This window comes from Modestobacter sp. NPDC049651 (assembly GCF_040659695.1).
Classification (GTDB): Bacteria; Actinomycetota; Actinomycetes; order Mycobacteriales; family Geodermatophilaceae; genus Modestobacter.
On the sequence record NZ_JBFAOG010000006.1, the window covers coordinates 168,129 to 270,140 of the forward strand.

Sequence of the window (102,012 nt, forward strand, 5' to 3'; positions counted from 1 at the left end):
TGCCGTTCGGCCCGCCCTGGCGGTTGAACTCGCCGGCCAGCGCGAACCGCACCGCATGGACGCCCGTCGCGTAGTGCCAGTACACCCCGCCGTTCGCGTAGAGCTCCCAGCAGTGGTCAGTGGCGTAGTCACACGATGACTGGTCTACCAGCTCGCCCATGGGGCCGGACGCACCGCCGCTGGCCACCCACCACTCCCGGACGGGGTTGGGTGGAGCGGCCGAGGCCGCCGGCAGGCCGATCCCGAGGCACAGCAGCAGGGCGGCGAGCAGCACCGAGGGCTGCAGCCGGGGCTTGAACACTCAGATCTCCAGAACGGTCGATGGGCGGGGACGGCGCGGCTCAGCCGCGGAGCGTGCCGCCCTGGAAGGTCTGCACCCAGCCCCGTGGCGGGTCGACCCGCGGGCTGTTGACCGGATAGCCGAGCCGGCCGTTCTCCCAGCCCTGACTGCGGTACTGGTCGCGGAACGACCCGGTCACGTAGGCCGCGCCGGTGGCCGGCGACCACAGCAGCGTGCCGCCCTGGAACTCCTGCGAACACCCGCCGTCGCGCTTGCCGCAGGCCTCGTCGCTGATCGGGTAGCCCAGCACGCCGTTCTCCCACCCGGTCAGCCGGTAGGTGTTCCGCAGCGCACCGAGCACCGAGTGGGCGCCTGCGGTCGGCGACCACAGCAGGGTCCCGCCCTGGAACTCCTGCGAGCAGCCGCCGTTGCGCTTGCCGCAGGCCTCGTCCGCGATCGGGTACCCGAGTCGACCGTTCTCCCAGCCGAGGGACCGGTATTGCCCGCGCAGTGCTCCGCGCACCTCGTGGGCGCCGCTGGTGGGCGACCAGAGCAGGGTGCCGCCCTGGAACTCCTGCGAGCAGCCGCCGTTGCGCTTGCCGCAGGCCTCGTCCGTCACCGGCAGTCCCATGACGCCGTTCATCGTGTTGAGGGCGTAGTACTCGCCGAACAGTGCACCTCGGACGGAGTGCGCTCCGGTCGATGAGCTCCAGTAGCCGACTCCGCGCTGGAACCACTGCGAGCACGTGGTCAGCTGCTCATCGCACTGCTCGCTGCCGGTGGGGTAGCCGAGCGGACCGTTCTCCCAGCCCAGGGCGCGGTAGTGCTCGCGCAGTGCGCCGAAGACCGACAGGGCGCCGGCCGACGGTGACCAGAGCGTCGTACCGCCCTGGAACTCCTGCGAGCAGCCGCCATCGCGCTTGCCGCAGCCCTCGTCGGCGACCGGGTAGCCGAGCCGGCCCCCCTCCTCGCCCTGCGCGTAGTACTCCTCCCACAGGGCGAACCGCACGCCGTGAGCCCCCGTGGCCGGCGACCAGTAGCCGGTGCCGTTCTGGAAGTCGCGGTAGCAGCCGCCGCCGACGAGGCCGCAGTACTCGTCGTCGTCGGCGTCGCCCATGGGCCCGGCGGCGCCGCCGCCGAGAGCCCACCAGGTGGTGACCGGGCCGTCGTCAGCGGCCGAGGCCGGGGAGATCCCGGTGCCGAGGGTCAGCGCGAGCGCTGCGACCAGCAGCACCCACAACCGGTGGGCGGGGCGACGACGCACGGACGGCTCCAGGGGTCAGGACGACCGGTCCCGGACGTCGCGTGGCACGGCGTCCGGGGGACAGGCGCAGCGCCTCGTCGTCCCGGAGCGCTCTGGAAGGTAGGCGACCGCAACGGCTGTGACCACCCTTTGTGATCGCCTTGTTACTGACGGCACTCGGCCGTCCACGCCGGCGTCAGGCCGTGATCGAGCCGCCCTGGAACCGCTGCGCACTGCGCCCGTTGCCGGCGCCCGTCGGCTCGGCGACGGGGTAGCCGTAGCCGCTGTTCTCCCAGCCCCGGGCCGCGTACGCGCTCCGGACGGCACCGGTCACCAGGTGCGCACCCGAGGACGGCGACCAGAGCACCGTCCCGCCCTGGAACTCCTGCGAGCACCCGCCGTCCCGCTTGCCGCAGGCCTCATCGCTGATCGGGTAGCCCAGGACGCCGTTCTCCCAGCCCTGCGCCTGGTACTCCGCGCGGATGGCGCCGAGCACGCTGTGCGCCCCGCCGGCCGGCGACCACAGCTCGGTGCCGCCCTGGAACTCCTGCGAGCAGCCGCCGCTGCGCTTGCCGCACGCCTCGTTCGTCACCGGGTAGCCGAGCCGACCGTTCTCCCAGCCCTGCGCCCGGTAGGCCGACCGCAGCGCGCCGCGCACCGCCAGGGCGCCGGAGGCCGGCGACCACAGCTCGGTGCCGCCCTGGAACTCCTGCGAGCAGCCGCCGCTGCGCTTGCCGCAGCCCTCCTCGGCGACCGGGTAGCCGAGCCCGCCGTTCTGCTCTGCGATGCCCCGGTAGCCCTGGGCCAGCGCGAAGCGCACCGCCCGCGCGCCGGTGGCCGGCGACCAGTAGAGGGCGCCGTCCTGGAAGCGCTGCAGGCAGCCGCCGCCGACGAGCCCGCACGACTCGGCCGCGATCGGCAGGCCCATCCCGGCGGCCCGGCCCCACGACAGCCACTCGTCCGACAGTGCGTACTGGACCTTGACCACGTAGGGGTACAGGTCGCCGTAGTCGACGAGGCTGCCGCGCTGGAAGTCCACCTCGTGCCACGCGCCGACCGCGTAGCTGTCGCTGATCGGGTCGCCGAGGCCGCCGGCGACGTTGCCCTCGTACGACCACCACTGGCCGGCGGCTCCGCCGGTCAGGTGGTGCAGGCCGCGGACCGGGGAGCTGGTGAGCACGTCGCCGGAGGCGAACTGCTGCGCGCAGAGACCCGGGGTGCAGCTCGGGTCGGTGACCGGGTAGCCGACTGCTCCGCCGGGCCCGCCGAGAGCCGCGTACCCGGTGGCCAGCACACCCGACAGCACGTAGTGCGCCCCGGTGGACTCGCGCCAGTAGTAGGTGCCGTGCTCGAAGCCCTGGGTGCACCCGCCCTGCGGCAGGCCGCACGTCTCCGCGGACGTCGCCGCGCCGAGCGGTCCCGCCGCGCCACCGGTGGCGGCGTAGGCGGCCTGGATCGTGCTGGGGGTGTCGGCCCGGGCGGGTGCGGGGGTGGCGGAGACGCCCACCAGCGCCACGAGGGCGGTGACGAACAGCAGCCACAGGCGCAGCCGGGGGCGGGTCAGGTGCGGCACGCACGACTCCAGGAGGTCGGGACCGCCGGCGGGGAACCGGTCGGCGCAGGACCCCGGGAGCGGGGCAGGCCTGCGACCTGGCCAGCAGCGGCGTCGGTCCTCCCGGATCGAGGAGAAGGTAGGGCACTGCAACGGTCCCGACCAGCACCTCGGCGGATCGGCGCGCTGGAGTCCGGCGCTCCATACCCCCCAGGGGTATTGTGACGGGCGAGCGACGAGGAGGAGTCATGGACCACACGACGACCCACGGCCACGCGACGCACGCGATGCCCGCCACCTGGGCGATGGCCGCGCAGGCCACGCTGCACTGCCTCACCGGCTGCGCGATCGGCGAGGTCCTGGGCATGGTCATCGGCACGGCGGCCGGGCTGCACAACGCCGCCACCGTGGTGCTGTCGATCGCGCTGGCCTTCGTCTTCGGCTACGCGCTGACCATGCGCGGCGTGCTGCGCTCCGGCGTCCCGTTCGCCGCCGCGCTCAAGGTCGCGCTCGCCGCGGACACCGTCTCGATCGCGGTGATGGAGCTGGTCGACAACACGGTGGTCGTCGCCGTCCCGGGGGCGATGGACGCGGGCCTGGGCAGCGCGCTGTTCTGGCTCGCGCTGGCCGGGTCGCTGGCGATCGCGTTCGTCGTCACCACGCCGGTGAACCGCTGGATGATCAGCCGCGGCAAGGGCCACGCCGTCGTCCACGGGCACCACTGAGGTGGAGTGTGGCGGCGCAGGGAACCTGCGCCGCCACACTCCACCAGGTCAGCGCTGGGCGAGGTAGGCCGCGGCGGTCTGCCGCAGCCGGGCGTGCACGCCGTCGAAGGCGGCCCCGCCGGGCAGGTACCGCTTGGCCAGCTTCGCGACCATCGTGTAGTTCGTGTCGACGACGTTCCCGGCCGGCGCCAGGCCCGCCTGGCTGACCAGCTGGTAGGCGTCGAGCACGTCCCAGCCGGCGAGCTCCGCCGCCCAGGTGACCAGGTCGTGCTGGCTCACCCGGTAGGCGTCCTCCAGCGGCTTCACCGAGCCGGTCGACATCAGGAACTCGTCGCTCTCCAGCCGCGGCCAGGCCGGCGCTGCGCCCTTCACCAGGTCGACGACGACCACCGTGCGCATCGCCGCCTCGACGGCGGTGCCGCACACCTCGCCCTCGCCCTGCCGCAGGTGCCCGTCGCCGATCGACAGCAGCGCGCCCGGCACGTTCACCGGGAAGTACGCGGTGACGCCGGCCCGCAGCTCCGGGGTGTCCATGTTCCCGCCGTGCGCGCCGGGCGTGATGCTGGCGAACACCTCGCCCCCGGCCGGCGCGACGCCGACGGTGCCGTGCATCGGGTCCAGCGGCAGCTCGACCTCCGGCCCCCCGCGGCGCGGCCGGAACAGGCAGGTGCCCCGCGCGCGGTCGACCTCGTACCGCCACACCAGCTCGTCGAGCGCCGGGTGCAGCATCGCCGTCGAGTGGGTGGTGGTCAGCGCCCCGAAGTGCGGGAACGTCGAGGAGATCGCCCAGTCGCGGGCCGGCGCGATGTCCACGACGTGCACCGCGAGGGTGTCGCCGGGCTCGGCACCCTCGACGAACACCGGCCCGGTCACCGGGTTGAGCGAGGGGAAGTCGCACACCTGGCTCGGCAGGTCGTCGACGCTGCGCACCTTGCCGCCGTAGCAGTCCTCGGTCGTGAGCTCCACGACAGTGCCCGGCCGCACCCGCAGCAGCGGCTCACCGCCGCCGAAGGAGTACCGGTACTGGTCGGGCGTGGGGTCGAGGGAGACGACCTCGAGGGCGGCGGTCACGCGGCCGGCTCCTCGGCGAGCACCGGCTTGCGGCCGGTCCGCACCAGGAACAGCAGGATGACGACGCCGACGGCCAGCCACACGAAGCCGGTCCACTGGGCGGCGACCTTGGCGTGGATCAGCACGTAGGCCAGGATCGCGAAGCCGATGACCGGCACGACCAGGTGCCGCCACCAGTCGCGGCTCTTCTGCCGCACCACGAAGTGCACGACGACCGCGATGTGCAGCAGCAGGAAGGCGAACAGCGCGCCGAAGTTGACCAGCGTCGACAGCAGGCTGATGCCGTCGTCCCGGCTGTTCATGTACAGGCCCAGCACCAGGCTGACCGCGGCCACCACCAGCGTGGCGTTCTCCGGGACCCGGCGGACGTGGTGCACCTTGGCGAGGAACGAGGGCAGCTGGCGGTCGCGGGCCATGGCGAACAGCAGCCGGGACGTCGCGGCCTGCGCGGCCAGCGAGTTGGCGAAGCCCCAGGCGATGGCGGTGGCCACCGCGGTGAGCACGTTGAGCCAGTGCCCGCCGGCGACCTCGGCGGCGTCGTAGAACGCCGTCCCGGCCGCGTCACCGTTCTTGATCAGGCCCTCGGGGTCGGGCACCAGCAGCCCGGCGATCCAGGTCTGCAGGATGAACAGCGAGCCGGCCAGCGCCAGCGCGGCGATCATCGCCTTGCCGATCGAGCGGGCCGAGTCGCGGTTCTCCTCGGCGAGGGTGGAGATGCCGTCGAAGCCCAGGAAGCTCAGCACCGCGATCGAGACCGCGCCGAACACCAGGCCGAGGGAGAAGGTGTCGCCGTTGTAGACCGGCGTCCAGCCACCGGCGCCGTTGCCCTTGCTCTGGGTCAGCGCGTAGATGCCGATGACCAGGAAGATCGCCAGCACGATGAGCTCGGCGACCAGCATCAGCTTGTTGATCTTCGCGGTGAACTCGATGCCGAACCAGTTCACGGTCGTGTTCAGCACGACGAAGACGACCAGCCACACCCACACCGGGATCGACGTGACGATGGAGTGCATCGCGACGCCGGCGATCAGGTAGAGCAGGCCGGGCACCAGCACGTAGTCCAGCAGGATCATCCAGCCGGCGAGGAAGCCGACCGGCTGGGCGATGCCGCGGCCGGCGTAGGTGTAGACCGACCCGGCCATCGGGAAGGCCCGCGACATCTGCGCGTAGGACGACGCGGTGAACGCCATCGCGGCCATGCCGATGGCGTAGGCGAGCGCGATCATCCCGCCGGAGCCGGAGAAGACGCTGCCGAAGATGCCGAACGGGGCGATCGGCACCATGAAGACCAGCCCGTAGACGAGCAGGTCGGTGAAGCTCAGCGAGCGCTTGAGCTCCTGGCGTAGCCGAACGCCTCGACGCCGGGGGTGCCCTCACCGGCGGTGGCGGACGGGCCCGCGGTCGTGCGGGTCTGGTGCTCGCTCATGACGACTCCTCTCGGTCCGGGACCGTCCGGAGGCGAGGAGAGTAGGCGCACATTGTTTCCAGATGGAAACACCTGTTCCACCTGGTGGTCAGGCGGCGGTGACCTCGGTGAAGGTCAGGCCGTCCGCGCGGCCCAGCCGCGGCGCCGGTGAGGCCAGGTGGACGCCGGTGGGGGAGGGCCCCGACGCCGCCAACCGGACGCCGTCGTACACGCCGCGCGCGTAGGCGCAGAGCACCGGAGCGGTGGCACCCGAGCGGCTGGCGTGCCGCTCCTGCAGGTCCAGCTGCCGGTCGTCGCGGGAGCCGGCGGCCGCGGCGAACGACGGCATGGTCGCGTACAGCTCGCCGGTGGTGTCCCCGCCGAGGGCGTACAGCCCGTTCTCCTCCAGCGCCCCGGACAGCCGGACGACGCGGCGGTCCAGGCCCGCGCGGGCGAACTCCCGGTGGAACAGCGCCAGGTCGCGGCCGACCAGGCTGAGCAGCACGGCGTCGGCCCGGCTGCGCACCACGAGGTCCAGCAGCGGGCCCGGGTCGCCGGGACCGAAGGGCACCAGCGCCTCGCCGACGACCGTGGCGCCCAGCCCGGTCAGCACCGAGCGGGCCGCCCGGTGCACCGCCCGCGGCCAGACGTAGTCGGTGCCCAGCAGCACCCAGCGCCGGGCGGACCGGTGGGTGACCAGCCAGGCCAGCGCCGGCGCGTGCTGCGCCCGCGGGCCGGGCCCCAGCCGGCGCACGCCCGGCAGGCTGCGGCCGCCCTCGTGCGGCGGGGTGAACACGTAGGTGCCCCGGCCCTGCCAGACCCGCTCGACCGCGCGGTGCACGTCGCTGGTGTGCAGGCCGACCAGCCCGGTGAGCACCCCGGCCGACTGCAGCGCCGCCACCTCCGCGGCCACCACCGACGGCGCCCGGCCGGAGTCGACGGCCACCAGGTCGACCCGGCGGTCGGTCGTGGCCGAGCACTCCTCGGCGGCCAGCTCCGCCAGGTCCAGCACCGACGGCGCGGTCAGCGCGAGCGGCCCGGACAGCGGCAGCGCCAACCCGATCCGGACGGCGTCCGGGTCGGGACCGGAGACCAGGAGGTCCCAGGGGTCCAGCAGGCTGGGGCGGGTGGGCACCCCAGAAGTATGGTCAGCGCCATGACCGGGGGGAGAGTGGCCGCTCCGGCCGGCGCCGACCTGGTGGAGCTGCTCACCGCGACCTCGCGCCGGGTGAGCCGGGCGGTGGCCGCCGCGCTGGCCGAGGACGGCGCCACCCTGGACGGGTACCGGGTGCTCCGCTGCCTGGTCGCTTCGCCCGGCCGGACGATGGGCCAGCTGGTCGCGGCGCTGCACCTGCCCGGGCCCACGGCCACCCGGGTGGTCGACGGGCTGGTCGACGCGGCGCTGGTCTACCGGCTGCCCGACCCGGACGACGGCCGGCGGGTCGTCGTGCACCCCTCGGCGCTCGGCCGCACCCGGCTGGCCCGCTGGGAGTCGCTGGTCGCCGCGCAGGAGGCCGCGTTCGCCGGGCAGATCGGCGCCGACCGGGTGGCGGCGCTGCGCTCGGCGCTGGCCGAGCTCGGCGGCTGACCGGTCCCCGGGGAGCTCAGCCCAGCCACTGGGTGAGCCGGCGTTCCCCGCCGTCCACCACCAGCTCCGCCCGGGCGCCGTTGACCAGCGCCAGCTGCGGCGGCACGTGCCCGAGGTCGACGTCGAGCACGACCGGCACACCGAGGTCGCCGAGCACCCGGGCCACCGCGTCGTCCTGGTCCAGGTGCGGCGAGCCGGGCGCGGCGGTGCGGCCCACCAGCACGGCGGTGGCCGCGTCGAACCAGCCGGCCAGCCGCAGCCGCCAGAGGTCGCGGGCGGCGTCGTAGGCCGCGTGCTCGGCGACGTCCAGGTACACGATCAGCCCCTCGGGCGCCTCGGCCGCGGCGAAGGCGGGCACGTCGCCCCACGGCGTGCCGGCCAGCGTGGAGACGGTGTCCAGGCAACCGCCGAGCAGCCGGCCCGACGCGTGCACGGGGCCCGGGCGCAACGTCCGCCAGCTGCCGCGGGCCCGGTACCGGCGGCGGGTGGCGCGGGGGCGGCGCACCCAGCTCGGGCCGTGCCCGCGCAGGTGCCGCGTGGTGGCGCCCTGCTCGACCGGTCCACCCGGTGGCGCGGTGACCACGTCCAGCCACGACCGCAGCGGCGCGGGCACCCGGTACGGGGTGTCCAGCAGCATCTCCGCGTGCACGGTGGCGGTGCCGGTGCGCAGGGTCAGCGGCAGCAGCAGGGTGGAGAGGTCGGAGAAGCCGACCAGCCAGGTGGGGTCGGCGGCGGTGAGCGCGGCGACGTCCAGGTGCGGCAGCAGCTCGACGGCCAGCTCCCCGCCCCACGGCGCCACGACCGCGCGGACGGCCGGGTCGGTCAGCAGCGCGGACAGCTCGGCCGCACGGTCGGCTGCGGGGGCGCTGACCACGCCGTCCCCCTCGCCCAGGCAGTCGCCGAGGACGACGTCGAAGCCCGCGTCGCGGAGCCGGCGGACGGCGAACTCCAGCCGCGGGCGCAGCCGGTCGGGCAGCCCGGACGACGGCGCGGTGACCCCGAGCCTGTCGCCGGGCACCAGCGGGGCCGGGAAGCGGAGCGTCATCCCCGCATGGTGTCAGCCGCGCTCCTGCTCCACCTGCGCCTCCAGCAGCCGCAGCGCGCCGGCTCCGTCCGCGCCCTCCTGCCGCAGCCCGGTGGCCATCTGCTCGCTCTTCGCCTCGCCGGCGGGGAACGGCGGCAGCAGCGGGACGTCGGGGTCGACGACGGCCTGCAGCACCACCGGCCGGTCCGCGGCCAGCGCCTCGTCCCAGGCGGTGCCGACGTCGGCGGGGGAGTCGACCCGGATGCCGCGCAACCCGAGCAGGTCGGCGTACTGCGCGTAGGGGAAGGGCGGCAGCCGCTGGCTGTCGCGGAACCGGGGGTCGCCTTCCATCTCCCGCTGCTCCCAGCTCACCTCGGCGAGGTCGCCGTTGTCCAGCACCAGGACGACGAAGCGCGGGTCGGCCCAGCTCCGCCAGCGGTCGGCGACGGTGACCAGCTCGGCGATGCCGTTCATCTGCATCGCGCCGTCGCCGGCCAGGGCGACCAGCGGGCGGTCCGGCGCGGCGAGCTTCGCGGCCAGGCCGTACGGGAGCGCCGAGCCCATCGACGCCAGCGTCGAGGAGAGGTGCGCGGGCACGCCCTCGGGCAGCGTGAGGTGCCGGGCGTACCAGTAGACGACCGAGCCGACGTCCACGCTGAGCTGCGCGTCCGCCGGCAGCCGGGCGCTGAGCTCGCGCACCACCAGCTCGGGGTTGAGCGGCCGCGCGGGCAGCGCGGCCCGCTCCCCGGCGAGGGCGTCCCGGCGCTCCGCCTGCGCGGCCACCTCGTCCCGCCAGCCGTCGTCCGCCCGGCCCTCGAGCAGCGGCAGCAGGGCGGCGAGGGTCTCGGCGGCGTCGCCGGGCAGGCCGACCTCGACCGGGTACCGGTTGCCCAGGACGGCGGAGTCCAGGTCGACCTGCACCGCCCGCGCCTGGCCGGGTGCCGGGTAGAACTCGGTCCACGGGTCGTTGCTGCCGACGATCAGCAGGGTGTCGCACTGGTCCATCAGCCAGCCGGCGGCACTGGTGCCGAGGTGTCCCATGACGCCGACGCTGCTGGCCAGCCGCTCGTCGACGTACGGCTTGCCGAGCAGGCTGGTGGTCACCCCGGCGCCGAGCCGGTCGGCGACCGCCTGCACCTCCGCGCGGGCCGCGCGGGCGCCCTGGCCGACGAGCAGCGCGACCTTCCGCCCGGCGTTGAGCACCGCGGCGGCCTCCTGCAGGTCGGCGTCGTGCGGGCGCACCCGGGGCCGGCGCCACTCGACCGCGGTGGGCACCACGCCGTGCTCGTGCGGCGGTGCGCCGGGGGCCGGCTGCTCCTGGACGTCGTGCGGCAGCACCACCGCGCACGGCTGCCGGGTGGCCAGCGCGGTGCGGAACGCCTGGTCGACCACCAGCGGGGCGTGCTCGGCGGAGAGCACGATCTGCACGTAGCCGGTGGCGTTGCCGAACAGGGTCTGCAGGTCGAGGCCCTGCTGGTAGCCGGTGCCCAGCGCGGTGGTCTGCTGCTGGCCGACGATCGCCACCACCGGGACGTGGTCGAGCTTCGCGTCGTACAGGCCGTTGAGCAGGTGCACCGCGCCCGGGCCCTGGGTGGACAGGACGACGCCGACGCCGCCGGTGTACTTGGCGTGGCCGACCGCCATCAGCGCGGCGTTCTCCTCGTGCCGCGCCTGCACGAACTCGATCGCACCGCCGGCCCGCCGCAGCGCGCCGAGCAGGGTGTTGACGCCGTCGCCGGAGTGGCCGAACAGCCGGTGCACGCCCCATGCGCGCAGCCGTTCCACCACCAGGTCGGCGACCAGCTGCCCGTCGTCCTGCTCGCCCATCGCCGTCCTCCCCGGCCGGCCGCGGTGACCGGTCCGGCCGCCCCCTACCCGGCCGCCCGCCGGACAACCGGAACAGGTTGTTCACCGGGATGCGTCACGCACGACACATCCACGGTTGACCATCTGTGGCGTGGGTAACACCCAGCGCGTGAGCGACTACGCCGTAGGGTTCGCCCGGCCGGACCGTCGATGGGGCCCGCCGGAGGAGCAAGCTGCCTCGTGGCACGCCGTGGAGGCCGTCCGGCCCGCCGACGAGCTGGACGGCGAGGTCGAGCTGGCCGTGTGCGGCGCGATCGTGCAGGTGTGGGGCACCCAGCGCTGGGACAAGGTGGGCGCCGGCCGGGCCGGCTGCCCCGAGTGCCGGCAGAAGACCGGCGCCAGCCGGGCCACTCCCGCCTCGCAGAGCTGACCCGCCCGCTCAGGGCGGGAGCACGGCCGCCACTGCGCGCGCCGCGCCCGTGCACTCCGTCTGGGGGCCGACGGGCTCGTAGTCCAGCCGCAGGGGCCGGTCCACCCGCACCCGCCCGGTGTCGACCTCGGTCACCGTCACCTGCACCGCCGCGGGCCGGAGCACGGTGCCGATGTGCAGCGACCGCACGCCCGGACCGCTCACCGGGCCGTCGAGGAAACCGCACTCGTCGCCCGGCGGGCAGCCGACGGTGACCTGCAGCCGGTCCCGGTCCGGCCAGCTGCCCACGAGCTGGGTGGAGATGTCGGCCGCCGGGGTGGCGGCCTCGCAGAGCCCGTGCCCGCAGGCGCCCAGCACGAGGGCCGCGCCCAGCGCGGGCCCGGCCGGCCACGCCCGACCCCGGGGATGACTCGGGTGACCGGCCATCGCGACGCTCCTGCCGCCGACCTGGACGAGGGGGACCGACCGTGCGCCCGCCGCCCGGGCGCCGGGGCGACGGCGCGCCCGGCGGCGGCGCTGCACAGGGTGTGACCACAGGCGGTGCGGTCCCGTGCACCCGGGGTGGGCGGGTGGTCAGCACGCGGTGCCGGCGGGCGCTCCGGAGCAGGAGTCGATGGGCCCACCCAGGTCGGTGCCCTGGCTGGTGCCCGGGGTGCCGACGTCGCCGATGGCCGGCTGCGCGCCACCGGTGACCAGCAGCACCACGGCGGTGACCGCGGCGGCGACGACGACGAGCGCGACCGCCAGCGCCCACTGGGCGCGGTGGGTCAGGGAGAACGGGAGGTGCGGGTGCAGCGCGGACATGACGGTCTCCTTCCGGGCCGCCGGGCGGCCCGCGGGCTGGTGCCGTCGCCCGGTGGGCGGCGCCGTTCCAGGCTCCGCAGCCGGCGGGCCGCGCGGTATCCGCATCCGGGCGTATTCCGCAGCCGAGGACACCGGCCTACCGTCGGCACAGCGTGAGACCGCGCGCACCCCCGGCCCCGGGGGAGGGGCGATGACGAGCAGCGACCTGCGCAGCGGTGACCTCGACCTGATGGCCGCGGTGGTCGAGGACGCTTACGCCGACGACCCCGCCGACGCCCTGCCGTGGGCCCTGCTGGAGGGCCTCGCGCGGCTCGTGCCCTGCGACGTCGAGGTCAACTACCAGCACCACGACCTGCGGGCCTGCGGGACCCCGTGCATCCAGTCGGTCGAGCCCGGCGACGTGCGGCTGCCCGCCGAGGCGATCGCCCCGGACCCCGCCGACCCGTTCTGGCGGAACTGGTGGGCGTCGCCGTGCTCCTGGCCGCAGCGCAGCGGGGACCTGCGCCGGGTCGTGCACACCGGCGACTTCTTCCCGACCGAGCGGCAGCGGCTGGCCGACCCCATGCGGGAGGTGCTGCCCGACATCGCGGCGGCGATGATCGTCTCCCTGCCGGCGCCCCCGGGTGAGGCCCGCCGGGTGGTGTTCTTCCGGGGCACCTCGCCCGGCTTCACCGAGCGCGACCGGCAGGTGGTCACGCTGCTGCGCCCGCACCTGCAGGAGATCTGGCTGGACGCCGAGCGCCGCCGGGCCGCCGTCCCCCGGCTGAGCCCCCGGGAGTGGGAGCTGCTCGCGCTGGCCGCGGCGGGGCGCTCCAACGCCGACATCGCCGCCCAGCTGTTCATCTCGGTGGGCACGGTGCGCAAGCACATGGAGCACATCCGCGAGCGCGTCGGCGTGCACAGCATCGCGGCCGCCGCGGCGGTGGCGATGCCGCACGCGCCGGCGCACTTGCGGGCTAGATCGACTGCGGCGGTTCGGGCGCCTTCTTCTCCCGACGGCGACCGGTGATCGCCGACAGCCCGGTGATCTCCCGGCCGACGATGAGCGCCTGCACGTGGTCGGTGCCCTCGAAGGTGTAGATCGCCTCGATGTCGCCGTGGTGCCGGGCGATGTGGTGCTCCAGCAGGATGCCGTCGCCACCGAACAGGTCGCGGGCGTCGGCGACGATCTGCCGGGCCTTCTTGGCGTTGTTCATCTTGGCCATCGACGCCATCGCGGCGGTCATCCGGCCCTCGTCGGCCAGCTTGGCCAGCCGCCAGCTCAGCAGCTGCATGCTCGTGACCTCGGCGAGCATCCGGGCGAGCTTCTCCTGCACCAGCTGGTAGCCGGCGATCGGCTGGCCGAACTGCTCGCGCTGCAACGTGTGCCGGAGCGCCAGCTCGTAGGCGGCCTCGGCGATGCCCAGCGCCCGCCAGGCCACGGTGTACCGGGTGCGGTCCAGCACCTGGGCGACGTCCTTGAACGAGCGGCAGTTCGCCAGCCGGTTCTCCGCCGGCACCCGCACGCCGTCCAGGGTGATCTCGGCCTGCCACACCGCGCGCAGCGCGGTCTTGCCGGTCATCCGGGTGGCGGTCCAGTTGGCCGACCCCTTGGGGACGACGAAGCCGCCGACGTCGCCGTTCTCGTCGCGGGCCCAGATGATCACCAGGTCGGCGATGGTGCCGTTGCCGATCCACTTCTTCGCGCCGTGCAGCACGTACTCGTCGCCGTCGCGGACCGCCCGGGTCTCCAGCGCCACGGCGTCCGAACCGTGCTGGGGTTCGGTGAGCCCGAAGGCGCCGATGGTCTCCAGCCGGGCCATCGCCGGCAGCCAGCGCTCCTTCTGCTCGTCGCTGCCGAGCATCGCGATCGACTGCATGGCCAGGAAGCTGTGCACGCCGTAGAAGGTGCCCATGCTGCCGTCGGCGCGAGCCCACTCCGCGGCGACCAGGCCCGCGGCGACCGCGCTCATACCCGGCGAGCCGTAGCCCTGGATGGTGCCGCCCATGATGCCCAGCCCGGCCAGCTTGGGCAGCAGCTCGAACGGGAACTCGGCGCGCTCCCAGTAGTCGCCGATGACCGGCGTTACCTCGCGGGCGCAGAAGTCGCGGACCCGGTCGCGGACCTCGATCTCGTCGGCGGTCAGCAGGTCCTCGAGGACGTAGAAGTCCGGCGGCGTGGGGGTGGCGTCGTTGCTCACCTCACGGAAGTTACCCGCGGGTCCGCTCCAGCACGCCCCGGAGGTAGGCGGCCTGGCCGGCGTGCTGCAGGTCGTCGGTGACGACGCTGACCAGCCGGACGCCGAGGGTCACCGGCGGGTCCCAGCGCTCGTCGACGACCCGGTCGAGGTCGTCGGCGCCGACGGTCTGCAGGAACTCGGCGGTCCGGCGGTGGACGTCGGCGTGGTAGTCGACCAGCAGCTGCGGATCGGTGACCTGCACCTGGCCGACCTGCTCGGCGCTGAAGCCGTAGCCGAGCGCGGTGGGCTCGAAGGGGAGCGCGAACCGGTCGGCCCAGCCGGCGTCGGTGTAGGCCTGCGGGTGGCCGGCGACCTCGGCGACGTGGTCGTCCTGCACCCGGGTGAGGTGCCAGGTGAGCCAGGCGATCGTGTTGGCCTCGGGGTCGACCCGCTCGGTCAGCAGCGCGGGGTCGATGCCGTCGAGCACGCCGCGCACGGCCTGCTCGATGTTGTCGAAGGCGGTCAGCAGCAGCTCGCGCGATTCCATGAGCGGCGGCTACCCCTCGAGCGCCCCGGTCCAACCGGCGCCGTGCCGCTACAGCTGGATGGCCCCGGTGACCAGCAGCGCGACGACGCCCAGCACCAGGACGACGAGCAGCACCAGCAGCACCATCGGGACGACGACCCAGCGGCGCTTGAACCGGTACCGGCGCTGCTTGGCCGCGGCCCGCCGTTCGCGCCGCGTCATCGGCGGCTGGTGCCGGCGCTCGTTGACCTCCCGGACCACGGTGCCCAGCGCGGCCCGCGACGACGATGCCAGGGCGACCAGTTCGCCGAAGTCGATGCGCACGACGTCCCCACCCCGGAGCGCCCGGATGGCGCGCCGGGTGATCGGCGCGGGTGCCTCGGAGCCCGGCTGCTGGGCGGCCTGCTGCTGGGCGGTGTGCTGTGGGTCGGCGTCCTCGGTGGTCTGCCCTCCGGCCACGACGGTCAGCTCCCGGCGGACCTCGGCCGCCGACATGCGGGTGGCGGGGTCCTTGCGGAGCAGACCGTCGAGCACCGGGGTGAGCGGCCCGGCGGCGGTCGGGCGCGCGGGCTCCTCCTCGATCACGGCGAGCAGGATGGCCATCGGCTCGTCCCCGCCGAACGGGGTGCGCCCCTCGACGGCCGCGTAGAGCGTCGCGCCCAGCGACCACAGGTCGACCGCCGGGGTGGCCGGCTCGCCGTGCGCGCGCTCGGGAGCCATGTAGGACGGTGACCCGAGGACCGCGCCCTGCGCGGTCAGCGTGGAGTCCTCGGTCGTGGTGGCGATGCCGAAGTCGGTCAGGCAGGCGTCACCGTCATCGGTGATCAGGACGTTGGCCGGCTTCACGTCGCGGTGGACGATCCCGGCGGCGTGCGCGACCTCGAGGGCGGAGAGGACGTCGAGCCCGATGCGGGCGGCCTGCGCAGGGGCGACCGGGCCGTCCTCCTCGAGGATGCGCTGCAGGCTGCGGGACCGCACGTGCTCCATCACCAGCCAGGGCCGGCCGTCCTCCTCGACGATGTCGTGGATGGCGGCGACGTGCGGGTGCTCCAGCTGGGCGGCGGCGCGGGCCTCGCGCAGCGTGCGCTCGCGGAGCACGGCGCGCTCGGCGTCGGTGACGTGCAGCGGGTAGGAGATCTCCTTGAGGGCGACCTCGCGGTGCAGCACGCGGTCGTGGGCCAGCCAGACCACGCCCATGCCACCGCGCCCCAGTTCGTCGACGAGGTCGTACCGTCCGCCGACGACCCGGTTCCCCGCCGGGGGCTCGGTCGTCATGATCGCGTCAGTAGGCACCGGCCGGCGTCGGCAAACGCCGTCCGGCTCCCGGGGTGGGGTGCTGGGGAGGCACCGGCTCAGCGGTCCTGGCCCGCGGCGGAGGTGATCGGCCCGTCGGCGTGGACGGCGTCCTCGGGCAGCAGGCTGCTGAGCATGCGGGCGGTGAACTCGACCACCGGCAGGTGGCGGGTCAGGCTCAGCGGCTGGGCGCGGGAGGAGACACCGCAGACGGTGCCGAACAGCGTGCCGGCCCGGGTGACCAACGGGACCCCGAAGTACGCGGCGACCCGTTGGTCGGCGCCCACCATGACGTCGCGGTAGGCGGGGACCGCGGCGGCCACGGTGGCCACCCGGGGCGCTTCGCCGGTGACCATCTTGCGGCAGAAGCTCCGGTCCCAGGGCACCGCGGTGCCGGGCGGGATGTCGGTCGCGGGGTGCGCGTGCAGGATCACCTGCTGGTCGCCGACCACCTGGGTGAGCATCCAGACGTCGAGCCCGACCGTGCGGTGCAGGAAGGTCAGCGCGCTGCGGCCGGCGGTCGCCCAGTCCGGGAACGGAGCGAGGTCCTCCACGGCGAGTGCGGCCATGGCGCCGTCCTATGCCCGATCCGGGTAGGGGTCAATGCCTTGGACGCCCCTGTACCCGAACTGTGCCGTCCGGTGGGACGGGCGTGACGGACGGTGCTCCTGGGGCGCTCCCGGTGCGCGGCCTAGAGTGCGGCGGTGGCCAACTGGGAGCCGGTCCCGCCGACGTGGGTGCCGCTGAGCTCGTTCCCCGAGATCCGTGACGCGATGAAGGGGAAGGTGCCCGCCGACGCCTGGGGGCGGGTGCTCCCCGACGAGGCGCGGGGCGGGTTCCCGGCGTTCGTCGCGGAGGCCTTCTGGATCACCACCCCGGTCTTCCACGTGCTGCGGGTGGACGGCTTCACCCTCGACGTCGGGGGCCCGGACGACACCGGCACGCCCACGGTGGTCGGGCACGACCGGATCCGGTTCGACACGGTGACCGGCTACGACCGGGAGGCGGGCACCCTCACGCTCGCGGACGACCGGACGGTCGGCGTCCCGGTGGCCCTGGTCGACTCGCACCTGCTCGGTGAGGGCCGCGCGCGCGGCTGGTGACCCGGTCACCGCGGCGCGAAGCGGGTGACCCGCTCGGGCTCGGCGGTGAAGGGGTTGGCCCACTCCGACGCGGTGCCGGTGATCGGCTGGGCGTCGGTGACGACGACGAACGGGGTGCCCGGGTAGACCGCGAGCACCCGGCAGGTCGCCGTCGAGGTCTCGGTGTGCTCGAGCACCTCGCCGCGGCGCAGCGTGCGGGTGGTGCGCTCGCCGCGGACCTCCTCGCCGACCGCCGCTGTCCACTCCCAGCCGTCCTGGCGGAAGGCGATCGACTGCACCCGCTCGGCGGGCGGCGCGGGTTCGCAGCCGGCGAACTCCGCCAGCGCCTCGTACAGCCGCTCGGCCTGCTCGTCGTCGGCGGCGCGGGGGAGGAAGAAGGCGGCCATGCCGGCAGTGTGGCGCCGGGGTCCGACAGTCCCGGTCAGAGCCGCTGGCGCACGAGCTCGTCCTCGCGGCGGAGCACCAGCTCGACGAGCTGACCCACGGCCGACGCCGCCTGGCCGCCGATGAACGGCGCGTTCACCGTCACGTCCGCGTGCACGGTCGAGCGGGTGCCGGCGCCGTCGGGCACGAGGCGGCGCTCGCCGGAGACGATCGCGGACCGGCCGAAGATCTCGGCGCGGGCGTCGAGCGCCGCGCGGTGGCCGCCCGCGCCGTCCGGCGTCCAGGTGGTCGTCTCGACGAAGGCCACCGAGGAGCCGACGAACTTCGCGAACATCGGCGGGATGCCCTGGGTCGGGGCGGCGAGGCGGGAGACGGTCTCGGTGCCGGAGACGGTCACGTCGTCCACCTCCGCGCCGAGGGCCTTGCCGCGATCACGGAGGAACTGCTCGTCGGTGAGGAGGGCGAGGGCGGCGTCGGGTGTGCCGGCCCAGGTGTAGGTCGCGTCGATGGCCACGCCCCCAGCTTGCGTCGTCCGGACCGGTCACGCTCGCCGGGACGCGGTGCGGCGGGCGAGGACGACGGCGACGCCGGCGGTGGTGGCCGCCACCCCGGCGAGCACCCAGGGGACGGCGCGGGCGTCGGTGGCCTCGACGACGATGCCGATGAGCGGGGACGCGGCCAGCGGACCGGCCAGGCCGACGGCGAAGACCAGCGTCGCGCCGCGGCCGCCGGGGGCCTCCCCGGCGTGCCAGGCGATGACCGCGGGGAAGACCGGGGCGAGCAGCAGCCCGGCCAGCGCGTAGGCGGGCACGGCCAGCGGTCCGTGCGTGGCCAGGGCGAGCGCGACCGTCGCCGCGGCCATCGAGCCGATCACCAGCCGGCTCGGGTGGTGGCGCAGGGCCAGCGGCGCGGCCAGCAGGCGGCCCACGGTCAGCCCCAGCCAGAACAGCGCGACCGCCTGGGCGGCGCGGCCGGCGCTGAGGTCGGTGGCCGCGCGCAGGTGGGTGGTCTCCCAGCCGGCCGCACCACCTTCGACGGCGACGTAGCCGAGCAGCACGGCCGCCAGCAGGAGCACGACCAGCAGCTCGCCGGGGCAGGACGAGGTGTGCCGGCTGCGCTGGACCGGTGTCGTGGCGACGCGCAGCCGGGTGGTCAGCGCGGCGAGGACCAGGCCGCCCACCGCGCACGCCCAGTACGGCGGGGCCAGCCGCTCGGGGAACCAGCCGACGGCGACCGGCGTGACCACGGCGCTCACGCCGAAGGCGGCGCTGACCGCCATGAGCACGGCGCCGCTGCCCGACCCGAACGACCGGGCGAGGGTCAGGTTCAGCAGCAGGTCCAGCATCCCGAAGCCCAGGCCGGCGAGCAGCAGGCACGCACCAGCCGCGGCGCCGCCGGGGGCGACGGGCACGGCCGCGCAGCCGAGCGCGAGGGCGAGCGCCCCTGTCGTCATCAGCTCGGCGACCGACCGCCGTCCGCGCAGCAGCCCGGCCGCGCCGACGCCCAGCGCGGAGCCGCCGGAGAACGCGGCCGGCAGCAGCGAGGCGCTGCCCGCGCCGAGCCCGTGCTGGGACCGGAGGTCCGGGAGCGTCGGCCCCAGGACGCTGGCGAGCGCACCGAGCACCAGGAAGCCGACGACGCCGGTGACGGCGAGCGCGACGGGCGAAGAGGTCCGAGCGGGTGGCAAGAACCCCGTGGTCGCTTGCATGCTCGGTAGTCAATCGTGCAGACTTCGGCAGAGTCAAGCAGAGAACAGCAGGAGGCGGGACAGGTCATGCGGGTCTTTGCGCGCGAGCGTCAGGCACGGATCCTCGACGAGCTGCACCGGCACGGCCGCGTCGAGGTCGCCGCACTGGCCGCGCTGCTCGACGTCTCCGAGGACAGCGTCCGGCGCGACCTGCGGGCCCTCTCCGATGCCGGGCACCTGCAGAAGACCCATGGCGGCGCCGTGCTGCTGGACCCCGCGCGGATGGCGTGGGTGGACCGCGCCGACGTCGCCGCCGCGGCCAAGGACGCCATCGCCGTGGCCGCTGCGGCCGCCGACCTCGTGGCGCCCGGGGACACCATCGTCCTCGACGCCGGTTCGACGGTGCTCGCGTTCGCCCGGGCACTGCAGGTGCGGCCGCTGTCGGTGATCACGAACTCGCTGGACATCGCGCTGGTCTTCGAGGACGACGACGAGGTGCAGCTGACGCTCACCGGTGGGCAGTGGGACCGGCGCTCCCGCTACTTCATCGGCTCGGGAACCGTCGCCGCGCTCGCCCGGCACCGTGCCGAGTGGGCGTTCCTCGGTGCCTGCGCGCTCGACCCGGCGTCCGGTGCGACGTCGGTCAGCGGTCCGGACGCCGACGCGAAGACGGCCATGGCGCAGGCCGCCCGGCGCACCGCGGTGCTGGCCGACGGCAGCAAGCACGACGCGGTCGCGCCGCACCTGGTCCTGCTGCCCGAGCAGATCGACCTGCTGGTCATCGACGACGCGCAGGCGGCGGCGCAGTGGCGCGAACGCGGCGTGCAGGTGGTCCTCGCCGAGCCGGTGGCCGAGGCCGACTCGCGCGCCTCCTGATCTGGATGCCCCGGCTCAGGGGCGCCAGCGGTGCAGGCCGGTGACCCGGCGGACCGCGGCGGCGGTCAGCCGGTAGGGGAGCCGGCCGAGGACGGCGGCGACCTTGGCGTCCGGCCCGACCGGCACCCGGAAGGCGGGCCGGCGCGCGGTCAGCACGCCGGCGACGGCCCGGGCCACCTCGCGGGGGTCCCGTGACTGCGGGAGGTGCTGGGTCTCCACGAACCGCTCGACGATCATCGCCATGCCGGCGTAGGCGCTGCCCGGCGGCGTGATGCGCGGCGTCGTCGCCCAGATCGCGGTGTCGTAGTTGCCCGGCTCGACCAGCGACACCCGGACGCCGAACGGCTCCACCTCGTACGCCAGCGACTCGGCCCAGCCCTCCAGTGCCCACTTCGACGCGCAGTAGAGCGACAAGCCGGGGTTGCCGTAGCGGGCCGAGTCGCTGGAGATGAACACCAGCCGCCCGGACCGCTGCTGCCGCAGCACCGGCAGGACCAGCTGGGTCAGCCGGAGCGTGCCGATGAGATTGGTCTCCAGCACCCGCCGCCACTCGTCCTCGTCGGTGTCCTCGAACGCGCCGCCGCTCGCCGTCCCCGCGTTGCTGACGACCGCGTCGAGGCGGCCGCCGGTCAGCTCCAGCGCTGCCTTGACGCCCTGCTCGGACGACGCGGCGTCGGCCACGTCGAGCGGGACGACGTCCAGCGGGCCGAGCCCCGCAGACCGGGCGCGCTCGTCGAGGGCCCCGCGCCGGACGGGATCGCGCATCGAGGCGACCACCTGCCAGCCGCGGCCGGCGAGCTCGACGGCGGTCTCGAGGCCGAGGCCGGAGGAGCAGCCGGTGATCAGGACGGCGGGGCGGTCGGTGCGCACCGCGGCATCCTGGAGTGCCGCGGTGCGCACCGGTGGGAGGTGGACGGCGTCAGCCGTCGTGTCCGAGGCCGCGGTCGGGTGCGCTCATGTCGCCGGTGGCCGGGGTGCCCTCGGCGAGGCCGTAGCGCAGGTACACCGCGCCCGTCGGGCTTGCTGCCGGCGGCTGGAGCAGCGTGAGGTTCGTGGGCACCGCGCCGCCGGCGAAGACCTTCTTCCCGACGCCGAGCACGACCGGGTGCAGCCACAGGTCGAGCCGGTCGAACAGCTTCTCGCGCAGCAGGGTCTGCACCAGGTCGATGCTGCCGACGACCTTGACGTCGGAGTGCCGGTCGCGGACCTCGCGCACCGCGGCGGCGAGGTCGGGGCCGAGCTGTGTCGACCCGGCCCAGGCGAGGTCGGGCCGGCCGCGGGAGGCGACGTACTTGGGGATCGAGTTGAACAGGGTGGCGATGTCGTCGTCCTCGCCGCCCTCCTGGTGGGGCCAGTAGCCGGCGAAGATGTCGTATGTGCGCCGGCCGAGCAGGAGTGCGTCGGTGCCCTCGTAGGCGGCGGCGACCTGGGCACCGGCGACCTCGTCGATCAGCGGCGCCTGCCAGCCGCCGAACGGGAAGTCGTTGTCCGGGTCCTCCTCGGGCCCGCCGGGCGCCTGCCCGACGAGGTCGAGGGTCGCGAACATCTCGATGGTGATGAGGCCCATGACGTGCTCCCGGGGCTGGTGGTCGTCTCGTGTCGAGAGCAAGACCGCCGAGCGCCGGAGAACTGATCGCTGGGGGAGTGGGGCGGGTGGGGCTCGAACCCACGACCCAGGGATTATGAGCACTCGAACACTGAACGCTGTGCTCACCTGCGGAGATGCATGTCGGCGGCGAGCGTGACCGGTCCAATCCCTTGGTCGTGCGCGGGCGTTGAACGGCGGCCTCAATGCCAGTCTTGTCAGCGCCCAGTTTGGTCGATGAAGTTGGTCGAGTCGTCGAGGGGTCGGCTCGTGGCAGAGGGCCCCGCACCCCGCCCCTGCAGTCGCCCTGGTCAAGTGGTCACGGGGCGGCCGAGACTCCTTGAGGGACTAAGCGCGCGTCAGCCGGGTCCGGCCACAAGACAGGGCTTGAGGTGGCGCTCGACGATCAGCGGCGCGGCGATCTACCAGGTCGTTGCGACACACCATGAGCTGGCTGCGAGTGAGGGCGGGCCGGCCGAAGGAGGCGGCTTGCCGGCTCACCATCCGGAGAAGCATGGCCTCTGCGACGCGTCGACTTGAGGTGCAAGTCTCCGAAGTCGAGTTCCAGCTCGTCGGGGCCCGCCGCTGAGCGGCGAGGCGTTGGACGGGCGCTGCGTCGTCCGCCTTGGTTGCTCCGTGGGAGCCTCGGCGTCGGCACCGTCGACGTCGTCACACCGATGGGTCTCGGGCAGGCTTCACGAGGTCAGGTTCTTGTCGTCCATGGTGTTGGACGGGACGAAGCCACCTTCCGACAGATATTCATACGCGCGGAAAACAATGATTGGGTCGTCGTCAAAAAATCCGATCCCAGTATTGTGTTTCAAGCAGATTATGCCGCGAACTAGGAGTTGGTCGTGGCAATGGTCCTCCGAGGGAATTACAGGCACCTGCCCGCAGATCGGGCAGACACCCCCCTGAGCCCCAAGCATTCGCTCGTGCGCATCGGTCGGCATTCGGTAGCCACGGTATGGCGGCCTTCTCGGGCCAGCGGGGGGCCTTCGCAGGTAATTGTAGGCGTTCAGACAGTGTTGCGGACTGTCATCCAACATGCCGATGCCCGAGTTGCAGCGACGACAGAGGATACCCCGCGGGTGGCCAGTCTCATGGTCGTGATCCAAGAAACCGCCATTTTCCGGCACGATTCCGCAAATGGCGCACCAGCCGTTCTGGGCGGCCAGCATCTCGGCGAATCGTCCCGGAGGGAGATCGTAGTAGTAGGCGCGAGCTGTCTCCCGGTAGCGCTCGGGTTCAGCCTTTCGTCGCGCTCGGCGACCGCATTCCGCGCCGCAGTAGACGGTGTGGTGCGGACGGTCGGAGATGTCCGAGCCGCAGCCTTCACACCTTCGCTCGGTCCCCAGTTTGCGCTTCGGGTCGGGCAACTTCCTAGTTGAGTACCACCGGTACTCCGATACGCACTCGCGACACCAGGCCCCCCGGCGCGTACGGTTCCACATGCTCGGCGTCCAACCTGGCCGGGGAACGTCATGCTCGCCGCGCGAGCACCACTTCGTGTCCTCCACGACGGGGACCGTACGGCGAGCTACCGACGAAAGCTGAGCGGTCAACCAGCGCCGCCGCTGCTACGCGTGCCGACGTTGAGCCACCAGTATCGCCCAAGGGTGGCTGTCGACTCAGGCCGGTGTTCTGCCGGCCTGAGTCAACGCTGCCGCTAGGGTTCGGTGGTCGCCTGTTCCTCGGCGACGGCCTCGACTCCGGCCTCGACATCGTCTTCGTCTTCATCGGCCACGGGGTCGTGTGCGCTGCCGATGAAGAAGTGATGATGGGGCTCGGCGGTCAGGAAGTCCCGCAGCCCCTCGCGTGCCTCAGCGAGGCTGGTGTAGTAGGCGCGAAAGGCTGCGGACACCTCGTTGGCGCGCTCGGCGGTCGGGGCTATAGGGATCTCGATCTCCAGGTACCGGCCGCCAACGTCCTCTCGGTTGGTCTGCATGAAGATGACCCGCCGCCACTGATCGCGGACGATCGTCAAGGTCATCGCCCAAAGCAAATAGAAGGCATCAAAGTCAGCCTTTGGGCCAGGGCGAAGGACGATGACCTCCTTGGTGACCACGACGTCCTCTTGGCCCGGCAGCAACAGGCAGAAGTCGCCAATGTTCTTCGACGTCCGCTCGGGGCAGATCAGGTCCCAGGGGCGCAGGCCAGAGGAGGTGCCTCGCCAAAATCCTTGAGCAATGGCCGCCGGCACGCGGTTGGTGGGGTTGATGTTCACCAATCCAGCGCGGAGATCGCTGACCTTGATGTAGGGTACGGTGCCCACTCGAACACTCTGCGAGGGTGAACCGTGCCCATTGCGGACCTCTAGCCTGCCGTCCTTGATCAGGTCCCCGATGGTTGCGCTCGTGAATCCGGCGAAGCGCTCTTCCGTCAGTGTCTCAGTGAACACGTCGTGATAGCGCCGGTCGTAATACGTCGGGACTGCCGTGCGCATGGAGACTTCGCGGGCATCGACGAAGCGCAAGGTGTCCGTTAACTCGCCCTTCTGTAGAGCTTCCATGTCCTCCAAGAGTCGGTCATTGATCGCCTCGACTTCCTCCCCAGTCTCCTCGTCCACGGTGAGCACTCGCTGCCCCGTAGTTGGGTCGACCAGGGGGAGAAGGCGTCCGCCTTTAGTAAGCCCACAAGTGGGCGCGTTCGAAATCATGACCATGCCGTCCTGGAACCAGCTCGGCTTGTGAATCACGACTGCGCCCCGTCCTTCGGCTTTCCCTCGCCGACCTTCTCGAAGATGTAGAAGTTTGTTTTGGCCCGACAGAACTCTTCGAACGCCTCCATCGGGATGTTGACCATCCCGCGGAGCTCCAGGCGACCTTCCAGCCAGTCCGGAAGCCAGCGGTAGCTGTAGCTGAAGAAGTAGGTCTCGGGGAGGACGATGCCGATGCGGCCGCCGACACGCAGGAGGCGGTGGCACAGCTCTAAGAAGATCAATCCGATCTCCAGGTCGACGTACTCCTTGCGCCGCCCTGCGGCGGCTGCCTTGGCGATCGTGTAGCCAGCGGAGCGTGCGTCGGCCGCAGACACCTTCAAGTCCTCACCGAACGGTGGGTTGGTGACAGCAACGGTGAATTGCCGTTCCACGTCGGTGCCCCCCGGCTTACCCAAAGCGGCCTCAATGCCCGGAAACTTGGCCGGCCAGAGGCTGCGGCGTACCGAGTCCCCCAAAAGCACGTGAGTCGATCCGTCGCGGAAGGCGATCATCAGCGCCCGCGTGAGCTTGACGCCAATGTGGTCGATGTCGACCCCATACAGCTTGTCGTTGGCAAACTTGACGAGGTTCCAGACCTCGGACTCGTCGGGGAACTCGTTGTCCCGTACCTGACGAAGGGCCTCGAACAGGAAGCCGCCCGTGCCACAGGCCGGGTCGATGACGGTGTCCTCGGAGGTGATTTCTAGGGCCATCACACAGGGTCGGATGACCCGCTGAGGCGTCAAGAATTGGCCCTCGGCCGACTTGAGCGCCTGGGAGCGGAACACCTGGAAGGCCTTCGCGAGCACGTCGACGTCATCCCCGAGGATGCGATAGCCGGACAGCTCGGCCACAACCCGGTAGATCGTCTCGTCGGTGAGCAGGATCTCCGGCCGATCGTCGGGATGAAAGATGCGCGTCCGCTGGCTCTCGAAATACTCCGAGAACCGCTCGCGGATCACCTTGGCGGTCTCCGTCACCCGAGTGTCCTGACTGCCGTAAACCCGGAACGCCACTGGCTTGTCTACGTTCGCCGAGCGGCTGGCCGTGCTGTCGCTGTCGAGCTTGACCAACATCACGTGCACCAACTCCCGTAGCTGGTCCTCGCGACGTGTGGCGCGCGAATCTTGAACAACGACCGTGGCGACCAGGCGCCGAAGCGCTACGGCGAGTTCGACCGCGCTTGGCACCTTGAGGCGGTTCCAGGTTGGCGGCTGATCCGGGGGCCGGGTGAGGTCGTCGCCCGGACGGGGGAGCTCTGCGCCCTCAACTTCCAGCCAGTCCGCGGTGTGGCGCTTGTAGATGGCCAACGTCTTCTCGCCGTTGGTCCAAAACCCCATCTTGGCCATCGGCTCGCTTGACAGGTAGCGGATGAGCTGGTCGCGCCCTGCGTCGATGTCCGGTGCCTTGAACTCAAAAATGATCTGCAGTGCGTGGGGTTCGCAGCTGTTGTCGGCGAAGGCGACTAGGTCGCAACTTCCGCAGATCGCGAATCGCTGTCCCCTCTCCCGCTTGGTCAGGTCGTGCGGAGTGGCTGGTACCGGCCATTCGGGTCGCCAACGGAGCCGATCTTCGGACCACCCCTGCTCGCGAAGGTCCTTCAACGTCTTTTGCCGGACCCGCTCCTCCGGCTTCATGGACCCGCTACTGGGTGTCACTTCGTCTCCTCCTGGTGGTTCTCAGACAGGTATCGGGTCAGCTGGGCGAAGAGGGCGTGGATGTCACGCGCCTTATGTGTCCTCGGGGCCTTCGACTCCAAGACGACGTACGGCCTCAGGATCGAGTCCGGCTCCCTGTCCACGAAGATCGCGACGTCGTAGCCAGGGACGCGGGGAGAAGCCACGCGACGCCCTGGCTGAGTCGAACCGGTCGCCGCCCTGACCGGGCCGATGGCGTTCGCCCCCGCCCGGAGCTCAACTCGACTGGTCTCGCGTCCTGATGTCACTGCCCCTCCAACCCCTGCCCCTGTCCGACCGCACTCTACAGTGCAGAAAGGAGCAGCTCCTTTTTGCAGCATCGCTGGCGTGTCGCCCCGATGGCTGTCCTGGTCGGAAGATCAAGGTTCCGCGGTCACCTGCTGCCGCCCGACCTCGATGAAGCGCTCGCGACCAGGCGGTTCGGTGCCAAAGCTGTACGTGACCGTCGCGTGGCCGAAGACGGTGTCGCCCGGTTCCAAGATTTCTGGCAGAGGGGCCAGGAGCTCGTCGCCCTGGTGGACGAAGGCCCCGGAGGTGCCGTCGTCGTCGGCGATGCGGACTGTCGCCTGGACCTCTCTGACGGTGCCCGTGGTGGCCGGCACCACCAGCAGCTTGATGTTGGCCGAGAACACGTACACGCTGGCCGACTCGCTCCGGATCCAGGCGACGCCTCGTGATCCTGTAGCGACGACGCGGGCGGTGAAGTTAACTGGCGTGACCGCTTCGGACAGAGCCGCCGACCGCTCCGCTGCTTCTGCGGCGCGTCGTGACGCTTGGGCGGTCTCTAGGGCAGCGGTGGTTGCCGCCTCGCTTGCTGCGGCCGACGCCTTCGCAGCGACCGCACTGTCCCGCGTGTGGTGATTGAGCCGCCCCGTGTAGACGACGTACACGGCCGTCAAGGCCGCCAAGACGATGCTGGTGACGTCCCCCGTGTCCATGCTGGCAGTCTGGGTCAGGGGTGTGACGGTGCTGCGAAGCGGGTCGCGTCCGCGGGGTGCCGTGATCACGCCTGCTGGCACGCGGACGTCTCCCCGCAGATGCGGGCGTTCCCGCAGGCGTTGCTGCAGAGGTTGTCCGCCAGTCGGCGACATGAGACCCACGTCTGCTGGAGGGTTCGCTACTTCATCGCCCCTTCCCGCGTACTGAACTGGCGGCAGTCGGTGCAACAGAAGGTCTGTCGCGCGTTGGTCGTGTCGAAGGTGAGCGAACAGGTGGGGCATGTCTTGCCCTGCACGGCACGCTCGTAGCGCCGAGGTGCGACGACTTCGTCGTAACGGCGTCGGGCGTTGGTCAGGTAGCGCTCGCGGTGCTCGTAGTAGCGCTTGCGGCTACGAGCCCGCTGCGCCTCCTGGCACGGCTCGCAGGCGTCCTCGCCGCGCCGTCTGTGGCGGCGGTAGGCGGCCCAAGTACCGCAGGGCAACAGAGTTGATGTCACAGACGCCGTTCCTTTCGGCATGCCGCGCGCGTGTCTCGCGCGTGCGCGAGGGGAGTAGGGAGGGAGACGGTGCTACACGCTGCGGTCTCCCCCTGGGGCCGAGGAGGGGGTTCTCCCCAGGGGGTATCGGACCAATCCTCATACACGACAAGTCGTGATTAGTGCTTTCGTTTACGTCGCTGTGTTCGCCGATTAGTCGGCGGTTTATTGTAGCGCCTCAATAGGGGGGAAGCGTCCTCAGTAACGCGGAATAGCGGTTCCGCCGGACCTGGATCTGGCACCCTGACGCTGAAAGTGGGATGTGCGTATATCTCTTCGTAGGCAGAGTGCGCAACTAGCAAGTTCGACTGCTCTGCAAGGGCCACTTCGCCTGCGAGCCGATGGAACGGGCCAGGGTCGCCTCGCTTGCCTAGAACGAGGAGGTGCCTGGGGTCCAAGGGTAGCCATATTTCGTGAGCTGTCCCCAGCCCCAACGCCTCCCCGTCCTCATGTGGCCCCGGAGTGTGGAGAACGACCGGCTCATCGCTTGTTACGAGTGCTGGGCTCGTGAAATCGAATAGGAACCACGGCCGGGGACGTAGGTGGGGCATCATGGCCTCGGCGAGCTCGCCGATGAGTCGGATGTGCTCGTTCGGGTCCGAGGCGAATTCAAAATTGTCAAGTTGGTCGGGAGCGACACTTCCCCTTAACCGTTCCATCATGTCTGTCAATAATTCGATCTTCCGACGGCTTGCCCTTCCGCGCGCAAGCTGAAAGGCCAAGAAGAGGCACATGACCTCGCGGTCATCCTGGGTCGGCCGGACGTTGAATACACTCGTCACGTTCCTGATCACACGTGCGGCGTCATGTTCTACAAGCCCTAGCAATTGCTCCAAGCGTCCATCCATCTCCCCGTCGTTGTTCACGAATGTGTAGAAGTCTCTTTCTGCGGCAGTGTCTCTGATCATGGCAACACGACGCGCGCGAGTGTGGCGGTTCACGACTGCGATGCGATCATTATCCGCAAAGCGCTCTAGATAGAAGCGTGGCACCAAATGATGCCTGGCTCCCACGTGCACCGTGGGGTCACGCTTCACCGGCCCTGAGCCTGAAGCGGGGTTCTGGGACACAGCACCAGGATGGTTGATGGTTGGCGCAACGGCGAACGGGCCATGCTCAGCGACCGCCTCCCTGGTCGATAGCGACTGCTGGTCGGTGGCACACGAGCTCGGCAGGCCGACGACTGGGGGCCGCCTCGGGCTTGGTCCGGTTCGCGCGTTACCCCCTCGAGCCAGAGGGTGCACCAAAGAGCTGCCCCAGCCGCCCCACAGCTCGGTGCCCACCCTTGATCGCAACGCCAGAGCAGGACGGCCCTAGTCGCTCAGCCTCAGCGGGCGGTGCGGCGACCGGGGACGCCAAACCGGACCCGCCGCGTGTTGAAGTTCTACACCCCGCGGACCGCGCGTCCGCAGTGCCTCATTCCGAGGGGAGGATAGAGAAAACCTAGTCTTCCTGCGATGAATGCCGCAAAGGCCCAGTGTCGTCGCTCCAAGTGCGCGCCAAGGCCAGTAATCTACTTTCGCCCATCCCCGGCCACACCCTCGGAAAGAGTTCCCGCCATGCAGACTCCGCGACGAGGCGCAACGCCGGCCGGGCTGCGGCGCAAGGCTGCAGCTCGCCAGGTCGCGCGCGTCCCGGCGCCGATCCCTATGACGTCTCGCCGATCAATCATCCGCAGGCGCGCTCGAACGTTGATGATCGTGACTCTCTTGCTAGGAATTGCCGCGGGCTACCGGGCTATGGGCGCCTTTGCGGATCCCACTCCTGCGTACGACGGCGACTCGGGTATCTCAATAGGGATTGAGGGAGGAGAAAGCTCGGTCGCGATATCCATCGACAACCAACTCCAGTATAATCCCGAGTTGACCGCATACGGGTTCATCCTTCCTTTGACCGCCGTCGGCAAGCGCTTCACCGTTTTGCTCACTGGCAGTGCCATGCTGGATAGCCCCATCAGCCGAGTGGGCCTTAAAGTATCCAAGCCGAAGTGTGAGCAATTCGGGGACCCTGTCGCTTGCGAATTGCTAACTGGGGTGATTCCACACCCCAGAATCGGTGGCGGAATCGGCTACGTACGGGCGTGCAATGACGAGATGGTCAAAGTGGCGTCCGGCGTGTCAATCTTAATCGCCGGACGGCCAAGGAACGTGCTGCGCCAGAGTTGGGCTACGCAGGTTGTCGCCGAGCCAAACGCTTCGATCATGGACGAAGGGCGTCCTCAGGATTCGCTCATCGACGACAACGAGACACTAATTCCCGAATCGTTTGAGATTCCGGATGCGATGGCTCTCTGTACGCGATTCGCGGCTCCCGACGATTATCTGATCACTGGCGCGAGGCCTGCCGCCGAGAAAGGCAGCGATCAAGAAGTTGTCTGGACGGGCCTCCTTGATCGTCAGGCCTCTATCTCATTGCGTCGCGTCAACAGTGGAGAAGTCGCGAATGCCCTGCTGTTACTCGCCGGGCTCCTCTTTGGCTCATCTTCCGGATTCTTAGCGATGTGGGCGACGGAAGACCCGGATTCCCTCACTGAGCTTGACCGGCCGGCCAGGCCCTAGCTCAGGAGTGCGCGAAAAAGCGTCGGCGAATACCGGAACGGCGTCGTGTGCCGCGGAGTCGAAGGCATCCGATGGAGACGTAGTTCGGTCTCCAGGCCGACTCATCGGGCGCGCGGCCGGTGACCGCGTTGGCGGCGATCGAACTTCGAAGCGCATCCGTCTGGCCGTCGCCGCCCCCCCCCCCCCAGCGCACACCTGGCCTCGAAGACGTCACGGACCACTCCCACTGAACGCGATGCTGCCGTCTGAGCGAGGGTGGGTGGCGACGCTCGTCGGGCGAAGGCGTTGGGTGACGCATTGCTGGCGGCGTCAGTGGCCGTGGTGAGCTGAGAACCGGGAAGTTGGCCTTAATGACGGCGCACGTCACGGTCCGTCTCTCGTCTCCGGCGTCGCCCCTGGGCCTGGGCCACCTTGGCCAGGCTCAGGGGCGGTTGGTGCGAGCCCTTCCAAGCTCAGGGCGTATCGGCGGTCGGGCGGGTGGTGCGCCCGGCGTTGGTGATCGGCTCGGGCTCGGTCCACTCGGTGCGCTGCCGCCACGGTCACCGGGCCGCGCCGTCCCCGCTGCCGCTGCCCGTACCGGCGCCGTCCGCGATGACGGAGACGCGCCCGTCAGCCTCGACACGGACGTGCCCGGTGGTGCCCGCACCCACGAGATAGGCCGGGACCACCACGGGCTCGCCGGCCTCGATAGCCGCCAGCGTGGCGGTGAACGGGGCGGCCCCGGCGGTGTCGTAGCGGACCCGGCGGCGGTATCCCTCGGCCAGGGCCTCGCGGACGGCGACCCAGCTTCCGCGCCGCCTCACGTGACGCCCCGGCCAGTTCAGACCGTGCTGCGCGTCGCTCATCCGAGCATGCCGCCGGACAGCCGGTTGCCCATCTGCCGAGCCCGCTGGGCGTCGCTCGCGGCCTTCTCGGCCGCCGCCTGCGCGGCCTGGAGGGCGGCCAGCTCGTCGGGCGCCGGCTCCGGGGCGAACACCTGGGTGACGCGCATGCGCCACAGAACGTACTCGTCGCTAAGGCGCTGTGCCTCGTCCAGCAGGTCGGTGTCGCCGGTGACCTGGAGCCACCAGCTGCGGGCCTTCTCTCGGCCGCCGTCGCGCTCCATGAGTGCGGTGAGGCTGGCGCGGAGGGCGACGTCGTCACTGAAGGCGGCGGCGTCCTGGAGCATCTGCTCCAGCCCCTTGTCGGTAGCCGCCCGCGCCTGCGACAGCACCGAGCGGAACGCCTGGAGCAGCACCGCCCGGTCCGCGTCGCTGGCGTCGTCCGCCACGTCCGGACCCCAAGGCACCTGCCCCTCCAGCCACTGGACGCGGGCCGTCCGGCGGGCCAGCACCTCCTGGAGGCCGATGGCCAGGGCGGCGTTGAGCTCCTGCCAGCCGGTGACCACCAGCCGGGCGCTGTTGATCGGGTCCGACGACGCCCGGTTGCGGATGGCGGTCACCTGCTGCCAGTACTTCTGGCGCAACTGCTCCGCGGCGATCACCTCGGGGGTCTGGTCGATGGGGGGCACCGGCTCGGGCACGATGTTGAGGTCGGTGATCATGAGTTCTCCTGGTCTGTCAGGTGCAGCGGTGGGCGGCCATCGCCGCGACGGCCTGCGGTGTCCACAGCCGGGGCCGGTAGCTGTCGGGCACCGGCTCGACACCGGCCCGCCGGGCGAGGCGGGGCACGTGGCGGGCGGTGCACGTCAGCCGGTCGGCCACCTGGGCGGTGGTCAGCAGGCCATCGGGACGGCGACGGGACGAGCTTCGCGGGATGTCCGTCGATGTCGGAACTGCGTGTCCGTTGACCGACGGACACGTGCCCTGGTGGTTCCAGTGGTGCTGGGCCGACTCGCGCAGCGCCTCGTAGGACTGCCGCAGGAGCGGCGGGGCCTGGCCGGCCTGCACCTGCCTGCCGATGACGTTCTGCAAGATCGGGAACAGCTGCGCCGCCGCCTCCTCGGCGATCCAAGCGCCACCGGCCTGCATCACGGCCGCGCGGGGGCCGGGAGTGCGGGTCACCGGGCACCGTCCAGGCGCACGCCCTCACGGGTGGTCTGGGCGGCCCCTGACCTGGGGGCCGGCAGGTCGGGCGTGCGGGGGTCGCGGGGGTCGCGGGGGTTGGTTCCGGCAGAAGTCGCACGAGGGGGGTGCTCGGGGCCCCTCCCCCTCTTCTGCCCCCTTCGGTCAACAAAGGGGACCCAGGCGCTGGGACCCGCAGACCCGCAGGGGGCGGGGGGACTTGTCGGGGAATGGACCCCCGCAATCCCCGCAATCCCCGCAACCCCCGCGCACGACGCCGACGTGCAGGTCAGACGCGCGCAGAACCCCCGCAGAGCGCTGGAGTACCCCCGCAGGGCGCGGGGGTAAGACCCGCGCCATCCCCGCATCCCCCGCGCCCTGCTGGCCCTCCTCGGGGCGCAGCGCGAGACCGTGCTCACAGTCCCACCGCCTGCTGCCCGTCGATGACCCGCAGCGGGCCGGTCTCCCAGGTGCCCGACGGCGGGGCGACGGTCCAGCGCGCGACCTTGCCCCGGTTGTTGGCTCCGTGGTCGGTGACCGTCCAGCCGGCCTGGCGCATGGTCTGCGCCTGGGTCTTGAGCCACTTGGTGACCGCGCGGGCGTCGGCCGGCCACCCCTTCGGCGCGTGCAGGCCGAACACCGGCACCCTGGCCAGCAGCTCGCTGGAGGTGCCCGTGAAGGAGCGCCCCCCGGCCAGGGCGGTACTCAGCGCTCCCAGGAACGGGTCGGCGACCAGGTTGTCCACGGCCGCCCGTTCCAGCGAGGCCATGTACCTGGCCAGCCCGTCGCTTCCGGTGGCCTGGTCGACGGCGGCCAGGACGTGCGCGAAGTCCGCCATTCGCGGCTGACGCTCCAGTGCGAGCGTCGGCAGGGCGGCGAGCACCTGGACAGTGAGGTCCAGCAGGGCACCGAGCACGCGCGGGTGCACCTGGTCCCACCCCTCCCACAGCGCCGCCTCGGTGCGGCGGGCCGAGGCGTCGATGGCGTGCAGCTCGATCCAGACGGTGCGCTCGGCCAGGTCGCCCTTGACCGCGCCGAAGTCGATGCCGTTGAGCAGCAGGCACCTCTTGAACCGGAACACCATCAGGTCGTCGTCGGTGTAGAGCTTCCGGCGGGTGTCCGCGTCCCCGGTGACCGCGCGGCACAGGCTGTCGGACAGCGAGTCGGAGACGCCCGACAGGTTGTCGATACCGAACATGTAGGCGCCCTGGGCGCTGGACACCCAGCTTTCCGTGTCGCGGGGCGGCTTGACCATCGGGGCGGGGCTGGGGTCGAGCACGCCGACCAGCACCTTGCCGGCCGTGGTCTTGCCGGTGCCCTGCTCGCCGTTGAGCGTCAGGATCGGGTGCGGGATCATCGGGTTCAGCGCGGCGACCAGCCAGCCGACCACCAGCGGCCGGTCGTCGGGCGTGACGTTGAGGAAGCGCCACAGCTCGTCCAGGTCCCCGCCGGACACCGGGTCGGGCAGCGCGGCGGTGAGCTGGGTGCGCCGGAACAGCACGGGCGCGGCGTCCTCGACCTGCCAGCCGGAGGCGTTGATCCGCACCGCCCGGCCGCTGGTGTCGCCCAGGTCCAGCCACAGGTCGTCGCCGTGCCGGGCCACGCGCTGGTGCAGCGTCTGGGGCTCCTGCTCCTGCGCGAAGCCCTCGATCACGGCCAGGGCGTCGGTGAGCGCCTGGGAGCGCGCGACACCTTCGGTCCTGCGCCGGTACTCCGCCGCCAGCTGGCTGCGCAGCGACATCCTCCCGCCCCGGAGCATCTGCACCAGCCGGGGACCGGTGCGGGGGACGCCGAACACCTCGCCGGTGTCACTGACGCCGAACCCGTACAGCTCCTCGGCGAGGGTGACCAGCGTGGCGGCCGTCGACCGCTCCCGGTCGCGCGCACCCGCGTCGTCGTCCGCCGACCGCATGCCCTGGTCCGCCGTCACGGCTCCCGGACCGCCGCTGGCGACGGTGGCCGCGGACGTCGAGCGCGACGCCGGCCGACCGTACCCCTCCGCCTTCAGCGCCTGTGCCGCCGCGTTGTAGTCACCATCGTGGTGCCACGCCGCCCGGTACCCGAACTTGCTGTAGGTGCGCTCAGGCTCCAGCACGGTGGAGCTGGTGAACACGTAGAGCCAGTCACCCTGGTAGCCGGTGGTGGCGCTGATTCCCTGCGCCTTGCCGGGGCGCGTCCAGTAGGTGACCTCGCCCCGCTGGAACGCCCGCCGCCAGCCGTCGGTGGCCAGCAGCTCGGTCCAGTCGGTGCGGGCGTTGAAGTCGTCGCCGGGGGACACGCCGTCGGTGCCGCCCGGCCGGGCCAGGGCCGCGAACACCGGGGCGGGGGCCGGCGTGGGCACCGAGCGCTCGTCCAGGGCCACCTGGATGATCCGGTGCAGGCGCTCCCGCTCGTCCCAGGTGACCACCGGGATGGTCGACGGGCCGCCGGTGGCGGTCAGGTAGCTGGCGCCCGTGGGGTGGACGCGCCCGCCGGACGGGGCGGTGATGAACCACCCGCCCTCGCCACGGGTCTCGGCCAGCGTCACGTGGTCGGCGGTGGCGGCGATCTTGGTGTTACCCGGCACCGGGTGGTCGGTGATCCGGATCGGCACGTGCAGGCCACCACCGGCCGACCACACCACCCAGCCGCCGAGCCACCCGGCCAGCAGCTCGGACTCCCCGGCCGCGTCGGCGACCTCCGACAGCTTGGCCAGGGCCCCGCCGGCGACAGTGCGGGCCTCCAGCTCGATCAGCTCGACGTGACCGGACACCTCGCCCGCGACGATGCCCAGGCCGTCGTACTCGCCCGAGGCGAACCACTGGTGGAGCTGTTCGACGTCGGGGCGCTCGGTCTGCCAGCGCTTCCAGTCGACCGCCGGGCGCTTGGTGCCGTCGTTGGCCGCCGGGAGCACGGCGAGCCCGGCCGCGTGCATCTCCAGCGCGGCCGTCAGCACGGCGCTCACAGGTCGACCCCCTGACGCATGGGACCGCCCTGACGGCGCACGTCGGACTGCTGGCCGGTCTTCCCCTGGTCGGCGTCCCAGGCCACCTGCCAGCGGTCCACCGCCTCGGCCAGCGCCCGGTCACCGGCGGGGCAGCCGGGCCGGTGGTGCACCCAGGCACGACCGCGCGGCACACCGCCGGTGCGCCCGGCGCGACGCCGCTCGGCGCGGTTGACGCCCACCACGAGCGGTGCCGCGCAGTTGTCGCACCGGCCGTTGAGCATGGCCGTGCGCCGCAGGGTGATGCCCTCGCGGACGTCGGCCGGGGCGTTGCTCGGCGTGGCCGGCAGGGCGAACCCGACCAGCCGACCGTGCGCGTCGTACTCCATACCGATCCAGGTCCAGGGCATCCCCTCGATGATCTCGCCGGTGAGCACGGCCGTCGGGCTGGTCGCGGGGGTCACCGGGCCGCCACCGTGAGCCTCGGGGTTCTCCAGCTTGGCGGCGGTGCGCTCCTGGGCCTCGGTGTCCCGCTGGCCGGCGGGCCCGAGGCCGTTCTGCGTCGTCATCAGGCGACCTGGCCCTTCGACGGCTTGCGGCCGCTGGCGGCCTTCTGGCGGCGAGCCTGAGCCGAGCGGAGCGCGAGGCGGGTGTAGTAGGCCTTGCGGGCTGATTCGGCACGGCGGGCGCGCTCGGCCGGCGGCAGGATGCCGTCCGGGTCGACCTCACGCTCGAACTTGGACAGCATGGCGGCGCGGGCGGGCGCGGTGCGGGCGGACGGGTCCTCGGTGCGGGCCCACGACTTGTGGGCGGCGATGCGCGCGATCAGGGCGCGGTCGTGCGGGGACGAAGACGGCATGACGAAGCAGCTCCCGGTTAGGGGTGAACTGCCTGTGCCGCTACGGCTCGGGGACCCGATCGCCCTTCGTAGTCATTCAGGCTGGTGCATCAGCGTGTCGGTGGTCCATGGCTTCGGTTCACAACAGGGGCGCAATGCCCCCTGCTGACCGCCTGGCAGGGCTCGGGTCCGGCCCTGAGGTTCCGTTGAGACAACCCAAACACAGCACAACGTGCTTGCGCCAGAGAACAGCGTCGAACGCCTGTTCTCCGTCCCCAGAACAACAGGCGTCACACGGCGTCCCTCCCCGCGCTGCGTAAGGAGGGGGCTAGAGCCGGTCGCCGAGGGCGGCCCGCCGGAAGGCGTCACGAGCCCGTTCGTCGGCGGCGCTGGCGGCGTACCGGCCGACCATCTCCCGCGACCGCCACCCGGCCAGGCGCATCAGGTCCTGCTCCTGGCCCCCGCTGGCCAGCCAGCTGTGGGCGTAGGTGTGCCGGAACCGGTGCGGATGCACGTTCTCAACCCCGGCGTCTGCGGCGCGGCGCTTGAGCATCTGGGCAACCCCCCAGTGCGTCATCGCCCCCTGCTTCCCCAGCCACAGCGCCGGGAGGGCCGCCTTCGGGTGGGTGGCCCGCGCCCGCAGGTAGCGGCGCAGCGCGTCGGCGGTCTTGGAGCCGTAGGGAACGGCACGTCCCCGGCGGCCCTTGCCCATGACGTGGGCAACGGCCTGCTCGGCGTCCAGAGCGTCCACCGTCAGCTCGGCCAGCTCCGACAGCCGCACGCCCGTGTCCATGAGCATGCGCACCAGGGCGGTGTCCCGGCGGTTCTCGAACGTGTTGCCCTTGCAGGCGTCCAGCAGGGCGGCCAGCTCGGCGTCGGTGAGGATGTCGACCGGCTGCTCGGGCACGGCCGGCGGGCGCATCCGGGCCATGGGGGAGCGCGCGATCTCCCCGTCCTCCTCCAGCCACCGGAACAGCTGCTGCAGCGAGCGGTAGTGCTTGGCGACGGTGGCCGGCTTGACCCGGTCGGTCAGGTCGGCCAAGAACGCCTCCAGGTGGTCGCGGCCGATGAGGCTGACCCGCGTGGGCATGCCCTGCTCGGTGAGCCAGCTCAGCAGGTTTCCGCCGACGGTCACGTAGCTCGTGATCGTGGACGGAGCGATGTTGCGTGCCCGGAGGTGCGTGCGCCAGTCCGGCAGCAGCAGCGATAGGTCGTCCATGGCGGTGGTCTTGGCGAAGGCGGCGGACGCCTTGGCGGCGGCCTTGGAGCGGGCGGGCGAGGTCGGCACGAGGCTGAAGCTAGACGCCCAGTCCCTTGCTCGACAAGCGTTGTGCGGGACTCGGTCCCATTGTCTCGCCTGGTGGTGGGGCGGGTGGGGCTCGAACCCACGACCCAGGGATTATGAGTCCCATGCTCTGACCGGCTGAGCTACCGCCCCGCAGGAGAACTTAGCGGCTGGGTCAGGGCACCACGGTGACCGGCCAGCGGCCGCAGCGCACCAGCCGGACGGCGAGCGACCCGGTGATCCGGTGCCCGGCGGACGCCGACGCCCCGACGACCACGGCGTCCGCGAGCAGCTCGCCGCACAGCCGGGTGAGCTCCTGGAACGGGTCACCCCGCCGGACGACGAACTCCGCCCGGATCCCGATGACCTCTGCCTCCGCCTCGACCTGCTTGCGCAGGTCGTCGGCGATCTCGCTGAGCGTCTCCTCCAGCGGCCACGGCTGGCTCGGCGCCAGCATCGCCGCGGCGGGGGTCGCGGCCACGTGCGCCACCACCAGCCTGGCCCGCTGACGACGGGCCAGGCCGGCGGCGTACGCGCCCGCCCGCAGCGACGGGGGAGTGCCGTCGAAGCCGACGACGATCACCCGGGGGCCGTCGGTGCCCCGTTCGAAGCCCGGCGTGCCCGAGGTCCGGGGCTCGCCGGTGCCAGGTGCGTCCGTCATCGGTCGGTCCGCCGCGTCAGGAAGCGGCGGCGTGCCGGCCGCCGGCCGGCCGGGCCTCGACCAGGTCGTCGGCGGCGGTCTCCGGCACCACGTGCTCGGGCTGCGTCTCCGGGCTGGCGACGGCGTTGCTGGTCCGCAGCGCCACCTCCTTGATGAACACGACCACCACGATCGCGACCAGCGAGATCGCCGCGGCGATGAGGAACACGTCGCCGATGACGTCGCCGTAGACCCCGCGCACCAGCGACTGCACCGGGCCCGGCAGGGCGCTCACGTCGAACGTGCCGCCCTCGCTCGCCCCGGCCGGGACGCCGAGCGACCGCAGTCCCGAGGCGACGTCCGTGCTGATCCGGCTGGCCGCGATCGAGCCGAGCACCGAGACGCCGGCCGCACCGCCCATCGACCGGAAGAAGGTGACCACCGAGGACGCCGCACCGATGTTGCGGACGTCGACCGTGTTCTGCACCGCAAGCACCAGGTTCTGCATCGACATGCCGACGCCCAGGCCCACCAGCGCCATGTAGATCGCCATCACCCAGTAGCTCGTCCGGTGGTCGATCGTGCCGAGCAGGCCCAGCCCCGCGGCCAGCAGCACCGTGCCCAGCACGATGAACCGCTTCCACCGGCCGGTCCGGGTGATGATCTGACCGGAGACGGTCGAGGCGACCAGCAGGCCGGCGATCATCGGGATCGTCGCCAGGCCCGCCTTCGTCGGCGACCAGCCCTTGCCGATCTGGAAGTACTGGCCGAAGAACACCGACGCACCGAACATCGCCACGCCGACGGCGATCGAGGCGAGGATCGCCAGCGCCGTCGTCCGCTCCCGGACGATCTGCAGCGGGATGATCGGCTCCGCGACCCGGCTCTCGACGATCACCGTGAGGACCAGGCCGAGCAGGCCGCCGAGCGCGAAGACCAGCGACTGCCAGGACATCCAGTCGAAGCTGCTGCCGGCGAACGACACCCAGATGAGCAGGACGCTCACCGACGCGGTGATCAGCGTGGCGCCGACCCAGTCGATGCGCACCTCGCGCTTGAGCGTGGGCACGTGCAGCGTCCGCTGGAGGACGACGAGCGCGATGAGGGCGACCGGCACGCACACGTAGAACGTCCACCGCCAGCCCAGCCACGAGGTGTCGACGATGACGCCGCCGAGCAGCGGGCCGCCGACGGTGGCCACGGCCATGACCGCGCCGAGGTAGCCGGAGTACTTGCCGCGCTCACGCGGCGGGATCAGCGCACCGATGACGACCTGGGCCAGCGACTGCAGCCCGCCCATGCCGATGCCCTGGATGACGCGGAAGGCGATGAGCATGCCCATCGACTGGGTGAGCCCGCACAGCGCCGAGCCGATGACGAACACGATGATCGCCAGCTGGACCAGCAGCTTCTTGCTGAACAGGTCGGCCAGCTTGCCCCAGATCGGGGTGGCCGCGGTCGCGGCCAGCAGGGCGGCGGTGACCACCCAGGTGTACTGCGACTCGGTGCCGTGCAGCTGGGCGGTGATCGTCGGCAGTGCGTTGGAGACGATCGTCGAGCTCAGCAGGCCGACGAAGAGGGCGAGCAGCAGGCCGCTCAGCGCCTCGAGGGTCTCGCGCTTGCTCATCGCGGCGCCGGCGGCCGGCGTGCTCACCGCCTGGGTGGTGCTCATCCGGTGGGGCCCTTCGTGTGCGTCCAGTCGGTCCGGCGGCCGGAACGGGCCGGGCGGGACCTCGGCGCGGTCGCTCTGGCCGCGCACTGTCTCCAACAGTGTGGCACTGGTCGTTGATACCTGCAACGAAGTGGCACACTGGGTGTGTCTGCTCACTCCGCAGGAGTGGGTCGGTCCCGAGAGGTGGAGGAGGGCGGATGGACGTCGAGGCGGCGGTGGCGGCGCTCGAGGAGGAGATGGCCGGCCTCTGGCGGCGGGGGCGCAGCCGCATCCGGGACGCCGCCCGCGCGGTCGACCCGCAGCTGGACCCGGCGAGCTACCCGCTGCTCACCGTGCTCGTGCGCCGCGGCCCCACCCGCGTCTCCGACCTCGGCGCGGCGCTGGACCTGGACAAGTCGACCGTCAGCCGGCAGGTCGACGCCGCCGCCCGGCTCGGGCTGGTCGACCGGGTGCCCGACCCCGCCGACGCCCGGGTCCGGCTGGTCACCCTCACCGAGCTCGGCCACCGGCAGATGGACGCCGTCCACACCCAGCGGCTGGCCCGCTGGCGCGCCTCGCTGGCCACCTGGGAGGCCGACGACCTCCAGCAGCTGACCGCGCTGCTGCGCCGGCTGCAGGCCACCGGCCTCACCTGACCGCCGACCGGCCGCTGCCCACTGGGTGGACGCCGCCGGGAAGTTGGACGAACAGGGCAACGATCGTCCAGTCAGGCCGCTGACCTGCGCGCACGGCGCCCGGATCCGCGTTCCCGGTGGACGACTCGAGTCACAACCGTCCCATCGGCCCCATCCCGCACTGGCGCGCCGCGGGAGTGATCCGGCAGACTGATCAGCAGTACAAGCAGTGCCGGCGCAGCCGACACCACCACGTGCACGACAGGTCCGTTGGGGAAGACGAGGCCAGTCGAGTCGATGGAGGTGCACCGTGCAGCGGCGGTCAACACAGGGTGTCGTCTTCGTGCATGCGTGCCCGAAGGCGCTCTGCCAGCACGTCGAGTGGGCGCTTGAGCGCGTGGTCGGCGCGCCGGTGTCTTTGACGTGGGCTGAGCAGCCCGCGGCGCACGGTCACTACCGTGCCGAGGTCGCGTGGACCGGGGCTCCCGGTACCGGGGCCAAGTTGGTGGCTGCTCTGCGCGCGTGGCCGATGCTGCGCTTCGAGGTCACCGAGGAGCCCAGCGCCGGCAACGACGGCGAGCGCATGTCGTACGTGCCCGGGCACGGCGTGCACCGCTCGGCGACCAGCGCCAACGGCGACCTGATCCTCACCGAAGGCCAGCTGCGGCACCTCGCGGCCACCGCCACCTCGGTCGAGGCCTTCCGCCACGGCGTCGACGCGCTGCTCGGCGCGGCCTGGGACGCCGACCTCGAGGTCTACCGGCACGCCGGCGACGGCTCCCCGGTCACCTGGCTGCACCAGGTCGTCTGACGCCGTCCCCCTGCGCCAAAGGCCGTCCCCCCGCACGAGCGTTGGTGCGGGGGGACGGCCTTTGATCAGGTCACCTGATCGAAACCCAGCCCCGCAACGGCAGAGCGGCCCGGCACCTCGACGAGGTGCCGGGCCGCTCTCGCGTCCGTGCCTACAGCGGGATGTTGCCGTGCGCGCCGCGGCCGGCCGGGGCCTCGGCCAGCGCGGTGACCAGCCGGCGCTTGGTGTCCGTCGGCGGCACGACGTCGTCGACCACGCCGATCTCCCGGGCGCGGTTGACCCCGCCGGCGATCTTCTCGTGCTCGGCGGCGAGCTGCGCGTGCAGCGCCTCGCGCTCCCCGGGCGGGGCGGCGGCCAGCTTCTTGCGGTGCAGGATGCCGACGGCGGCCTTGGCGCCCATGACGGCCACCTCGGCACCGGGCCAGGCGAACACCGCGGTCGCACCCAGCGAGCGGGAGTTCATCGCGATGTACGCGCCGCCGTAGGACTTGCGGGTCACCAGCGTCACCCGCGGCACCACGGCCTCGGCGAAGGCGTGCAGCAGCTTCGCGCCGCGGCGCACCACGCCGTCCCACTCCTGGCCGACTCCGGGCAGGTAGCCGGGGACGTCCACGACGACGACCAGCGGGACGCCGAACGCGTCGCACATCCGCACGAACCGGGCCGCCTTCTCCGCCGACGCGGAGTCCAGGCAGCCGCCCAGCCGCAGCGGGTTGTTGGCGATGACGCCGACCGTCCGGCCGGCCATCCGGCCCAGCGTGGTGACGACGTTCGGCGCGAACCGCGGGTGCAGCTCCACGCCGGGGCCGTCGAGCAGCGCGGCGACCAGCGGCTTGACGTCGTAGGCGCGGTTGGCCTTCTCCGGCAGCAGCGCGCCGAGGTCGACGTCCGGCGCACCGGCGTCGGGGGCGAAGCTGCCCTGGGCGGCGAGCAGGTCGACGACGGTGCGGGCGGTCTGCAGCGCCTCGGCCTCGCTGTCGGTGACCACGTGGACGACGCCGGAGCGCCGGCCGTGGGTGTCCGGGCCGCCGAGGCTCTCCATGTCGACGTCCTCGCCGGTGACCGAGCGGACGACGTCCGGACCGGTGACGAACACGCGACCGGCCGGGCCCATGATCACCAGGTCGGTGAGCGCGGGGCCGTAGGCGGCGCCGCCGGCGGCGGGGCCCAGCACGACGGAGATCTGCGGGATGCGGCCCGAGGCCCGCACCATCGCGTTGAACACCTCGCCGACCGCGTGCAGGGCGACGACGCCCTCGGCCAGCCGGGCGCCACCGGAGTGCCAGATGCCGACGACCGGCACCCGCTCGCGCAGCGCGGCGTCGATGGCGTCGACGATGTGCCGGCAGCCGTCGAGGCCCATCGCGCCGCCCATGATGGTGGCGTCGGTGCAGAAGGCGATCGCCGGCGAGCCGTCGACGCTGCCGCGGCCGGCGAGCACGCCGGAGGTGTCGCGGGCGGCGAGCAGCTGCAGCGAACCGGGGTCGAAGAACCGGGCGAGCCGGTCCTCGGGGTCACGCGGGTCGACGGTGGGCGCCGGGGGCGCCGACTGGGTCGTGGTCACGAGCAGCTCCTCGAAGCGGATGTGCTGCGGTTGCGGCCCCGCTGCAGGGGCCCGCCGCGAGCGTGCGAGTGGTGGGGGCAGCGGGGTCCTTCGTCAGGCGGTGGTGAAGACCAGCGCCATGTTGTGGCCACCGAAGCCGAACGAGTCGTTGAGCGCCGCGGAGAAGCTGGCCTTGCGGGCCTCGCGGCGGACGATGTCGAGGGCCTGCACCGACGCGTCGTCGTCCGGGTCGTCGAGGTTCGCCGTCGCGGGCACGAGCTGGTCGCGCAGCGCGAGGATGGTGAACACCGACTCCAGGGCGCCGGCGGCGCCGAGCAGGTGGCCGGTCTGGCTCTTGGTGGCGGTGACCAGCGCGTGCTCGCCGATGCCGTGCCGGATGGCGGAGGCCTCGGCGGTGTCACCGATCGGGGTCGAGGTGGCGTGCGCGTTGACGTGGCCGATGTCGGCGGGGGTGAGCCCGGCGTCCCGGATGGCCGCGGCGATCGCGCGGCCGGCGCCCTCGCCCTCGGGGTGCGGGGCGACCAGGTCGTAGCCGTCGGCGGTGGCGCCGGCGCCGGCGAGCCGGGCGTAGACGGTGGCGCCGCGGGCGGCCGCCGCGTCGGCGCGCTCGAGCACGAGCGCGGCCGCGCCCTCACCGAGCACGAAGCCGTCGCGGCCCTTGTCGAACGGGCGCGAGGCGCGCTCGGGCTCGTCGTTGCGGGTGCTCATCGCGCGCATCGCGGCGAAGCCGGCCATCGGCAGGGGGTGGACGACGGCCTCGGTGCCCCCGACGACGACGAGGTCGGCGCGGTTGAACCGGAGCAGGTCCAGGCCCCAGCGGATGGCCTCGGCGCCGGAGGCGCAGGCGCTGACCGGGGCGTGCACGCCGGCCCGCGCGCCCACGGCCAGCCCGACCGCGGCGGCCGGGCCGTTGGGCATGAGCATCGGGATGGTGAAGGGGGAGACCCGCTTGGCGCCCTTGGCCTCCAGGACGTCGTCCTGGCCGAGGAGGGTCAGCGCCCCGCCGATGCCGGTGCCGAACACGACGGCGATCCGCTCGGGGTCGACGCCGGAGTTGGCGCCGGCGGCGTCGCGCCAGGCCTCCTCGGCGGCGATCACGGCGACCTGCTGGCTGCGGTCGAGCCGGCGGGCCCGCACGCGGTCCAGCTGCTCGGAGGGGTCGACGGCCAGGCGGGCGACGAGCTGGGCAGGGAGCTCCTGCGCCCAGTCGTCGGTGAGCCGACTCACCCCGGACCGGCCGGCCAGCAGCGCCTCCCAGGTGGAGGCGACGTCACCACCGAGAGGGGTGGTGGCACCGAGCCCGGTGACGACGACGTCGGCGGTGGGCGTGCTCATGGACGGTCCTTCCTGGAACTGACTGGCCGGTCGGCCGGGGGAGTGCGGTGCCTAGCCGAGCTGCGAGCTCAGCCCTGGTTCTTCTCGATGTAGGAGATGGCGTCACCGACGGTCTTGATGTTGCCCAGCTCGTCGTCGGGGATCGCGACGCCGAACTTGTCCTCGACGGCCGTGGCGATCTCGACCATCGACAGCGAGTCGACGTCGAGGTCCTCGGTGAAGGACTTCTCCGGGGTGGCGTCGGCGGGGGTCACGCCGGCCACCTCCTCCAGGATCTCGCCGATGCCGGCCTGGATCTCCTGCGTGCTGGCCATGGGGGTCCTCTCTCTCGGATGGTGGCGGGCCCGGGGGCGCCGCCGTCGTCCGGGACGGGTGTCCCGGGTCGGGGTGGGTGGGTGGGTCGTGCCGGAGCAGTAGATCAGGGGAGCCGGAGGACCTGGCCGGCGAAGGTGAGGCCGGCGCCGTACCCGAGCACCAGGGCCAGGTCGCCGGTCTTGGCCTCGCCGGACTCCAGCAGCGCCGACAGCGCCAGCGGGATCGAGGCGGCCGAGGTGTTGCCCGACTGCACGATGTCGCGGGCGATGACGGTGCTCTCGGGGAAGCCGAGCTTCTTCTGCATCAGCTCGACGATCCGCAGGTTGGCCTGGTGCGGGGCGAAGACGTCGATGTCCTGCGCGGTGACGCCCGCCTTGTCCATCGCCTCCTCGAGGGTGGCGGTGAGCTTGGTGGTCGCCCAGCGGTAGACCGCCTGGCCGGCCATGGCCATCGTCGAGGTCCCGGCGGCGATCTCGATCGCCGAGTGCTGGTCGCCGTCGCTGCCCCACGCCACCGGGCCGATGCCCGGCTCGTCGGAGGCGCCGACCACGACCGCACCGGCGCCGTCGGCGAAGATCACCGCGGTCGACCGGTCGGACATGTCGGTGACGTCGGTGAGCCGCTCGACGCCGACGACCAGCACGTTGCGGGCGTCGCCGGAGCGGATGGCGTCGTTGGCCAGGCCGAGCGCGTAGCAGAACCCGGCGCAGCCGGCGTTGAGGTCGAACGCGCCCGGCCGGGGGATGCCCAGCCGGTGGGCGACCTGCGGGCCGATGCCGGGGATGGGCTGCTGCAGGCTGGCGGTGGCCAGGACCACCAGGTCGACCTGGTCGGGGTCCAGCCCGCTGGCGGCCAGCGCCTTGCCGCCGGCGGCGACGGCCATCTCGACGAGGGTCTCGTCCTCGGCGGCCCAGCGGCGCTCGGCGATGCCGACCCGGGTCTGGATCCACTCGTCGTTGGTGTCCATCATCGTGGCCAGCTCGTCGTTGGTGACCCGCCGGCGCGGCCGGTAGGCACCGATGCCGAGGATGCGGGCGCCGGGTGGCCCCTGGGGCAGCGTGATCGAGCTCATGGGGCAACCTCCGGGTACAGGCGGGCGATCGGGTCTCCGGCGTCCACGAGGTCGCCGTCCTGCACGAGCCACTCGGCGAGGACGCCGTCGTAGCCGGCGGAGACGTTGACCTCGTCGCGGCGGCTGCGGATGCAGCCCAGCGGCGTGCCGGCGGGCAGGTGGGTGCCCTCCGCGATGGTGGCCGGGCTGACGGTGCCGCGCGCGGGGGCGACGACGACCCGCCAGTCGGGCTGGTGCTCGGCCTCGGCGCGGCCGCGCTCGGTGGCGATCAGCTCGCGGGCGCGGTCGAGGTCGGCGGGGCCGGTGAGCGCCAGGATCTCGACGTCCGAGCCCTTCCACTCGCGCTTGGCCAGGCCGGCCAGCGCACCGGCCGGTGGCAGCTCGACGGCGGCGGTGACGCCGAGGTCGCGCAGGGTGGCCAGGCACGCGTCGAAGCGCACCGGGCTGGTGACCTGGCTGACCAGGCGGGTGACCGCGGCCGCGCCGGAGTCGACCCCGGCGCCGTCGGCGTTGGACAGCAGCAGCCGGCTCGGGTCGGCCGGGCTCAGGCCACCGACCAGGCCCTCCAGCTCCTCGCGGGCCGAGGCCATGTAGGAGGTGTGGAAGGCGCCGGCCACCGACAGCGGCACGATCCGCGCCTTCGCGGGGGCGTCGGCCTTGAGCGCCGCCAGCCCCTCGACCGAGCCGGCGGCCACGATCTGCCCGCCGCCGTTGAAGTTCGCCGGCTCCAGACCGTGCCGGGCGATCGCGGCGAGCACCTCGTCCCGGTCACCACCCAGGACGGCGGACATCCCGGTCGGCGTCTGCGCGCACGAGCGGGCCATCGCCCGGCCGCGGACGGCGGTCAGCGCGATCGCCGCCTCGACGCTGAGCACCCCGGCCAGCGCCGCGGCGGTCAGCTCGCCGACGCTGTGGCCGGTGATGACGACGTCGCGGCCGGCGTGCGGGGTGTGCACCACCGGGCCGGGCAGCCCGCCCAGCTCGCGGGCGATGAACAGGCTCATCGCGACCACCAGCGGCTGGGTCACCGCGGTGTCCTTGATGGCCTCGGCGTCACCGGTGGTGCCGAGGGTCAGCAGGTCGGCGTCGGCGATCGCGCCGGCCCAGCGGAAGAACGACTCGGCGCCGGGGAGCTCGAGCCACTCGTTGAGCATCCCGGGCTTCTGGGCACCCTGTCCGGGGGCGAGGACGGCCAGCACGTGTCTCACCGTGCCAGGTCGGCGCCATCCCCGTGCTGCCGAGTCCGACGAAATGCACCGACGTTGTTCTGTAGGGTTCCCACAACCGGCGCGGCGTGGCGGGGCCTGTCGGCACCGGCCGGTGGGGGAGACCACACAGCCATCAGCTCCAGAGGGAGCGGTCGCCGTCCAGCCGGGCGAGCGCGAGGGCGACCTGGAGGGTCCACGCACCCCGCGGGTCGGTGACCACCTGGCCGGTGAGCTCGGTGGCCCGCTTGAGCCGGTACCGCACCGTGTTCGGGTGCACGAACAGCGCGCGGGCGCTGGCCTCGAGGTTGCCGCCGTTGCCCAGCACGGTGTGCACGGTGTCCAGCACCTCGCCGGCGGCGTTCTGCAGCGGCCCGGCCACCCGCTCCGCGAGCGCGGCGCGGGCCAGCGGATCGCCGTCCAGGGCGCGCTCGGGCAGCAGCTCGTCGGCGGCGACCGGGCAGGGCGCCTCCGGCCAGGCGGCAGCGGCGTGCAGCCCGGCCAGCGCCGCGGTGGCCGACTCCCCGGCGTGCGCGAGCGAGTCGACCTGCGGGCCGTGCACCACCGGGCCGGGCGCGAACTCCCGGCTCACCCGGGCGGCCACCGGGGTCAGGTCGGGCAGCCCGCCCAGGACGACGACCAGCCGGTCGGCGTGCACCCCCACCAGCACCTCGCTGCCCACCGACCGGGCGGCCCGGCGCACCCGCGGCCGGACGTCGGCGGGGTCCGGCGGCGCGGCGCCGACCAGCACGATCACCGGCCCGGTGGTGGCCCAGCCCAGCGCGGCGGCCCGGCCGGGCAGCTCCTCCGAGCGGTCGCCGCGGACCAGCGCGTCGACGACCAGCGCCTCCAGCCGGGCGTCCCAGGCGCCGCGGTTCTCCGCGAAGCTCGCGTAGACGTGCGCGGTGGCGAAGGCGATCTCCCGGCTGAACTGCAGCACCGCCAGCCGCAGCACGTCCGCCTCGCCCTCGGCGGCGACCTGCTCGACCCGGTCCTCGACCACCTCGACCGTCACCCGGATCAGGTCGACGGTCTGCTTCAGCGGCACGCTGCGCACCAGCTCGCGGGGTGCGGCGCCGAACACCTCGCCGGTGAGCCGCGGCGGCCGGTCGGGGGTGCGGCACCACTCGACCAGCGACGCGATGCCGGCCTGCGCCACGAGCATCACCCACGACCGCTGGTCGGCGGGCATGGCCCGGAACCAGGGCAGCTCCTCGTCCATCCGCGCCACGGCCTGGGTGGCCAGCGCCCCCGACGACCGCTCGAGCCGCTGGAGCGTGCCGGCCGACGGGGAGCTGATCACCCCGCCAGCGTGTCACGCACCCGCGCGTCGGGGATCGTGGTGCCGTGCAGCTCCCCCTCCCGGGTCGATCCCGGGCCCTCGTCGTCGTGGGCCTCGCGGCGCTGGTGGTCGCGTTGCTGGGGCTCGCGGTGCACGCCGGCACCGGGCCGGTGCCCCGCCTCGACCGGGCGGTGAGCGAGGCCGCGTACGCCGGCGACGGCCGCCCCGGCTGGCTCGAGGCGGTGCTGCAGGTGGCCACCGCGCCGGGGCTGTCGTGGGTGCGCGGCCTGGTCTACCTGCCGGTGCTGGTCTGGCTGGCCGTCCGCCGGGCCTGGTGGACGGCGGCCTGGGTGCTGCTCGCCGTCGCCCTGGTCAGCCCGCTGACCAGCGCGCTCAAGGAGCTGGTCGGCCGGCCGCGCCCGCAGTTCGCCGACGGGGGCGCGCGGTACGGCTCGCTGAGCTTCCCGAGCGGCCACTCCTCGGGCGTGGCCGCGCTGGTCTGCGCCGGGCTGGTGCTGGCCTGGCCGCTGCTCGCCCCGGCCGCCCGCCGGGCCTGGACCGCCGCCGGCATCGCGCTCGCCCTGCTGGTCGGGGCCACCCGGCTGTGGCTGGGCGTGCACTTCGCGAGCGACGTGGTCGGCGGCTGGTGCGTCGGGGTGGGCTGGGTGCTGCTGGTCGCCGCGGCGCTCGACGGGCTGCCCGGCGGCCGGGCGGCGCTGCGTCCTCGGCGGGTGGAGGTGGCGGCATGACCCTCGACTCGCGGGTGCTGCTCGCCCCGGACGACGGGTCGCTGGGCCCGCTGCTCCGGCTGGCCGACGACCGGCTCGCGCCCGGCGCCGGGTACGGCCGCCACGAGCACCGGGACGTCGACGTGGTGCTGCTCGTGCTCGCAGGGTCGCTGCGGCACGAGTGGGGGAGCGGCGCCGCGGTGGCCGCCGGGGACGTGGCGGTGCTGCGGGCCGGCGCGGGGCTGGCGCACGACGAGGTCGCGGGGCCGGCCGGGGCGCACGTCGTCCAGACCTACCTGCGGGCCGCGGAACCCGGGCGGCCGCCGCGGCACGACGTCGTACCGGCCGCTGCGGGGTGGGTCGACCTCGGCCGGCCCGACGCGCGGCTGTGGGTGGGGTCCGGTGCGGACGACGTCCCGCCCGGCCTGCGGGTGGTCTGCCGGGACGGCGAGGTGACCGCCGCGCCGGGGACCGGGCCGGTGCCGGGACCCGCCGTGGTCTGCGTGTGGCAGCTGGTCACCACGCGACCGGCCTGGGCGGTCGATCCGGCCGACGGGTGACGCGGGCGCTGGACACGGGCCGTCCCCGGGTGGACCGTGCCGCTCGCGGGGGGACCGACGAAGGGGTGCCCGATGCCCACGTTCATGGACTTCCACGACGACCTGCGGCTGCCGGCGGAGGCCGTCCGCGAGATCGGCGAGGGCGCGCAGGCGGGGGTGCGCGACCAGTTCGGCGTCCAGCAGATCGAGCTGTTCCACAACCCCGACGGCAAGGTGTACTGCCTGCTCGACGCGCCCGACGAGGACGCCGTCCGGCAGCACCACGAGGCGCTCGGCGTGCCGTGCGGCGCGGTGCACCAGGTGCAGCGGCTGACCTGACGGCCGGGGTCGGCAGATCCTGAGCGTTGCTACAGACTGGTCGGCATGTCCGACCTCCTCGCCGCCGCCCGGGCCGACGCCGACCGCACCGTCGAGCTGCGCCGCCGCTTCCACCGCTCCCCGGAGATCGGCCTGCAGTTGCCGGCCACCCAGGCGATCGTGCTGGACGCGCTCGCCGACCTGCCGATCGAGGTGACGACGGGGACGTCGACCACCTCGGTGGTCGGCGTGCTCCGCGGCGCCCGCCCGGGCCCGACCTACCTGCTGCGCGGCGACATGGACGCGCTGCCCGTGCACGAGGACACCGGCCTGCCGTTCGCCTCGGAGCACGCCGGGGTGATGCACGCCTGCGGGCACGACACCCACATGGCGATGCTGCTGGGCGCGGCCCGGCTGCTCGCCGAGCGGCGCGACCAGCTCGCCGGGCAGGTCGTCTTCATGGTGCAGCCGGGGGAGGAGGGCTTCCACGGCGCGAAGCACATGCTCGACGAGGGGCTGCTGGACGTCGTCCCCGAGGCGCCGGTGAGCGGCGCGTTCGCGCTGCACATCTCGACGCTGTACCCCAGCGGCACGATCAACGTCCGGCCCGGCGCGATGATGGCGTCGGCCGACCAGTGGACGATCACCGTCAACGGCCGCGGCGGGCACGCCTCCACCCCGCACCTGGGCGCGGACCCGGTGCCGGTGGCCGCGGAGATCGTGCTGGCGCTGCAGTCGATGGTCACCCGCACCGTGGACGTCTTCGACCCGGCCGTCGTCACCGTGGGGCACCTCGAGGCCGGCACCACCGACAACGTCATCCCCGACACGGCGCTGCTGCACGGCACGATCCGCACGCTGTCGCCGGAGCGGCGCCGGCAGGTGCTCGACGCCGTCCAGCGGGTCGGGTCGCACATCGCCGTTGCCCACGGGCTGACCGCGGAGTTCCGCCGGATCGAGGGCTACCCGGTGACCGTCAACGACGCCGGGGTCGCCGCGCAGGTCACCGCCACCGCCGCCGAGCTGCTCGGCTCCGACGCCAGCATCGTGCTGCCGCAGCCGCTGATGGGCGCCGAGGACTTCTCCTACGTGCTGGAGCAGGTGCCCGGCGCCATGGCGTTCCTCGGCGCCTGCCCGCCCGGCCTCGACCCGGCGACCGCCCCGGCCAACCACTCCAACCTGGTGGTGTTCGACGAGGACGCGCTGCCCGCCGGGGTCGCGCTGTACGCCCAGATGGCCCTCAACGCCCTCGCCGGCTGAGCGCTGGGGGCCAGCGGTGATCAGGTGACCTGATCACCGGCTGGCCTCCTGCAGCAGCGTTGGTGCGGGAGGTCAGCCTGGGGTGCAGGGGGACGTCGTCAGCTGGCGGCGGCGACCCGGGGCGTCGTCCGCAGCCCGCCGTTCCAGAGCTCGGTGCGGTACCGGGGAGCCGCGCGTCGGCCGCCGACGAGCAGGGACTGCAGCCGGCTGACCTTGGCGTCCCAGCCGGCGCGGAGGTCCTCGGGAGCGATGCGCACGCCGCGCAGATCGAGGTCGAGCAGCTCGTCGTGCCGGCGCTTCTCATGCCAGGCGACCTCGGCGGGGGAGCGGCCGCGCCACGGGTCGGTGTACTTGACCATCCCGTCGCACTCGACGAAGACGCCGTGCTCCGGCCAGTACATGTCCAGGACGCCGACCACCCGGGTGCCGACGCGGACGCACTGCTGTAGCAGCGGCTCCGGGAGGCCCGCGGTCATCAGGGCCAGACGCGTGAGGGTCTCGTGCGGTGAGAGGGCGCCGACCCGGGCCAGGGAGACGGCGTGGGCGGCTCGCCCGCAGCCGACCCAGTGCGTCTGCGCCAGGGTCGCCGCTCGCAGCTCGTCGAGCCCCGTCCGCCCGTCGGCCAGGGCGTCGTCGATGGCGATCACCGTGTCGACGACCTGCCACTCGCGGCCGACGTCGGCCAGGGTGCGGGGGACCGTGGTGACCGGCAGCCCGTGCTCGACCGCCTGGTCCGCCGGCGGCAGGGTGGCCTGACTGATCCGGTAGCCGCGGCCGGTGCGGAACTGCTGCGGGTCGGTCAGCCGGACACCGGCGTCGGCGGATCCGGGCACCAGGAGACGGTGCAGGCGGGCAGCCGACGTGTGGCTGACGACGGACGTCCGGTCGAGGCGGCTGAGCGCTGCTGCGCACTCGAGCCGGTGCGTCATCCCCTCCGCCTGGTGGCTGCGCCACAGCTCGCCGGTCGTGTAGACGCCGTAGCGGATGCGCCGCCAGGCACCCGACCGCAGCAGCGGCCCGATGGCGTTGCGGTCGATGCCGGCCAGGAGGGCGTCGGAGGTCGTGAAGACGCCCCCGCGGCGGTCCATCACTCGGGACAGGACAAGTTCCACGGCCGTCACCGTGCTTCCGTGACCGGTGGCCGGGGAAGGGCAGGCGGCGGTCTGTGCGCGGCGGTGGCCGGTGTGGACAACTGCCGGCGTCCGGACAGGCGTCGTGCTCCACCCGCGCGCGGGGACCCCCTGCACCAATGACTGTCCCCCCGCACCAACGCCGGTGCGGGGGGACAGATGGTGATCAGGTCACCTGATCAGTGCTGAGCCCCCAGGCGAGGGCCCGCACTCCGGTCAGGTGGCGGGGTGCTCGTCGGTGCGCTCCTCGGCGGGGGCCTTCTGCTCGTCGCCGATCTGGTACTTCTGCACCGCCTGGGCGACGACCGAGCGGTCGACCTCGCCGCGCTGGGCCAGGGCGGCCAGCGTGCGGACGACGATCGACTCGGCGTCGACCTTGAAGTGCCGCCGCAGCGCCGGGCGGGTGTCGGAGAGCCCGAACCCGTCGGTGCCCAGCGAGGCCAGGCCGCCCGGGACGAACGGCGCGATGAGGTCGGGGACGGCCTTCATCCAGTCCGACACCGCCACGACCGGGCCCTCGGTGCCGGTGAGCTGCTCGGTCACGTAGGGGACCTGGGGCTCCTCGGCCGGGTGCATGAGGTTCCACTCGTCGGCCTCGAGCGCCTGGCGGCGCAGCTCGGTCCACGAGGTCACCGACCACACGTCGGCCGACACGCCCCAGTCGTCCGCGAGCAGCTCCTGCGCGCGCAGCGCCCACGGCACCGCGACGCCCGACGCCAGCACCTGCGCCTTGGGGCCCTTGCCCGCAGGACCCTCGGCGTAGCGGTACATGCCGGCGAGCAGCCCGGCGACGTCCAGGCCCTCGGGCTCGGCCGGCTGCTGGTAGGGCTCGTTGTAGACCGTCAGGTAGTACATGACGTTCGGGTCGCGGTGCCCGCCCAGCGGAGCACCCGGGTCCACGCCGTACATGCGGGCCAGGGCGTCCTTGGTGATGTGCCCGACCTCGTAGGAGAACGCGGGGTCGTAGGTGACGACGGCCGGGTTGGTCGCCGCCAGCAGCAGCGAGTGCCCGTCCTCGTGCTGCAGGCCCTCACCGTTCAGCGTCGTCCGGCCGGCGGTGGCGCCGAGCAGGAAGCCGCGGGTCATCTGGTCGGCGGCCGCCCAGATGGAGTCGCCGGTGCGCTGGAACCCGAACATCGAGTAGAAGATGTAGATCGGGATCATGGCCTCGCCGTGCGTGGCGTACGAGGTGCCCGCGGCGATGAACGACGCGGTCGAGCCGGCCTCGTTGATCCCCTCGTGCAGGATCTGCCCCTGCTCGGACTCCTTGTAGGCCAGCATCAGCTCGCGGTCGACCGAGGTGTAGTTCTGGCCGTGCGGGTTGTAGATCTTGATGCTCGGGAACAGCGAGTCCATCCCGAACGTGCGCGCCTCGTCGGGGATGACCGGCACGAACCGCGGGGCGAGCTCCTTGTCCTTCATGAGCTCCTTGAGCAGCCGGACGAAGGCCATGGTGGTGGCCACCTCCTGCTTGCCCGAGCCCCGCTTGAGGACGTCGAACGCCTTGTCCTCCGGCGTCTTCAGCGGCTTGTGCTCCGCCCGGCGCTGCGGTACCGAGCCACCGAGCTGGCGGCGCCGCTCGCTCATGTACTGCATCTCGGGGGAGTCGGCGGCCGGCCGGTAGTACGGCGGCAGCGTCTTGTCCAGCTGCTCGTCCGGGATCGGGATCTCCAGCCGGTCGCGGAAGTGGAGCAGGTCCTCCGCGGTCAGCTTCTTCATCTGGTGGGTGCTGTTGCGGCCCTCGAAGTGGCTGCCCAGCGTCCAGCCCTTGATGGTCTTGGCGAGGATGACCGTCGGCTGGCCCTTGTGCTCGGTCGCGGCCTTGTAGGCGGCGTACACCTTGCGGTAGTCGTGGCCACCGCGGGCGAGCTGCCACACCTCCTCGTCGGTCATGTGCTCGACGAGCTTGCGGGTGCGCGGGTCGCGGCCGAAGAAGTGCTCGCGGACGAACGCGCCGTCCTCGGCCTTGTAGGTCTGGTAGTCGCCGTCGGGCGTCTGGTTCATCAGGTTGACCAGCGCGCCGTCGCGGTCGGCGGCCAGCAGCTTGTCCCAGCCGTGGCCCCAGATCACCTTGATGACGTTCCAGCCGGCGCCGCGGAAGAACGACTCCAGCTCCTGGATGACCTTGCCGTTGCCGCGCACCGGGCCGTCGAGCCGCTGCAGGTTGCAGTTGATGACGAAGGTGAGGTTGTCCAGCTCCTCGCGGGCGGCCAGCCCGATCGGGCCGAGGGCCTCGGGCTCGTCGGTCTCGCCGTCGCCGAGGAACGCCCACACGTGCTGGTCGGAGGTGTCGGCGATGCCGCGGTTGTGCAGGTAGCGGTTGAACCGCGCCTGGTAGATCGCGTTCATCGGGCCGAGGCCCATCGAGACGGTGGGGAACTCCCAGAACTCCGGCATGAGCCGGGGGTGCGGGTAGGACGACAGCCCGCCGCCGGGGTGGCTGGTCTCCTGCCGGAAGCCGTCGAGCTGGTGCTCGGTCAGCCGGCCCTCGAGGTACGCGCGAGCGTAGATGCCGGGGGAGGCGTGGCCCTGGAAGTAGATCTGGTCGCCGCCGCCGGGGTGGTCCTTGCCGCGGAAGAAGTGGTTGAAGCCGACCTCGTAGAGCATCGCGGACGACGCGTAGGACGAGATGTGGCCGCCGACGCCGATGCCCGGCCGCTGCGCGCGGTGCACCATGATCGCGGCGTTCCAGCGGATCGCGTGCCGGATCTTCCGCTCGGCGTCCTCGTCGCCGGGGAACCACGGCTCCCGCTCCGGCGGGATCGTGTTGATGTAGTCGGTGCTGCGCAGCGCCGGGACGCCGACCTGCTGCTCACGGCTGCGCTCCAGCAGCCGGAGCATGAGGTAGCGGGCCCGGTTGCGCCCCGCGTGGTCGACGACCGCGTCCAGCGAGTCCAGCCATTCCTGGGTCTCGTCCTGGTCGGTGTCGGGGAGTTGGCTCGGCAGCCCGTCGGTGATGACCGCGCGGGGGGTGCCGGTGCTGCGGGCGGGGTCGCCGTCCGCCGTCTGCGGTGCGCTCATGGGGACATGTTCTCGCGTCGCTGCGGCGCGCGTCACGCGGCCCGCCGTCCGGGGCTCCCGAGAGCCTCCCCGGGGAGGGGGCGCCGACCCGGCGACGGGGCCCGCCCGCGAGGTGCGGAGCCCTTGCGGATGGTCGGCTATGCCCTACGCTCCGCTGCAACGGGGGCCCGGGTGCGGTGTCCCCCCGAGCCCGACCGTCCAACCCGACCCACCCCGTCCGGGGAACCCGCGAACGTGTCCGGCACCGCGCCGACGCGACACGAGGGCGGTCGACCAGGCACCATTCCGTACGAACGTGACAGCGAGCACGACGGCAACCGCCGCACAGCACATGGAGGAACAGCAGGGATGAGCGTCGACTCGGGCAGCACCAGCATGGCTGCCCGGCTGGGGATCAAGCCGGGCATGGTCGTGCAGGAGCTCGGCTGGGACGAGGACTCCGACGAGGACCTGCGCGCCTCCGTGGAGGAGCTCTCCGGCAGCGAGATGGTCGACGAGGACTCCGACGAGGTGGCCGACGTCGTCCTGCTGTGGTGGCGGGAGGAGGACGGCGACCTGATCGACGCCCTCGTCGACTCGCTCGCCGCGCTGGCGGACGACGGTGTCGTCTGGCTGCTGGTGCCCAAGTCCGGGCGCCCCGGCCACGTGGAGCCCGGCGACGTGACCGAGGCCGCGCCGACCGCGGGGCTGCAGCAGACCTCGAGCATCTCGGCCGCCAAGGACTGGTCGGGCATCCGCCTGGTCACCCCGAAGGCCGCCCGCGCCCGTCGCTGAGTCGAAGGACCCCCTCGCCCCCACGCCTCGCAGGCTCGACGCGGGCCCCTGCGAGGGGGCCGGAAGGCAGATCGGGACGTCCGTGCGACAACATGGGCGCATGAGCCTCTCCGTCGGTGACGTCGCGCCCGAGTTCAGCCTCCCCGACCAGGACAAGCAGGTCGTCTCCCTGTCGGGGATGCGCGGCGCGCCGGTGCTGGTCGTCTTCTACCCGTTCGCCTTCTCCGGCATCTGCACCGGCGAGCTGTGCCAGCTGCGCGACGAGCTGGCCGGCTACACCGACGCCGGCGTGCAGGTGGTCGCCATCTCCACCGACCCGGTGTTCAGCCTCAAGGCGTTCCGGGAGAAGGAGGGCTTCGAGTTCCCGCTGCTGTCGGACTTCTGGCCGCACGGGGCGACCGCCCAGGCCTACGGCGTGTTCAACGACAAGGCCGGCATGGCGCTGCGCGGCACCTTCCTGGTCGACGCCGAGGGGAAGGTCGCCTTCGCCGAGGTGAACCAGCCCGGTGACGCGCGCGAGCAGTCCGGCTGGAAGGACGCCGTCGCCCAGCTGCCCCAGGCGGCCTGAGCGAGGACCCCTCCGGGGGTCCGACGGGCGCGTAGCTCAGCGGTAGAGCGCTCGCCTTACAAGCGAGTGGTCGGGGGTTCGAACCCCTCCGCGCCCACCTCCGGAGCCCGGCACGGCCACGGCCGGCCCCGGGTGAGGGGCCGGCCGCGGCCGGTCAGGCGCCCGGCGGGACGACGGCGCCCGGCGCGGTGGTCAGGACGACGGTCGCGCCGCCGGCCTCGACCGCCTGCAGCGTGCGCAGCTGCAGCAGTGCGGGCTGCTCGGTGACCATCCGGGCGGCGTTGGCCAGCGCCCGGGTCGCCGCGACCTCGCCGCGCGCCCGCTCCAGCGCCGCCAGCCCGGCCGCCCGCGCGGTGGCCACCTCCGCGGCCGCCCGGCGCAGCTCGGCCGGCACCATGAGGTCGCGCACCGCCGCCTGCTCGACGGCCAGGCCGACGCCCTCGGCGGTCGTGGCGACCCGGGCCCGCAGCTCCTCGCCCAGCGCGTCGCGGGCGGCGAGCAGCTCGTCGAGCGTCCGGGCACCGGCGACGTCGCGCAGCGCCAGCTGCAGCGCGGCGTAGAGGAACGCGTCGGCGTCCTCGACCGCCTCGTGCCAGCGCCGCGGGTCGGCGGTCCGGCACGTGACGGCGAGGCTCACCCGCACCGCCAGCCCGTCGGCGGTGAGCACCTCCTGGCCGGGGACGGCGAGCAGCCGCGGCCGGACGGCGACCCGCACGAACCGCCGGCGCCGCCGGGCGCGCCGGTGCCGGCCGGGCCCGAGCACCTCGGTGAACCGGCCGTCCCGGTAGGCCAGGACCCGCTCCCACTCCTGCACGACGATCCGCACGTCCTGCCTCCCTCCGACCTGCTGTTCCCGCAGCCGCCGGGCACGGCGGACCGCCGGCGCGTGGTCAGGCACCCCCGGGGAGCGCACCCCCGACGTGCGGGAGCGCGCTGCAGACCGGGAGCACCGGGACGACCACGCGCCGGACGGCTCGTTCGGGAGTTGAACCCGTGCGTTCCGCAGACGCGTGCCCTGACATGGCTGACCCGGGGCCGACGCGCAGGACCTGCGGCGGCGATGCCGCCCGGCTGCTGGCCACGGGCGAGCAGGACGGTAGCCGGGCTGCCGCGGCCGGGGCCAGCGGTTTCCGGCGCACCTGCGATGCTCCCGGCATGGGGATCGACGAGGTGCTCGCGGCCAGCCGGTCCGGGGTGCGGCGGCTGTCGCCGGCGGAGCTGGCGGCCGCCCGCGAGCGCGGCGCGCTGGTCGTCGACACCCGCACCGAGGCGCACCGCCGGGTGCAGGGGGAGTTCCCCGGGGCGCTGGTCATCGACCGCACCGTGCTCGAGTGGCGGCTGGACCCGACGTGCCCGTACCGGGTCCCCGAGGCGACCGGGCCGGACCTGGAGGTCGTGGTGGTCTGCCGGCACGGCTTCAGCTCCAGCCTCGCCGCGGCGTCCCTGCGGGCGATCGGCCTGCACCGGGCCACCGACCTGGCCGGTGGCGTCGAGGCCTGGACGGCGGCCGGGTACGCGATGTCCGACGGACCGGCCGACGTCCGGGAGTGACCGCGCCCGGTCAGTGCTCCAGGTCGGGGGCGCGGTAGCCGGGCGCGCTCTGCCGGACCAGCCGGCGGGCGGCGTCGACCTCGCGGGCCACCGGTGCGAGCACGCCCTCGGCGTGGATCTCCGCGTCGTCGGGCAGCCGGTGGGCGGCGAGGTCCTGCTCCAGCTCGCGGACGGCCTTGCGCAGCACGGTCACCTGGGCCGCGTCCGGCGCCGGCTCACCCGACCGCATCGCGATGACCGCCTCGGTGACCGCGTCCGACGTCCGCTCCAGCTGGACGATCACCGGGTACCAGGCCGAGGCCCGGGTGCTGATGGGCGGCGGCTCGGCCAGCCGGCGCTGCAGCTGGGTCTGCAGCTCGGTCAGCGCCCGGAAGCTCGCCCGCCGCGCCCGGCGGGTGTCGACCGGTGAGCCGTTGAACGCCGCGTCGACGAAGGCGTCCAGCGCCTGCGCGGCGCCGCGCAGGGCGTCGTCCAGCGGCGCCCGCCAGGTCTGCGGCCACAGCAGGTAGCCGAACACCAGCACGATCCCGCAGCCGATGAGCGTGTCGACCAGCCGCGCGCCGACCAGCCCGGCCCCGGCCGGGCTGGCCAGGTCGAGCATGAGGATGACCAGCGGGGTCTGGAAGGTGGCGAACAGGCCGAAGTTGCCGTTGCGGGCCCACGGCAGCGCCGCGGCCGCCAGCGCCATCGCCGCCACCACCCACACGTCGCGCGGCAGGAAGGCCAGCAGCAGCGAGCCGAGCAGCACGCCGATCAGGGTGCCGAGGCCGCGCTGCACCGCCCGGGTGAACACCGACCCGTAGTCGGGCTTGAGCACGATGGCCACGGTCAGCAGCACCCAGTACGGGCGCTCCACCGGCATCACCTGGCGGGCCACCTCGGCGACCACCATGCACAGCACCAGCCGGACGACGAACGCCCGCGAGTCGGCGTTGCCCACCGTGCGGTCGACCAGGTCGCGCAGCCGCACCCGCCAGTCCAGCTCGGGCCACGCCACCGCGGCCTGCGCGCGCTCCTCGTCGTCGCCGACCACGTTCCACACCAGCCGGATGCCGTGCCGCACGGCCCGCTGCTGCGGCGGTGCGTCCTCGACCCGGGGCGGCCGCTCGCCCTGCAGCTCGGTGCGGTGGGTGACCGCGCTGGCGAGCGCGTGGGCGGCGCCGATGTCGCGCGAGTCGGCGGGGACGCCGGCCCGGGCGCTGGCGACCGCCCCCTCCACCAGCGGCGCGGCCGAGTTCAGGATGCCGGCCAGCTCGGCGAGCTCGTGGCTGCGGCCGGCCGACCGGCTGCGGGTGTGGATCACCCGGTCGTAGGCGTCGTTCAGCGCCCCGGTCAGGTCGCGGCGGACGTCGTCGGTGCGGTCGGTGCCGATCGACTCCAGCAGCCTCGCCACCGTGGTGAACACCGTGCCGACCGACGCGCGGTCGGGGTCCAGCGGCTCGAACGCGGCCTGCACCAGCACCGCGAGCGTCGCCCACGCGGCGCCGGCCAGGAAGAACAGCACCTCCTGCCACCCCGGCAGCGGCGTCTGCAGCCCGGAGGAGATCGCGGTGTAGACCAGCAGCTGCAGCGCCCCCAGGGACAGCACCGCGCTGATCGAGCTGAGCAGCGCCGACAGCGCGGCGACCAGCGCGATGAGCAGCACCGGCAGCCAGCCCTCACCCTCGGCCGGGTGGCCGATGAGGAGCCCGACGCCGCCGAGCAGCGCGGCCGCGGCGATCCGCCGCAGCCGGGTGCGCAGCGGGCCGGCCTGCGGGGCGATGGTGGCCGCGAGCGCGCCCATGGTGGCGAACACGCCGGCGCCCAGCGCCGGGCTGCCGGTGTCGACGCCGCCGGCGGCGAGGACCGCGACCAACAGCGGCAGCGGGATCGCGACGGCGAACCGGACCACGTCCCGCCAGGGGATCGTCGGGCGGCCGGGCGCGACCAGCTCCTCCAGCCAGGCCGGCGCCCGCAACCCCCGTTCCGCCACGTCGTCCACCCTGCCATCCGCGCGTGTCGGCAGCCCGTCGCACACTGGACGGCGTGCCGACCCCCGACGCCGCGTGACCGCCACCGCCGAGCGCAGGTCCACCGGCGAGCGGGCAGGGGGCGACCGGCCCGCCGAGGGCGGGTGGCTCAAGCGGCTGGTCGGCTACTGCCTGCGCCACCGCGCCGACCTGTACGGCGCGTTCGCCGCCGCGCTGGTCGGGTCGGTGATCGCCGCGGTGGTGCCGCTGCTGACCCGCGCGGTGGTCGACCGGGTCGTCGACGCCGCCGACTCCGGGCGGGCCGCGCAGGTCACCCCGTTCGTCGTCGCGCTGGTGCTGGCCGGGGTGCTGCGGTTCGGGGCGGGCTTCGTCCGCCGGTACCTCGCCGGGCGGCTGAGCCTCGACGTCCAGATGGACCTGCGCAACGACGTCCAGGCGGCGCTGTCCCGGCTCGACGGGCCGGGGCAGGACCGGCTGCAGACCGGTCAGACGGTGAGCCGCTCGATCAGCGACGTCACCCTCGTGCAGGGGCTGCTGGCCTTCCTGCCGAACCTGACCGGCAACGCGTTGCTGTTCGTCGTCTCGCTGGTCGTGATGGCCTGGCTGTCGCCGCTGCTCACGGTGGTCGCGCTGGCCGTCGGCCCGGCGCTGTGGTGGCTGGGGCTGCGATCCCGGCGCGACCTGTTCCCGGCGAACTGGGCCGCCCAGCAGCAGGCCGGCGTGCTGGCCGGCGACGTCGAGGCCGCGGTCAGCGGCGTGCGGGTGGTCAAGGGCTTCGGCCAGGAGGAGCGCGAGCTCGACCGGGTCGACGACGGCGCCCGGCGGCTCTACGGCATGCGGATGCGCGTCGTCCGCTTCACCTCCCGCTACAACCCGCTGCTGCAGACGGTGCCGGCGCTGGGGCAGGTCGGCGTGCTGGCGCTGGGCGGGTGGCTGGCGCTGCGCGGCTCGATCAGCCTCGGCACCTTCCTCGCCTTCGCCAGCTACCTGGCCGCGCTGGTCTCCCCGGTCCGCCAGCTCGCCGCCGTGCTCACCATCGGCCAGCAGGCCCGGGCCGGTGTCGAGCGGGTGCTGGAGGTCATCGACGCGCGGCCGGAGATCGTCGGCGGCCCGCGCGCGCTGCCCGCGGGCCCGCTGACCGTCGAGCTGGACGACGTCGTGTTCGGCCACGGCGGGGGCCGGGCGGTGCTCGACGGCATCTCGCTGCGGATCGCGCCGGGGGAGACCCTCGCGCTGGTCGGCACCTCCGGGTCGGGCAAGTCCAGCGTGGTCACGCTGCTGCCGCGGTTCTACGACGTCCGCTCCGGCGCGGTGCGGATCGGCGGTGTCGACGTCCGGGAGCTCGAGCTCGACGGGCTGCGGCGCTCGCTCGGCGTCGTGTTCGAGGACAGCTTCCTGTTCTCCGACACCGTGCGCGCCAACATCGCCTTCGGCCGGCCCGACGCCAGTGACGCGGAGGTGGAGGCTGCCGCGCGGGCGGCGCAGGCCGACGGCTTCATCCGCGAGCTGCCCGACGGTTACGGCACCGTGGTGGGAGAGCAGGGGCTCACCCTGTCCGGCGGGCAGCGGCAGCGGGTCGCGCTGGCCCGGGCGCTGCTCACGGACCCGCGGGTGCTGGTGCTCGACGACGCCACCTCGGCGGTCGACGCCCGGGTGGAGGCGCGCATCCACGAGGCGCTGCGCGCCGAGGTGCGCGACCGGACGACGCTGCTGGTGGCCCACCGCCGGTCCACCCTCGCGCTGGCCGACCGGGTCGCGGTGCTCGACGGCGGACGGGTCGTCGACGTGGGCACCGCCGCCGAGCTGGAGGCGCGGTCAGCGCTGTTCCGGCTGCTGCTGTCCGGCGAGGCCGACGAGGCCGGTGAACTGCCCCCGCTGGACCCGGCGCCACCGGGCGGGGTCACCCCGGCGGCCTGGCCGGCGGTCGAGCGCAGCGCGGACGACGACGGCCCGCTGCGCGGCGTGGCCGCCTCGATCGGCGGCCGCGGCGCGGCCATGGCAGCGGCCGCGCCGACCCCGCAGCTGCGCGAGCTGGTGGCCGCGCTGCCGCCGGCCGACGACGACCCGCTCGTGCCCGCCGACCGGGCCCGCGCGGCCGACCGGGCGTTCGGCCTGCGCCGGCTCGTCCGGCCGTTCCGCTGGGTGCTCGCGCTGGCCGTCGTGCTCGTCGCGCTGGACACCGTCGCGGGCCTGGCGATCCCGGCGCTGGTCCGGGAGGGCGTCGACCGGGGCATCGAGCAGCGGTCGACGCAGCTGCTGCTGGGCATCGCCGGGGTGGCGCTGCTGGTCGTGCTCGCCGACTGGGCGGTGATGGTCGGCTCCACCTGGCTGACCGGCCGGACCGGTGAGCGGCTGCTCTACACGCTGCGGGTGAAGACGTTCTCCCAGCTGCAGCGGCTGGGCCTGGACTACTACGAGCGCGAGCTCGGCGGCCGGATCATGACCCGGATGACGACGGACGTCGACGCGCTGTCGGCGTTCCTGCAGACCGGTCTCACCACCGCGCTGGTGAGCGCGCTGACGCTGGTCGGCGTCCTGGTCGCGCTGTTCCTCTACGACGTCGAGCTGGCCTGGGTGCTGGCTGCCTCGCTGCCGGTGCTGGTGGTGGCCACCGTCTGGTTCCGGTCGCGGTCGGTGCCGGCCTACACCGAGGCGCGGGAGCGGGTCAGCGCCGTCAACGCCCGGCTGCAGGAGGACGTCGCCGGCGTGCGGGTCACCCAGGCGTTCGTCCGCGAGGGCCGCTCCACCGAGGTGTTCCGCGGGTACGCGCAGGCCTACCGCGACGTCCGGCTGCGCGCCCAGCGCTACATCGCCACGTACTTCCCGTTCGTGGAGTTCCTCTCCGAGGTCGCCGCGGCCGCGGTGCTCGCGGTGGGCGCGTCCCGGCTGTCCAGCGGCACCATCACCGCCGGCGTCCTCATCGCCTTCCTGCTCTACGTCGACTCGTTCTTCTCCCCGGTGCAGCAGCTGTCGCAGGTGTTCGACAGCTACCAGCAGGCGTCGGTCGGCCTGCGCCGGCTGCGCGACCTGCTGCACCTGCCCACCTCCACCCCCCAGGCCGACGACCCCCGCCCGGTGGGCCGGCTGCGCGGCGAGGTGCGGCTGGCCGGCGTCACGTTCGCCTACACCGGGGCGCCGGCCCCCGCGCTGCGCGACGTCTCGCTCACCGTCGCGCCGGGCGAGACCGTCGCGCTGGTCGGCGAGACCGGCGCCGGCAAGTCGACCGTGGTCAAGCTGGTCGCCCGGTTCTACGACCCGACCAGCGGCGCGGTGTGCGTCGACGGTGCGGACCTGCGCACCCTCGACCTGCCCGGCTACCGGCACCGGCTGGGCGTCGTCCCGCAGGAGGCGTACCTGTTCGAGGGCACCGTGCGCGACGCGATCGCCTACGGCCGGCCCGGCGCCACCGACGCCGAGGTGGAGGCCGCCGCCCGCGCCGTGGGCGCGCACGAGATGGTCGCCGCGCTGCCGCAGGGCTACCGCACCCGGGTGGGGGAGCGGGGCCGCTCGCTGTCGGCCGGCCAGCGGCAGCTGCTGGCGCTGGCCCGCGCCGAGCTGGTCGACCCCGACGTGCTGCTGTTCGACGAGGCGACCGCCTCGCTCGACCTCGCCACCGAGGCGCAGGTCACGCGGGCCACCGACGCGGTCGCCCGGCGCCGGACGACGCTCGTGGTGGCGCACCGCCTCACCACCGCCGCCCGCGCCGACCGGGTGGTCGTGCTCGACCACGGCCGGGTCGTCGAGGTCGGCCCGCACGACGAGCTGCTCGCGGCCGGCGGCGCCTACGCCGCGCTGTGGGAGGCGTTCACGCACGACGAGGACGCCGACCCCGTGATGCCCTGAGGCGCCAGCACCGTCTCCGCGGGGCCGGTCGCCGGCGGCCGGGCCGACAGCCCGAGGGCCAGGCCGCCGCCCACCACGGCCACCCCGAGCAGCACCGACGGGTGCGGCACGGGGCCGCCCAGCACCACCCCGGCCACTGCGGCGGCGATCGGGGCGATCCCGGTCAGCAGCCCGGCCCGCCCGGCGCCGAGCGTCCGCACCGCGCCGTACCAGAGCACGAACGCCAGGGCGGTGACCGCGACGGCGAGGAAGGCCAGCGCGAGCAGGTCCGCACCCGTCAGCCGGGTCACCGCGGTCGCGCCCTCCTGCTGCAGCCCCAGCGCGGCGAACGCGAGGGCGGCCAGCCAGGTGGTGTGCACCGAGACGCCCTGCGGGCCGAGCCGGCCGAGCACCGGCACCGCGAGCAGCGTGAACCCGGCCTCGCAGGCGAGCACGACCAGCGCCCACACCAGCCCGGTGCCATCGGTGCGGCCGAACCCCTCGACCAGGGCGGCCCCGGCGGTCACCACCCCCGCGGCGAGCAGCACGACCGGCAGCGGGCGGCGCCCCTCCAGCAGCGGCCCCACGACGGCGAGCAGCAGCGGCACGCAGGCGACCGCCACCCCGAGGACCGCGGGTTCCGCGTGCGCGGATCCCGCCACGAGGGCGAGGTTGAACACGACCAGGCCGGCGCCGGTCACCCCCAGCAGCCAGAGCCACTCGCGGCCCCGGGGCCGGACCACCCGCTGGCCGCGGGCGCGCACCACCGCCACGAGCAGGAGGCAGGCGACCGCGTACCGCAGCGCCTGACCGGTCAGCAGCGGCCCGCCGGCGAGCAACCCGGAGACGGCCACGCTGCCGCCCACCGCGGTCATGGCCAGCGAGCCGCCCAGCGTGGCCGGCCCGGCGCCCGGCACCCGGGTCGGCCGGGAGGTCGCGGTGGGAGCCGGCAGCGGGGGAGCGGGCACGGCTGTCACGCTAGGGACCAGGTGGTCCCGCCTGAAGGACCATCCACGGCGGAACGGAGTGGACCAATGGCGCGCGCTGCCGACGGCCCCGCCGGGTCGGACTTCCTGGCGCTGGACGTCTCCGGCGTCCCGGCGCGGCAGCTCACCGAGTGGCTGGTCGGCGAGGTGCGGGCGGCGATGGCGGACGGCCGGCTGCCGGTGGGGGCCCGGCTGCCGGCCACCCGGGTCCTCGCCGCGGACCTCGGGGTCTCCCGCGGGGTGGTCGTCGAGGTCTACCAACGGCTGGGCGACGAGGGGCTGGTGGCCGGGCGGGTGGGCAGCGGGACCGTGGTCACCCGCTTCGCGCCGCCGTCGCCGGCTCCCGCCGACCCGGGCGCGCCCGCCGCGGCCGCGCCCCGGTGGCCGGCGGCCGGCCCGGGCTCCCCGGTGCTCCCGCCCCCGCCCGGCGGTGCCGAGTTCGACCTGTCGCCGGGCGTCCCCGACCTCGCGGCCTTCCCCCGGGCGGCCTGGTTGCGCGCCGAGCGCAGCGTGCTGGACCGGGCGACGGCCGCCGACCTCGGTTACGGCGACCTGCGGGGCAACCCGGTGCTGCGCGGCGAGCTGTGCGCCTGGCTGGCGCGCACCCGCGGCGTGCGCACGACGCCCGACCAGGTGCTGGTGGTCGCCGGGGTGGCCCAGGCGCTCGCCCTGCTCGCCCAGGTGCTGCGCGCCCGCGGGACCACCTCGGTGGCGCTGGAGGACCCCGGGTCGCGCGGCGCGCGCGACCAGTTCGCCTGGTGGGGCATGACCACTCCCGGCGTGCCGGTGGACGACGAGGGGCTGGACGTCGCCGCGCTCACCGCGACCGGCGCCCGGGCGGTGGTGGTCACGCCGGCGCACCAGTTCCCCACCGGCGTCGTCCTCTCGTCCGCCCGCCGGCGGGCCCTGCTCGGGTGGGCGGCGGACGGCGGGCTCGTGGTGGAGGACGACTACGACGCCGAGCACCGGTACGACCGGGCGCCGGTGCCGGCGCTGCACGCCTCCGCGCCCGGGCTGGTCGCCTACACCGGGAGCACCTCGAAGAAGCTCGCCCCCGGGCTGCGGCTGGGCTGGCTGCTCGCGCCGCCGCAGCTGCAGGTCGAGCTGGTCGCCGCCCGGCACGCCAGCGACCTGGGCAGCCCCGCGCTGCCGCAGCTGGTGCTCGCCGAGCTGCTGGCCTCGGGGGAGCTGGACCGGCACCTGCGCGCGGTGCGCACCCGCCAGCGCGCCCGCCGCGACGCCCTGCTCGCCGGGCTCCGGGCCGGCCTCGGGCCCGACCTGGGCGGGGCAGTGGTGCACGGGGTGGCCGCCGGGCTGCACCTGACGCTCACCTGGCCGGAGGGGCGGGTGGACGACCTCGAGCTGGTCGCCCGCGCCCGGGAGGCAGGCGTCGTCGTGCAGCCGCTGTCGTGGCACCGGCACCGGCCGGGCCCACCGGGTCTGGTGGTCGGGTACGCGGCGACCAGCCCCGACCGGCTGCGCGAGGCGGCCGCCCGGCTGGCCGCCGTCCTGCGCTGACCCGCGGTGATCGTGCAGGTGGTGCCGAGGACACGCCGGACCCCGGCGGGCGACGACTGCATGATCAGGGGCGTGGAGATCCGGCGGGCGGACGACGCCGACCTGGTGCAGCTCCCCGCCGTCGAGGCCGCGGCCGACGAGCTGTTCGTGCCGCTGGGCGTCACCGACCTGCCGGCGCCGGGCACCCCGGAGCAGTGGGCGCGCGCCTGGCGGGTGCTCGTCGCCGGCCGCCCGGTGCGCGGCTTCGCCGTCCTCGAGCGGCTGGACGGCGCGGTGCACCTGGAGCAGCTGTCGGTGCACCCCGCGCACGGCCGGCAGGGCCTCGGCGGCGCGCTGCTCGCGGCCGCCGTCGCCGAGGCCGGGGAGGCCGGCGCCGACCGGGTCACCCTGCTCACCTACGCCGACGTGCCGTGGAACGCGACCTGGTACGCCCGGCACGGCTTCCGCGAGCTCCACGACCTCACCCCGGGCCTGCGGGCGCTGCGCCGGCACGAGCAGGAGCTGGGGCTGGACCGGCACGGCCGCCGGGTCGCGATGGAGAAGCCGGTCACCTGAGGTTGCGATCAGCGATCAGCGGGGCACAACGGGTTGCATGACCGAGAGCCCGCAGACCGACCGCCCGCTCGGCGAGCTCGAGGTGGTGCACGCGTTCACCGACGGCCCGATGCCGACCGGCGTCTCGGTGTCGCACACCGGCCGGGTGTTCGTGAACTTCCCGAAGTGGGGCGACGACGTGACCGCCACCGTCGCCGAGATCCGCGACGGGCACGTCGTGCCGTTCCCCGGCCAGGCGTGGAACAGCCCGTCGTCCGACGACGACCGCGAGGCCTTCGTCAGCGTGCAGAGCATCGTCGTCGACCCGGCCGACCGGCTGTGGGTGCTCGACACCGGCTCACCGCTGTTCTCCCCGACCCAGGTGGGCGGGCCCAAGCTCGTCTGCGTCGACCTGACCACCGACACCGTGGTGCAGACGATCGTCTTCCCGCGCGAGGTGGCGCTGGAGACCACCTACCTCAACGACGTGCGCTTCGACCTGCGCCGGGGCGAGGCCGGCACCGCCTACATCACCGACTCCGCCGACTCGGGGGAGAACGGGATCATCGTCGTCGACCTGGCGACGGGGGAGTCGTGGCGGCGGCTGCGCGACCACCCCTCCACCAAGGCGGTCACCCCGCCGGACCTGCTGCTCATGGTCGAGGGCCGGCCGTTCCTGGAGCAGGAGAGCCCGGACGCCGAGCCGCAGCCGGTGCAGATGGGCTCGGACGGGATCGCGATCAGCGCGGACGGCGAGCGGCTCTGGTACTGCCCGCTGTCCTCGCGCCGCTGGTACAGCGTCGCCACCGACGCGCTGGCCGACCGCGGCCTGGACGACGCGGCGGTGGCCGCCACCGTCCGCGACGAGGGCGACAAGGGCAGCGCCGGTGACGGCCTGGAGACCGACGACGCGGGCAACCTCTACGCGACCGCCGGCGAGCAGAACGCGGTCCTGCGCCGCCGCCCCGACGGCACGGTCGAGACGCTCGTGCACGACCCGCGGCTGCTGTGGCCGGACACCATGTCCGTCGCCGCCGACGGCCACCTGTACGTCACCGCCAACCAGCTGCACCGGCAGGCCCGCTACGCCGGCGGCACCGACCAGCGGCGGTACCCGTACCTGCTGCTGCGGACGCCGATCGGCGCCGGGCCGGTCCGGCTCACCCGGTGAGCACGACGACCGACCCGTCCCCGATGCACCCATCCGACGCCGCCCTCCGCGACGAACCCCGGGCGATGACCAGCCTCCGCCCGCACCCGCAGTCCGAGCGCCCGGGCTCCCCGGTGCGCTCCGACGGCCCGCTCGCGACCGTGCGCCGGCTGCCCAGCCCCGGGCTGCGGCTCGGCGACGTCCTCGCCGCGCTGGACGCCCGCTACGACCCGGCGCTGGCCGAGGACGGCGACGCGGTCGGCCTGGTGTGCGGCGACCCGGAGGAGCCGGTGCGGTCGGTGCTGTTCGCCGTCGACCCCACCGCCGCGGTGGTCGACGAGGCGATCGCGGCCGGCGTGGACCTGCTGGTCACCCACCGCCCGCTGCTGCCGACCGCGGTGCACGGCGTGCCGGCCAGCGACCCGCGGGGCCGCCTGGTGCACCGGCTGGTCCGGGCCGGGGTCGCGCTGTTCACCGTGCACAGCAACGCCGACCGGGCCGCCGGCCACGGCGTCGACGACGCGCTGGCCGCGGTGCTCGGCCTGGTCGACGTCCAGCCGCTGCAGTGGGCCGCCGCGCCGGGCACCGACACGATGGTCGTCTTCGTGCCGGTGGGCAGCAGCGACCGGCTCGTCGACGCGCTCTCCGAGGCCGGCGCGGGCGTGATCGGCGACTACACCCGCTGCGTCTGGCAGACCACCGGCACCGGCACGTTCATACCCGGAGCGGGGGCCCACCCGGCGATCGGCTCGTCCGGCCACCTGGAGCGGGTCGCCGAGGTGCGGGTGGAGATGGTGGTGCCGCGCGGCCGGCGGGCCGAGGTGCTGCGGGCGCTGCACGCCTGGCACCCCTACGAGGACCCCGGCTACACGTTCTTCGAGAACGCCTCGACGCCGTCGCGGGCCGGCGTCGGCCGGGTCGGCGAGCTGCCCGAGCCGGTCTCGCTGCGCGCCTTCGCCGAGCGGGTCGCCGCCGCGCTGCCCGGGACCGCCGGGGGTGTGCGGGTGGCCGGCGACCCCGGCCGGCCGGTGCGCACGGTCGCCGTCTGCGCCGGCAACGGCGGGTCGCTGCTGGCCGACGCGGCCTCGGCCGGCGCCGACGTCCTGCTCGCCAGCGACCTGACCGACGCGGTGGCCGCCGAGGCCCACGGGGGTGCCGGGCCGGCGCTGTGTGACGTGGCACACTACGCGTCCGAGTCGCCCTGGTTGCGTGCTGCAGCGGACCTGCTGTGCCGGGACCTCGGCGGCCGGGTGGCGGTGACGGTGTCCGCCGCGCGCACCGATCCGTGGACCTGGCACGTCGCGGCCGGCACCGGGGGACACCCCGCCCAACTGCACAGAACCGAGGCCGACGTGTCGGCCGACTGATCCCGGGGGGCCTCCTCCCGGGGAGGAGGAACCCGTGTCCAGCCCCGAGGCGCCCGCGGCAGTGGCGCCGCGACGCAGCGACCGCAGTCCGTGGAACTGGCTGCTGATCGTCCCGATCGTGGTGCCGCTGCTCGTGCCGCTGTACAACCGGCGCACGCCCGAGCTGTTCGGGTGGCCGTTCTTCTACTGGATCCAGCTGGTGTTCGTCGCGCTCGGCGTGCTCAGCACCGCGCTGGTCTACCGCGCCACCCGACGGTCCCGGTCCGAGCGGGCGGCCGCAGCCGCTGCCGCCGGCGCGCCCCGCGACGGGGGCGCCGACCGGTGAAGACCAACGCGGTCGAGCTGACCATCTTCATCGTCTTCTTCCTCGCCGTGACGGTGCTGGGCTTCGTCGCCTCGCGCTGGCGGCGGGGCGCCGACCTCATGCACCTGGACGAGTGGGGTCTGGGCGGCCGGAGCTTCGGCTCCTGGATCACCTGGTTCCTCATCGGCGGCGACATCTACACCGCCTACACGTTCGTGGCGGTGCCCGCCCTGGTCTTCGGCGCGGGCGCGGCCGGCTTCTTCGCCGTCCCGTACACCGTCGTGGTCTACCCGCTGATCTTCCTGGTGGTCATCCGGCTCTGGTCGGTCAGCCACGTGCGCGGCTTCGTCACCCCGGCGGACTTCGTCCGCTCCCGGTTCGACTCCCCGACGCTGGCGCTGCTGGTGGCCATCACCGGGATCGTCGCGACGATGCCGTACATCGCCCTTCAGCTGGTCGGCATCGAGGCGGTGCTCAAGACCATGGGCGTCACCGGCGAGTGGCCGATCATCGTGGCGTTCCTGATCCTGGCGGTCTACACGTACAACTCGGGCCTGCGGGCGCCGGCGCTGATCGCCTTCGTCAAGGACATCTTGATCTACCTGACGATCATCGTGGCGGTCATCGTCATCCCCTCGAAGCTCGGCGGCTGGGACGCTGTCTTCGGGGCGGCCGACGCCAAGTTCACCGCGGCCGGGAGCGGCGGGCTCACCCTGGCCCCGGCCGGGCAGCTGCAGTACGCCACCCTCGCGCTGGGCTCGGCGCTGGCGCTGTTCCTCTACCCGCACTCGATCACCGGGGTGCTGGCGGCCAAGAACCGCGACGTGCTCAAGCGGAACATGAGCGCGCTGCCGGTCTACAGCCTGGCGCTGGGCTTCATCGCGCTGCTCGGCTTCATGGCCATCGCGGCCGGGACGACGCCGGTCGGCACCGACGCGAACACGATCGTGCCGCGGCTGTTCCAGGACATGTTCCCCAGCTGGTTCGCCGGCGTCGCCTTCGCCGCCGTCGGCATCGGCGCGCTGGTGCCCGCGGCGATCATGTCGATCGCCGCGGCGAACCTGTTCACCCGCAACATCTACAAGGAGTACCTGAAGAAGGACGCCTCCGCGGAGAACGAGGCGAAGGTCGCCAAGATCGCCTCGCTGGTCGTGAAGCTCGGCGCGGTGGCGGCGATCATCTTCATCGACCCGCAGTTCTCCATCGACCTGCAGCTGATCGGTGGCGTGATCATCCTGCAGACGCTGCCGTCGGTGGCGGTGGGGCTCTACACCCGGTGGCTGCACCGCGGTGCGCTCATCGCCGGCTGGGTGTGCGGCATGGCCGCGGGCATGCTGATGCTCTACAACGTGCCCAAGCTGGGCCCGGGCGGCGTCGTGACCAAGGCGCACTGGGGCGGGTCGAACTTCTCGCTGAGCAAGCTGGGCCTCGACACCACCTGGACCATCTACGCCGGTTTCCTGTCGCTGCTGGTCAACCTGGTGGTCGCCGTCGTCGTCACGCTGTTGCTGCGGGCGATGAAGGTCGCCGACGGCGTCGACGGGACGGCCGACACCGACTACACCGCCGAGCGGGAGGACCCCTCGGTCCGCGACCTGCCCGACCCGCTGTCGGACGAGCCGCTCTCGGGCCGGGCCCCCGCGCCGGGCAGGTGACCCGCGGGGTCCGGCTCCCGCCCGGGGGCCGGACCCCGCCGGGTAGGTTGTCGGCGTGCAGGCCGACCACTTCGAACAGCAGAAGCTGCTGGTCCTCGCTGCCGAGGACGTCGCCCTCACGCAGCTCGCCCACCGGCGCAGGACCCTCCCGGAGAACGCCGCCGTCGAGGCCGCGGTCGAGGCCGGGCGCAGCCTCACCGACGACGTCGTGCGCGCCGAGACCGAGGTCCGCGACCTGGACCGGGAGCAGAAGCGGCTGGAGTCCGACGTCGAGACGGTGCGCACGCGCGCCGCCCGCGACCAGCAGCGGATCGACTCCGGTGCGGCGACGCCGAAGGAGATCACCGGCCTGCAGCACGAGCTGGAGTCGCTGTCCCGCCGGCAGTCCGACCTCGAGGACCAGGTGCTCGAGCTGATGGAGCGCCGGGAGACCGCCGACGCGGCGCTGGCGACCGCGCAGGAGGGGCTCGCCGCCACGCAGGCCGAGCAGCAGCGCGCCGAGCAGGTGCGCGACGAGGCGCTGGCCGCCATCACCGAGGGCGAGCAGCAGCACACCGCGAAGCGGGCGGAGATCGCCGGCGGGGTGCCGGCCGACCTGCTCAAGCTGTACGACCGGGTCGCCACCCAGACCGGCAGCACCGGCGCCGCGGAGCTCAAGGCCCGCCGCTGCCAGGGCTGCCGCATCGAGTTCTACGGCGCGGAGCTGGCCTCCTACCGCAACGCCGACCCGCACACCGTGCTGCGCTGCGAGAACTGCGGCCGGATCCTGGTCCGCACCGCCGAGTCGGGCCTGTGACGAGAAGGCTCGTCATCGAGGCGGACGGCGGGTCGCGGGGCAACCCCGGTCCGGCCGGGTACGGCGCGCTGGTGCGCGACGCGGACACCGGCCGGGTGCTCGCCGAGCGCGCGGAGTCGGTCGGGCGGGCCACCAACAACGTCGCCGAGTACGGCGGCCTGGTCGCCGGGCTGCAGGCCGCGCTGGACATCGACCCGACCGCCTCGGTCGAGGTGCGGATGGACTCCAAGCTGGTCGTCGAGCAGATGTCGGGCCGCTGGCAGATCAAGCACCCGGACATGAAGAAGCTCGCCGTCACCGCGCGCAACCTCGCCCGCCAGCTCGGCTCGGTGCGCTACACCTGGGTGCCCCGGGCGCAGAACTCCGCCGCGGACGCGCTGGCCAACAGTGCGATGGACGGCAAGCCGGTGCGCCGCGACGTCGCAGCCGAGCCGGTCGTGATCGAGGACGACGTCCAGCCCGCCGAGCCCGCCCCGGTGACGACCACGGTGCTGCACCTGCTGCGGCACGGGCGCACCGAGCACACCCCCGAGCGCCGGTTCAGCGGCAGCAGCGACCTGCCGCTGTCCGCGCTGGGCGAGGCGGACGCCGCCGCGGCCGCCCGGCACCTCGGCGCCCGCGGCATCGACGTCATCGTCAGCTCGCCGCTGCAGCGCACCCGGCAGACCGCCGCCGCCGTCGCCGAGCTGCTGGGGGTGCCGGTCGAGGTCGACCGCGACCTGCGCGAGCTCGACTTCGGCGGCTGGGAGGGGCTGACCGGCGACGAGGCGCAGGCGAAGAGCCCGCTGGCCTACCGCCGCTGGCGCGAGTCGGTCGACGTCCGGACGCCCGGCGGGGAGTCGGTCACCGACGTCGCCACCCGGGTGGAGCGGGCGCGCACCCGCATCCTGGAGCGGCACGCCGGGAAGACCGTGCTCGTCGTCAGCCACGTGACGCCGATCAAGCTGCTGCTCGCCGGCGGGCTGGGCGTCGGGCCGGAGATCGTGCACCGCGTGTTCCTGGAGGCCGCGTCGCTGTCGACGGTCACCTGGTCCAGCGACGGCCGGACGTCGGTCCGGCTGGTCAACGACACGTCCCACCTGAGCTGAGTTCGCGGGGCATCATGGTGCCCGCCCGCGACAGCCCCACCTCTGGAGCCCTGCCGTGACCCTCGCCCCTGCCACGCCCGCCCTCGCCGGCGACGAGCGGACGCTCAGCCCCGCCGAGTACGAGAGCTGGGCCGCCGAGGTCCGCCGGCTCGCCGACGAACGCGGCGCCGTCGTCCTGGCGCACAACTACCAGGTGCCCGAGATCCAGGACGTCGCCCACCACACCGGCGACTCGCTGTACCTGTCCCGGGTCGCCGCGGAGACCGACGCCCGGGAGATCGTGTTCTGCGGCGTCCACTTCATGGCCGAGACGGCGAAGATCCTCTCGCCGGACAAGACCGTCCTGCTGCCCGACCACGCCGCCGGCTGCTCGCTGGCCGACTCGATCACCGCCGAGCAGCTGCGCGAGTGGAAGGCGCAGCACCCCGGTGCCGTGGTGGTCAGCTACGTGAACACGACGGCCGCGGTGAAGGCCGAGACCGACGTCTGCGTGACCTCGTCGAACGCCGCGGACGTCGTCCGCTCGATCCCGGCCGACCGGGAGATCCTGTTCTGCCCCGACCAGTTCCTCGGCGCGCACGTCAAGCGGGTCACCGGGCGGGACAACATCCGGATCTGGGCGGGGGAGTGCCACGTGCACGCCGGGATCAGCCCGTCCGACGTCCGCGCGCAGGTCGCCGCCCACCCGGACGCCGACGTCCTGGTGCACCCCGAGTGCGGCTGCACCACCTCGGTGCTGGACCTGGTCAGCCACGGCGACCTGCCGGCCGAGCGCACCCGGGTGCTGTCGACCGGCGGCATGGTCGAGGCCGCGGCCCGCACGACCGCGCCGCAGGTGCTGGTGGCCACCGAGCTCGGCATCCTGCACCAGCTGCGGGCGCTCAACAGCGGCACCCAGTTCATCCCGATGAACGACCGCGCCGCCTGCCGTTACATGAAGATGATCACGCCGGCCAAGCTGCTGCACACGCTGCGCACCGGCGAGGGCGTCGTCGACGTGCCGGCGGACGTGGCCGCGCGCGCCCGTCGCGCGGTCGAGGCGATGATCGCCATCGGCGAGCCCGGCCGCGGCGGCGAGTAGAAGGACCCCGCTGGTGGTGTCCGGCCGTCAGATCACCGTGAGCGAGAGCCAGAGCGCGGCGGTCGCGGCGGCGAGGGTGAGCGGCACGGTGGCCAGCCCGACCAGGCTGAACCGGACGCCGGTCGGCGCGTGCTCGCCCAGCACCCGCCGCCACAGCAGGTTGGCCAGCGACCCGGCGTAGGTCAGGTTCGGGCCGAGGTTGACCCCGAGCAGCACCGCGAGCACGGTCGGCACGCCGCCGGCCGCGGCCGCGGGCACCAGCGCGAGGGTGGCCGGCAGGTTGTTGACCAGGTTGGCCAGCAGCGCGGAGAGCCCGGCGACGGCCAGCAGCGCGACCAGGCTCCCGCCGTCGGGCAGCAGGTCGCGCAGCAGCGCCTCCAGCCCGTGCTGCTGCAGCACGAGCACCAGCACCGCGAGCCCGAGCACGAACAGCCCGAACGGCAGGTTGGCCCCGGCCACCAGCTCGCGCACCCGGGTGCGCCGGGTGGCCAGCTGCCGGACGGCGAGCACCGCGGCCCCCGCGGCCGCCGGCACCAGCGGCGGGACGTCGGCCAGCGACGCGGCGCCGAACGCGACGACGGTGGCGACCACCACGGCCAGCGCCAGCCGCGGCACCGGCGGGACGGCGGCCACCGGCGCGTCCACCGGGCGGCGCAGGTCCGCGGCGAACAGCCGGCGCAGCACCGCGTACTCCAGCGCGACCACCACCAGCTGGGGGAGCAGCATCAGCCCGGCGAACCGCCAGAACGACAGCCCGGTGGCGGCGACGGCGAGCAGGTTGGTCAGGTTCGACACCGGCAGCAGCAGCGATGCGGAGTTGGCCAGGTGCCCGACCGCGTAACCGTGCGGGGCCACGGGCACCCGCATCCGCCGGGCGGTGGCCAGCACCACCGGGGTGAGCAGCACGACCGTGGCGTCCAGGCTCAGCACCGCGGTGACCACCGCGGCCAGCAGGAACACCCGGCCGAGCAGCCCGGCGGCCGACCGGCCGGCCTGCCGCGCGGTCACCGCCGCCGCCCAGCTGAACAGCCCCTCCCGCTCGGCGAGCTCCGCGAGCAGGAGCACCACGACCAGGAAGCCGACGGTCGGGCCGACCTCGCGCAGCGTCCGCGCGGCGTCGTCCCAGCTCACGGCGCCGAGCGCGGTGAGCAGCACCGCGCCGGGGGCGGCGACCAGCGCCGGCGGCACCCGGTGGCCGTCGACCGCCGCGGCGAGGAGGGTCGCCGCCAGCAGCACCGCGGCCAGGGCGAGGGCGAGCGTCCCGGGCACCCCGGTCAGCCGCGGAGGAAGAGGTAGACCGACACGGCGACGCCGAAGACGACGATCAGCACCCGCAGCGGCGTGCTGGGGATGCGGGTGGCCACCTTCGCCCCGAGGAAGCCGCCGACCAGGCTGGCCGGCGCGCAGACGGCGACGTACCCCCAGGAGACGTCGGCCCAGATGCCGAAGACGACGACCGTGACCGTGGCGGTCACCAGGGACAGCGCGCTCTTCACCGCGTTGGCGAGCTTCAGCCGGCCCAGCCCCAGGCCCAGCACGCCGACCAGGATGACGCCGAGCGCGCCGCCGAAGTAGCCGCCGTAGACGGTGGCCAGGAACAGCGCCGCGTACAGCCAGACCGGGTCGCGGGCCGCACCGTCGTCCTCGCGTCGGCGCAGCCGCCGGGTGATCAGCGGCTGGAAGGCCAGCAGCACGCTGGCGCAGAACACCAGCACCGGGACGACGGTGTCGAACGCCTCCGACGGGGTGGTCAGCAGCAGCACCGACCCGGTCGCGCCGCCGAGCACCGCCGTGGCGCCGAACCTGACCAGCCTGCCGCGCTGCCCGGCGTACTCGTTGCGGAAGCCGAGCACCCCGCCGACGTAGCCGGGCCACTGGGCGACCGAGTTGGTCACGTTGGCCGGCACGGTGCCCAGCCCCAGGCCCACCAGGGTGGGGAAGAGGACCAGCGACCCGCCGCCGGCGATGGAGTTGATGCCGCCGGCGAGCAGCGCGACCCCGGCGGCGATGAGGAGGTCGGCGGCGGACACGAGGCGCGAGCCTACTGTCGGCACCCATGCGGGCGGGGACACGTGCACTGACCATGGCGGCGGCGATGACCGGCACCGGCGTGCTGCACCTGGTGCGCCCGCAGGTCTACGACTGGATGATCCCGCCGGAGCTGGGCCCGGCGCGGCCGTGGGTGCTGGGCAGCGGGGTCGTCGAGCTGGTCACCGCCGGGCTGCTGGCGGTGCCGGGCACCCGGCGGGCCGGGGGCTGGGCGGCGGTGGCACTGCTGCTCGGCGTGCTGCCCGCGCACGCGCAGACGGTGCGGGCCACCCGCCGGCACCGCGGCAAGCTGGCCCTGGCGGTGGCCCGGGTCCCGCTGCAGCTGCCGATGCTGCAGTCGGCGCTGCGGGTGGCCCGCGAGAGCTGAGGTTCAGCGGCCGCGGGTCGGCAGCCCGTCGGGCTCGGTGAGGCGGGCGCCGTCCATCCGGCTGCCGGCCTGCTTGACCCGGCGGAGCACCGGCGAGGTCTCCAGCGACCGGACCGGCAGCGATCCCACCTGCTCGGTGATGAACCGGTACAGGTGGGCGTTGTCCCGGGCGATCACGGCCACCAGCAGGTTGGCCGGGCCGGTGAGCACCCCGGTGTAGGCGGTCTCCGGGGCTCGGGCCAGCGCGTCGCCGACCCGGGCCAGGTCACCGGGGGCGACCTGCAGCCAGAGCAGGGCGTTGACCGGGTGGCCGAGCAGCGCGTTGGCCACCTCGAGGTCGAAGTAGATCGCCCCGCCGGCGCGCAGCGCCTCCACCCGGCGGGCCACCCGGCTCTCCGACCAGCCGGTGACCGTGGCGAGCTCGGCCCACGACAGCCGCCCGTCGACGGCGAGCGCGGCCAGCAGCGGCTGGCCCTCCGGCTCCACCCGCGCCGCCCGGTTGCCCGCCCGGTCCGGCGTCAGCGCGGCGACCTGGTCCGGGGTGAGCCGGTCGGCCAGGTCCGACCACTCGTAGTCGCCGCCCACGTAGTCGTGCAGCACCGAGAAGGCGTTGAGGTCGATGACCTGGACGGTGCGCGGCAGCCGGTCCAGCAGGAGCGCGTCGCGCTGGGTGTCGGTGCTCGGCCGGCTGGCGAAGACGATCTCCGAGCCGCCGGAGGTGATGTTGACCCAGGAGACGTCGGGCCGGCGGGCCAGCGCGTCCGCGACCGCGCCCGAGGCGGCCGGCTGCACCCGCACCCGGACGTGCCAGTGCGGCTCCAGCCCGTCGGGGGTGGTCAGCCCGAGCACCCGCACCAGGCCGTCGGCGCGCAGCCGGCGCCAGCGCCGGGCCACGGTCTGCTCGGACACCCCGAGGACGGCGGCCACCCGGCTGAACGGGGCGCGCCCGTCGACCTGGACGGCGTGGATGATCTGCCGGTCGGTGCTGTCGATCACAGTGGGCATCCTGCACCGTAAATCGCCGCGATGGAGGATTCCCCCACTCTTATCGGTCCGGCTGGAGCGAGGCCCGTCGCGACCGCACAGTGGTCGCCATGCGCAAGTGGTTGCCGCTGGTCGCGATCTGCACCGGCACGTTCATGCTCCTCGTCGACGTCACCATCGTGAACGTCGCGCTGCCCGACATGGCCAGCGACCTGGGGACCTCCTTCGGCCAGCTGCAGTGGGTCGTCGACGTCTACGCCCTGGCCCTCGCCGCCCTCGTGCTCGGCGCCGGGTCGCTCGCCGACCTGTTCGGCCGGCGCAAGCTCTACCTCGTCGGCCTGGTGCTCTTCGCGGTCGCGTCGCTGGGCTCCGGGCTGGCACCGGACGCCGGCACGCTGATCGCCGCCCGCGGGGTGCAGGGGATCGGTGGCGCGATCATGTTCGCCACCACCATCGCCCTGATCAACACCAGCTACGAGGGGCGTGACCGCGGCACGGCGTTCGGGGTCTGGGGGGCGGTCGTCGGCGCCTCGGCCGCCGTCGGGCCGATCCTCGGCGGGGCGCTGACCGAGCTGTCGTGGCGGTGGATCTTCTTCGTCAACCTGCCGGTCTGCGTCGTCGCCGTGGTCATCACCGTCGCCGCGGTGCAGGAGGCCCGGCAGCCGCACGCCCCGCGGCCCGACGTCCCGGGCATCGCGCTGTTCACCCTGGGTGCCGGCGCGGTCGTCTTCGGCCTGGTGCGCGCCGCCGACGCCGGCTGGGGGCAGACGCAGGCCTGGGCGCCCATCGCTGCCGGGCTGGTCGTGCTGCTGGTGTGGGTGCTCGTCGAGCGGAAGCTGACGGCGCCGATGCTCGACGTCCGGCTGTTCGCCTCCCGGGACTTCTCCGGGATCATGGTCGCGGCGCTGGTGCTCAACGGGGCCGCCTTCGCGCAGCTCGTCTACACCTCGCTGTGGCTCCAGTCGATCGGCGGCCTGTCGCCGCTGCAGGCCGGCTGCGTGTTCATCCCGCTGTCCGCGCTCAGCTTCGGTGTCGCGGCGGCCGCCGGCCGGGTGCTGCAGACCAAGCCGCCGCGGTTCGTGCTCGGTGCCGGCCTGCTGCTGGTCGGTGCGGGCATGCTGCTGATGGGCCTGGTCGGCGGCGACTCGACCTGGCGGGTGCTGGTGCCCGGCCTGGCGGTGCTCGGTGCCGGCGTCGGCATGGCCAACCCGACCCTGGCGTCGGCGGCGCTGGCCGCGGTGCCCCGCGAGCGCAGCGGCATGGCCTCCGGCGCGGTGAACACCTTCCGGCAGCTCGGCTTCGCGCTCGGCGTCGCCGTGCTGGGCAGCGTCTTCGCCGCCCGCGCCACCTCCTCGCTCACCGACGCCGGCGCGCCCGACCCGTCGGGCACCGCGTCGGCGCTGTCCGCCGGTCAGGCCGGGCGGCTCGTCGGTGCCGCGCCGCAGGGCGACCGCGGGTTCCTCGCCGACGTGCTCGCCGGCGCCTACGCCGACGGCCTGCGCGCGGTGTTCCTGGTCTGCGGTGCCGCCGGCCTCGTCGGCGGGGTGCTGGTGCTCGTCCTGGTCCGCGCCGCGGCACCGCACGCCGGCCACCGCCCCGCGCCGCAGCAGCAGCCCGCGGCCACGCCCGCGCGCTGAGCCGACCCGGGGACCGGTGGCGCCGCGCCGCCGGTCCCCGGCCAGGATGGTCGGGTGGCTGATCTCGTCCTGGTGCACGGCGCCTGGCACGGCGCCTGGTGCTGGCAGCGCGTCCTGCCCGGCCTGACCGCGGCAGGTCACCGGGTGCACCCGGTGACCCTGTCCGGGCTGGGGGAGCGGGCGCACCAGCCCGCCGCGGGCATCACCCTGGCCACCCACGTCGCGGACGTCGTCACCGCCGTCCGCGCGCAGGAGTTCACCGACGTCGTCCTCGTCGGCCACAGCTACGCCGGCATGGTGGTCACCGGCGCCGCCGACCAGCTGGACGAGGTCGCCCGGCTGGTCTACGTCGACGGCGTGGTGCCGCACCCCGGGCAGACGTGGGCGGAGACCAACCCGCCCGCGGCGCAGGCCGAGCGGCGGGCGCAGATCGCCGCGACCGGGGTGATGGCGCCGCCGCCGGCGTCCGCGTTCGGGCTCAGCGGTGCGGACGCCGCCTGGGTCGACCGGCGGCAGACCTCGCAGCCCGGCGGCGTGTACGACGACCCGCTGCACTTCGACGGCGACCGGTGGGCCGCCCGGCCGCGCACCTACGTCGACTGCTCCTCCCCGGCGCTGCCCTCGATCGAGCCGTCCCGGGTGCGGGCCCGCACCGAGCCCGGCTGGGAGGTCGTCGTCCTGGACACCGGCCACGACCCGATGGTCAGCGCACCCGCCGCGCTGACCGCCGTGCTGCTCGACGTCGCCGCGCGCTGACCGGCGGGCCACACTCGCAGTCGTGCCCACCGCCCCGATGCCCGACGACTGGCAGCGCGCCCTCGTCGTCGCCGCCCACCCCGACGACATCGAGTACGGCCTGGCCGCCGCGGTGGCGGTGTGGACCGCCGCCGGCAGGGAGGTGCACTACCTGCTGGCCACCCGCGGCGAGGCCGGCATCGCCGGGCTGCCCCCGGCCGAGGCCGGGCCGCTGCGCGAGGAGGAGGAGCGGCGCTCGGCCGCGACCGTCGGGGTGCGCGAGGTCGAGTTCCTCGACCACCGCGACGGCGTCCTGGTCGCCGGCCCCGACCTGCGCCGCGACCTGGCCGGGGCGATCCGCCGGCACCGGCCGGAGCTGGTGGTCACCCTGCACGGCGGCGACACCTGGACCTCGCCCGGGGCGAGCATCGGGGCCCTCAACTCACCCGACCACCGGGCGCTGACCCGCAGCGTGCTCGACGCGGTCGCCGACGCCGCCAACGAGTGGATCTTCCCCGACCTGGCCGGGGAACCGTGGCGCGGCGTGCAGTACATCGCGGTCCAGGCGGTGGACGACGCCACGCACCTGGTCGACGTCACCGACGGCGTGGAGCCCGCGGTCGCCTCGCTCAGCGAGCACCGCCGCTACCTGGCGGCGCTGTCGGACGTGCCGGTCGCCGAGCAGGCGCGGCAGCAGATCGACCAGGCGACGCTCGACGAGGAGGGGAACCGCCGGGTGGGCTTCCGGCTGTTCTGGGGCTGACCCGGCTGCCCCTTGGGGAGGAGCCGGTCGGGCACCGCTCAACCGCGGGTGGTCGGCTGCCGATCCGATCCGGGTGAGCCTCCTGCATGCGGACGGTCCCGCCGGCGACCCGTCGTCCCTGCCGGCCGGTCCCGACTGGCCGCGCGAGCTGGACCGGGTGCTGTCCCGGCCCGACGACCTGCGGCTGGTCTTCCAGCCGATCGTCGACGTCGCCCGGGGCGTGATCGCCGGCTACGAGACCCTCGCCCGCTTCCAGGCGCCGGGCGGTGGCCCGAGCGAGGTGACGCCCGACGTGTGGTTCGCCGCCGCCGAGGCGCACGGCGTGGGGCCCCGGCTGGAGGCGCTCGTGCTGGAGCGCTGCCTGGCGCTGCGCGACGACCTGCCGCCCAACTGCTTCCTCACCGTCAACGTCAGCCCGCACCTGCTCACCGACCCGGCGCTCGCGGACCTGCTGCTGCAGGCCGGTGACCTGTCCCGGCTGGTCCTCGAGCTGACCGAGCACCGCAGCGTCAACGACCTGCGGCCGCTGCTGGAGCTGCGCGACGTGCTGCTGGACCGGGGTGCGCTGGTCGCCCTGGACGACGCCGGTTCCGGCTACTCGGGCCTCCAGCAGCTCACCGAGTTCCGCCCCCAGATGATCAAGCTGGACCGGGCGCTGGTGGCCGGCGCCGACCGGGACGAGGTCAAGCTCGCCCTCGCGGAGCTGCTCGGCCAGTTCGGCGCCCGCATCGACGCGTGGCTGCTGGCCGAGGGCGTGGAGACGTGGGCGGAGATGGAGGCGTTCCTGCGGCTGGGCGTGCCGCTGGCCCAGGGCTGGCTGCTGGGCCGGCCCGGGCCGCCGTGGGTGCAGCTGGACCCCGAGGTGGCCGCGCGGCTGCGCCGGCAGCACGCCCGGGCCGAGCTGGTGGAGAACGTGGTCAGCCTGGTCGAGCCGGTGCCGGTCGTCGTGCCCGGCGGGCCGGTCCCGGCCGACGGCACGGCCGTGGAGGTCGACCGGCACCGGCACCCGGTCGCGCTGCTGCTGCCGCACCGCCGCGAGGGCGACGCACCGGGCCACCGGCGCGCGCCGGTGAGCCTGCGGGTGCCGGGCGCCGCCACCGTCACCGAGGTCGCCCAGCGGGTGGCCGCGCGGCCGGAGTCCTGCCGGTTCGACCCGATCGTGTGCGTCGACGACCTGGGTGCGGTCAGCGGCATCGTGCGGGTCGAGCGGCTGCTGCTGCGGCTGGCCGAACGACGCGCCAGGTAGGCTCCTCCGCACGACGGACGAGTCGGCTGGGCGGTCGCGTCGGCGGGGGAGACCCCGCCGCCGAGGAACGTCCGGGCTCCACAGGGCAGGGTGGTCGCCAACAGCGACCCGGGGTGACCCGCGGGACAGTGCCACAGAGAACAGACCGCCGGCGGTTCGCCGCCGGCAAGGGTGAAACGGCGGTGTAAGAGACCACCGCACACCGGGTGACCGGTGTGGCTCGGTAAACCCCACCCGGAGCAAGGTCGAGAGGGACGGCGGAGCGATCCGGCGTCCTGCGCAGGCGTTCGAGGGCTGCCCGCCCGAGCCTGCGGGTAGACCGCTCGAGCCTGCCGGCAACGGCAGGCCTAGATGGATGGCCGCCCATCGGGGTGCCGCGAGGCCCCCGGGGACAGAACCCGGCGTACAGGCCGACTCGTCCGTCGCCCTCCGGGGCGGCTCAGCTCGCCAGGCGCTCCCGGACGGCGGCCTCGACGGCGTCGGCCCGGTGCACGAGCCCGTCGACCCGGGCCACCGACGCGGTCAGCTCCGCACGGGCGGTCTCGTCGGTGATGCCCCGCAGGTTGACCTCGACCGCGAGCCGGGCGGTGGTCGCCGCCGCCCGCGCCGCGGAGGTCGCCGCGGCGACGTCGCTGACCACGTTCGGGTTGGCGATCGGCAGCAGCCGCTCGGCCAGCGCGACCAGCTCGACCGCCGCGGAGATGACGGCGCTGGGCGGCCGGGCGGCCCCCAGCTGCGCCGCGCGCACGGCCTCGCGCCGGGCGGTCTGCTCCTCCGGCGTGCCCTTCGGCAACCGGTAGGCCTCGGTGACGGCGGGGAACGCCGCCTCGTCGGCGGCCGCGGCGGCCAGGCAGGTCTCGCGCTCGGCGTCGGCCTGCCGCACCACCTCGGCGACGACGGCCGCGTGCTCGGCGTACCGCTCGCCGGTGGTGAACCGGCCGACCATCGCCACCAGCGAGGCGGCCAGGGCGGCCTCGATCGCGGCGGTGGCGCCGGCGCCGGGGGCGGGCAGCCGGGCGGCCAGCTGCCCGAGGAAGTCGCCCAGCGGCTGGACGTCGAGCTCGGCCCCGTCAGCGCTCACGCCGACGAGTCTGGCAGAGCTCAGCCCAGGGCGTCGCGGGCGACGTCGTCGACGATCGCCTGGAACGTGCGGGTGTCGACCTCGTCGTCGACGGTGACCTTGACGATGTCGACGACCTGCTGCCGGGAGGTGGGCCGGCAGGCGCTGACCCGGGCGGCGGCGACCAGCTGCAGCTGCTGGAGCCGGGCGGTCGGGCAGCCGGCGGGGGTGGGGCTCGGGATCCGGGAGGAGCGGTTCTCGCGCATGGACGGACGGTAGGCAGACCGTCCACCCCGCGCGGGCACCTCGCCGCCGTGTCCGGACGCTGGGTGCCCCCGCCGTCACACCCGACCCGCCCGGCACGTCGTGCACGACCGAAGTGGTTTACCCCGTAAACAGTTCTGGGCAGTGGGCGGCGGTGAGCTCACCCCAGCCCCTCGGCCAGCGGCCGGTGCCGGTCCGCACCATCCTGGCCACCATCGGCCTCCTGCTGGCCACCGCCCTGCTGCTGTACATCGTGGTCGAGACCCGGCAGGTGCTGACCTGGATCGTGGTGGCGCTCTTCTTCGCCGTCGCCCTGTACCCGCTGGTCGGGTGGTTCCAGCGGCGGGTGTTCCGCGGACGGCGGCGCTCGCTGGCCACGCTCGTGGTCTTCCTGCTGGTCTTCGTCGTGCTGGGCGGGATCGTCACCGCGTTCGCCGTCCCGCTGACGCACGAGGCCACCAAGGTGGCCGGTCAGCTGCCGGGCATCGTCGACGACGCCCGCAACGGCCGCGGGCCGATCGGCGACCTGCTCGAGCGCACCCACGCGCTGCAGTGGGTGCAGGACAACCAGAGCCGGATCAGCTCGTTCGCCAGCGGGCTGACCACCCCCGCCGCCGGGGTGCTGTCCGGGGTGGCCACCGGGGTCACCGGGGCGGTCACCGTGTTCGTGCTCGCCTACCTGATGGTGCTCGAGGGCCCGAAGGCGGTCGACGGGTTCACCGGGCTGTTCGCCCCGGCCACCGGCGAGCGGATCCGCCGGGTGGGTGCCGACTGCGCCAAGTCGGTCACCGGCTACATCTCCGGGAACCTGCTGATCAGCGTCGTCTGCGGCGCGCTCACCTACGTCGTCCTGCTGGTGATGGGCGTGCCGTTCGCCGGCCTGGTGGCCCTCTTCGTCGGCCTCGTCGACCTGATCCCGCTGGTGGGCGCGACCATCGGCGGCGTCGTCGCGGTGGTCGCCGGCTTCGTGCACTCGGTGCCCGCGGGCATCGTCGTGCTGGTCTTCTTCATCGTGTACCAGCAGCTGGAGAACCACCTGCTGCAGCCGCTGGTCTTCGCCCGCACGGTGAAGGTCAACCCGCTGACGGTGATCGTCGCGATCCTGGTGGCCGTCGAGCTGGCCGGGATCCTCGGCGCGCTGCTGGCCATCCCGGCGGCCAGCATCATCCAGGTGGTCGCGCGCGACGTCTGGGACCACCGGCGCGGCCGGCCCAAGGACGAGCCGACGGTGGGGGAGGAGCGCGTCCCGGCGCTCGACCCCGACGTGCCCGCTCAGGCCTGAACGGGCACCGGGGGCAGCAGCGGCTCGGCGGCGGCGAGCCAGGTGCGCAGCTCGGCGGCGGGCAGCGGCCGGGCGTGCAGGTAGCCCTGCGTCTCGTCGCAGCCCAGCGCCTCCAGCTGGGCCAGGGTCGACACCTGCTCCACGCCCTCGGCGACCACGCGCAGACCGAGCCGGTGGGCCAGCTCGATCGTGCTGCTCACGATGGCGGCGGCGCGGGCGTCGGTGAGCAGGTCGGCGGTGAACGAGCGGTCCAGCTTCAGCTCGGCCACCGGCAGCTCGCGCAGGTAGGTCAGCGACGCGTAGCCGGTGCCGAAGTCGTCGATGCTCACGGCGCTGCCCAGGTCGGCCAGCGCGCTGACCACCGTCATGCTCAGCTCGGGGTCGCTCATCAGCACCGTCTCGGTCACCTCGAGCACCAGCGCGGACGCCGGCACGCCGTGCTGGGCCAGCAGATCGGCCAGCCGGCCGGGCAGCCCGGTGTCGAGCAGGTTGCTGGCCGACAGGTTCACCGACATGCGCAGCGGGACGCGCTCGCGGCGCCACTGCGCGAGCTGGGCCACGGCCTGCTGGAGCACCCGCTCGGTGAGGGGTCCCATCAGCCCGTGCAGCTCGGCGAGCGGCAGGAAGTCCGCCGGGGTCAGCAGGCCCCGGGTGGGGTGCTCCCAGCGGACCAGCGCCTCGACGCCGACCGTGCGCCCGGTGCGCACGTCGACCTGCGGCTGGTGGTGCAGCACCAGCTGACCGGTGGCCAGGCCGGTGCGGAGCTCCTCGACGAGCGCCAGCCGGCCGCTGGTGTCGACGTGCCGGCTGCTGTCGTGCAGCACCGCGCCCGCGCCGGTGCGCTTCGCCTCGTACATGGCCGTGTCGGCGTGCCGCAGCAGCTGGGTCGAGCAGCTGCCGGTGCCGCCGGCCGGGTGGCCGTGGACGGCGATCCCCGCGCTGACCCCGACGTGCAGGGTGAGCCCGGCCAGCTCGTACGGCTCGCCCACCCAGCTCTGCAGGTGGGCCCCGAGGGCCGTGGCGGCCGCGACCTGGTCCTGCCCGCCGGTGATCGGGACGACGACGGCGAACTCGTCGCCGCCGAGCCGGCCGACCAGCTCGCCCTGGCGCACGCGTGACTCCAGCCGCCGGGCGACCAGCCGCAGCAGGTCGTCGCCTGCCGAGTGCCCCAGGCCGTCGTTGACCTCCTTGAACTTGTCCAGGTCGATGAGGGCCAGCGCGAAGCCGTCACCGGCGCTGCACAGGTCCTCGATCTGGCGCACCACGGCGCGGCGGTTGGCCAGCCCGGTCAGGTCGTCGGTCAGCGCCTCGCGGCGGCTGATCGCCAGCTGGGCGAGGTCGCGCACGTTGACCAGCAGCCGCAGGCTCGACCCGATCGCGGCGGCCCCGGCGCACGCCGTCGTCACCCAGGTCGGGCCGGTCAGGGCGTCGACGGCGAGGCTGAGCGTGGCGACGGTGATGACGACGAAGGCGCCGACGGTGGAGTCGACCGGGTCGGCGGGCTGCGGGGTGGAGGGCCGGGGCTGCAGCGCCGCCGCGGCGCTGACCAGCGCGACGGCGAGAGCGGTGAGCCCGGTCAGCCAGCCCAGTGCGGTGCCGCTGGTGACCAGGCCGATGAGGGAGGCTGCGCAGACAGCGGTCAGCGCGCCGGTGACCAGCCAGATGCGGGGGTCGCGGCGCAGCTCGGCGATGACCGCCATCACCCACGTCGTGCCGATGTAGACGACCGTCGCCGCGGCCGCTGCGAGCAGCGGCTGCAGGCGCCAGTCGGGCAGCTCGTCGAGCCGGCCGCCGACGTGGTCGACGACCAGGTTGCCGATCGCGACCGCGACGGCCACCGCCGAGCAGCCGTTGAGGGTGTCGTTGGGGTCGGCGAGGCTGGTCGAGTAGCGGTTCCAGCGCAGCAGCCCGCCGTAGACCGCCGGGAAGGTGACCACGACCGCGCAGCAGGCCGGCAGCGCGCCCGCGTCCTGCCAGCCCGGCACGACGCTGCACAGCGCGGTGCCCAGGGCCCCCAGGCCGAGCAGCGCCGCGGTGACGGTGAGCCGGGTCCAGACGGCCCGCTCCTGGCGCACCCGGAGGGCCCGCCAGTGCAGGACGCCGCCCAGTGCGAGGGTCAGGGCGCCGGTGAGCACGACGGTGGCTGTCCCGGTGACCGAGCCCGGTCCACCGCCCGGGGCGGCGGCGAGGCCCAGCACCGCCAGGCCGCCGACCACCGCCAGACCGGCCCGGGGTGCGCCGGGGAGCAGGTGTGCGCGTGCGGTGCCCATGGACCGGTCATCGGCCATCCGGTCGTGCACGGTGAGTCGCCCCGGCCGGGTTCACCCGTTGGGAGGTCGGTGCACGGCGGCGTGCGCCCCGGGCGGCCCGCCGTCGCCGTCGTCCCCGCCGTCGTGCCAGCCGGACGCCTGCGGCAGCAGCAGCACCACCGCGACCAGGGCCGCGACCGCGGCGGCGGTGAGCGCCCCCAGCCGGCCGAGCCGGCCGGGCACCCCGGTCCGCCCGCCGGGGCCGCGGGTGGCCCGCCCGGTGAGCAGCTCGACCGCGCGGACCGCCCGGGCCAGCAGGTGGAGGCCTGCGCAGACGGCGAACGCGATGAACAGTGCCTGGTGCACGGTCACCAGGTCGACCCGCCGGCCCAGCGCGGTGAACAGCGTCCGGTGCCCGCGGTCGTCGCCGACCGACACCAGCACGATGCCCGACGCGAGCAGCCCCAGGGTCGAGGCCACGACCAGCGGCCCCAGCACCCGCAGCAGCAGCGGTGGGGGGCCGGCGGCCCGGTAGGGCCGGTGGCCGGTGTAGTAGCGCACGATCCGCCACGAGGTGCTCGCCGTCTTCAGCAGCGCGACGGGCACCAGCAGCGCGCCGATCGCGACGTGCCAGCTGATCAGCCCGCTGACGTCGAGGAGGGTGACCAGCTCGGCGCAGGTGAGCGCCAGCAGCAGGACGCCGGTCCAGGCGGTGAGCCGGGCGTTGCCCGCCGGGCCGCCGGTGGGCGGGACGACGGCGTCCTGCCGGGCACGCCGCCCGGTGGCCTCGGCCACCAGGTCGTCGATGGGCGGGGGCAGCGCCATGGTGGTCCTCCTCGGGAACGGGTCAGGTCGCCGCGAGCCAGCCCGCGGCGAGGGCGACGGCGAGCGCGACGCCCAGGGCGACGCGGTAACCGACGAACACGGTGATGGGGTGGCCGGCGACCAGCCGCAGCAGCCAGGCGATCGACGCCCAGGCGACGACGAGGCTCACCGCGGTGGCCAGCAGGGTGGGCCCCCAGCCGACGGTGGCCGCGACGTTGCCGCCCTCGCTCGCCGCCTCCAGCCCGCCTGCCGCGACCAGCGCGGGGATCGACAGCAGGAACGACAGCCGGGTGGCGCTGACCCGGTCGATGCCGCGCAGCAGCTCGGCGCTGATCGTCGCGCCGGACCGGGAGACCCCGGGCACCAGCGCGGCGCACTGCACCAGCCCGACCACCAGCGCGTCGACCAGGGTGACCGACCCCTCGGCCCGGTCCTGCCGGGCCCGGCGCTCGGCGACCACCATGACGGCGCTCCAGCCGACCAGCCCGCCGGCCACCACCCAGAGGCTGCGCAGCGGGCCGGAGACGAGGTCCTTGGTGAGCAGGCCGACGACCCCGATGGGCACGGTGCCCACGACGACGGCCAGCGCCTCGCGCCAGGCGGCGGTCCGCCGGGCCTCCGCCGAGCCGAGCCCGCGGGCGAACCCGGCGACCAGCCGGCCGACGTCGGCGCGGAAGTAGCCGATCACGGCGAGGATGGCGCCCACCTGGATGATCGCGGTGAAGGCGGTGACCCCGGGGTCGTCGACCGGCAGGCGCAGCAGCCGCTCCACGATCGTGAGGTGGCCGGTGCTGGAGACGGGCAGGAACTCCGTCAGGCCCTCCACCACGCCCAGGACCACCGAGTCCCACCAGTCCACGAGCGCACCTCCGGTCCTGCCCCACCGCCGTCCGGGCGGGGACACTGGACCGGACTGTAGCTCAACAACTACGATCGACGTAGTAGCAACGGGAGGGCCGATGGGGCGGGGTGACCTGGAGAACGAGGTGCTCGCTGCCCTGGCCGCAGCCGGGCAGCCGCTCACGCCGGGCGAGGTGCAGGCCGCGCTCGGCCGCGACCTGGCCTACACGACGGTGATGACCACGCTCAGCCGCCTGCACGCCAAGGACGCCGTCACCCGGGAGCGGTCCGGCCGCGCGTACGCCTACGCGCCGGCCGACGGACCCACGGCGGCGGCACGCCGGATGCGCCGGCTGCTCGACGGCGGCACGGACCGGACGGCGGTGCTGGCCCGCTTCCTCGACGAGCTGGAGCCGGCCGACGTGCCGGTGCTGCAGCGGCTGCTGGCGGAGGCCGAGCGGCCGCCGGCGGACGGGCGCTGACCGTGCACGTCGCCGTCTACTGCCCCTTCCTCGCCAGCGCCGTCCTCGGCGGGCTGGCTCCCCGGCTCGCGCGCCGGCTGCCTCCGGCGACCGCCAGCCGGCTGCTGGCCGCCGGTGGTCTGGGAGCGGCGCTGGCGAGCGCCTCGGCGCTGGCCGTGCTGGCCTTCCTGCTCGTCGCGCGGGTGCCGGTGGTGGCCGACCGGGGGCACTGGTCGGCCGGCGCCCTGGCCGCGGCCAGCCCGGTGCCCGCAGTCGTCGCCGTCCTGGCGCTCGCCCTCCTCGCGGTGGCCGCCGGGCGGACGGTGCGGCTCACCGTCGCCCGGGTCGGCGCGGTGCGCGCCGCGCGGGCGCTGTGCCGGGAGCTCGGCGGGGGCCCGGGCCGGCTGGTGGTGCTCGACGAGGACGTCGCGGCCGTGGCGGTGCCCGGTGCGGGCGGCCGGGTGCTCGTCTCCCGGGCCCAGCTCGCTGCGCTGCCCCCGGCCGAGCGGCGGGCGCTGCTGGCGCACGAGCGGGCGCACCTGGTCCACCGCCACCACCTGTACCGGCTGCTGGCCGAGCTCGCCGCCGCGCTGGACCCGTGGCAGGTGCGGGTGCCGGCCGCGGTGCGGTTCGCGACCGAGCGGTGGGCCGACGAGGTCGCCGCGGCGGAGCTGGGCGACCGGGCGGCCGTCGCGCGGTCGCTGGCCCGGTCCGGGCTCCGCGCCCTGCGACCGGTCCGCGCACCGTGGGCCGCGGTCGCGCTGGGGGCCGGGGGCTCGCGGGTGGTGCAGCGGGTCGAGGCGCTGCTCGCGCCGGCCCCGCGGCAGCGCCCGGCCGTGCTCCTCGCGGTGCTGCTGGTCGTCGGCCTCGGGCTGGGCGCCGCGGTGCACGCCCAGGCCGACACGGAGGAGGTCGTGGAGCACGCGGCGCCCTCCGGCCTCCCCGCGCCCGGCTGAGCCGGGCGACCGGGACCGGCTCAGGCCGAGCTCACACCAGCCCCCCGTTGGCGCGGAGGGTCTGCCCGTGCACCCACCGGCCGTCCGGACCGGCGAGGAAGGAGACGACCGCGGCGATGTCGGCCGGGGTGCCCAGCCGCTCCATCGGCGGTTCCGCGGCCAGCCGGGCGACCAGCTCGTCGCTCTTGCCGTCGAGGAAGAGGTCGGTGGCGGTGGGCCCGGGGGCGACCGCGTTGACGGTGACGTCGCGCCCGCGGAGCTCCTTGGCGAGCACGGTGGTCAGCCCCTCGACCGCCGCCTTGCTGGCCGCGTAGGCGCCGTAGCCGGGCAGCGGCCGGCCGACCACGGAGGTGGAGAACAGCACCAGCGCGCCGCCGCGGCGCAGCCGGCGCACCGCCTGCTGGGCCACCACGAACGAGCCGCGGACGTTGGTGCGGTAGGTGGCGTCGAGGTCGGCGAGGTCGAGCTCGGCCAGCGGCGCCAGCGCCATCCGGCCGGCGGCGTGCACCACCACGTCGACGCCGCCGAACTCCCGCTCGGCGGCGTCGAACACGGCGGCCACGGCCTGCTCGTCCGCGACGTCGGCGCGCACGGCGACCGCCCGGCCGCCCGCCGCGGTGACCTCGGCGACGGCGTCCTCGGCTGCCGCCCGGTTGCCCGCGTAGCCGACGACGACGGCGAACCCGTCGCCGGCCAGCCGGCCCGCGACGGCCCGGCCGATGCCCCGCGAGCCGCCGGTGACGACGGCGACGCGCTGCCCGGTTGTCGATGCGTTCTCGGTCATCACCCCAGCGTCCCGCCGCCGGACGAGCGCAACCAGGCCCTGCGCACCCGGGGGACGGCAGCCCCTGGCTCCGCGGCGCCGGGGTCCGCAGACTGGCCCGGTGGACGCAGCGGAGCTCGGCGCCTACCTCGCCTCACGCCGGGCACGGGTCCGGCCGGCGGAGGTCGGGTTGCCGACCGGGCCGCGGCGCCGGGTGCCCGGCCTGCGGCGCGACGAGGTGGCCACCCTGGCCGGGGTGTCGGTCGACTACTACACCGAGCTGGAGCGCGGCCGCGGCGCGCACCCCTCGCCGCAGGTGCTCGCCGCGCTGGCCCGGGCGCTGCGGCTGAGCACCGACGAGCGCGACCACCTGTTCCACCTCGCCGGGCAGCCGCCGCCGGCCGCCGGCGCCGGCACCGACCACGTGCAGCCGGCGATGCTCGCGCTGCTGGACCGGCTGACCGGCACCCCCGCGCGCATCATCACCGACCTCGACGAGACGCTGGCGCAGAACCGGCTGGGCGCCGCCTTGCTGGGGGAGCCACCCGCCCGCACCGGGCCCGCGGCGAGCTTCGTGCACCGGTGGTTCACCGAGCCGGACGCCCGGGCGGTCTACCCGGCCGAGGACCACCCCCGGCACTCCCGGGAGTTCGTCGCCGACCTGCGCGCGGCGGTGGCCCGGCGTGGCCGGGACGCGGGCGCCGCCGCGTTCGTGGCCGGGCTGCGCGCGGCGAGCGCGGAGTTCGCCGAGCTGTGGGACACCGGGGACGTCGCCGTCCGCCGGTCGGTGCGCAAGCGGATCGTGCACCCGGCGCTCGGCGTCCTGGAGCTGGACTGCCAGCGGCTGTTCAGCGAGGACGGCCGGCAGCGGCTGCTGTTCTTCACCGCCCCGCCGGGCAGCCCGGCCGTCGGGCAGCTCGAGCTGCTCGCGGTCATCGGCCGGCAGGAGCTGGTGGCACCCGCCGCCGACTGACCGGTCACGATGGGGGCGTGCGCACCTGGCTGACCGCGACCGCGCTGGCCGTGCTCGTCGTCCTGCTCAGCTGGGCGGTGCTGGTGCTGCTGGCCCGGCGGCTGCCGCCCGGCCCGCTGCGCGAGCTCGCGGGCTTCCTCCCCGCCTGCGTCACCACCGTCCGCCGGCTGCGCCGGCACCCCGACGTGCCGCGCCGGGCGAAGGTCGCGCTGCTGGTCGCCGGGCTGTGGGTGCTGTCGCCGATCGACCTGATCCCGGAGTTCCTGCCGGTGATCGGCCCGCTGGACGACGTGGTCGTGGTGGCGCTGGCGTTCCGCTACGCCGCGCGCCGCGTCCCCCGGTCGGTGCTGCTGGGAGCCTGGCCGGGGGACGCGCGGGTGCTGCTGCGGCTGCTGGGCGCGGAGCGCGCCTGACCGTCAGACGGCGACGGTCTCCTCGATCTCCTCCTCGGCCTCGGTCTCCGCGGCGCCGGCGTCGACCTGCTCCTCGCGGACGACGGGCGCGGGGGCTGCCGCGGTGGCAGCGGCGGCCGGGGCGACGGCGTCCGCCGCCCGCGTCGTGGCGGCCGCGCGGCGGCGCTGCTCGGTCAGGCCGGCGACCGCGGCGAGCGCCAGGCCGGCGACCGCCCACAGCGCGATGGTGAGCACCTGGCCACCGATGCCGAGCGCGGGGAAGTACGTGATCCGCCGGGCGGCCTCGACCAGGCCCGAGCCGATCCAGAAGCTGTGCAGCGCGGAGAAGAAGCCCGGCTGCACCTCCGGCGCGAACACCCCGCCGGCGGAGGTGAAGTTCAGCATCACGAACAGCGCCGTGACCGCGAGCGTCGTCCACCGGCCGATCAGGGAGTGCAGCCCCACGCCGATCCAGACGACCGCGGTGACGTACAGCCAGGAGAGGAAGCCGATCGCCAGGGCGCCGCTGGGCAGCGCGCCGTACAGCGGGCCGGCGACCACGGTGGCGATGGCGGAGATGAGCGCCGCCACGCCCACCCCGAAGGCGAGCCGGTGGCGCATCCGCAGCCGCGCGCCGGCGGCGCCGATCGCGATGGCGGAGCTGTACCCGCCCACCGAGAGGGCGACCAGGTAGAAGAACGCACCCTGGCCGGTCGGGTCGGTGGCGGCGGTCGGCACGACGTCGGTGATGCGCAGCGGCAGCCCCTGCTCCAGGGCCACGGGGGAGAGCATCTTCTCCACGATGGTGGCCGTGGTGTCCGAGCCGGCGCTGGCGATCAGCAGCTCCGGGGACGTCGGGTCGGGCACGTAGGCACCGGCGACGTCCAGGTGCGCCAGGGCGTCGCGGGCCGCGTCCACGTCAGGGACCGTGCGCACCGCGGCCGCGTCGCCGAGGGAGTCCTGCAGGCCCTGGGCGAGGGTGGCGACGGCCGGTCCGGTGCCGACGACGTCCAGCCGGACCCCGTGCGGCTGCGGCTGGTGGAACCCGCCCAGGTAGGCCAGCGCCATGCCGGTGGCCAGCAGCACCGGCACGATCAGGTGGGTGAGCAGGTGGTGGACCACCGTGCGCGTCGGGGTCTCCCCGGTCGCGGCGTGCGCGCTCATGCGCCGTCCCTCTCCATTAGGTTGTAACGTGCAACTCGAATAACCGGGTTGCACGTTACAACATTCCGGGAGGTGTCGTGGCGCGCGAGGAGCTGACCGCCGCGGTGCAGCGGGAGCTGACCGTGTTCGCCCGGCGGGTGCGGCGCCAGCCGCAGCGGCTGCGCCAGGAGCTGCCGTTCGTCGCCTGGTCGATGCTCAGCTCGATCGACGGCGCGGAGGGCACCCGCGCGGTCGACCTGGCCACCCGGTTCCGGCTGGACAAGTCGACGGTGAGCCGGCAGGTCGGTGACCTGGAGCGGCGTGGGCTGGTGGTGCGGGGGCAGGGGCCGGCGGGTGGTGGCCGCGGGCAGGTGCTGCGGCTGACCCCGGCCGGGCGGCGGCTGCTGGACGAGGCGGCGGCCACCCGGCGCACCGAGCTGGCGCGCCGGGTGGCCGGGTGGAGCGAGGACGAGCTGGCCGCCTTCGCCGCGGCCCTGCAGCGCTACAACGCCGCCGAGCCGGACTGATCAGGGGTCAGCGGGGCTGGGCCGGGTTGGTCGGGTCGCCGTGCGACGGCGGGTTCACCGGCGGCCCGGAGGTCGCCTCGGACACCGGGGACCCGCCCGCAGCGGCGGCCGCGTGCTCGGGCTGCGCCGCGGCGGGGTCGCCACCGGAGGGCTGGGTGCCCGCCTTGAGGTCGGTGAGGCGGTGGTTCATCGCCTGGACCACCTGGATGCGGTTGGCGTGGGACTGCTCGTAGCTGAGCAGGGTCTGCAGGCCCTCGGCGTCCAGGGTGCGGACGCGGGAGAGCAGGCTGCCGACGGGCAGGTGGTCGTAGTCGGGCAGCGGGAGGCTGTCGCGCTCGGTCATCCCGGCTCCTCTCGGCTCGTGGTGGGCGGTCCCGGACCGCCTACCCGGGCTCGCCGGCCTGACACACCGGGTGTGAGCCAGGGGGCCGTGGGTAGGCGGGGGGCACGAGCGGGAGCCGAACCGCGGTTCCTGGCCAGCACGCACCCGAAGGAGCTGCCCGTCCCATGGACGTGACCTTCCTGGGGTCGGTGACCAACCACCCCGGCCCCCTGGCCACCGTGTGCGCCGACGTCACGCACACCACCGAGAACGCCGCCGGCGAGCTCGACCTGCGGGTCCGCGCGCTCGCCGACCGGCTGACCGAGCAGGGCGCGCCGGAGGCGGTCGTCGAGGCGGTCCGCGGCCGGCTGCTCGAGGGCAACGACGGCGGCGAGCCCGGCACCTGGCGCGGCCGCGCCGTGGTGGTCGCCGCCGACGGGACTGTGCTGCTCGACGCGCCGCTGGCCGACGCGCCCCGCACCGAGACCGCCGAGTGGTCACCGACGCCCGACCTGGTCACCGTGCTGCGCGCGCTGCCCGGGCGCATCCCGCACGTCGTGGTCGTCGCCGACCGGGTCGGTGCCGACATCACCGTGGCCACCGCCCCGGGGCTGCCCAGCATCCAGGAGCAGGTGGACGGCGAGCGGCACCTGATGCGGAAGGTCAAGGTCGGCGGCTGGGCGCACCACCGCTTCCAGCACACCGCCGAGAACGTGTGGGTCGAGAACGTCGACGGCGTGGTCGCGGAGGTGGACGCCCTGGTCGAGCGGGTCCACCCGCGGTTCATCCTGGTCGCCGGCGACGTCCGCGCGCGGCAGATCTTCACCGACCGGGCGACCCCGAGGATGCAGGCGGTGCTCGTGGAGACCGACGAGGGCGGCCGCGCGGAGGGCGCCGACCGCTCGGGCATCGACCGCCGCGTCGAGGAGCTCGTCGCCGAGAACGACGCCGCCGAGCAGGCCCAGGTCATCGAGCAGGTCAACGCCGCCTCGACGCACGGTCTGGCGGTGACGGGCACCGCGCTGGTCGTCGAGGCGCTGCGCAAGGCGCAGGTCGAGACCCTGGTCCTGGCCGAGGAGCCGGACGACGAGCAGCTGCTCATCGGCACCGACCCGCTGCAGATCGGCGTCAGCCAGGAGGACCTGGCCGCCCTCGGGGTCCCCGACGCCGCGCGCGTCCCGGCCGACCGGGCGCTCGTGCGGGCCGCCGTGGGCAGCGACGCGAACGTCGTCGTCGTCCCGCGCTCGGCCCTGCCCGGTGACATCCCGGTGGCCGCCGTCCTGCGCTACACCGACGCCTCCACCCCCAGCTGACCCGGCACGACCACCGACAGAGGAGAACGCGAGACCGATGACCGACCCGCACCAGGCAGCCACTCCGCCCGGCACGAACACCGGCGACATCGAGCGGCGCGCCGCGATCGCCGAGGCGCTGGGCAAGGAGGTCTGGCCGGCCGACCGGGACGCCCTGGTCGCCAAGGCCCAGGAGTCCAACGCCCCCGACGGCGTGCTCTCGGCGCTCGACCGGCTGCCCGCGCACCGGCAGTTCGAGAACGTCCAGGACGTCGCCGAGGCCCTGGGCCTCGGCACCGAGCAGCAGCGCTTCTAGCACTTCGTGGGATTGCCCCGGGGGAACCGGGTAGGGGAGCGACATGCCCAGCATGAAGGACCCGTCCCCCGAGGCGATCGCCAACGTCACCGAGCAGAACGTCGAGAGCCGGGCGCGCCTGCTGCCCGAGGAGCGCTCCGTGGAGGGCGCGCCCGGCACCGAGGAGCTCGACCCGGAGGTGCAGGCCGCGGTGATCCTCGCCGAGTCCGAGGAGCGCACCGTGCACGCCGACCCGGACGACGCCCAGGGCGCGCACCGGCAGTCCGCAGAGACCGCCGACCTGCCCTGACCGAGGAGGGACGATGCCGAAGACGACCAAGGGCGGCGACGCGCGGACCGACGAGCTGCCCAGCACCCTGCAGCGCTCCGACGCCAAGGCCCAGCGCACCTTCGCCAAGGCGCACGACTCGGCCGCCGAGGCGTACGGCGACGAGCAGCGGGCCAACCGGGTGGCGTGGGGCGCGGTCAAGCACACCCACGAGAAGGTCGGCGACCACTGGCAGCCGAAGGACGAGGGCGCCACGGGCCCCAGCGACGAGCAGTCGGCCAAGGGCAACCGGGACACCGACCTCGAGAGCCTGGGCGGCGTCGACGCGAACGCGTCCAAGGCCCACCTGTACGACCTGGCGAAGGACGCCGGCATCGAGGGCCGGTCGACGATGAGCAAGGACGAGCTCGCCCACGCCCTGCAGAAGGCCAACGACGAGGCGACCGCCGACGCACGCAGGAAGTGACCCGGCGACACTGACCGGGTGACGACGTCGCAGGAGGCCCTCCGCCGCCGCTACGAGGAGGCCACCCAGTGGCCGCTGGTGGCCCTCGCCGCCCTCTTCGTGGCCGCTTACGCCTGGGGCGTGCTCCGCCCCGACCTGCCCGGCTGGCTGCTCGCGACGCTGCACGTGGTCACGCTGATCGCCTGGCCGGTCTTCCTCGCCGACTACGTGCTCCGGCTGGCGCTCGCCGACGACCGGTGGCGGTTCGTGCGCACCAACTGGATCGACGGCGTCGCCGTGCTGCTGCCGCTGCTCCGGCCGCTGCGCATCCTCAGCCTGATCCGGGTGGCCCGGGTCATCGACCGGCGGCTGACCACCTCGCTGCACGGCCGGGTGGCGGCCTACGTGTCGCTCACCGCGTCGCTCGTCGTCTTCATGGCCGCCCTCGCCGAGCTGGACGCCGAGCGGGGCGCCCCCGGTGCGACCATCGACGACTTCGGCGACGCCCTGTGGTGGGCGTTCACCACCATCACCACCGTCGGCTACGGCGACCGCTACCCGGTCACCGGCCAGGGCCGGCTGGTCGCCGTCCTGCTGATGGTCGCCGGCATCGCCCTGCTCGGGGTGGTCACCGCCGCCGTCGCGTCGTGGTTCGTCGGCCGGGTCGCCGAGGCCGCGCAGGCCGACGACGACCGGGCCGACGAGCGGGTGCGCGCGGAGGTGCTGGCGCAGGTCGGCCTGCTGACCGAGGAGGTGCGCCGGCTGCGCGCCGAGCTCGCCGACGCCCGCGCCGCGGGCGCCCTCAGGCCCCCGGGATGAGGATCAGCTCGGTCTGCCGGGCGTCGAGGTACTCGACCCCGCCGGCGGTGAGCGCGATGCCCTGCTCGAGCGCCATCCGCACGAGCTGACCGCCCCACTCGGCGACCGGCACCCGCACGCACAGCTCCAGCGCCCACACGGTGTCCTCGTGCACGGGCGCCTCCCCGGCGCCGGGCACGCCGTCCTGCTGGTCCCACATGCCGATCGCCGGGCCGGCGCCGTGGCCGTGCACGCCCACCGGGTGCGAGTAGACGTCGCCGTCGATGCCCTCCGCGGCCGCCGCGGCCTTCGCCGCGCGCAGCACGTCGTCCCCGGTGCGCCCGGTGCGCAGCGCGGCGGTGGTGAGGTCCTGCATCCGGTTGCCCACCCGCAGCGCCTCGACCAGCCCGGCCGGGGCGGCGGTCTCGCCCGGGCGCAGCACGTAGCCGTTGCGCTGGGTGTCGGTCATCAGGCCCAGCGTCGACAGGCCGACGTCGCAGTGCACCAGGTCGCCGGGCTCGATGACGGCGTCCCACGGCACACCGGGCAGCACGGTGCCGCGCTCGTCGGCCAGCGGCACCCCGGCCCGCTGCAGGCCCACGGTCGGCTGGAACCACCCGTCGACGCCCAGGTCGGCGAACCGCTGGCGGATCCACCAGGCGACGTCCAGCGCGGTGGTCGTGCCGGGCGTGATGACGGCAGGGGAGTAGGCCTCGTCGATCACCTGGTGCACCAGCCGGTTCATCGCGTGCATCGCCGCGATCTCCTCCGGCAGCCGCGTCTCCAGCCAGCCCACGGCGAGCGCCTCGGCCGACACCACCTTCGCCGCGTGCAGGCCGAGGGCGGCCACCAGCAGGTCGTGCTCGGTGTGGCTCAGCCCGTCGGCGTGCGCGAACGTGGCCGACACGTCGATCCCGATGGTGCGCGGCGCGGCCTGGTCGACGAACCGCCGGACGGCGGCCCACTGCGACTCCGCGGGGCTCAGGCCCGGCTCGTCGTCCGCCTCCCAGGCCGGCTGGAACTGGCCGACCGGGTAGCGGGAGACGGCGGCCGCGGTCACGCCGTCGTCGCTGCGGTGGAACAGCAGGATCGTGCGCCGGCGGGCCGACAGCCAGGTGGCCGGCAGCAGCGTCGCCAGCACCGGGTCCTCGTTGTACTCCCGGCCGATGACCACCCACAGGTCGATGCCGGTGCGGTCCATCAGCTCCGGCAGCACGTCGAGCAGCCGCTGGGTCAGCCACCGGTCGCGGACGTCGGCCTGCTCCCGCAGCGGGAGCGGCACGGTGACGGTCGGGTCCGGGCTGAGCAACGTCATGCCCGCATCACATCAGACCGACCCGCCGCCCACCTGGGCAGTCACCGGTCGATGCGGTCTCGCAACGACCGGGCGCGGTCAGCCGACGGCGACCCCCGAGGCGACGACCACCCGGTTGCGGCCGGACTGCTTGGCCTCGTACATCGCGCCGTCCGCCCGGTCGATGAGCTGCCAGACGAGGTCGCCGGGCCGGTCGCCGTCGGCCGGCCGGGCCAGCGCCGCGCCGATCGAGACGGTGACGCCCCAGCGCCCGCCCGCCGCGGTGGCGGCGACCGCGGACCGGAGCCGCTCGGCCAGCCGCCGTGACTCGTCGGGGTCGCTGACCAGCCCCAGCACGACCATCTCCTCGCCGCCGATGCGGGCCAGCACGTCGCTGGGGCGCACCGTCGCGGCCAGCGCGGCGGCCACCTCGGTCAGCACGGCGTCGCCGGTCGCGTGCCCGTGCAGGTCGTTGAGCAGCTTGAAGTGGTCGAGGTCGAGCACCAGGGCGGCGACCCGCTGACCGGACCGGCGCGCCTGCCGCCAGATGCGGGGCGCCTGCTCCACCAGCGACCGGCGGTTGGCCAGCCCGGTGAGCGGGTCGGTGGAGGACAGCGTGCGGGTCTCGTCGAGCAGCCGCTGCACCCGCCGGCGCAGCAGGAAGATGCCGAGGGTGACCACGTCGAGCACCAGCGCGTTCACGGTGACCTGCACGACCAGGGCGGCGGTGTGCGGGTAGCTGCCGGCCAGCGCGATGGCGCAGCCGACGGGCACCAGCAGCAGGTGGGCGGTGAGCGCCCGCGGGCCGAGGAACCAGGCGGCCGCCGCGCAGCAGAACAGCAGCATCAGCGGCGGGGCGTACAGCCGGGGGTCGGTGGTGGTCAGCGCCACCACCACGTAGACCGCGTCGCCCACCACCACCAGCACGGCGGGGACGGCGGGGTCCAGCCGGCGGCGCGCCAGCAGGGCCCCGCCCAGCACCGCGAGGAAGCCCATCGTGACCGCGTAGACCACCCGCCCGGCGCCGGGGTCCAGCACGCCGTCGACGAAGAGGTTGGCGGTGCCCAGCGCGGCGCCGACCAGCAGCAGCACGGCCAGCGACCAGGCCGCCGTCCGCGGCTCGGAGCTCCGCGACGGGCGGGCGTGCCGCGCGCGGACCGCGGCGGCGGGGCGGGCCGAGCGCGGCGCCGGGCGGTCCGCGAACCGCTGCACCAGCCCGGGCCGCACGTGCGGCCGACCCGACACCACCCGCGCACCCCCGGACATGACACGGAGGATGCCCTGCGGCGGTGTGCCGGAGAAGACGTTCGTGCGCGCGGGATGCACGCACCGTGTGCCCGCGACTGCCCAGCGTGCGGGAGCGTTCTCACACCCGGGTCAGCGGGGTCCCGCCCGGCGGGGAGAGGATCGGCCCATGACCACCCACGGCAGCCCCCTCACGCTCGGCTACAAGGCGTCCGCGGAGCAGTTCGGCCCGCGCGACCTCGTGGAGTACGCCGTCCGGGCCGAGGACGTCGGCCTGGACAGCGTCTGGGTGTCCGACCACTTCCTCCCGTGGCGGCACGAGGGCGGGCACGCGCCGTCGGCGCTGACCTGGATGGCGGCGGTGGGGGAGCGCACCCGCCGGGTGCAGATCGGCACCAGCGTCACGACGCCCACGTTCCGCTACAACCCGGCGGTCATGGCGCAGACGTTCGCCACGATGGCGCTGCTCACCGGCGACCGGGTGGTGCTCGGCGCGGGCACCGGCGAGGCGCTCAACGAGGTCGCCGTCTCCGGCCGGGAGTGGCCGGAGTTCAAGGAGCGGTTCGCCCGGCTGCGCGAGTCGGTCGACCTGATGCGCCGGCTGTGGACCGAGGACGCCGTCGACTTCTCCGGCGAGTACTACACGCTGGTCGACGCCCGCATCTACGACCGCCCGGAGCGGCCGGTGCCGGTGTACGTCGCGGCCGGCGGGCCAGTGGTGGCGAAGTACGCGGGGCGGGCCGGGGACGGGCTGATCTGCACGTCGGGCAAGGGCATGGAGCTGTACACGGACAAGCTGCTGCCGGCCGTCGCCGAGGGGGCGGAGCAGGCCGGCCGGGACGTCGCCGGCATCGGCCGGATGATCGAGATCAAGATCAGCTACGACCGCGACCCGGCGGCCGCGCTGGAGAACACCCGGTTCTGGGCGCCGCTGTCGCTCACCCCCGAGCAGAAGCACTCGGTCGGGTCGGCGGTGGAGATGGAGCGGCTGGCCGACGAGCTGCCGATCGAGCAGGTCGCCCAGCGGTGGATCGTCGCCTCGGACCCGGACGACGCGGTCGCCCAGCTCCGGCCCTACCTCGACGCCGGCTTCGACCACCTGGTCTTCCACGGCCCGGGCGCCGACCAGGAGCGCTTCCTCACCCAGCTGACCGAGGACGTCGTCCCGGCGCTGCGGTCGCTCGGGACATCGCGCTGAGGGAGGCCAGGCACGTGCAGGGCGGACTCAGCGCAGGTACTGCTGCGCCTTCTCATGTGCGGAACGCCGACGGCGTCTCGCCTGCACCCCCAGCGCCCGGAACCAGATCACGAGCACAGCGGTCGCGCCCGTCCAGATGTAGCCCTCCGTCGTGTCGTTGAGCAGCCTGACCGCCGCCACCAGCAGGACGAGGACCACTGCAGTCGCGAGCCAACCCCAGACGCGGGACAGCCAGGCGTCCTCGTCCCGGCCGGGTCCGCTGTCCACGAGCGCACGGTAGGCCCGGGACCCTCCCACAGGCAGCATCCGACGGGCGGGCCGCCCCAGCCGGGGGGTCCTGCCGTTGCGAGCCGGGGTCCGGCTCCGCTGGTCACGGCAGTGCCTGGGTCGTTCGCGGCGTCCGGGGGGCCTGGCGGGCGCGGCCGGTGGACCGGTGAGGCCTCGCTCCCGGCCGGTTGCAGGAACGGATCGTGGACGTCCACGATGGTCCCCTCGATGCAGGGGAACGATCATGAAGGGTGGGTGTGCCGTGGAGTCCGGACCCTGGTTCTACTGCCTCAAGCACCACACGGTGGAGACGCGTGACGGCTGCGCCGAGCGGCACCGGCTCGGCCCGTTCGAGACGCGCCAGGAGGCCGAGCACGCGCTCGAGCGGGTCGCCGAGCGCAACGAGCAGGCCGACGCCGCCGACCGCGAGTGGCAGGAGGGCCACCCCTCCCGCTGACCGGTCGGTGGTCCCGACCTGAGCCGTCCGGCCGCGCGGGGGATGATCGTCCCGGCGCGGCCGGTCGGGCCGCCGCGGGACAGGAGGCGACGTGGTCGACGGACGGTCGGTCGAGGACCTCGTGGTGGGGATCCTCGGGGGCACGGGCCACTTCGGCCGCGGCTTCGGCGTGCGGCTGGCCGCCGCGGGCCAACGGGTGCTGCTGGGCTCCCGGCAGGTCGAGCGGGCCGAGGCGGCGGCCGAGGCGGTCACCGCGCACGCGGCCCCGGCCGCCGGGGGCACGGAGGTCTTCGTGCGCGGCGGGCTGAACGCCGACGTCGCCGGCGCTGCGGACGTCGTCGTCATCGCCGTCCCGTACGCCGGGCAGGCGGGCACCCTGGCCGGGCTGGCCACGCCGCTGGCCGGCAAGGTGGTCGTCGACTGCGTGGTGCCGATGGGCTGGGACGACCTGGGCGCCTACGTGCTCGACGTCCCCGAGGGCAGCGCCTGCCAGCAGGCGGCCGGGCTGCTGCCCGACAGCGCCGTGGTCGGCGCGTTCCACCACGTCTCGGCGCCGCTGCTCGGCGACCTGTCGCGGCCGACCGTCGACGGCGACGTGCTCGTGGTCGGCGACAGCCGCGAGGCCACCGACCTGGTGCAGCAGCTCGCCGGCCGGCTGCCCGGCATGCGCGGCGTCTACGGCGGCCTGCTGCGCAACGCCCGCCAGGTGGAGGCCCTGACGATCAACCTGGTCTCGGTCAACCAGCGCTACGGCGCCCACGCCGGCATCCGCGTCACCGACGTCTAGAGCGGAGTGGGGGGGGGGGGGGGGGGGGGGCCGCCCGGCGCGGGCGGGGGGGGGGGGCTAGTGTGGCGGGGGGGGGCTGGGCGGGGCGCGGCGCGGGGGGGGGGGGGTGGGGCGCCG

Annotated in this window: 102 protein-coding genes, 2 tRNA genes, 1 other RNA gene and 1 pseudogene (1 of these 106 cut by a window edge); 47 read left to right on the plus strand and 59 right to left on the minus strand. The window is 74.2% G+C overall.

Going from position 1 to position 102,012, the window contains the following annotated elements; translation table 11 throughout:
- From AB0J00_RS11265 to AB0J00_RS11275, 3 genes are all read right to left on the minus strand, one after another.
- Positions 1–301: the beginning of a hypothetical protein gene (locus AB0J00_RS11265; RefSeq protein ID WP_357744090.1), read on the minus strand. 1,097 nt of this gene lie to the left of the window's left edge; only the first 301 of its 1,398 coding nucleotides appear in the window; the start codon lies at positions 299–301; its stop codon lies beyond the left edge, outside the window.
- A 40-nt stretch (positions 302–341) separates the two neighbouring features.
- Positions 342–1,544 (minus strand): hypothetical protein, encoded by a 1,203-nt coding sequence (locus AB0J00_RS11270; protein WP_357744091.1) that lies wholly within the window; start codon positions 1,542–1,544, stop codon positions 342–344.
- A gap of 175 nt (positions 1,545–1,719) precedes the next feature.
- A complete protein-coding gene (locus tag AB0J00_RS11275) occupies positions 1,720–3,096 on the minus strand; it encodes a hypothetical protein (RefSeq protein WP_357744093.1) in 1,377 nt (458 codons plus the stop codon).
- A gap of 227 nt (positions 3,097–3,323) precedes the next feature.
- On the opposite strand from AB0J00_RS11275, the gene AB0J00_RS11280 reads away from it, so the two are divergent.
- A complete protein-coding gene (locus AB0J00_RS11280) occupies positions 3,324–3,800 on the plus strand; it encodes a DUF4396 domain-containing protein (protein WP_357744095.1) in 477 nt (158 codons plus the stop codon).
- Between the two features lie 48 nt (positions 3,801–3,848).
- On the opposite strand, the gene AB0J00_RS11285 is transcribed toward AB0J00_RS11280, so the two are convergent.
- The 3 genes from AB0J00_RS11285 to AB0J00_RS11295 all read right to left on the minus strand — a co-directional run bounded on the left by AB0J00_RS11285 (position 3,849) and on the right by AB0J00_RS11295 (position 7,411).
- Entirely contained in the window at positions 3,849–4,871 is a 1,023-nt protein-coding gene (locus AB0J00_RS11285) for an acetamidase/formamidase family protein (RefSeq protein ID WP_357744096.1), read from the minus strand.
- Positions 4,868–6,154 carry an APC family permease gene (locus AB0J00_RS11290; protein WP_357744097.1) on the minus strand — a complete coding sequence of 429 codons (1,287 nt, stop codon included), beginning with the start codon at positions 6,152–6,154 and terminating at the stop codon, positions 4,868–4,870. The genes AB0J00_RS11285 and AB0J00_RS11290 overlap by 4 nt, the downstream gene beginning before the upstream one ends.
- Positions 6,155–6,385: 231 nt before the next feature.
- Positions 6,386–7,411 (minus strand): ABC transporter substrate-binding protein, encoded by a 1,026-nt coding sequence (locus tag AB0J00_RS11295; protein ID WP_357744098.1) that lies wholly within the window; start codon positions 7,409–7,411, stop codon positions 6,386–6,388.
- A gap of 21 nt (positions 7,412–7,432) precedes the next feature.
- Here AB0J00_RS11295 and AB0J00_RS11300 point away from each other — a divergent pair, with 21 nt between their 5' ends.
- On the plus strand, positions 7,433–7,864 hold the full coding sequence (locus AB0J00_RS11300) for a MarR family transcriptional regulator (RefSeq protein WP_357744100.1): 432 nt from the start codon (positions 7,433–7,435) through the stop codon (positions 7,862–7,864).
- A 16-nt stretch (positions 7,865–7,880) separates the two neighbouring features.
- Here AB0J00_RS11300 and AB0J00_RS11305 read toward each other — a convergent pair whose 3' ends face one another.
- Positions 7,881–8,909 (minus strand): S66 peptidase family protein, encoded by a 1,029-nt coding sequence (locus AB0J00_RS11305; RefSeq protein WP_357744102.1) that lies wholly within the window; start codon positions 8,907–8,909, stop codon positions 7,881–7,883.
- A gap of 12 nt (positions 8,910–8,921) precedes the next feature.
- Positions 8,922–10,715, minus strand: coding sequence for a thiamine pyrophosphate-requiring protein (locus AB0J00_RS11310; RefSeq protein WP_357744104.1), 1,794 nt, complete (start codon positions 10,713–10,715; stop codon positions 8,922–8,924).
- A 130-nt stretch (positions 10,716–10,845) separates the two neighbouring features.
- On the opposite strand from AB0J00_RS11310, the gene AB0J00_RS11315 reads away from it, so the two are divergent.
- On the plus strand, positions 10,846–11,124 hold the full coding sequence (locus AB0J00_RS11315) for a hypothetical protein (RefSeq protein ID WP_357744105.1): 279 nt from the start codon (positions 10,846–10,848) through the stop codon (positions 11,122–11,124).
- 9 nt (positions 11,125–11,133) lie between these two features.
- On the opposite strand, the gene AB0J00_RS11320 is transcribed toward AB0J00_RS11315, so the two are convergent.
- Both AB0J00_RS11320 and AB0J00_RS11325 read right to left on the minus strand, forming a co-directional pair.
- Entirely contained in the window at positions 11,134–11,550 is a 417-nt protein-coding gene (locus AB0J00_RS11320) for a hypothetical protein (protein WP_357744107.1), read from the minus strand.
- A gap of 147 nt (positions 11,551–11,697) precedes the next feature.
- Positions 11,698–11,928, minus strand: a complete 231-nt coding sequence (locus AB0J00_RS11325; protein WP_357744109.1) for a hypothetical protein — start codon at positions 11,926–11,928, stop codon at positions 11,698–11,700.
- 190 nt (positions 11,929–12,118) lie between these two features.
- Here AB0J00_RS11325 and AB0J00_RS11330 point away from each other — a divergent pair, with 190 nt between their 5' ends.
- Entirely contained in the window at positions 12,119–12,937 is an 819-nt protein-coding gene (locus AB0J00_RS11330; protein ID WP_357744111.1) for a helix-turn-helix transcriptional regulator, read from the plus strand.
- On the opposite strand, the gene AB0J00_RS11335 is transcribed toward AB0J00_RS11330, so the two are convergent.
- The 4 genes from AB0J00_RS11335 to AB0J00_RS11350 form a co-directional block, all read right to left on the minus strand.
- Positions 12,885–14,108, minus strand: coding sequence for an acyl-CoA dehydrogenase family protein (locus tag AB0J00_RS11335; protein WP_357744113.1), 1,224 nt, complete (start codon positions 14,106–14,108; stop codon positions 12,885–12,887). The two genes, AB0J00_RS11330 and AB0J00_RS11335, sit on opposite strands and share 53 nt — an antisense overlap.
- 10 nt (positions 14,109–14,118) lie before the next feature.
- Positions 14,119–14,634, minus strand: a complete 516-nt coding sequence (locus tag AB0J00_RS11340; RefSeq protein ID WP_357744115.1) for a DinB family protein — start codon at positions 14,632–14,634, stop codon at positions 14,119–14,121.
- 48 nt (positions 14,635–14,682) lie between these two features.
- On the minus strand, positions 14,683–15,888 hold the full coding sequence (locus AB0J00_RS11345) for a serine/threonine-protein kinase (protein WP_357744117.1): 1,206 nt from the start codon (positions 15,886–15,888) through the stop codon (positions 14,683–14,685).
- 77 nt (positions 15,889–15,965) lie between these two features.
- Positions 15,966–16,475: a histidine kinase gene (locus AB0J00_RS11350; RefSeq protein ID WP_357744119.1), complete on the minus strand. Its 510-nt coding sequence runs from the start codon at positions 16,473–16,475 to the stop codon at positions 15,966–15,968.
- A 135-nt stretch (positions 16,476–16,610) separates the two neighbouring features.
- Between AB0J00_RS11350 and AB0J00_RS11355 the strand changes: the two genes are divergently transcribed.
- Positions 16,611–17,009, plus strand: coding sequence for a hypothetical protein (locus AB0J00_RS11355; protein WP_357744121.1), 399 nt, complete (start codon positions 16,611–16,613; stop codon positions 17,007–17,009).
- Between the two features lie 5 nt (positions 17,010–17,014).
- Here the strand turns inward: AB0J00_RS11355 and AB0J00_RS11360 are convergent, their stop codons facing one another.
- The 3 genes from AB0J00_RS11360 to AB0J00_RS11370 are packed head-to-tail and all read right to left on the minus strand — an operon-like array spanning position 17,015 to position 19,080.
- Positions 17,015–17,395, minus strand: coding sequence for a hypothetical protein (locus tag AB0J00_RS11360; RefSeq protein ID WP_357744123.1), 381 nt, complete (start codon positions 17,393–17,395; stop codon positions 17,015–17,017).
- 35 nt (positions 17,396–17,430) lie between these two features.
- Positions 17,431–17,907, minus strand: a complete 477-nt coding sequence (locus AB0J00_RS11365; RefSeq protein WP_357744125.1) for a DUF2505 domain-containing protein — start codon at positions 17,905–17,907, stop codon at positions 17,431–17,433.
- 27 nt (positions 17,908–17,934) lie between these two features.
- Positions 17,935–19,080, minus strand: coding sequence for a hypothetical protein (locus tag AB0J00_RS11370; protein WP_357744127.1), 1,146 nt, complete (start codon positions 19,078–19,080; stop codon positions 17,935–17,937).
- 87 nt (positions 19,081–19,167) lie between these two features.
- Here AB0J00_RS11370 and AB0J00_RS11375 point away from each other — a divergent pair, with 87 nt between their 5' ends.
- The gene (locus tag AB0J00_RS11375) at positions 19,168–19,956 is read left to right on the plus strand and encodes a DeoR/GlpR family DNA-binding transcription regulator (protein ID WP_357744129.1); all 789 of its coding nucleotides are present in this window, start codon (positions 19,168–19,170) and stop codon (positions 19,954–19,956) included.
- Between the two features lie 15 nt (positions 19,957–19,971).
- On the opposite strand, the gene AB0J00_RS11380 is transcribed toward AB0J00_RS11375, so the two are convergent.
- The 7 genes from AB0J00_RS11380 to AB0J00_RS11410 all read right to left on the minus strand — a co-directional run bounded on the left by AB0J00_RS11380 (position 19,972) and on the right by AB0J00_RS11410 (position 28,696).
- Positions 19,972–20,826 carry an SDR family oxidoreductase gene (locus AB0J00_RS11380; RefSeq protein WP_357744131.1) on the minus strand — a complete coding sequence of 285 codons (855 nt, stop codon included), beginning with the start codon at positions 20,824–20,826 and terminating at the stop codon, positions 19,972–19,974.
- Positions 20,827–20,875: 49 nt separating this feature from the next.
- Entirely contained in the window at positions 20,876–21,523 is a 648-nt protein-coding gene (locus AB0J00_RS11385) for a dihydrofolate reductase family protein (RefSeq protein WP_357744133.1), read from the minus strand.
- 713 nt (positions 21,524–22,236) lie between these two features.
- Entirely contained in the window at positions 22,237–22,920 is a 684-nt protein-coding gene (locus AB0J00_RS11390) for an endonuclease domain-containing protein (RefSeq protein ID WP_357744135.1), read from the minus strand.
- Positions 22,921–23,210: 290 nt separating this feature from the next.
- Positions 23,211–24,110: a hypothetical protein gene (locus AB0J00_RS11395; protein WP_357744137.1), complete on the minus strand. Its 900-nt coding sequence runs from the start codon at positions 24,108–24,110 to the stop codon at positions 23,211–23,213.
- A gap of 125 nt (positions 24,111–24,235) precedes the next feature.
- Entirely contained in the window at positions 24,236–25,879 is a 1,644-nt protein-coding gene (locus AB0J00_RS11400) for an N-6 DNA methylase (RefSeq protein WP_357744139.1), read from the minus strand.
- 419 nt (positions 25,880–26,298) lie between these two features.
- On the minus strand, positions 26,299–26,877 hold the full coding sequence (locus tag AB0J00_RS11405) for a hypothetical protein (protein WP_357744141.1): 579 nt from the start codon (positions 26,875–26,877) through the stop codon (positions 26,299–26,301).
- Between the two features lie 655 nt (positions 26,878–27,532).
- Positions 27,533–28,696 carry a DUF4238 domain-containing protein gene (locus AB0J00_RS11410; protein ID WP_357744142.1) on the minus strand — a complete coding sequence of 388 codons (1,164 nt, stop codon included), beginning with the start codon at positions 28,694–28,696 and terminating at the stop codon, positions 27,533–27,535.
- A 579-nt stretch (positions 28,697–29,275) separates the two neighbouring features.
- On the opposite strand from AB0J00_RS11410, the gene AB0J00_RS11415 reads away from it, so the two are divergent.
- Positions 29,276–29,971, plus strand: a complete 696-nt coding sequence (locus AB0J00_RS11415) for a hypothetical protein (RefSeq protein ID WP_357744144.1) — start codon at positions 29,276–29,278, stop codon at positions 29,969–29,971.
- Between the two features lie 539 nt (positions 29,972–30,510).
- On the opposite strand, the gene AB0J00_RS11420 is transcribed toward AB0J00_RS11415, so the two are convergent.
- The 10 genes from AB0J00_RS11420 to AB0J00_RS11465 form a co-directional block, all read right to left on the minus strand.
- Positions 30,511–30,816, minus strand: coding sequence for a hypothetical protein (locus AB0J00_RS11420; protein WP_357744146.1), 306 nt, complete (start codon positions 30,814–30,816; stop codon positions 30,511–30,513).
- Entirely contained in the window at positions 30,813–31,514 is a 702-nt protein-coding gene (locus AB0J00_RS11425) for a hypothetical protein (RefSeq protein ID WP_357744148.1), read from the minus strand. The genes AB0J00_RS11420 and AB0J00_RS11425 overlap by 4 nt, the downstream gene beginning before the upstream one ends.
- Before the next feature lie 16 nt (positions 31,515–31,530).
- Positions 31,531–31,974, minus strand: coding sequence for a hypothetical protein (locus AB0J00_RS11430; RefSeq protein ID WP_357744150.1), 444 nt, complete (start codon positions 31,972–31,974; stop codon positions 31,531–31,533).
- A gap of 415 nt (positions 31,975–32,389) precedes the next feature.
- Positions 32,390–34,918 carry a bifunctional DNA primase/polymerase gene (locus AB0J00_RS11435; RefSeq protein ID WP_357744152.1) on the minus strand — a complete coding sequence of 843 codons (2,529 nt, stop codon included), beginning with the start codon at positions 34,916–34,918 and terminating at the stop codon, positions 32,390–32,392.
- Positions 34,915–35,466, minus strand: coding sequence for a hypothetical protein (locus AB0J00_RS11440; RefSeq protein WP_357744154.1), 552 nt, complete (start codon positions 35,464–35,466; stop codon positions 34,915–34,917). The genes AB0J00_RS11435 and AB0J00_RS11440 overlap by 4 nt, the downstream gene beginning before the upstream one ends.
- Entirely contained in the window at positions 35,466–35,756 is a 291-nt protein-coding gene (locus AB0J00_RS11445; protein ID WP_357744156.1) for a hypothetical protein, read from the minus strand. The genes AB0J00_RS11440 and AB0J00_RS11445 overlap by 1 nt, the downstream gene beginning before the upstream one ends.
- A gap of 307 nt (positions 35,757–36,063) precedes the next feature.
- A complete protein-coding gene (locus AB0J00_RS11450; protein ID WP_357744158.1) occupies positions 36,064–37,023 on the minus strand; it encodes a tyrosine-type recombinase/integrase in 960 nt (319 codons plus the stop codon).
- A gap of 73 nt (positions 37,024–37,096) precedes the next feature.
- A tRNA-Ile gene (locus tag AB0J00_RS11455) sits at positions 37,097–37,173 on the minus strand.
- A gap of 22 nt (positions 37,174–37,195) precedes the next feature.
- On the minus strand, positions 37,196–37,681 hold the full coding sequence (locus tag AB0J00_RS11460; protein WP_357744160.1) for a universal stress protein: 486 nt from the start codon (positions 37,679–37,681) through the stop codon (positions 37,196–37,198).
- A 16-nt stretch (positions 37,682–37,697) separates the two neighbouring features.
- Complete coding sequence (locus tag AB0J00_RS11465) at positions 37,698–39,332, minus strand: MDR family MFS transporter (protein ID WP_357744162.1); 1,635 nt, start codon at positions 39,330–39,332, stop codon at positions 37,698–37,700.
- 197 nt (positions 39,333–39,529) lie between these two features.
- On the opposite strand from AB0J00_RS11465, the gene AB0J00_RS11470 reads away from it, so the two are divergent.
- Both AB0J00_RS11470 and AB0J00_RS11475 read left to right on the plus strand, forming a co-directional pair.
- Positions 39,530–39,967, plus strand: a complete 438-nt coding sequence (locus AB0J00_RS11470; protein WP_357744164.1) for a MarR family winged helix-turn-helix transcriptional regulator — start codon at positions 39,530–39,532, stop codon at positions 39,965–39,967.
- A 322-nt stretch (positions 39,968–40,289) separates the two neighbouring features.
- Positions 40,290–40,757, plus strand: coding sequence for a DUF3145 domain-containing protein (locus tag AB0J00_RS11475; protein WP_357744303.1), 468 nt, complete (start codon positions 40,290–40,292; stop codon positions 40,755–40,757).
- Positions 40,758–40,908: 151 nt separating this feature from the next.
- On the opposite strand, the gene AB0J00_RS11480 is transcribed toward AB0J00_RS11475, so the two are convergent.
- From AB0J00_RS11480 to AB0J00_RS11505, 6 genes are all read right to left on the minus strand, one after another.
- Positions 40,909–42,321 (minus strand): carboxyl transferase domain-containing protein, encoded by a 1,413-nt coding sequence (locus tag AB0J00_RS11480; RefSeq protein ID WP_357744166.1) that lies wholly within the window; start codon positions 42,319–42,321, stop codon positions 40,909–40,911.
- A gap of 93 nt (positions 42,322–42,414) precedes the next feature.
- Entirely contained in the window at positions 42,415–43,656 is a 1,242-nt protein-coding gene (locus tag AB0J00_RS11485; RefSeq protein ID WP_357744168.1) for a beta-ketoacyl-[acyl-carrier-protein] synthase family protein, read from the minus strand.
- Positions 43,657–43,724: 68 nt separating this feature from the next.
- Entirely contained in the window at positions 43,725–43,970 is a 246-nt protein-coding gene (locus tag AB0J00_RS11490) for an acyl carrier protein (RefSeq protein WP_357744170.1), read from the minus strand.
- 104 nt (positions 43,971–44,074) lie between these two features.
- Positions 44,075–45,043 (minus strand): beta-ketoacyl-ACP synthase III, encoded by a 969-nt coding sequence (locus AB0J00_RS11495; protein WP_357744172.1) that lies wholly within the window; start codon positions 45,041–45,043, stop codon positions 44,075–44,077.
- A complete protein-coding gene (locus AB0J00_RS11500; RefSeq protein ID WP_357744174.1) occupies positions 45,040–46,242 on the minus strand; it encodes an acyltransferase domain-containing protein in 1,203 nt (400 codons plus the stop codon). The genes AB0J00_RS11495 and AB0J00_RS11500 overlap by 4 nt, the downstream gene beginning before the upstream one ends.
- 142 nt (positions 46,243–46,384) lie before the next feature.
- Entirely contained in the window at positions 46,385–47,551 is a 1,167-nt protein-coding gene (locus AB0J00_RS11505; protein WP_357744176.1) for a helix-turn-helix domain-containing protein, read from the minus strand.
- Positions 47,552–47,595: 44 nt separating this feature from the next.
- Here AB0J00_RS11505 and AB0J00_RS11510 point away from each other — a divergent pair, with 44 nt between their 5' ends.
- The 4 genes from AB0J00_RS11510 (at position 47,596) to AB0J00_RS11525 (ending at position 50,375) form a co-directional block, all read left to right on the plus strand.
- Complete coding sequence (locus tag AB0J00_RS11510) at positions 47,596–48,279, plus strand: phosphatase PAP2 family protein (protein WP_357744178.1); 684 nt, start codon at positions 47,596–47,598, stop codon at positions 48,277–48,279.
- The gene (locus AB0J00_RS11515; RefSeq protein WP_357744180.1) at positions 48,276–48,818 is read left to right on the plus strand and encodes a pirin family protein; all 543 of its coding nucleotides are present in this window, start codon (positions 48,276–48,278) and stop codon (positions 48,816–48,818) included. The genes AB0J00_RS11510 and AB0J00_RS11515 overlap by 4 nt, the downstream gene beginning before the upstream one ends.
- Positions 48,819–48,890: 72 nt before the next feature.
- Positions 48,891–49,136, plus strand: a complete 246-nt coding sequence (locus AB0J00_RS11520) for a nickel-binding protein (RefSeq protein ID WP_357744182.1) — start codon at positions 48,891–48,893, stop codon at positions 49,134–49,136.
- 45 nt (positions 49,137–49,181) lie between these two features.
- Positions 49,182–50,375, plus strand: coding sequence for a M20 family metallopeptidase (locus tag AB0J00_RS11525; protein WP_357744184.1), 1,194 nt, complete (start codon positions 49,182–49,184; stop codon positions 50,373–50,375).
- A gap of 98 nt (positions 50,376–50,473) precedes the next feature.
- Here AB0J00_RS11525 and AB0J00_RS11530 read toward each other — a convergent pair whose 3' ends face one another.
- Positions 50,474–51,487, minus strand: a complete 1,014-nt coding sequence (locus AB0J00_RS11530) for a type IV toxin-antitoxin system AbiEi family antitoxin domain-containing protein (RefSeq protein WP_357744186.1) — start codon at positions 51,485–51,487, stop codon at positions 50,474–50,476.
- A 234-nt stretch (positions 51,488–51,721) separates the two neighbouring features.
- The gene (gene aceE, locus AB0J00_RS11535; protein ID WP_357744188.1) at positions 51,722–54,526 is read right to left on the minus strand and encodes a pyruvate dehydrogenase (acetyl-transferring), homodimeric type; all 2,805 of its coding nucleotides are present in this window, start codon (positions 54,524–54,526) and stop codon (positions 51,722–51,724) included.
- 348 nt (positions 54,527–54,874) lie between these two features.
- Between aceE and AB0J00_RS11540 the strand changes: the two genes are divergently transcribed.
- The 3 genes from AB0J00_RS11540 to AB0J00_RS11550 all read left to right on the plus strand — a co-directional run bounded on the left by AB0J00_RS11540 (position 54,875) and on the right by AB0J00_RS11550 (position 55,965).
- Entirely contained in the window at positions 54,875–55,300 is a 426-nt protein-coding gene (locus tag AB0J00_RS11540; RefSeq protein WP_357744190.1) for a DUF3052 domain-containing protein, read from the plus strand.
- Between the two features lie 100 nt (positions 55,301–55,400).
- Positions 55,401–55,868, plus strand: coding sequence for a peroxiredoxin (locus AB0J00_RS11545; RefSeq protein WP_357744192.1), 468 nt, complete (start codon positions 55,401–55,403; stop codon positions 55,866–55,868).
- A gap of 25 nt (positions 55,869–55,893) precedes the next feature.
- Positions 55,894–55,965, plus strand: a tRNA-Val gene (locus tag AB0J00_RS11550).
- A 57-nt stretch (positions 55,966–56,022) separates the two neighbouring features.
- Here the strand turns inward: AB0J00_RS11550 and AB0J00_RS11555 are convergent.
- Positions 56,023–56,694 carry an SPFH domain-containing protein gene (locus tag AB0J00_RS11555; RefSeq protein ID WP_357744194.1) on the minus strand — a complete coding sequence of 224 codons (672 nt, stop codon included), beginning with the start codon at positions 56,692–56,694 and terminating at the stop codon, positions 56,023–56,025.
- 329 nt (positions 56,695–57,023) lie between these two features.
- On the opposite strand from AB0J00_RS11555, the gene AB0J00_RS11560 reads away from it, so the two are divergent.
- Positions 57,024–57,419, plus strand: a complete 396-nt coding sequence (locus tag AB0J00_RS11560; protein ID WP_357744196.1) for a rhodanese-like domain-containing protein — start codon at positions 57,024–57,026, stop codon at positions 57,417–57,419.
- A gap of 10 nt (positions 57,420–57,429) precedes the next feature.
- Here the strand turns inward: AB0J00_RS11560 and AB0J00_RS11565 are convergent, their stop codons facing one another.
- A complete protein-coding gene (locus AB0J00_RS11565; protein ID WP_357744198.1) occupies positions 57,430–59,391 on the minus strand; it encodes an FUSC family protein in 1,962 nt (653 codons plus the stop codon).
- A gap of 73 nt (positions 59,392–59,464) precedes the next feature.
- On the opposite strand from AB0J00_RS11565, the gene AB0J00_RS11570 reads away from it, so the two are divergent.
- Complete coding sequence (locus tag AB0J00_RS11570; protein ID WP_357744200.1) at positions 59,465–63,232, plus strand: ABC transporter ATP-binding protein; 3,768 nt, start codon at positions 59,465–59,467, stop codon at positions 63,230–63,232.
- Here the strand turns inward: AB0J00_RS11570 and AB0J00_RS11575 are convergent.
- Positions 63,172–64,179 (minus strand): DMT family transporter, encoded by a 1,008-nt coding sequence (locus tag AB0J00_RS11575; RefSeq protein WP_357744202.1) that lies wholly within the window; start codon positions 64,177–64,179, stop codon positions 63,172–63,174. The genes AB0J00_RS11570 and AB0J00_RS11575 overlap by 61 nt on opposite strands.
- A gap of 66 nt (positions 64,180–64,245) precedes the next feature.
- Here AB0J00_RS11575 and AB0J00_RS11580 point away from each other — a divergent pair, with 66 nt between their 5' ends.
- The 9 genes from AB0J00_RS11580 to nadA all read left to right on the plus strand — a co-directional run bounded on the left by AB0J00_RS11580 (position 64,246) and on the right by nadA (position 73,690).
- Positions 64,246–65,715, plus strand: a complete 1,470-nt coding sequence (locus tag AB0J00_RS11580; protein ID WP_357744204.1) for a PLP-dependent aminotransferase family protein — start codon at positions 64,246–64,248, stop codon at positions 65,713–65,715.
- A 72-nt stretch (positions 65,716–65,787) separates the two neighbouring features.
- Positions 65,788–66,270 (plus strand): GNAT family N-acetyltransferase, encoded by a 483-nt coding sequence (locus tag AB0J00_RS11585; RefSeq protein WP_357744206.1) that lies wholly within the window; start codon positions 65,788–65,790, stop codon positions 66,268–66,270.
- A gap of 37 nt (positions 66,271–66,307) precedes the next feature.
- Positions 66,308–67,420, plus strand: coding sequence for an L-dopachrome tautomerase-related protein (locus tag AB0J00_RS11590; protein ID WP_357744208.1), 1,113 nt, complete (start codon positions 66,308–66,310; stop codon positions 67,418–67,420).
- Positions 67,421–67,485: 65 nt separating this feature from the next.
- On the plus strand, positions 67,486–68,766 hold the full coding sequence (locus tag AB0J00_RS11595; RefSeq protein ID WP_357744210.1) for a Nif3-like dinuclear metal center hexameric protein: 1,281 nt from the start codon (positions 67,486–67,488) through the stop codon (positions 68,764–68,766).
- 34 nt (positions 68,767–68,800) lie between these two features.
- Entirely contained in the window at positions 68,801–69,091 is a 291-nt protein-coding gene (locus AB0J00_RS11600) for a DUF3311 domain-containing protein (RefSeq protein ID WP_357744212.1), read from the plus strand.
- On the plus strand, positions 69,088–70,725 hold the full coding sequence (gene mctP / locus AB0J00_RS11605; RefSeq protein WP_357744214.1) for a monocarboxylate uptake permease MctP: 1,638 nt from the start codon (positions 69,088–69,090) through the stop codon (positions 70,723–70,725). Before AB0J00_RS11600 ends, mctP begins: the two co-directional genes overlap by 4 nt.
- A 55-nt stretch (positions 70,726–70,780) precedes the next feature.
- Entirely contained in the window at positions 70,781–71,521 is a 741-nt protein-coding gene (locus AB0J00_RS11610) for a C4-type zinc ribbon domain-containing protein (RefSeq protein ID WP_357744216.1), read from the plus strand.
- Positions 71,518–72,609, plus strand: coding sequence for a bifunctional RNase H/acid phosphatase (locus tag AB0J00_RS11615; protein ID WP_357744218.1), 1,092 nt, complete (start codon positions 71,518–71,520; stop codon positions 72,607–72,609). The genes AB0J00_RS11610 and AB0J00_RS11615 overlap by 4 nt, the downstream gene beginning before the upstream one ends.
- Positions 72,610–72,664: 55 nt before the next feature.
- On the plus strand, positions 72,665–73,690 hold the full coding sequence (gene nadA, locus AB0J00_RS11620) for a quinolinate synthase NadA (RefSeq protein WP_357744220.1): 1,026 nt from the start codon (positions 72,665–72,667) through the stop codon (positions 73,688–73,690).
- A 27-nt stretch (positions 73,691–73,717) separates the two neighbouring features.
- On the opposite strand, the gene AB0J00_RS11625 is transcribed toward nadA, so the two are convergent.
- Positions 73,718–74,959 (minus strand): SLC13 family permease, encoded by a 1,242-nt coding sequence (locus tag AB0J00_RS11625; RefSeq protein WP_357744222.1) that lies wholly within the window; start codon positions 74,957–74,959, stop codon positions 73,718–73,720.
- Between the two features lie 5 nt (positions 74,960–74,964).
- Positions 74,965–75,720 carry a sulfite exporter TauE/SafE family protein gene (locus AB0J00_RS11630; protein ID WP_357744224.1) on the minus strand — a complete coding sequence of 252 codons (756 nt, stop codon included), beginning with the start codon at positions 75,718–75,720 and terminating at the stop codon, positions 74,965–74,967.
- Positions 75,721–75,785: 65 nt separating this feature from the next.
- On the opposite strand from AB0J00_RS11630, the gene AB0J00_RS11635 reads away from it, so the two are divergent.
- A complete protein-coding gene (locus AB0J00_RS11635; RefSeq protein WP_357744226.1) occupies positions 75,786–76,106 on the plus strand; it encodes a hypothetical protein in 321 nt (106 codons plus the stop codon).
- 3 nt (positions 76,107–76,109) lie between these two features.
- Here AB0J00_RS11635 and AB0J00_RS11640 read toward each other — a convergent pair whose 3' ends face one another.
- The gene (locus tag AB0J00_RS11640; RefSeq protein WP_357744228.1) at positions 76,110–77,102 is read right to left on the minus strand and encodes an AsnC family transcriptional regulator; all 993 of its coding nucleotides are present in this window, start codon (positions 77,100–77,102) and stop codon (positions 76,110–76,112) included.
- Positions 77,103–77,200: 98 nt separating this feature from the next.
- On the opposite strand from AB0J00_RS11640, the gene AB0J00_RS11645 reads away from it, so the two are divergent.
- The 5 genes from AB0J00_RS11645 to rnpB all read left to right on the plus strand — a co-directional run bounded on the left by AB0J00_RS11645 (position 77,201) and on the right by rnpB (position 81,893).
- Positions 77,201–78,727 carry an MFS transporter gene (locus AB0J00_RS11645; protein WP_357744230.1) on the plus strand — a complete coding sequence of 509 codons (1,527 nt, stop codon included), beginning with the start codon at positions 77,201–77,203 and terminating at the stop codon, positions 78,725–78,727.
- A 54-nt stretch (positions 78,728–78,781) separates the two neighbouring features.
- Positions 78,782–79,483, plus strand: coding sequence for an alpha/beta hydrolase (locus AB0J00_RS11650; protein ID WP_357744232.1), 702 nt, complete (start codon positions 78,782–78,784; stop codon positions 79,481–79,483).
- 22 nt (positions 79,484–79,505) lie between these two features.
- Positions 79,506–80,225: a PIG-L deacetylase family protein gene (locus AB0J00_RS11655; protein WP_357744234.1), complete on the plus strand. Its 720-nt coding sequence runs from the start codon at positions 79,506–79,508 to the stop codon at positions 80,223–80,225.
- Between the two features lie 73 nt (positions 80,226–80,298).
- Complete coding sequence (locus AB0J00_RS11660) at positions 80,299–81,471, plus strand: EAL domain-containing protein (protein ID WP_357744236.1); 1,173 nt, start codon at positions 80,299–80,301, stop codon at positions 81,469–81,471.
- A gap of 18 nt (positions 81,472–81,489) precedes the next feature.
- Positions 81,490–81,893, plus strand: an RNA gene (gene rnpB / locus AB0J00_RS11665) — RNase P RNA component class A.
- 17 nt (positions 81,894–81,910) lie between these two features.
- Here rnpB and AB0J00_RS11670 read toward each other — a convergent pair.
- Together AB0J00_RS11670 and AB0J00_RS11675 are read right to left on the minus strand one after the other, a co-directional pair.
- Entirely contained in the window at positions 81,911–82,552 is a 642-nt protein-coding gene (locus AB0J00_RS11670) for a cyclodeaminase/cyclohydrolase family protein (RefSeq protein ID WP_357744238.1), read from the minus strand.
- Between the two features lie 20 nt (positions 82,553–82,572).
- A complete protein-coding gene (locus AB0J00_RS11675) occupies positions 82,573–82,797 on the minus strand; it encodes a hypothetical protein (RefSeq protein ID WP_357744240.1) in 225 nt (74 codons plus the stop codon).
- Positions 82,798–82,949: 152 nt separating this feature from the next.
- Between AB0J00_RS11675 and AB0J00_RS11680 the strand changes: the two genes are divergently transcribed.
- Positions 82,950–84,077 carry an AI-2E family transporter gene (locus tag AB0J00_RS11680; protein ID WP_357744242.1) on the plus strand — a complete coding sequence of 376 codons (1,128 nt, stop codon included), beginning with the start codon at positions 82,950–82,952 and terminating at the stop codon, positions 84,075–84,077.
- On the opposite strand, the gene AB0J00_RS11685 is transcribed toward AB0J00_RS11680, so the two are convergent.
- The 3 genes from AB0J00_RS11685 to AB0J00_RS11695 are packed head-to-tail and all read right to left on the minus strand — an operon-like array spanning position 84,068 to position 88,010.
- Positions 84,068–86,347: an EAL domain-containing protein gene (locus AB0J00_RS11685; RefSeq protein ID WP_357744244.1), complete on the minus strand. Its 2,280-nt coding sequence runs from the start codon at positions 86,345–86,347 to the stop codon at positions 84,068–84,070. The genes AB0J00_RS11680 and AB0J00_RS11685 overlap by 10 nt on opposite strands.
- A gap of 51 nt (positions 86,348–86,398) precedes the next feature.
- Positions 86,399–87,151 carry a hypothetical protein gene (locus AB0J00_RS11690; RefSeq protein WP_357744246.1) on the minus strand — a complete coding sequence of 251 codons (753 nt, stop codon included), beginning with the start codon at positions 87,149–87,151 and terminating at the stop codon, positions 86,399–86,401.
- Between the two features lie 22 nt (positions 87,152–87,173).
- A complete protein-coding gene (locus AB0J00_RS11695; protein ID WP_357744248.1) occupies positions 87,174–88,010 on the minus strand; it encodes an undecaprenyl-diphosphate phosphatase in 837 nt (278 codons plus the stop codon).
- Positions 88,011–88,110: 100 nt separating this feature from the next.
- On the opposite strand from AB0J00_RS11695, the gene AB0J00_RS11700 reads away from it, so the two are divergent.
- Positions 88,111–88,473, plus strand: a complete 363-nt coding sequence (locus AB0J00_RS11700; protein WP_357744250.1) for a BlaI/MecI/CopY family transcriptional regulator — start codon at positions 88,111–88,113, stop codon at positions 88,471–88,473.
- A 2-nt stretch (positions 88,474–88,475) separates the two neighbouring features.
- A complete protein-coding gene (locus AB0J00_RS11705; RefSeq protein ID WP_357744252.1) occupies positions 88,476–89,408 on the plus strand; it encodes a M48 family metalloprotease in 933 nt (310 codons plus the stop codon).
- Positions 89,409–89,439: 31 nt separating this feature from the next.
- On the opposite strand, the gene AB0J00_RS11710 is transcribed toward AB0J00_RS11705, so the two are convergent.
- A complete protein-coding gene (locus AB0J00_RS11710; protein WP_357744254.1) occupies positions 89,440–90,192 on the minus strand; it encodes an SDR family oxidoreductase in 753 nt (250 codons plus the stop codon).
- Positions 90,193–90,292: 100 nt separating this feature from the next.
- On the opposite strand from AB0J00_RS11710, the gene AB0J00_RS11715 reads away from it, so the two are divergent.
- Complete coding sequence (locus tag AB0J00_RS11715) at positions 90,293–91,144, plus strand: helix-turn-helix transcriptional regulator (protein ID WP_357744256.1); 852 nt, start codon at positions 90,293–90,295, stop codon at positions 91,142–91,144.
- An 83-nt stretch (positions 91,145–91,227) separates the two neighbouring features.
- Positions 91,228–91,452 (plus strand): annotated as a pseudogene (locus AB0J00_RS11720) (DUF1232 domain-containing protein); the annotation flags it as partial.
- Between the two features lie 108 nt (positions 91,453–91,560).
- Here AB0J00_RS11720 and AB0J00_RS11725 read toward each other — a convergent pair.
- Complete coding sequence (locus AB0J00_RS11725) at positions 91,561–92,700, minus strand: hypothetical protein (protein WP_357744258.1); 1,140 nt, start codon at positions 92,698–92,700, stop codon at positions 91,561–91,563.
- A 77-nt stretch (positions 92,701–92,777) separates the two neighbouring features.
- Here AB0J00_RS11725 and AB0J00_RS11730 point away from each other — a divergent pair, with 77 nt between their 5' ends.
- Positions 92,778–93,206, plus strand: a complete 429-nt coding sequence (locus AB0J00_RS11730; RefSeq protein WP_357744260.1) for a MarR family transcriptional regulator — start codon at positions 92,778–92,780, stop codon at positions 93,204–93,206.
- Between the two features lie 7 nt (positions 93,207–93,213).
- On the opposite strand, the gene AB0J00_RS11735 is transcribed toward AB0J00_RS11730, so the two are convergent.
- On the minus strand, positions 93,214–93,549 hold the full coding sequence (locus AB0J00_RS11735) for a hypothetical protein (protein WP_357744262.1): 336 nt from the start codon (positions 93,547–93,549) through the stop codon (positions 93,214–93,216).
- Positions 93,550–93,713: 164 nt separating this feature from the next.
- On the opposite strand from AB0J00_RS11735, the gene AB0J00_RS11740 reads away from it, so the two are divergent.
- The 5 genes from AB0J00_RS11740 to AB0J00_RS11760 are packed head-to-tail and all read left to right on the plus strand — an operon-like array spanning position 93,714 to position 96,668.
- Positions 93,714–94,841 (plus strand): Vms1/Ankzf1 family peptidyl-tRNA hydrolase, encoded by a 1,128-nt coding sequence (locus tag AB0J00_RS11740; protein ID WP_357744264.1) that lies wholly within the window; start codon positions 93,714–93,716, stop codon positions 94,839–94,841.
- A 37-nt stretch (positions 94,842–94,878) separates the two neighbouring features.
- Complete coding sequence (locus AB0J00_RS11745) at positions 94,879–95,136, plus strand: DUF2795 domain-containing protein (protein ID WP_357744266.1); 258 nt, start codon at positions 94,879–94,881, stop codon at positions 95,134–95,136.
- A gap of 43 nt (positions 95,137–95,179) precedes the next feature.
- Positions 95,180–95,425, plus strand: coding sequence for a hypothetical protein (locus AB0J00_RS11750; RefSeq protein WP_357744268.1), 246 nt, complete (start codon positions 95,180–95,182; stop codon positions 95,423–95,425).
- Positions 95,426–95,438: 13 nt separating this feature from the next.
- Positions 95,439–95,870 carry a ChaB family protein gene (locus tag AB0J00_RS11755; protein ID WP_357744269.1) on the plus strand — a complete coding sequence of 144 codons (432 nt, stop codon included), beginning with the start codon at positions 95,439–95,441 and terminating at the stop codon, positions 95,868–95,870.
- A gap of 18 nt (positions 95,871–95,888) precedes the next feature.
- Entirely contained in the window at positions 95,889–96,668 is a 780-nt protein-coding gene (locus tag AB0J00_RS11760) for an ion channel (RefSeq protein WP_357744271.1), read from the plus strand.
- Here the strand turns inward: AB0J00_RS11760 and AB0J00_RS11765 are convergent.
- A complete protein-coding gene (locus AB0J00_RS11765; protein ID WP_357744273.1) occupies positions 96,652–97,962 on the minus strand; it encodes a M24 family metallopeptidase in 1,311 nt (436 codons plus the stop codon). The two genes, AB0J00_RS11760 and AB0J00_RS11765, sit on opposite strands and share 17 nt — an antisense overlap.
- 78 nt (positions 97,963–98,040) lie before the next feature.
- On the minus strand, positions 98,041–99,207 hold the full coding sequence (locus tag AB0J00_RS11770) for a GGDEF domain-containing protein (protein WP_357744275.1): 1,167 nt from the start codon (positions 99,205–99,207) through the stop codon (positions 98,041–98,043).
- Between the two features lie 148 nt (positions 99,208–99,355).
- Between AB0J00_RS11770 and fgd the strand changes: the two genes are divergently transcribed.
- Positions 99,356–100,384: a glucose-6-phosphate dehydrogenase (coenzyme-F420) gene (gene fgd / locus AB0J00_RS11775; protein ID WP_357744277.1), complete on the plus strand. Its 1,029-nt coding sequence runs from the start codon at positions 99,356–99,358 to the stop codon at positions 100,382–100,384.
- Between the two features lie 27 nt (positions 100,385–100,411).
- Here the strand turns inward: fgd and AB0J00_RS11780 are convergent, their stop codons facing one another.
- A complete protein-coding gene (locus tag AB0J00_RS11780; RefSeq protein WP_357744279.1) occupies positions 100,412–100,651 on the minus strand; it encodes a hypothetical protein in 240 nt (79 codons plus the stop codon).
- 262 nt (positions 100,652–100,913) lie between these two features.
- On the opposite strand from AB0J00_RS11780, the gene AB0J00_RS11785 reads away from it, so the two are divergent.
- Together AB0J00_RS11785 and npdG are read left to right on the plus strand one after the other, a co-directional pair.
- Complete coding sequence (locus tag AB0J00_RS11785; RefSeq protein WP_357744281.1) at positions 100,914–101,108, plus strand: hypothetical protein; 195 nt, start codon at positions 100,914–100,916, stop codon at positions 101,106–101,108.
- Between the two features lie 91 nt (positions 101,109–101,199).
- Positions 101,200–101,895 carry an NADPH-dependent F420 reductase gene (gene npdG, locus AB0J00_RS11790; RefSeq protein WP_357744283.1) on the plus strand — a complete coding sequence of 232 codons (696 nt, stop codon included), beginning with the start codon at positions 101,200–101,202 and terminating at the stop codon, positions 101,893–101,895.
- The last annotated feature ends 117 nt before the right edge of the window (positions 101,896–102,012 follow it).

Excerpts from the sequence above, each read along its gene's own strand:
- AB0J00_RS11515 (WP_357744180.1), top strand. The coding sequence starts at position 48,276 with ATGACCCTCGACTCGCGGGTGCTGCTCGCCCCGGACGACGGGTCGCTG.
- AB0J00_RS11700 (WP_357744250.1), top strand. The coding sequence starts at position 88,111 with ATGGGGCGGGGTGACCTGGAGAACGAGGTGCTCGCTGCCCTGGCCGCA.
- AB0J00_RS11460 (WP_357744160.1), bottom strand. The coding sequence starts at position 37,681 with ATGACGGACGCACCTGGCACCGGCGAGCCCCGGACCTCGGGCACGCCG.
- AB0J00_RS11360 (WP_357744123.1), bottom strand. The coding sequence starts at position 17,395 with ATGGCCGCCTTCTTCCTCCCCCGCGCCGCCGACGACGAGCAGGCCGAG.
- AB0J00_RS11385 (WP_357744133.1), bottom strand. The coding sequence starts at position 21,523 with ATGGGCCTCATCACCATCGAGATGTTCGCGACCCTCGACCTCGTCGGG.
- AB0J00_RS11765 (WP_357744273.1), bottom strand. The coding sequence starts at position 97,962 with ATGACGTTGCTCAGCCCGGACCCGACCGTCACCGTGCCGCTCCCGCTG.
- AB0J00_RS11770 (WP_357744275.1), bottom strand. The coding sequence starts at position 99,207 with ATGTCCGGGGGTGCGCGGGTGGTGTCGGGTCGGCCGCACGTGCGGCCC.
- AB0J00_RS11675 (WP_357744240.1), bottom strand. The coding sequence starts at position 82,797 with ATGCGCGAGAACCGCTCCTCCCGGATCCCGAGCCCCACCCCCGCCGGC.
- AB0J00_RS11525 (WP_357744184.1), top strand. The coding sequence starts at position 49,182 with ATGTCCGACCTCCTCGCCGCCGCCCGGGCCGACGCCGACCGCACCGTC.
- AB0J00_RS11745 (WP_357744266.1), top strand. The coding sequence starts at position 94,879 with ATGACCGACCCGCACCAGGCAGCCACTCCGCCCGGCACGAACACCGGC.
- AB0J00_RS11465 (WP_357744162.1), bottom strand. The coding sequence starts at position 39,332 with ATGAGCACCACCCAGGCGGTGAGCACGCCGGCCGCCGGCGCCGCGATG.
- AB0J00_RS11635 (WP_357744226.1), top strand. The coding sequence starts at position 75,786 with ATGACCGGCACCGGCGTGCTGCACCTGGTGCGCCCGCAGGTCTACGAC.
- AB0J00_RS11595 (WP_357744210.1), top strand. The coding sequence starts at position 67,486 with ATGACCAGCCTCCGCCCGCACCCGCAGTCCGAGCGCCCGGGCTCCCCG.
- AB0J00_RS11545 (WP_357744192.1), top strand. The coding sequence starts at position 55,401 with ATGAGCCTCTCCGTCGGTGACGTCGCGCCCGAGTTCAGCCTCCCCGAC.
- AB0J00_RS11350 (WP_357744119.1), bottom strand. The coding sequence starts at position 16,475 with ATGGCCGCACTCGCCGTGGAGGACCTCGCTCCGTTCCCGGACTGGGCG.
- AB0J00_RS11495 (WP_357744172.1), bottom strand. The coding sequence starts at position 45,043 with ATGAGCTCGATCACGCTGCCCCAGGGGCCACCCGGCGCCCGCATCCTC.
- AB0J00_RS11300 (WP_357744100.1), top strand. The coding sequence starts at position 7,433 with ATGACCGGGGGGAGAGTGGCCGCTCCGGCCGGCGCCGACCTGGTGGAG.
- AB0J00_RS11405 (WP_357744141.1), bottom strand. The coding sequence starts at position 26,877 with ATGGACACGGGGGACGTCACCAGCATCGTCTTGGCGGCCTTGACGGCC.
- AB0J00_RS11690 (WP_357744246.1), bottom strand. The coding sequence starts at position 87,151 with ATGGCGCTGCCCCCGCCCATCGACGACCTGGTGGCCGAGGCCACCGGG.
- AB0J00_RS11400 (WP_357744139.1), bottom strand. The coding sequence starts at position 25,879 with ATGAAGCCGGAGGAGCGGGTCCGGCAAAAGACGTTGAAGGACCTTCGC.
- AB0J00_RS11440 (WP_357744154.1), bottom strand. The coding sequence starts at position 35,466 with ATGACGACGCAGAACGGCCTCGGGCCCGCCGGCCAGCGGGACACCGAG.
- AB0J00_RS11755 (WP_357744269.1), top strand. The coding sequence starts at position 95,439 with ATGCCGAAGACGACCAAGGGCGGCGACGCGCGGACCGACGAGCTGCCC.
- AB0J00_RS11740 (WP_357744264.1), top strand. The coding sequence starts at position 93,714 with ATGGACGTGACCTTCCTGGGGTCGGTGACCAACCACCCCGGCCCCCTG.
- AB0J00_RS11590 (WP_357744208.1), top strand. The coding sequence starts at position 66,308 with ATGACCGAGAGCCCGCAGACCGACCGCCCGCTCGGCGAGCTCGAGGTG.
- AB0J00_RS11750 (WP_357744268.1), top strand. The coding sequence starts at position 95,180 with ATGCCCAGCATGAAGGACCCGTCCCCCGAGGCGATCGCCAACGTCACC.
- AB0J00_RS11330 (WP_357744111.1), top strand. The coding sequence starts at position 12,119 with ATGACGAGCAGCGACCTGCGCAGCGGTGACCTCGACCTGATGGCCGCG.
- AB0J00_RS11310 (WP_357744104.1), bottom strand. The coding sequence starts at position 10,715 with ATGGGCGAGCAGGACGACGGGCAGCTGGTCGCCGACCTGGTGGTGGAA.
- AB0J00_RS11420 (WP_357744146.1), bottom strand. The coding sequence starts at position 30,816 with ATGAGCGACGCGCAGCACGGTCTGAACTGGCCGGGGCGTCACGTGAGG.
- AB0J00_RS11645 (WP_357744230.1), top strand. The coding sequence starts at position 77,201 with ATGCGCAAGTGGTTGCCGCTGGTCGCGATCTGCACCGGCACGTTCATG.
- AB0J00_RS11490 (WP_357744170.1), bottom strand. The coding sequence starts at position 43,970 with ATGGCCAGCACGCAGGAGATCCAGGCCGGCATCGGCGAGATCCTGGAG.
- AB0J00_RS11470 (WP_357744164.1), top strand. The coding sequence starts at position 39,530 with ATGGACGTCGAGGCGGCGGTGGCGGCGCTCGAGGAGGAGATGGCCGGC.
- AB0J00_RS11320 (WP_357744107.1), bottom strand. The coding sequence starts at position 11,550 with ATGGCCGGTCACCCGAGTCATCCCCGGGGTCGGGCGTGGCCGGCCGGG.
- aceE (WP_357744188.1), bottom strand. The coding sequence starts at position 54,526 with ATGAGCGCACCGCAGACGGCGGACGGCGACCCCGCCCGCAGCACCGGC.
- AB0J00_RS11485 (WP_357744168.1), bottom strand. The coding sequence starts at position 43,656 with ATGAGCACGCCCACCGCCGACGTCGTCGTCACCGGGCTCGGTGCCACC.
- AB0J00_RS11340 (WP_357744115.1), bottom strand. The coding sequence starts at position 14,634 with ATGGAATCGCGCGAGCTGCTGCTGACCGCCTTCGACAACATCGAGCAG.
- AB0J00_RS11345 (WP_357744117.1), bottom strand. The coding sequence starts at position 15,888 with ATGACGACCGAGCCCCCGGCGGGGAACCGGGTCGTCGGCGGACGGTAC.
- AB0J00_RS11685 (WP_357744244.1), bottom strand. The coding sequence starts at position 86,347 with ATGGGCACCGCACGCGCACACCTGCTCCCCGGCGCACCCCGGGCCGGT.
- AB0J00_RS11445 (WP_357744156.1), bottom strand. The coding sequence starts at position 35,756 with ATGCCGTCTTCGTCCCCGCACGACCGCGCCCTGATCGCGCGCATCGCC.
- AB0J00_RS11580 (WP_357744204.1), top strand. The coding sequence starts at position 64,246 with ATGGCGCGCGCTGCCGACGGCCCCGCCGGGTCGGACTTCCTGGCGCTG.
- AB0J00_RS11305 (WP_357744102.1), bottom strand. The coding sequence starts at position 8,909 with ATGACGCTCCGCTTCCCGGCCCCGCTGGTGCCCGGCGACAGGCTCGGG.
- AB0J00_RS11735 (WP_357744262.1), bottom strand. The coding sequence starts at position 93,549 with ATGACCGAGCGCGACAGCCTCCCGCTGCCCGACTACGACCACCTGCCC.
- AB0J00_RS11725 (WP_357744258.1), bottom strand. The coding sequence starts at position 92,700 with ATGAGCGCGCACGCCGCGACCGGGGAGACCCCGACGCGCACGGTGGTC.
- AB0J00_RS11540 (WP_357744190.1), top strand. The coding sequence starts at position 54,875 with ATGAGCGTCGACTCGGGCAGCACCAGCATGGCTGCCCGGCTGGGGATC.
- AB0J00_RS11560 (WP_357744196.1), top strand. The coding sequence starts at position 57,024 with ATGGGGATCGACGAGGTGCTCGCGGCCAGCCGGTCCGGGGTGCGGCGG.
- AB0J00_RS11520 (WP_357744182.1), top strand. The coding sequence starts at position 48,891 with ATGCCCACGTTCATGGACTTCCACGACGACCTGCGGCTGCCGGCGGAG.
- AB0J00_RS11280 (WP_357744095.1), top strand. The coding sequence starts at position 3,324 with ATGGACCACACGACGACCCACGGCCACGCGACGCACGCGATGCCCGCC.
- AB0J00_RS11425 (WP_357744148.1), bottom strand. The coding sequence starts at position 31,514 with ATGATCACCGACCTCAACATCGTGCCCGAGCCGGTGCCCCCCATCGAC.
- AB0J00_RS11710 (WP_357744254.1), bottom strand. The coding sequence starts at position 90,192 with ATGACCGAGAACGCATCGACAACCGGGCAGCGCGTCGCCGTCGTCACC.
- AB0J00_RS11290 (WP_357744097.1), bottom strand. The coding sequence starts at position 6,154 with ATGGTGCCGATCGCCCCGTTCGGCATCTTCGGCAGCGTCTTCTCCGGC.
- fgd (WP_357744277.1), top strand. The coding sequence starts at position 99,356 with ATGACCACCCACGGCAGCCCCCTCACGCTCGGCTACAAGGCGTCCGCG.
- AB0J00_RS11375 (WP_357744129.1), top strand. The coding sequence starts at position 19,168 with ATGCGGGTCTTTGCGCGCGAGCGTCAGGCACGGATCCTCGACGAGCTG.
- AB0J00_RS11325 (WP_357744109.1), bottom strand. The coding sequence starts at position 11,928 with ATGTCCGCGCTGCACCCGCACCTCCCGTTCTCCCTGACCCACCGCGCC.